The organism is Luteibacter sp. NPDC031894, assembly GCF_050273135.1.
Taxonomy (GTDB): Bacteria; Pseudomonadota; Gammaproteobacteria; order Xanthomonadales; family Rhodanobacteraceae; genus Luteibacter.
In genome coordinates, this window is sequence record NZ_JBNNMV010000001.1 from 732,646 (window position 1) to 846,130 (window position 113,485).

A 113,485-nucleotide genomic window follows, 5' to 3' on the forward strand; every position below is an offset into this window, starting at 1 on the left:
AGACGCCGCCGTGCTTCCTCAGCATGTAGGCGAAGCCGGCGAGGTGTTTGATCGTCAGTTTCGAGAACTTGCGCGTGCGCCGCTTGTAGTCGTGGACCACCGAGATCCTGCGGCAGTAGTAGTTGCGCAGACCGAGCTTGCGTGTACGCACACAGAATTCCGCGTCCTCCGGGCCGAAGAAGATGCGATCGTCGTAGCCCATCAGGAGTGCCGCCACGTCCTTCGTGAAGGTCTGGTTCGCCCCGAGCACGTAGTCGACTTCCAGCGGGTCACTGCCTTCGTCGAAGCGCGTGTCGAGCATCAGGTGCCGTTCCAGCTCGCGGCGGACGAAGCCGAGCATGCGGGCCATGGGTACCCGTGCCGCGATCGGCTGGTAGAAGCGCGGGAACCGGCGCGTCGAATCCTGTCGCGTGCGATCCACGTTGAGCAGTTCGAAGCCTACGACACCCGCGTCGGGGTGCGTGCCGAAGAAGTCTTCCACGATGCTCCCCGGATCGCTCGTGAGGAAGATGGTGTCGTTGTCGAGGGTCATGCAGTACTTGCCACGTGCCAGGAACAGGCCCCTGTTCCGCGCCGGGCCGACGCCGAAGTTGCGCTCGAGGGGAAAGTACCGGATCTGCGGCAGCGTCGCGACGAACTCGGCGCTGCCGTCGGTCGAGCCGTTGTCGACGACGATCACCTCGTCGCGTGTGAAGTCCACTTTGTCCAGCAGGGAGAGCAGGCAGCGTTGCAGGTTCTCCCTCTCGTTCCAGGTAATGATGACAATGGAAAGCCTGACGGTGGCCTCGCTCATGACGCTGCTCCAACGGGGGGCGTGGGTAGGGAGGATGGGGTGATGACCGCGTTGGCCTTCACCACGAAGTTGTCGGGAATGACGACGGGGCCGAAGATGCAGGCGCCGGTGCCGATGGTGACGTTGTCGCCAATGACCGGCGTACCGTCTCCTGGCCAGCGGTTGCCGATGCAGACACGGGCGTAGAGCGTGCAGTTCGCGCCAATGGTCGTCTTGCCGTTCACGATCACGCCGAAAGCGTGGTAGATCACCAGGCCCGGGCCGATGGTCGTCGTCGTCGGCAGATAACACTTGAAGACGAATTCGGCCAATTTTTCGAGCACGCGGAGCGGCGCGTGCATCCATGTGCCGCGGGCGGTCGCGATCAGCCGATAGCTGAGGATGACCCAGAACGACTGGTCGAGCATCCACCACAGCAGGCCGCGGTAGCCCGGCAGGGATGTGTAGCGGCGCACGTCCGCGCGGAAATCGTCAAGCATGGCGAGGGATGCCGCATGGAGGTTTGTTGATGAGGGGGCCGCGCCTGCGACGTGCCCGGCGCACGTCTTCCCGCGCATAGAACATGCCGACGAAGAACCAGAAATAGGCTTCGTACCCGCTGAACTCGATGAAGGCGAGCATCAGGTAGCACAACAGGAAGGCTTTGATGTTGCGCTGCTGGCCCTCCGCCGGACGAAACAGGATGTGTAGCACCATCGCCAGGAAGAGCAACAGCGACTGGACACCGCCTTCGAGGAGGAACTGCAGGTAAATGTCGTGGACGTTGTTCTCCACGAAGGTCAACCCGGAAATCTGCTCCATCAACGGGACGCCGTTGCCGACGCCGTAGCCGAAGAGATTCTGCTCCAGCGCCTGCGTCGCGCTGTTCCACAGGGCGAGCCGGCCTACGTTCTTGTGTTCGAGCTGGGTCTCCGCCTGCAGGTTGAAGCGATCGAGGACGGGAATGTCCACCACCGACGAGACCACCAAGCCCGCCACCAGCACGACCATGGCGACGCCGAGAAACGTATAGAGATAGTAGGAGCGCGTCTTCCTCGCACGGTAGGCCGCGATGCCGATGGAAACCGCCGCACCGACGAGGCCGGCACGCGAGAGCATGGTGGCGCTGGTCAGGAAGGCGATACCGGCGGCGATCGGGTAGGCCCGCGTGCCGAGGAGCAGGATGGACAGCAGCGCTAGCAGGCTGGCCTCGATGTTCCTGCCGCCCGTCGACATGTACAGCACGCCCGAGGCACCCTCGCTGCGGGCGTAGACCGCGCCCAGCTGGCCGGCGTAGACGGCATCGCGGACGAGGATGAACACGATGCAGCAACCGAGCATCCACACGAAGATTCGCCGCAGGTCCATGTCGGGGAGCTTGCGGCCGAATACCATGCCGAGGAAGTACGACGCCGCCACGAAGACGATCAGGGTCGACCGCATCCCGCCGCCGTACGTCGCGGCGGCGGCGAGCGATGTCAGGCCCATCGTGGCGATGAAGGCGGTGGCGGGGTTGAGCTTCAGGTAGCGCAGCGCGGGCAGGTACAGCACCGGCATGAGCAAGAGGAGGATGTGGTAGACATTCACGTGCGACTTGCTGGCCGCGCTGTGGGTCAACGGAACCTGCACGAACAGCATCGCCATGAGGACGATGGCGGCGGCGCGTGTCTTGTTGATCTGCATCGGCGCCCCTTCCTCAGCCGATCGCCACGCCGAAGAACTTATGCAGCAGCAGCTTCACGGTCGACTTGTAGCCGCCGATCGACACGTTGCGCACGATCTCGCCCAGCGGCGGACGTTCCCTGTTCATCACGTACTGGATGTTGCGATGGTTGCGGCGCTGGTCCGCATTCATCAAGCGCTGGTGCTTGGCGATGAAGCGCTCGCTACCTTCCGCGCGCCGACTGGAGTTGCGAATGCGGGCGCGCGAGCGGTCGTCGTCGACGAAGGACAGCAGCACGGGCGAGCGCACCGCGGGTCCGTAGCGGTCCGCCAGGCGGATCCACATGTCGTAGTCCTGCCACGACGGCATCGCTTCATCGAAGCCGCCTAGTTCGCGCATGCGGCTGAGTTCGGTAAGCACCTGGTTGCCGGCGAGGTTCGCGTACAGCAGCGCCGGCAGGCCGAGTGGCTCGGTCTTCGCCAGTTCCGCCGGACCGTGCAGGCGATCGCGCAGCGCGGTCACTTCGGAAACGGCCTGGAAGTAGCGGAAACGGCTGCAGGCAAACGAGGGCTTGTGCCGGCGGTAGAGGTCGACTAGGCATTCGATCCGCTGCGGGTGGAAGAAGTCGTCGTCGTCGAGACCGGTGACGTAGGTGCCGGATGCGTGCTCGATGCAGCGGTTGCGCGCGCGGCAGGCACCTTGCGGCGTCTCGTTGCGCAAGTAGACGAATTTCCCCGGGTGGCAGCGGGCATACCACGCCACCACCTCCGCGGTGTCGTCCGTCGACGCCTCGTCACAGACCAGGATCTCGATCCGTGGCCACGTCTGCTCAAGCACCGAATCGATAGCACGTCGGAGCAGCGCCGATCGGTTGCGCGTGGGGATGTAAACGCTCACCAACGGCGCGGCGGGAGGATTCATGGTCGCGTCTGCTTGGGTATTCATCGTCAGGCACCTACCGGCTGCACGCCGCGAGCCAGCCAGGTGTCGCGGTTGCGCCAGGCGACCCACAGGAGGGGCGGCATCACCAGCACGAAACGCACGACGCTGGCCTTCCAGTCCTCGCCGGGGTAAAGCGCCACGGCAAGCATCAGGAAGAGGTAAGGCACGAGGCTTTCCACCATCCATGATCCGAAGAACTCACGGGCGGTGATGCGGATGATCCGGGAGGAAAAGAAGTAGTACGAGAGGATGGTCGCGAGGACCTGGCTCACGGCCAGGGCGATCGCCATGACCTCGAGCGAGCGCGAGTACGCGCCGATCACCGTGACCAGCAAGGTGATGCCGCAGATCCTGACGTTCCAGCCGAATTCGATGTCGGAGCGGCCGAGGCTCTGGCTGAGCGCGCCGATCAGGGAGCCGAGGGGGCGCAGCATGCCGAAGAGCAGCATCAACGGGATGAGGTGCGACACGCCGGCGTAGCGCTGGCCGTAGAGGATGGTCACGGCCGTCGGGGCGAAGACGGCCAGCATGACGAATACGCCGGCGGCGGCCACGGACACGACACGCAGCCCCGTGATGTAGAGGGACCGCAGTGCCGCCGGATCGTCCTGCCGCGTCGCCAGTCGCGGCAGGGCCAGCCGCTGGACGACGGGCATGATCAGCTTGGTCGGTTGCAGCACCAGCTCCTTGGCGAGCGAATACACACCGAGCGCCGCAAGTCCCAGGAACTTGCCCAGGATGATCTGATCGGCCTGGCTGCGCAGCTGGTTGATCACCTGCGAGCCGAGCTGGAAGGCGCCGTAGCGCAACGCCTGCCGCACGATGGCGCGATCGAAGCCGCGCCCGGGGTGCCAGTCGCGCTCGGCCACGGCGACGAAGCACACGAGCCGCACGAGGCTGTTGACGATCATCGCGTACACGGCCGCCTCGATCGAGGCGCCGAAGGCGAAGACCATGACCAGCAGCGTGAGAAGGCCCGACAATCGCCCCGCGACCTCGATGCGTGCCAGCCGCGGGAGCCGGAACGACTTGATCAGGCTGGCCTGGTATTGCGCGGCGAAACCCAACAGGACGAAGTTCAGCGTCGACAGCCGCAACAAGCCACCGAGGGCATCCGAGCCGTAGAAGTCGGCGACCGGGTAAGAGATCACGAACAGCACGAGGGCCGAGAACAAGCCAAGCCCCGCGCTGATCATGAACAACGATGTCCGCTCGCGGCGGTCGATGTCCTGGCGGTGCACGAGGTAGCTGCTCAGGCCCATGTCCTGCAGCAGCGTGGCGATGGCGTTCACGACGTTGACGATGGCGAGCGCACCCAGCAGGTGCGCATCGACGTGGTGGGCGAGCACGGCGATCTGCAGCAATTGGCTCGCTGCGCTGACGACGGTGGAGCCGGCGGTCCAGAGGGCATCGCGTCTGGCGGAAGACATGGGGCGGATCTCCTAGGCCAACCGCGCGGCGAGCTGGTCGTGCAACCGGCTCTGGTTGAAATGGGTCTCGACCGTGCGCCGCGCGTAGCGGGCAATGGCGGGGAGGTCGTAATCGCCTCGCTGTATGCTCGCCAGCCTGTCGGCCAGCGCGTCCACGTCACGCTCGGGCACCAGCCAGCCGGAGCGGCCGTCCTCGATCAGCTCGGGAATGCCGCTGTGCACGGTCGAGAGGCAGGGCACGCCACTGGCCATGGCTTCCATCAGCGAGACGGGAATACCTTCCTGGTCGCCGTCCACGGCGGTGACACTCGGCAGCGCGAAGACATCGGCACGGGCGAGGGCGGCCTGCACATACGCCTTGTCGCGACGACCACGGATGAAGATCCGTTCGCCGAGCGCCTTGGCGGCGACGAACCGCTCCAGTTCGCCTTGCAGCGGGCCGTCCCCGACCACCTCGAGCTCGACAGGCACACGCCGCCACGCGAGCTGTGCCACGGCATCGCAGAGATACGCGATGCCCTTTTTCTCCACCAGCCGCGCCACGCAAAGGACACGCAGAGGGCGCGTTTGCGTCGGCACGCGGCCTTCGGGCGGCGCGAAGCAGAAGCTGTCGAGATCGACCCCCATGCGGTGCACCTGGATCTTCTCCGGCGCGCAGCCGAGGGCCATGAGCTTGCGGCTCCAGAGCGCACTGATCGGCAACATGTGCTCGCCGCTGGCGAACAGTCGCCGGTAGTCCTCGACATGTCGGGCGAGCACGCTGTGTTGCGACAGGTCGTAACCGTGGAACACCGTGTACAGCGGCCCCTCCAGCAGTCCCAACGCGCGCAGGTGGGCCGCGAGCACGCCGGTGGGGCCGAAGTGCGCAATGATCGCGTGCGCCTTGAGCGGATCACGGAGCCGCCGGGCAGCGCCCGCCAGGACGAGGCTCCGTGCCGCGTGGCCGTAGCGGCGGACCGAGAGGGCGCGGCGAACCCGTGCGCGAGGCAGGCCGGGAAGCACGTCGCGCAAGCGGCGCAGCGCCACCTGCCAACCGGCCGACCCGCTGGCCGCATGGGGAAAGATAAAGGTCGCACGGTCCATCAGGCCGCGCTGCGCCACGATGTCGCCGGCTTTTGGGGGCGCGCCACGGCTGACGGCGAGGATGCGTACATCGAAGCCGCGATCCAGCAGACCGATCATCTGATCGATGACGAAGGTCTCCGAATACCTGGGGAACTCGGGAAGGACGAAGAGGACCGACATGGCTCAGGGCCCTATGGCGAGCGTGGCGAGGAGGGATTCGCGTGCGAAGGCTTTCTCACGTGCGACGGCGGTCGCGACACGGGTCCGCAAGCCACTATCGGCAAGGAGCGCGAGCACCTTGTCGCGCAGCGTGCCGTCCAGCAGCGACTGCACCGGCATCGCCAGGTCGTCGACGCCGAGGCGTTTCATGATGCCTTCCGACTTGTGCTCGTAGTTGAGGGCGACCGACGGCGTACCGAAATTCATCGAAATGATCGCGCTATGCAGTCGCGTGCCGATGGTCAGGACGCAGGCGCCCAGGCGCCGGCCGAGCTCCACGTCGTTCAGTTCGTCCATCTCGACATGGCACGCCTCCGGTCGGCGGAGGCGCGATCGCACCTTCAGGGCGATCATGCGGTCGTCCTTCGGATAACCATCGATAGCCGTGCAGGTCGAGAACGCACGGACATGGAAACCGGCGTCGATGACCGCGTCGAGGAGTTCGGCGAAGGCGCCTTCGTACTGCGCCTGCGTGACACCCAGACGCTTGTCGAAGGGCGCCAGTTCTCGGAACGTCACGGCCACCGTGGGCTTCGCGGTGTCCACCTCGACGGGCGCGCCGGGATGCACGAGCCACGCCGTGTCGGACGTCCACCTCAGTTTGTCCTGCGGAATGGATGCGTCCTGCATGTGCCGCGCGCTGACCTCTTCGCGCAACGCCAGGGCGTCCACCCGTGCCATCACGTCCTGCGACACCTTGCGGAAGAACGCGTGCTCGAACGGCCCGACGCTATGGCCGACGAGGTAGATGGGGCGCCCGGCGAGCAGCGCACACGTGGCCTGATCGTATTGTGTGGCGCCGTAGAGGTCGACGAAGAACGAGCCGCCCACCTGGATCACGATGTCGTAGGCCTGCAGCGAGGCGATGTACTCGCGATGGAGACGCGGCAACGGCACCCAGCGGGCCCACCAGCGCCGGCGGAGATGGGCATGCAGCAATCGCGGGACCAGGCGGCGGAGCACGGTGGCGCGCAGTGCGCCGAACCGCTGCTTGCCCGCATCCAGGTAGTACCGATTCAGGGTATCGGGCAGGAGGGCACGGCCGAGCAAGTATTCCGAGCTCACCGGAAAGCGGCTGGTGACATCGATCCGGCGGCCGGGGAGTGCGTCTTCCAGGCATTCGAGCAGGCCTCGGAGGATGGCGCAATCACCGCGGTTTCCGCAGGTGTGGTTTCCGACGATCAGGATGCGCGTCATGGTCTTCGCTTCATGCGGGGTCAGGCCGGGTCGGCCTTGTACTTGTAGTAGGCGTACGTGGAGTAACCGGACGTGCGGCGTTCGACGGCGTTGAAGATCGCTCCCTTCAGTTCCACGCCGTTGTGTTCGAAGCGTTGTTTGGCCAAGGCGAGTTCCCGCGCCTTGTTGAGCCCGAAGCGCGCCACCAGCAGGCTGGTGCCGGCGTGGTGGCCGATGACGGCCGCATCGGTCACCGCCAGGATCGGCGGCGTATCGATGATGATCAGGTCGTAGGACGGCACCACGGCGGCAATGAACCGGGTGAAGTTCTCATGCATCAGCAGCTCGGACGGATTGGGCGGCACCCGGCCGCGGCTCACGAACGAGACGTTGGGCAAGGGGCCCGCCTGCACCACGTCGGCCAGTTCGGCGCCACCCACGAGGAGGTCGGACAGCCCGAGCGCCGGCTTGATGCCGAGCACCTGGTGCAGCGTGCCGCGGCGCATGTCACCGTCCACCAGCAACACGCGCTGGCCCGCCTGGGCAATCACCGCGGCGAGGTTGGCCGAGACGAAGGTCTTGCCCGCGAACGGGCTGGAGCCGGTGATCATGAGGACGTTGTTCTTCGCCTCCAGCCGGGCGAAGTGCAGACTGGTACGCAGGCTGCGGATCGCCTCGATGGCGAGGTCGGAAGGTGAGCCGATGGCGAGGAGGGGGCCGCGAGCGGGTTTGCCGTGGCGGTTCTTCGGGGCCCGGACGCCGGGGCCGGAACCCAGCGGGACGGACGCGTAGACGGGCAGGCCGAGATCCTCGATGGCCGCGGGATCTTCGATGCCCCGGTTGAGGATTTGACGCAGGAACACGAAGGCCAACGCGAGGAAGCCGCCGAGGAAGGTGGCCACGACGACCACGAGGGCCTTGCGCGGCTGCACGGGCTGGGTCTTGTCCACCGCCGAGGTATCGACGACACGGACGTTGCCCACGGTGCCGGCCCGTGCGATGTCGAGTTGCTGGGCCTGGTTGAGCAGGCTGGTATACGTTGTGCTGCTGACCTGGACGTCGCGGTTGAGCTTGAGCAGTTGCTGCTGCGTGTCGGGAAGGTCGCCCACCTGCTTCTGCATCTGGTCTTTCTGTGCCTGGAGCTGTCCCATCTGCTGCTGCAGCGCCTTGTAGGCCGGATGGTCGTGCGTGAAGCGACGGTCGATGTCCGCCTCCTGCAGGTGCAACTGCTGGATGTTGTTCTCCACCGCGACGATCTGGTCGAGCAGACCCTTGGTCTGCATGCTGAGGTCGATCGAGTGCGACTTCGTCTGGAAGGCATTCATCGCCGACTGGGCCCTGTCCAGTTCCTGGCGCACCTTGGGAAGCTGGTCCTTGACGAACTGCAGCTGGCTTGCCGCTTCGGCGGAGTTCCGCTCTACGTTCTGGCGTACATAAGCGCCCGTGACGCGCGCCAGGACTTGCTGTGCGAGGTCGGGGTCGGCGTTGTTGTACGTGAGCCCGATGATGCCGGAGTCGTTGCCTTGCTCCAACGCCACGACGTCGCCCTGCAACCGATTGATCGTGCTCAGCGTTGGCTGGACGATGACGTCGAAGCGCGTGCCGGGGTTGGCCACGAGGCTCTTGATCTGCATCGTCGCGCCGGCACGCTGGACCCGTTGTCCCACCGAGCCTTCGAGGATGCGCTTGCCGTCGTCGTCGTACAGCGCGTAGCGGCCGTTGTCCCCCGCGCGCAGCTCCAGCTTCTTTCCCAGCAACGTATCCGGCAGGTCGAGCTTGAAGATGTCCACCACTTCGCCACCCCAGCCGTATCGGCTGAGACCGAAACGTGGGGGCGCGGGCTGGCCGGGTTTCCTGCCGCGTGAAAGGTAGTCACCGATCAGGGGGAAGCGCTGTGGCTGCACCTGGATGTCGAGGCGCAGGTCGTTGACGGCCTGTCCGATGACGAGTCGTGACGTGATCAGCGCGATTTCGGTCGTCGCCTGCGACGCGGTGGTACCCAGCGACTGGGTGAGGTCGCTCAGCCCGGGAAGGCTGGGCGTCTTTTGCTCGACCTGCACGACGGCCGTGGCCTGGTAGATCGGCGTGGCGAGCATCGTGTACAGCACGCCGACGACGAAGAACGTGCCGGTGATGGCCACGATGAGCCATTTGTGGTCGAGCAACGTACCGAACAGCGCATTGAGATCGATAGTGTCGTCGTCATGAACCAGGTCAATCTTTGTCGTCATGCGGCTGCGCCGTTCCCGAATCTAAATAGACGTCCAGACGTTTATACCGCTGGAAGTATGAACGTGCCGGGAAGCCTTTTCTTGCAGTGAATGCCTTCTTTTCAAGGTGTTTTACGCAGCCGGAAACCGCGCGCCACGTTTGGGCAAGCGCTCTTCGCACCGGCCTGGTGCGTCACTTGGGTCATGAGGCGGGCGCTACCCGGCAGGCGATGACGTTCCGCCCGTGCCGACGCCGCTCGTGCTCAACACGATGTCCTTCGCCGATATCGATCCCCATGGATGGGGAAGGGGGGATCGATCACGGTGCCAGCATAGATGGCCTCCGGAAAGCCTCAAAGCGACGAGTGCCGTTTTTGCGACACGCGTCAAGTAAACGTCGCCTCTGTGTCGGCAATAAGGCAAAAGCGTCATGACGACGTTAATGGCATCGCCCCTGGCGTGCACGTTTTCCTAATGACTCGTTCATATTCCGTGGACGGGTATCATTGGCGCTGGTGCTGGTGCAGGCGCCCCCTTACGGGCCCGCAGCCGCCTGCCGATAGGAAAAGCCGAGGTGACTTCCCCGACACGACCGGGCTTCATCCTGACCCGCCGTTGGCGGGATACGGGACATGGCACCGATCTCGAATTCTGGCTGGCGACCGACGACGGTCCCCGGCAGGTCGTCGTGTCGGCGCAGCCGTCGGTGGCGTTCGCCAGGCAGTCGCAACATACGGAGATCGAGGCCACCGCTCGCGGTAGCGCGGCCGCCGACCTTCGTCCGTTGCCGCTGAAGACGTTTGCCCAGGAACCCGTGCTGGGCGTCTATACGCGCAGCCACAAGCAGATGGTGCTTCTCGAGAGGCGCCTAAGGGAGCGCGGGGTGCCTTTGTACGAGGCGGACGTCCGGCCGCCTGACCGGTACATGATGGAGCGCTTCATCACCGCGGCCGTCGGCATCGAGGGCGGCACGGCGGAAGGCGATCGCATCCTCGATCCTCGCATGGCTCCGGACGCCGATTACCGGCCGGTGCTGCGCGCGGTGTCCCTGGACATCGAGACAAGCGCCCACGGCGACCTCTACTCGGTGGCGTTGGAAGGTTGCGGCCAGCGACAGGTGTACATGATCGGTGAGACGGCCTTCGGTGCCGGGCACCCGGAGGACTTCGACCTGGACTACTGCACGGATGCGGGGCAGGTCATCGAGCGCCTGAATGCATGGTTCCAGGTCCATGACCCGGACGCGATCATCGGTTGGAACCTGGTGCAGTTCGACCTGCACCTGCTCCAGAAGCATGCCGATGCGCATCGCGTCCCGCTGCTCCTTGGGCGCGGCGGCCTTCCGATCGAATGGCGGGCGCATGGCACCCGCGAAGGCTTCCTGTTCGCACCGACCGCCGGGCGCCTCGTGATCGACGGCATCGAGGCACTGCGCGCGGCGCAGTGGAGCTCGCCATCCTTCAGCCTCGAATACATCGCCCAGAGCATGCTCGGCGAGGGCAAGGCGATCGACGATCCCTACCATCGAATGGCAGAAATCGAGCGACGATTCCGCGAGGACAAGGTCGCGCTGGCTCGTTACAACCTCAAGGATTGCGAGCTGGTGACACGGATCTTCGCCAAGGCGAAGCTCTTCGAGTTCCTGCTCGAGCGGGCCCACGTCACGGGCCTCGCCGCCGATCATTTCGGTGGCTCGATCGCAGCCTTCAGCCACTGCTACTTGCCGCGCATGCACCGCGCCGGCTACGTCGCGCCCAACGTCGGCGACGTAGCCAATGCGGCCTTCCCGGGCGGTTTCGTCATGAACTCGCGGCCAGGCATCTACGATTCGGTGCTGGTCCTCGATTACAAGAGCCTCTATCCGTCGATCATCCGCACCTATCTCGTCGATCCGGTGGGGATGGTCGAGGGGCTGCTCGATCCGTCGCCGTCCGCGTCGGTCCCAGGATTCGACGGCAGTTTCTTCTCCCGCCGGACGCACTGCCTCCCGGCCATCGTCACCCAGCTTTGGGAGCGTCGCGACGAGGCCAAGCGTCGGGGCAACCAGCCGTTGTCGCAGGCATTGAAGCTGTTGATGAACTCGTTCTGCGGCGTGCTCGGTGCGAGGGATTGCCGTTTCTTCGATCCGCGTCTGGTGTCGGCCGTGACGCTTCGCGGGCACGAGATCATGCGCCGCACGCGGGAGTTGGTGGAGGCCGAAGGGTACGAAGCGATCTACGGCGACACCGACTCGATCTTCATCTGGCTCAAGCAGCGACGCAGCGAGGCGGAAGCCGAGGCCATCGCGGCGCGTCTGGTGGAAACGGTGAACCGGTGGTGGCAGGACCACCTCGCCAGCACGCTGGGGCTGCAAAGCACCCTGGAGATCGAGTTCGACACGCACTACCAGCGCTTCTTCATGCCGACCATTCGCGGTAGCGAGGAAGGCAGCAAGAAGCGCTACGCCGGACTGGTCGTCGGCGAGGACGGTGCCGAAGAGGTCGTCTACCGTGGCCTTGAAACCGTGCGCACCGACTGGACGCCGCTGGCGCAACAGTTCCAGCAGGCGCTCTACCTCCTCGTGTTCAAGGAGCAGCCCCATGCCGCGTTCGTCAAGGACTATGCGCGGCGCCTGCGGGCAGGGGAGCTCGACAACCTCCTGGTGTATCGCAAGCGCCTGCGCGGCAAGTTGAGCGACTACCAGCGCAACACGCCTCCGCAGGTGCGCGCCGCGCGCGTCGCCGACGAATACAATGCGCGGAAAGATCGGCCACAGCGGTACCAGAACGGCGGCTGGATCAGCTACGTGATGACCGTGAACGGGCCGGAGCCTCTCGAGAACGTCACGTCCCGGCTCGATTACGAGCATTACTTGTCGAACCAGCTCGAGCCCATCGCGGACGCCATCCTGGCGCCCTTGAACGACAGCTTCGCCCAGCTCACGAGCGCGCAGATCGGCCTGTTCCAGGCCTGAGGTCACTATCGTGGTGCGCGGGTTGTGGTTTAGTGTGCCCCGACCCTGACGCTGATGCCGGAGGTTCCATGACGACCGTTCCCGCCAAGATCACGCCTTGTCTGTGGTTCAACTTCAATGTCGAGGAGGCGGTGGCGCATTACCTCTCCATATTCAAGAACGGCCGCATCCTCGAGATATCGCACTACGGCGATGCGGTGCCATCGCAGAAGGGCAAGGTCCTCACGATGCGCTTCGAGATCGAGGGCCAGCCGCTGCTTGGACTGAACGCGGGGCCGAACTTCCCCTTCACGGAAGCTATCTCGCTGATGGTCGATTGCGAAACGCAGGACGAGGTCGACGAGCTGTGGTCGAAGCTCAGCGCCGGCGGCAGCGAGGGCGATTGCGGGTGGCTCAAGGACAAGTTCGGACTTTCCTGGCAGATCGTGCCACGGCAGATGATCCCGATGTTCATGAGCGACGACAGCGCCGCGGCGGCCCGCGCCATGCAGGCGATGATGACGATGCAGAAGATCGACATCGCGAAGATCCGGGCTGCATTCGAGGGCAAGTAGCGGCGCCTGGGGCAGGGTGACCGCGCGCCGCGACGCGGCGGTCACCCCTTGGCATGGTGCGGCGATCGCCGATTAGCTGGCCTTCTTCTGCTTCGCCTTGCGCTGCTCCACATAGTCCTTATAGGCCTCCATCCCTGCATCGCGCCGCAGGAGCTTCGACTCGGGATCGACGACGTACAACGCGTTCTCGTTGGGTAGCGTCACGTCGCCACGGCCTTCCGTCATCGGCAGGGTCACGCGTTGGTCGCCCACCTGCACTTCCACCGGAAGGGGAAAGGGGCCATTGCCGGGGACGGACCAGGCAAGGTGCAGCGTCTGCCCGTCGCGCTCCACCTTGAGGTCCGGCAGCGCCGCCTGGTAGAGGTAGACATCGAAGAACCAGCGCATGTCCTTGCCGGTGACCTTATCGACGATGTCGACGAATTCCCTGGTCGTGCCATAGCGCGGGGCGAAGTTTCCAGGGACGGGGTGTTCAGTGCCATAGACCATCAGTCGCACGGACCGATAGAAGGCATCGTCGCCGATGACGTTCCGCAAGGTATGCAACATGAGTGCACCCTTGTTGTAGATGTCCTGGCCCGGGCCACCGCGCTCGTCGTTGTAGACGTCCTCCTCCCGGCGCGGCTTGCCCGAGACGATGGGGTGGTGGTTGGCGAGGATGCTGCGCAAACGCATGAGGCTGGCGAAATAGGCCTGCTTCCCACCGATCGATCCGGCGTACAGGGGCTGCATGTAGGTCGCGAAGGCCTCGTGGATCCACATGTCGTCCCAGTTGGCGTTGGTCACCTGGTTGCCGAACCACTCGTGCGACAGCTCGTGCTGCAGGAGGTCGTCGTAACCGTAGGGCGTCTTCGCGTATTCATTGCCATACGCGTTGACCGTCTGGTGTTCCATCCCCTTGTACGGCGTCTCCACGACGCCCATTTTCTCCGAGCGGAACGGATACGGGCCGATCGTCCCTTCGAGGAAGTCGAGCATGTGCGGGAACTCGGCGAACAGCACCTTTGCCTTGGCCTCGTCGTCCACGTACCAGTAATGCATGGGGTAGCTGTCGCCGAACCGGCTCGTGTACGTGGCCGTGAGTTCGCGATAAGGCCCGATGTTCAGCGAAATGCCATAAGTGCTTACTTCGCGGGCGCGCCAATGGTAGGTGCGCATCCCGTCCTTTTCCTCCATGCCGACGGCGACGCCGTTGCCCACTGCCACCAGCGGCGCGGGGACCGTCACGAACTCGTCGACGAGTTTCGGACGGCCGGTCGGGTGGTCGATGCAGGGCCAGAACAGGTCGCACCCTTCGCCTTCCACCGCCGTGGCGATCCAGGGTTTGCCGTCGGGCGTGGTCGACCACACCATGCCGCCGTCCCACGGTGGCTTGACCGCTTCATGGGGACGGCCGTGGTACATCACGCGCACAGCCGTCGTGGCACCGGCCGCCAGCGGGTGCGGAAGGTCGACTTCGAGGTGGCCCTCGGGATTGCGATAGGCGGTCGACGGCAGGCGCTGACCATCGACTTCCACGGCATCGATGGGCAGGTTCCGGTCGAGGTCCAGCACCACGCGCTTGAGCGGCGCCTTTAGCTGGAAGGTGAGCGTGGCGTCGCCCGCGAGCCGGCGCGCCTCCGGATCCACCCGGAAACGCAGGTTCGCATGTTCGAAGGTCACGGCCTGCTGCTCGGGTGTGAGCGGCGCGCCGGAATTGGAGGTCAGGTCGGTCAACGGCGGCGGTGCCGGTGGCGCCGAAGGCGAGCACGCGACGGCGCTCAGCGCGAGGCCGATGCTCAGGGGAAGGGAATAGCGCATGATCGTGGGGCCCCTGGAGGGAGTGCAAACGTCCGACCATAAGAAGCCTCGCGGGGCCAGCGCATGTGCCGGTAGTCAGCCCCCGAGCCCTTGCGGCCATGCCGGGTCCGACGGGACTTCACTCGTTCTTGGCCCGGATGAGGGCACCTTGTAGCGGTCTTAGGGACGGTGCACGAGCATGACGACGACGTTCAAGATTGGCGACCACGTCCGCTGGAACTCGGAAGCGGGCTATGTCACGGGAACGATCACCAAGATCCACACGCGCGATTTCGAGTACAAGGGTCACCCGCGTCGGGCCACGCCCGAGGAGCCCCAGTATGAGATCAAGAGTGACAAGACGGACCACGTCGCCGCCCATAAGGGCACTGCGCTGAAACATGCCGACTGACCTGCCGCTTTATTCGATCGGCCACTCCAACCGCCAGCTGGATGACTTCCTGGCGGTCCTCACGGACGCGGCCATCGAGTGTGTCGTCGACGTGCGGACATTCCCACGCTCCCGCACGAACCCGCAGTTCAACATCGAGGACCTGCCGGACTCCCTGGCCGCGGCCGGGATGCGGTACGAGTACCTTCCGGATCTTGGGGGGCGACGTCGCAAATCCAGGGACATCCCACAGGAGGTCAACGGGTTCTGGAAAGTCACCGCCTTCCACAATTATGCCGACCACGCGATGTCCGCGGCATTCCAGTCGTCCTTCGAGACCTTGCTTCGCCTCAGTGAAGGACAGCGCTGCGCGATGATGTGCTCGGAAGTCCTCTGGTGGCGCTGCCACCGTCGCATCATCACCGACTACGCGATCGCCGCGGGCCGCGATGTCCTGCACCTCTTCGACGTGGGTCACGTCGAGCCTGCACGTCTCACGGAAGCGGCCGTCGTCCAGGACGACGGGCTGCTCCGCTATCCGGCTCCCGCCTTGGCGTAGGCCGCGCCGCTGGCCGATCTTGCCCCAGGAGAAGACGATGCCTCAGTATCTCCTTGCTGGTTACCTGGCCGATGACTTCGACTTTTCGGAATAAGACTCCATGGACCATGGCTCGCCGCCTTCGACCACAGGGCTCAGCGACGACGACCTGACCTATTTCGCGGTTCATGGCGTCCCACCGCTCCCCGCACCTGTGGCCAGCGGCTATGTCGATAACGAAGGCGCTCGCATCTGGTACGCCAGCTTCGGTGCGGGACCGCCCGTGGTCCTGTTGCATGGCGGGCTCGGGAACTCGGGTAACTGGGGTTATCAGGTTCCCGCGCTAACCGAGGCGGGCTATACGGCCGTGGTGATCGACAGTCGTGGCCAAGGCCGCTCGACGCGCGATGACAGGCCCTATAGCTACGAACTCATGGCGTCCGACACTCGGGCCGTCATGGACGCGCTCGGCGTCGCCAAGGCCGCTTTCATCGGTTGGAGCGATGGCGCGGATATCGCCCTTGTCCTTTCTCGGCGAACGCCGGATCGCTCCGCCGGCGTCTTCTTTTTCGCCTGCAATGTCGACCCTTCGGGGACAAAGCCCTTCGAGCCGTCGGACGTGATCGACCGGATCTACGGCCACCACGTCAATGAGTACGCGGCGCTTTCGCCCACGCCCGATGACTTCGAAGCCATGCGCGACGACCTGGGCGCGATGCAGGCGACTCAACCGGATTACGGACCGAACGAACTGGGTGAAGTCGCCGTTCCCGTGTGGAGCGTCCTCGGCGAGCATGATGAGTTCATCGAGCGCGAGCATGCCGAATACATAGCCCACCATATTCGGGGAGCCCGCTTCGTACTTCTTCCCGGCGTAAGCCACTTCGCTCCGCTGCAGCGGCCGGAGCTATTCAACCGGACGATGCTCGAGTTCTTGAGTCGAACCGGGCCGGAAGTCCAGCCGATCGAGCCAGCGTTCCACAAGCGCCACGGTTTTCGCAGGATGCGTCATAGGTAACAGGTGTCCCGCTCCAGCGAGCACGTGAAGCTCGGCGCCATCGATGGCGGAGGCAAAGGCCCTCGCGTGCGCCGCGGGGACTGCCAGGTCGGCGGCGCCATGCAGAACCAGTACCGGCGCGCGAAGGGTGCGCAATGATGCCCGCGTTGCCGGAGGCCGCTCATCCCAGCCCGACAGGAGTTCGCCTAATGCGCAGCGGTGCAAGGGATGCAACAGCAAGTCGCGATAGCGGTGCACGACGCTGGTGGGTGGGCGACTCGGGAAGAAGGTCATCCAGCTGGTGAGGTACACGAACGGCCCGGGTTCCAGCGCGCCAAGCAAGCGACGCAAGCGCCTCGACTTCAGCGCCCGCCATGCCATTGCTGCCGCTTTGTAACCGAGGCGGCTATCGGGCCAGCCGGAAGCATTCACGAGGATGAGCCCCGCTACACGCTCCGGCTCGGCAAGCGCGTACCGCCAGGCGATGTCCGCGCCGAGGGATTGTCCACCGATGATGGGCGCCTCGACGTCCCATAGGTGGAGCAGCTCGCGAAGCAGCGCGCAGCCCCCTTGCACCGTGTGGCGGTATGACGGAGGTGCCCAGGTGAGGCCGTGCCCGGGCCAGTCGAACCGGATCACCCGGTATCGTGGCCGCAAGGCCCGCGCCCATGCATCCCACATGGCCACGTCGCCGAGCATGCCGTGGCACAGGACGATCGCGGGCCCGTCCCGAGGCCCCTCGTCGCGCACGTGCACGACCACGCCGTTGCGCAATCGCACAAAGCGGGACGTCGCCGTGCCGTAGCGCCTCCGCAGTCGGCCGATGGGACGGTCCGGGCGCAGGAGCAGCGCCGCGGCTATCGCGGCCCCTGCTGCCAAGGCGAGGATGCGTGTGACACTAGCCAATGGGACCGTCCGGTGGAATGATGACGGAGAAGTGCAGGCGCGGCCTTCGGAGTCGAGACTGAAGGGGCTGCCGTGAAGGCCGTTACCAGGTCTTGTGCAGAAGCTCGTACCTCGGAGGTGTCTATGCGGTACACGTTGCTAGCAAGCCTCATCGTTGTTGCCTGCGTCGCGAATGCCTCGACGTCCGACACGCTGAGCCGTACCTCGCCATTCGCTTCATTCAGCACCACCAAGACAGGTGACGCGTTCGCGCAATGCGTGCTCGACGCCGTCGGCCCGGAATTCCCCGCCAGCGCGACGAAAAAAGTGGCGGGAGGCCAGACCATCACCGTTGCGAACGCGGAACGGCGACTGCCGTGATCGAGGTCAGAGAACCCTTCAAGGGCGACGGCGCGATGGTCTTCATCCACTCGCCTTCGGCCCGCCAGCCCGGGAAAGATCCCACGGTGAAGTCGGCGCGGAATTGCCAGTGATGTGATTGCTGCTCGGTAGACGGGCCAGGTGCCCAGAGGAATGCCACTATGAAATGCGTGATCGTGACCGCGGCGCTTACCGCCGCTGCTCTTTCGGCGGGGGCGATGGCGGCCACGCCACCTCCATCCAACTCCGCGATCGCCGCCGCTGTCGCCGATGCGCATCGCCCGGCAAAGGACACCGAGCAGGACGCGGTTCGCCGCCCTGCGGACCTGCTGGCCTTTTCGAAGGTGAAGGCGGGCGATACCGTGCTGGATGTCTGGCCCGGCGGCGGCTACTGGACGAGGCTTTTCTCGCCGATCGTGGGCGCCAAAGGCAAGGTGTACGCCTATGTTCCCGCCGAGATTGCCGGGTTCAAGAGCGACCCTGTGGCAGTCGCCAAGGCACTGGCGGCCGAACCGGGGCGCGGCAACGTGGAAGCCATCTCGGACCCGCTGGCCCAGCCGCCGCCTCCGAGCATGTTCAACACGTTCGATGTGGTCTGGACCTTCGAGAACTATCACGACTTCCACAACAGCTTCATGAAGGGCGCGAGCGTGGATGGCTTCAACCAGGCCATCTTCAATGTGCTCAAACCTGGTGGTTACTACGTCGTCGTCGATCACGCAGCCGCGAAGGGGCAGGGCCTCAAGAACACCGAAGACCTGCATCGCATCGACCCGGCGACGGTCAAGGCCGAGGTCGAGAAGGCCGGCTTCGTGCTGGATCAGGAATCGTCGTTACTGGCCCGTTCTGCTGACGACCACACGCTCAAGGTGTTCGATCCCGCGGTGAAGGGTAAGACGGACCGATTCATGCTCCGCTTCAAGAAGCCTCTGAAGCCGTGAATCAGTGGACCGCGCCGAACGATCGGCGCGGTCGACCCATGGAGCGACTGTGTCGCTGAGCTCACGCCACTTCCGCGGCCAATTGCCGAGCATCCTCACCCGCGGGCAGGCGCATGGGGACGGTAGGATCAGTGGCCGCCTGCCACACCGCCTCGGCGACGTCGATGGACCGGGTGATAGGGCCCGGGTTCTGGAATCCCTCGAACACCTTGCCCAGCAGGGCCGCATAGGCTTCGGGCGATTCCGCCTGCATGCGCGGCCTGGCGTTTTCGCCGAAGCGCGTGTCCGGAGCCAAACCGGGCAACACGAGCCTTACGCGCACACCGAGCGGTTCGAGCTCCAGCGCAAGTGATTCGGTGAATGCGTTCACCGCTGCCTTGCTCGCCGTGTACACCGCCAGGAGGGGGAGGGCGCGCAGGGTGACCGTCGAGGTGACATTGATGACCACGCCGTCGCCCCGCTCACGGAACTGCGGCACGACGGCCTGGGTCATGGCGATGGTGCCGAGCGTGTTGGTCTGGAAGATCTCGGCAATGACATCCATCGGCTGGCCCTCCAGCGCACCCAGCAAGCCGACGCCGGCGTTGTTGACCAGTACGTCGATAGGACCCGCTGCCGAGATGGCCTGACTGATGCTTTCGGCGTTGCCGACATCGAGCGGGAGAATACGCAAGCGTGGGGACGGAGGGAGCACATCCGCGCGCGGCGTACGCATGGTCGCGATGACGTTCCAGCCCTTGTCGAGGAAACAGCGCGCTGTCTCGAGCCCGAAACCGGACGAGCAGCCGGTGATGAGGACGGTCTTCATGGGGAAATCCTTGGGTGGGAGAGGAAACCACGATAGGCGCCCGGACCTGGACTTGCTACCATCCAGAGTCCTCGATTCATTTGTCAGAGTCCGGCATGGCCGATCCGCTCGCAGAGATGGTGTCGCTCCTCCAACCGAGCGCCGGGTACTTCAAGATGGTGGCGGCAGCAGGACGCTGGCGCCTGCGACGCACGGAGTACGACGAGCCCTTCTATGGCGTGGTGCTCGAAGGCACGTATCGTTTGGCTGTCGACGGGCACCCGCCGGTAGTGTTGCGCGAGGGAGACTTCGTCTTGATCCCGGCGGCACTGGACTTCACGATGACCAGCTTCGATCCGCCGCCGGACGATACGCAGTCGTTACCGCAGGCGCTGGGCCAGGGCGAGTACCGTATCGGTCCGCCAGACGAACCGGTGAACGTCCGTTCGCTCGTGGGACACTGCGTGTTGGCATCGCCCGACGCCGACCTGCTGGTGTCGTTGCTTCCGCAGTTCCTCCATATCCGGGACCAGAAGCGACTGACCACCCTCGTGGAACTCGTGGGGGAAGAATCGCGAGCCCAACGTCCGGGTCGAAGCATCGTCATCACACGGTTGCTCGAGGTCATCTTCATCGAGGCACTTCGATCGACACCGGCCGGCAAGGAGATGCCGGGACTCTTGCGCGGCCTAGCCGACGAACGCGTGGCGGCGGCGCTGCGTCGGATGCATGAAAAGCCGGGCCACGCATGGACGGTGCCGGAACTGGCAAGCGAAGCCGCGTTGTCGAGATCGGCATTCTTCGAGCGCTTCCGCCAGACAGTGGGCGTCGCGCCCATGGAATACCTGTTGGCATGGCGTATGGCCCTGGCAAAAGACCTGCTCAAGAGAGGCACGGCGACGATCGCCGACGTCGCCGCGCGCGTTGGATACAGCTCCGCCAGCACCTTCAGCGTGGCGTTCGCGCGTTTCGCGGGCGTGCCGCCGTCGCGTTACGTGGGGGACGTGGTCGCCGGGTCGTCGGTGGCGCTCGTTTGATTAGGTGGGCTAATAGGCCATAGAAGCTTTCTTCGTCTAATCATCTAAGTCGCGTCGCGGCAGAATGACCTTGGTTCTAATCCAGGGCGACGACGCTATGAGTTCAACTTCGATCGCCGCACCCTTGTCGCTCGGTGCACGGGCGCACTGGGGCGGCGTATTTGCCATGACGCTGTGCGTGTTCGCGTTGATCGCGTCTGAATTCATGCCGGTCAGCCTGTTGACGCCCATGGCGGCAGACCTTGGGATCAGCGAAGGACTCGCCGGATACGGGATCGCGATCTCAGGCGCATTCGCGGTCGTTACGAGCCTTTCGATTTCCCGTCTTGCTGGCGCCATTGACCGTAAGCGCCTGCTGCTGGCCCTGACCGCGTTGATGGCGCTGTCCGGTGCGGTGGTGGCGCTTGCACCGAACTACACGACCTACATGGCCGGACGCGCCTTGATCGGTATCGTTATTGGCGGTTTCTGGTCGATGTCCGCGGCCACGGCCATGCGCCTGGTGCCGGCCGATCGCGTCCCACGCGCCCTGGCCATTTTCAATGGCGGCAATGCGCTTGCAACGGTCGTCGCCGCACCGCTGGGCAGCTACCTGGGAGCGGTGATCGGGTGGCGGGGCGCGTTCCTCTGTCTGCTGCCGATAGCTGCGTTCGCGCTTGGCTGGCAGTGGATGAACCTGCCCAGCATGCCGGTCGAGCAGCGCGGGGGCAAAGCCAAGGTGTTCGCCCTGTTGAAGCGCCGCGTGGTCCGCCTTGGCATGGCGGCATGCGCTGCGTTCTTCATGGGCCAATTCGCCTTGTTCACCTACGTCCGTCCCTTCCTGGAGACGGTTGCGCACGTGGACGCCTCGGGGCTTGCACTGATCTTGTTGGGTATGGGTGTGGCAGGCTTCATCGGCACCGTGGCGATCGGCGTATTCCTGAAGCGCGGCATCTATCGCACCCTCATCGCCATTCCCGTCTTCATGGCAGCTGTGGCCGCGGCCTTGCTCGTTTGGGGTTCGTGGCTGTGGCCCGTCGCCGCGTTGCTGGCTCTTTGGGGCCTGCTCTCTACTGCGGCACCTGTCGGATGGTGGAGTTGGCTTGCGCAGACGGTGCCCGAAGAGGCCGAAGCAGGGGGCGGCCTGATGGTTGTCGTCGTCCAATGTGCCATCGCGTTGGGGTCGACCGTCGGCGGCATGCTATTTGACAGCCGCGGCTACAAGAGCACGTTCGTTGCAAGCGGCGCCGTACTGGTGGTCGCCGCACTCCTTGCATTCATGACAGCCGGACAGCGCCGGGGCAAGCCGCGCTGACGCCTGTGCTTATCGAAGCGATCGAACACCGCGGACTGCCGGGCCGCTCGGTTGAGCGGCCCGAGAGTGATTACCAGGGAAGCGTCTCGCCGAGATAGGTGAAGCTTCCGCTCGGGCCGTCGGCACCGATCAGCGCCATGCCGACGCTGCTCTTCGCGCCCGTCGGCACGTCGATCTCGCCTTGGCCGCTGTTCATGTCGGTCTGCACGTAGCCCGGGTGGACGACGTTCACCTTGATCGGCGTGTCGCGGAGTTCGTAGGCAAGGTGGACGGTCCACGAATTGAGCGCGCTCTTCGAGGCGTCGTACGCCGGCACCTTGAAGCTGTAGATAGGCGACGTCGGGTCGACGTGCATCGTGATCGAGCCCAACAGGCTCGACACATTGACGATGCGAGCCGCGGGTGCCGCCTTGAGGAGCGGGAGGAACGCCTGGGTCACTTCGACGACCGCGAACAGGTTGGTGTCGAACGTCTGGCGCCACGCGTCGAGGGTCTGCTCGGACGGTGCCTTGGCCACGTCATCGACGATGATGCCGGCGTTGTTGACCAGGATGTCGAGCTTGCCGAACCGGGCCTTTACCTCGGCGACGGCTTTCTGGATGGTCTCGCCATTGGTGACGTCCAGCGTGATCGGCTCGACCGGCAGGCCCTCGGCCTTGAGCTTGTCCGCGGCCGCCTGGGTGCGTGCCGGGTCGCGGCCGGCGAGCAGGGTGGTGACGCCGGCTTCGGCGAGCTGTCGCACCGTTTCGTGGCCGATGCCGCGGGTGGCGCCGGTGACGAGGGCAACTTTTTGCGAGGTGTTCATTTCGTATCCTTGGCGGGGTTGGCGATGGCGCTGGGATCGACATGTGGATGTCGTGGGCGATTTAAAGCCCCGCCGGGTCCAAAATCGCAAGATCGGTCGAGCGCGGGTTGGGGCGCCGCGCCAAACTGTCTCGGCACGCAGGAACGAGTTGATGAAGACGACGCTGAAGACCTACCACGCCAGGATGCAACGGGTGCTCGACCACATCGATCGGCACCTGGATGACGACCTGGACCTCGATACGTTGAGCGGCGTCGCGGCTTTCTCGAAGTTTCACTTCCACCGGCAATTCAAGGCCAGCTTCGGGCTGTCCGTGCATCGCTACGTGCAACTGGCACGGATGCAGCGGGCTTCGTTTCAACTTGCTCATGTGGATACCCAAAGCGTCACGGACATCGCGATCGACGCGGGTTACGACGCACCGGACGCCTTCGCCCGCGCCTTTCGACAGAGGGTAGGGCAGTCGCCTTCGGCTTTCCGCAAGTCGCCGGACTGGGCCCCGTGGATTGCCGCCTTTGGGCCCCTCGACCATGCCAGGAACACGCTCATGAAAATAACCTACGAACCGGACGACGTAACGATCCGCGATGTGCCCCCCACGCCTGTGGCGATTTTCGAACATCGCGGCGATCGGGAGCGCCTGCCCGAAACCATCGCGCGATTCATCGCCTGGCGCAAAGCCGCGGGCTTGTCGCCGGACACCAGCCCGACGTTCAACATCTTCCGCTCCGAGCGGGTGCCCGCGAACCCTGCCGACTACAGCATGGACCTGTGCGTCGGCACCGACCGGCTCATCGATGTCGACGATGCGCATGCGAAGCCGGGCGTCATTCCCGGCGGACGCTGCGCGGTGCTCCGCGTGGTACACAACACGAACAACCTCGAGCCTGCCGCGCTTTACCTCTATCGGGATTGGCTCCCGGAGAGCGGGGAGGAAGCGCGGGATTTTCCGATCTATTGCCAGCGGCACTTCTCGAGGGTGCCGAAGGGGCCGGTGCCTGAGGTGGTTTGTGAACTTTATTTGCCGTTGAAGTAGGTCCCCTGCAGCTCGACCGCGCGCCTCCCTCGCCGGGAATAGCCTTTTGGCGGCGGGCACATCACGAGGTGGAGCGGCAGCGGTACGTGCTGGCTTCTACGGCTGACAAACCAAGCGTCAAGGCGGCTTGCCTACCTTTTATCCGGGAAATTCATGGAGTAGACGATAGCGCTGATCTTCCACCCTTTCTCTGTCTTCACGAGCAACCAGGCTTCTTTTCCGACGTTCACCGGCTTAGCACTTACGAGGAAAGTGAAGTCAAATGAAACGGCCGCCACAGCATCATCGGCATTGATCTTGATGTTCGAGAACCTCTCCTCATTCGGCGACGTAGCCGTTCCAACCTGTTCCGCGAACTTGGCACTGGTGGAAGGAAGGATCTTGGCAGCATCCGCCTTCTTCGCTCTGACGATGGCAAGCGTCTTGTCACTTGCGGATGCTGAGAGCGGAGAATTCTGGTCCACGAACAAATCTTGCATCGCATCCTTGTTCTTATCTTTGATCGCCTGCTGGAACTGCGCAATGACCTTGCCTATGTCGTCGAGGTCGCGCCGTGGGCCAGGGGCGGCGCTCGTCGACGCTGAGAAGATCGTCGCCGCGAGCAGAGCGGTACACCACTTGCAATAGTTCATCCGCGCGTCCTTTGCTTTTCGATGCCTTAGGAGGGAACGAGTGGACGCTCACCCCGGTTATCCAGTGGTTGCGCCTGCGCGCCTGAAGATACCATGCTTAACGGTCCGTGCCTGGCTGTCTCGTTGGACAGGATGGCGAGGCGTACGGACAACCATCTTGCATACCTAAGGATCGATAAATGAAATGGATGCTTGCTGTTTGCCTCCTCGTCGCATCAACTAGCGCAGGCGCGGTAGTTGTCAGGGCGGATGTCGATGACGCCAAATACCGTGTTCCAACATCAGAGTTTCCCGCTCTGGTAGATCTGGCCGGTGAGGGGCACGGCGTTCTGATTGCACCGCAATGGGTAGTTGCGGCCGCTCACGCGGCGCCGATGCAAGGGATGGAAGGTGACGTATCCATTAGCGGTGTGATGCGCAAAGTCAAACGCGTTGTTTTGTACCCCGGTTACAGCAAGGTGCCTGACCAGTTAATCAAGGACGTATTGGCAAGCGGTGACTTCGCCAAGCTGTACGCATTCCTGGATTCGGCCAACGACATCGCACTGATCGAACTTGCTTCGCCAGTAACCGATGTCAAGCCCATGACTCTTTATCGAGGAGACAAAGAAGCGGGGGAGACTGCAGAACTTGTAGGGAAGGGTGCTACGGGGGACGGCATCAAGGGGCAAGATCCCGACAGTCCTCACCGTACCGTGCTTCGCCGCGCCTTCAATGTCATCGAAGGTGGGGACGACCGATATGTCTGGTATCGATAAGGGAAAGAAGAGCCGAAGGTCGATCGTCCCCAGGCGGGAATGATTTTCTACAACGACGAGGGCTCCGAGAACGGCGGCCTCATTTTCGGCGGCAAGCGCAATGCCAAGGGTGAAGTCGTTGATGCCGGCGGTGCTTTGTCATTCGATCGGTATAACGCAAACCAAGTCGTCCAGTTGATCGGTGTCGACGACAAGGACAATCACTATGCGGGTTTATCGATAACCGATAGCAAGGAACACGAGCACAACAAGAATCGTATTTGGGTGGGACGTGACGACGATGGAACCGCCACGTTGTCCATGATGGACGGCGCCGGAAAGGAGCGCATCCAGATGAAAGTGCCCGCCGACGGCACGCCTGTAATTAATTTCCTGGATAAGGACGGCAAGGTGCAGAAGACCATCGCGGGTGCAGATCGCTAGCCGGCTGGCGAGGGCGTTATGTGTTGTCGCGTTGGCGCAAGATGTGGCCTGCCGCTCGGTGGGCCACCGCCGAAGGGCCATCGTCGCCAGTCCACAGAGCCGTGTTACCTGGTCCATAGGGCGCATAACGTGACGGATCGGTCGTGGCGAACAGCCCGATCGTTTGTGCAGTAGTGCCAGCGGCGAGATGCATGACACCACAATCCGCACTTACATACAGACCTGCCGCATCGATCAGCGACGCGAGTTTTCGTGGGTCGCTGGTGAAGTATGTGGGATAGCGATTGCCGACCCGGGACACTCCGTCGGCGGCGACCAGTTCGATGATACGAAAAGGGCCCGCGGCTCGCTCCAGCTCGGCGAGGAAAATCGTCCACCAATGCTGATCGTAGCGCTTGGCGCCTGTGGCGTTAGGGAAGATCGTCAAGACCGGAGCGTCGCCGGTCGCACCGGCTTTCAAAACGCGACCGAGCGTGGCACGGCCGTTGGCGCGCTCCACGTCGGAAAGGCGCAGATCAAGCGATGGCACCGGGTCATCCATCGGAACCCCAAGTGCGAGTCGTAGGGCGTGAACCGGCCGGGCGGCAAGATGCGTTGGCGCGCCGCAGGCGAGGGTTCGAACGCCGATTCGATAGCGAGCGCGGGCCGTGGCTGTCACCAAGCGCCCGGAGGAGGAACCTGACGCCGCGTCGATAACGAGGTCGTATTGCTTCCTGCGCAACATCCGAAGGAGTCGCCATGTCGTCAGCGGATGATGGATGGCGCGACGGTCCAAAACATGGAGCTCTCCCAAACCCGTATAGCCGCCGTATACGCGCAGCGCGGCCACACCGGCACCCAGTACGTCTACCTCCGCACCCGGGTACCAACGCTCGAGTTCGGCGATGAGCGGTGTCATCAGCACGGTGTTCCCGAGCCGATGATTTGGACGACATACGAGCACACGCTGGATTCCCGTGTGCGGCAGGCCGCCGGGCTCGACCTCGCTCGGTATGCTGGGGAATGCCTTTTTGACTAGCCATCCCATCACTGCGCGCCGCAGCTGTTGGACGCGGTGGTGGCTCGGCTCGCGTGAGGGGGTGACCGGAGACGGGCGGGTTTTGGCCTGTGCTATCGACATGACTTGTCACGATGGGGCCGGAGGGGCCGGAGGTGCCCATACGATGACGTCGCAACCTTAGAACAAGCTGTCGTTTCCACGGCGGTCCCAACCGGCGTTCAGACAGGAAATCTCACCGTCACGCGCAGCCCGCGGCCATGGTGGCCATCCTCGAGAGTGACCAATGCGCCATGCAGCCGGACGACACGCTGCACGATCGAAAGCCCGACCCCGAAACCGTCCCCAAGGCCGGTGTCGCGGTGGAACCGTTGGAACACGGCTTCGCGACGCTCTGCAGGGATGCCGGGGCCATTGTCCGTAACGGACAAGACACAGGCGTCCGCGTTGCGGGCGAGCGACAAGCAGACCACCCCGCCACGTGGCGCGTGTCGCAGTGCATTAGCCAGCAGGTTACGCAACATGGCGCGCAAGGCTGCAGCGTCGCCTTTTATCGATCCCGCGTCCGCGGGGACGCTTCTTTCTACCTTCACGCCGCGTGATTCCGCTTCGATAACTGCCTCGCCGGCGACGGTATCTACCAACGCCGCGAGGTCGACCGCCTCCTTGGGAACGAAGTTCTCATCGTCCAGGCGTGCCAGAGTCAGCAACTCCTCGGAGCGTTCTTGCAGTGCGTAAAGACTGGCAATGGCGTCCGGCAAGGCGGCCGAGAACACCGGAGAACGGGGATGTCTCAACGCGCCCTCGACGTTGAGCATGGCGGAAGCAATGGGCGTTCGTAATTCGTGGGCGACGTCGGCGCCAAACCGTGTCTCACGATCGAGTGCCTGATCGACCCGCAGAAGATAGTGGTTCAATGCGCCCACGAGCGGCTCAAGCTCCGCGCCCATGCCGGCCGCGGCGACCGGTTCCCACGCCCCCCGGGGTCGACGGGCGAGGAGGGCGGCCAGGTAGGAGAGCGGCGCAAGCACCCGCTTGACCGACCACGTGGCCAGCCAGCCAAGCAGAGGTAGCCCGAGAAGGAGGGGGAGGGTGTGCTCCATCCACACCGTGCGCAAGATGTCGCGCCGACTGTCGTGTCGCTCGCCGACGATCACGGTCAGGCTGCGAGTACTGTCGTCGAGCCGGTACAGGCGCCAGCGACGTCCGTCCAGGCGGATCCCGCTGAATCCGGGCGCTACAGCGGATGCTTGATCAAGATGGCGGAAATTCTCACTGGCCAGCACCTTTTGGCCGCTGCGGGTCAGTACGCGGTAACCCACCTCCACTTCGTGGGTCTGGGTCGACCCTGTGGGCGGTACCACGGGTACGTTCGGAATCGCGGGCTGGGCCAGTTCCGGACCTGTGCGGTTCAAGCCCATGAGTTGGTCCATCGTCACGGCGGCATGGACGAGGCGGGCGTCGCAATACTCGTTCACCTTTTGAAGCGTAAGCCAGCCCTCCACGATGCCGATGCAACCGAGAACCCCGGAGGTGACGAGGAAGATGGACACCTGAAGGCGCCTGACGATCGACGCCATCACCCGGCATCCGGCGACATCAGGTAGCCCATGCCGCGTACCGTCTTGATGTAGTGGGGTCCCACCTTCCGACGGACTGCGTGAATCAATACCTCGAGCGCATTCGGGCTCACCTCGCTATCGCGGCCGAAGACCAGGTCGTCCAGGATGTCGCGGTGAACGATACGACCGGCACGCTGCGCAAGCGTCTGCAGCAGCGCGAACTCGCGCGGCGACATGTCCACGCGCCGGCCCGCCACCTTGACTTCGAAGCTCTCCAGGTTTATGCGAATATCGCCGACCTCGAGCACATGCTGCGTAGCGCCGCGCGCTCGCCGGGCGACAGATCGAAGGCGGGCGCCCAGCTCGTCCAGATGAAAGGGCTTGCTCAGGTAATCGTCTGCGCCCGCGTCCAAACCAAGGACTTTCGAGCGGATGTCATCGCGCGCGGTCATGATGATGACCGGTACGGTCACATTTTCGGCTCGTGCCCTGCGCAACAACTCGATACCGTCCATGTCGGGAAGGCCGAGGTCGATAAGCGCCACGCCCTCATGCAAGGCTCGCAAGCGATGCAACGCGTCGGTCGCGTCACGAGACACGCTGACAGTGTGTCCAAGTTTTTCCAGGGCGCGCACAATGGCGTTCCCAAGACGTACATCGTCCTCGACGACGAGGATCTCCACGGAGCTACTCCGACGCAGACACGCAGTCAGATGATTGTGTGCCCCTTGCCTTAGCCGTCCCTTTGGGCGGCGGCATCGTGGACGTGTTCCACCAGCGCAAGCAATTTCTAAGGCTGACCAGTCAGTCTAAGGGGCGCTTGTCGCCCTTGTGGCGAGTGCGGTCAATCCGGGTGTACCGTTCAACCGTGTCAACGCAGCCTTGGAGACCGTCGGCGTGGGGTTCATGAGGTCACAGGGGCTCGTTGTGGACCGGCTGCAATGCAACCGCGTCGGCCCCATATCGTTTAGCTTGGCTCCCGGCGAATGCATCGCGGTGATGGGCTCATCGGGTGCCGGGAAGACCTTGCTGTTACGCCAATTGGTCGACCTCGACCCCGGCAGTGGCCATGTCTTTTTAGAGGGGCAACGGCGTGAGGCGTATCCCGCGCCCGAGTGGCGCCGTCGCGTCATGCTCGTGCCCGCCGTATCGGCCTGGTGGGCAGCAACGGTTGCCGAGCACTTCCAGGACGGCGTACTGGCGGACGCATCGCGGCTGTGCGCTTCCATGCGATTGCCGGAAGGCGCCCTCAGCAGGGACGTAACCACGCTCTCTACTGGCGAGCGTCAACGCCTGGCACTCGTGCGAGCCCTTACTGCGGTGCCCGACATCCTCCTCTTGGACGAACCGACCAGCGGCCTCGACGTGGACACGATGCTTGCTGTCGAACGATGCCTGATGGACGTGCAGGGGCAGGGCACGGCCCTGCTGATCGTAACGCACGACGAGGCGCAGGCACGGAGGCTTGCCACTACGATTTACCGACTTGGCGGCGGTACTCTCCGGACAGCATGAATACCGCACCGTTCCAAGCCGATGATATCGCCGTCGCCGCGGTCGTGGTGGTGCTTGATGTCGTGTTGTCCGTCATATTGCGGCTGCGGGTGCATTGGGCCTTGGCCGTTGCCTCGCTGCGAATGATTGCGCAGCTCGTCGCACTCGGATTTATTCTGCGGACGGTATTCGCGATAGACGCGGTGTGGCTGACAGCGGGACTTGTCATCGCCATGACCTTGGCCGCGGCGCGCGAGACCGCCGCAAGGCCCCAGCAACGCCTGCGTCACGGCCATTTCCTGACGAGCCTGACTGGCGTTGCCGCGCCGACGCTCCTCGCATGCCTGTTTGCCGTGGTGTGCTTCATGCCTGCGGGCGACGCCGGCTGGACGGCCCGCTTCGTGGTTCCTGTTGTAGGCATACTTCTCGGTAACGTGCTCAACGCGGTAAGTATTGGTATGGCCAGCGTGCTCGAGGGTGTAGCGCGGGAGGCCGCCGCGATTGAGGCTCGCCTGCTACTAGGCCACCCATTCAAGGCAGCTACCACGCCGCTTCAGCGCCGTGCCGTGCGGCAAGCCCTTGTCCCGCTCATCAATCAGATGAGCGCGGCTGGGATCATCACCATGCCGGGCATCATGACCGGCCAGGTCCTTGCCGGTATGGACCCGCTGCACGCCGCGACCTACCAGATCGTTCTGATGCTGCTCCTGGCTGGTGCGAGCGGATTCGCTGCGATCGCTTCGGTTCACCTGGTACTGGCGCGACTCACGGACGAGCGTCAGCGACTGCGACTCGACCGGCTGCGTGGGGAGGGCTAGCACGCCGGTAGGTAGGCCTTAGGCTCCTACTGCTAGATCGACGCATAATGTATATTATGTAAAATTTGCGATGCGCCGCATTCGCGCCCTGTTGATGGCTGTTGTCGTTCCACCCTTAAACATGCGGCAGTTGCCTCAAACGTGCCGCATCCCTTAAAGACGCTGCCGTCGTCGCCCATCCTGTTATCCAGCGCATCCGTTCCTTCATCGGCCGCATGTGTCGTTGCTTGACCCTTATCGGATGGCGCTGGCCATATGGTCGTCATGCCTTCTTTCCCACGGGCTTCTCCTTAGCCTTTGCAGAATGAGCGTTCAACCTAGCCTGCAATGCAACCTCGCGCTTCGTCGCGGCTACCAAAGCTTTCTGCGCTGCCAGTAGTGCCGCAGGGAGTCCGTCCATCCTGGCCAACTGCTCCTCGAGCGTCTTACCGCGAGCCCCCCGTTCTGCGGCGATCTGCTCCGCAGAACGCGCGGAAGCGAGGGCGGCCTGCAGCGTCATACTTGACATCAGTAACCATAAGCGGATTCTTAATCGCATCAACGATCGAAGCAGGCTTCACCGAGCGCTCAGCTGATCTCACGATCGCATGATCCGCAATGCTTCGAATGACCAATGAGCTTTCTTTCCACGTTCCCCAAGGCATTATCGCGGAAGAAGTTGTAGGGTGTCGGTCCCACGGTGCATCCCGAAGCAACGCAAGCCTGTCCCAGCCGGTGAACACTTCGCCCCCTTCTGTTACCAAACCCGAAGTTGTACCCTTCGTCGCGCCTGCAGCCTGTGCTTCAGTTGAGGCCCGCCGAGCAGCCGCAGTCGCGATCTTTGCTGCCTCCTCGCCACCGACTTTAGCCGTAAGCGCCGCAGCGACCCGGATCGCTGCTCCTCCACTGATTGCATTGGCTCTTCACTAGAACCACTAAGATGCCGCACTCCCCAGTTTCACAAGTGAGATCTACGACCTAGAAGGCGGCGCCTTATATACCGGGAACATGGGGAGCCTAATCAATGGGGTATCATCGACCTTCCAGATCTCAACCTCATAAGGAATCTGATGCCTGTCGACGAAAAGAGAGGCGAGGACGTGCACATTGTCTTCATCCAAGAAGTCTAAGTCAGAAGCAAGCTGATCGTAATCTCGCTCGGCATCTCGTAAAATCCTAAAGCTACTCCTGCCTGGTCCAATTGCTTCGATCTTGAGCTGATCTAACCACTCAGCGTCGGGAGACGGCAACGAAGCCTTCGCGATTAGATATAGAAGTAGCGACCGCTCTTCTGGGCTGAGAACTCTCATGGGCAATTTACCTCGTCGTGATTCGGCCAACATTAATTGGTCCATCTGACAGCCGATAAGCGGAGTAGGTTATCTCACGTCCGTCGACATTAAGTACCCTGTTGATCGACTTATCGCCATCAGAAACTATTGCGCTTCACCCTCATGCCTCGACCCACTAGCCGGAACGCGTCGTAGTCGTTGAGGAGGTCATTCTGCTTCGACCCGCCACAGAGCTTCCCCGCGCGCGGCGCTACAAGCCGCTTCGCCGTTTCAGCGCGTCCTGATACCGTCGAGGAACAGGTCGACCAGGCGCGTGACCCGAGACTTCACCGGACCGCCCTGCTCCACCGCCAGGGAGATCGCCGTGATGACGCAAAGCAGGTCGTCGAATGAAACGTTTTTCGCGACAGCCTCGGCTTTCTGCGCGCGCTGCAGCAACCGCTTCCCTTCCTCGCGCCCCGCGTTGCATCCGGTGGTGTGACTTTTGAGCACCGTGCCGAACTGCACGGCGAGTCCCTGGTAATGGCTCGCATGCGTCGCGAGTTCGACCATGAATGCACGAAACGACGTCGCGGGGTCCAGCACGCCGTCGCGTGTCCGACTGTTGGCTGCGAGCGCTAGCAACCGCTCATCGCAGAGCGCGCCGAGCAAAGCATCGCGCGTGGGGAATCTGCGGTAAAGCGTACCGATGCCAACTTTTGCGCGTTTCGCGACGTCTTCGAGTGATGCGTCGGCACCGCGTTCGGAAAACACCTCGTCCGCCGCCGCGAGGATGCGCTCGCGATTTCGCGCCGCGTCGGCGCGTAGCGGCGTCTCGTCGATGGCCTGGGATGCTTTGGTCATGGGAGTCTCGGTTGCAAAGCGGATGATGCCTCCATATAGTAAACGGAGCAATCCTCCACTTAAGCGAAGGGCACTCATGAGCAAGCGTTTCGAAGGCAAGATCGTGGCCATCACCGGTGGCAGCGAAGGCATTGGCCTCGCCACGGCGAAGGCATTCATCGCAGAAGGCGCCCTCGTGTATATCACCGGCCGCCGGCAGGACCGGCTGGATGCAGCGGTCGCGGAGCTTGGCGACGCCGCCGTGGGCATTTCAGGTGATGTGGCTAACTCGGGCGACCTCGATCGCCTCTACGACCGTATCCGCGAGGATCACGGCAAGCTGGACGTGCTTTTCGCGAACGCGGGCACGGCGGACTCTAACGCGCTTCCCTTGGACGACATCACCGAGCTGGACTTCGATCGGATCTTCGGCGTGAACGTCCGTGGCCTGCTCTTCTCCGTCCAGAAGGCGCTCCCGTTGCTAGCTCCGGGCAGCGCGGTAGTCCTCAACGGGTCCGTCGCGGGAGCCAAGGGTTTTCCGGGGCAGTCGCTCTACAACGCCACCAAGGCGGCGGTTCGCTCGTTCGCCCGCAGCTGGACAGCCGACCTGAAAGACCGTGGCATTCGCGTCAATGTCGTTGCGCCAGGCGGTACCGACACGCAGCTGATGCGCGGCTACCTCGACACCCGGCCCGGTGCCGCGGACATGCTAAACCAGCTCGTGCCGCTCGGCCGCCTAGGCCACACCGAAGAAGTTGCGGACGCGGTTCTCTTCATCGCCTCGAGCCAGAGCAGCTACATCGCGGGCGCCGAGCTAGTCGTCGATGGCGGCCTCGTCGCCATCTGATCCTGCCGCGTCACGCCGCACCGACGCGCGCTTGTCGAAAAGACGTTTCAGCCGCGAGGCCCAGGGGCCTCACATAGATCACGCTGCTATTTCGCAGACCGGTCATTTATTCCGGCGTATAGAGGAGGACGGCACGAATAGTGTCACCTGCCAGTCGATGGCGGCTTGATGGCCTCCGATGGCCAGCCGCCGCAATAAGCTCCTACCCAGGCCGAGGAACACGCAGTGTCCGACGAGCGTGAAGACCGCGAACAAGACATCGACATGTCCGACCAGGAGCGGGATGCGGTTACCGACCGTTTGGCCGCGAGCGCGCGAGTCATCCATGAGGTCGTCCGCCGCCGCGGGGACGAGGAACTGGAGCGCCCGACGGGTTCGTTGATCTGGTCCGGGCTGGCGGGAGGTGTCGCGATCAGCACGTCGGTGCTCGGGCAGGCGCTGCTCGAAAGCAGGTTGCCGCAAGCCACTTGGTCACCGCTGGTGGCGAGCATCGGCTACACCGTTGGCTTCGTCATCGTCATCCTCGGCAACCTCCAGCTTTTCACCGAAAGCACGCTGTCGGCGGTCCTCCCGGTCGCTACGCATCCCAGTTTCGGCAATCTCGGACGATTGCTGCGGTTATGGAGCCTCGTGTTCATCGCGAACATGGTGGGCACGTTCTTCATCGCCGGGCTCAACAACTATGGGGTGATCGGCTCGCCGGAGCAGCGCGATGCGATGCTAGCGCTTTCGCGCAAGCTGCTGGAACACCCGTGGTTCGACATGGTGAAAGTCGCGATCCCTGCCGGATTCCTGATAGCGGCGGTGCCGTGGGTGCTCCCGTCGTCTCGCGGGCAGCAGTTCCTCGTGGTGATCTTCCTTACATACTTCATCGCATTGGGCGACTTCGCGCATGTCGTCGCCGGATCAGGCGAAGCGTGGCTGCTGGCGTTCGCCGGTGAGACGACGTTTGCCCACAGTGCCTTCGGTATCATCCTCCCTGCTCTGCTCGGGAACGTCATTGGCGGAACCGGACTGTTTGCGCTGCTCGCGCACGCGCAAGTCCAGCAGGAGCTTTGAACGCGCTCCCGCTTGGCAACGGGTCAAGCGGTCGTGTGACTCTTCTTCAATCGAGTGCGCATTGCCCAAACCTCATTCGAACAACGAAAGATCAACCGCATCCCCCATCGCCCTATACCCCGCGGCCCCCGGATGCAGCCCATCCTCCGATCCAAACTCCGCGCGCATGTTCACCGGATTGGCAGGATCCCGAGCGACCAGGTCGAAATCGATCACGCCATCCGCCTCACGCGACGTCCGAATCCAACGGTTAACGGCCTGCCGCGTACGCTCATTGCCCGCCGAATAATGCGTCATGGACGCGCCGAACGGGGTGATCGTCCCCATGATGACCTTGACTCCGCGCGCATGGGCGCGGGCGATGATCTGTCGATAACCGGCGATCAGGTCCTCCGGCGTCACCGCGGGGCTATCCCCGAAGACCGTATGCCCCGACATGCCGATATCGTTCGTGCCCTCGAGGACAACGAGGTGCGAGAGTCCATCGATCCGCAGGACGTCGCGATCAAGCCGAGCCAGCGCAGACGGTCCCCATCCGGAGCCCAGGACACGATTGCCACCGATGCCGCCATTCACGACGGCATAGTCACCACCACTCCGACGGGCGGCGAGCCTTTTCGCCAACTCCTCCGGCCAGCTGTGTAATTCCGCGGGCGCCTGCCGATTGCCGTCGGTAATGGAATCACCAAGCGTAGCGATGACCTTCCGGGAACTCGGCGACAGCACGGCGACACCCGTGACCGCCGGCCTGCCCTGCATCGGCGTTCCGCCGGCAAGTTCGCTTTTCATCGTCTGGTCTCCGGCCGCCACCACGACGGCGCCGCCTCCCAAGGGGTCAAGTTTGAATGACCCGGCGGCATAGGTGCTGACGATCAGTTCGGTGCCCGATGTAATCGGGAGCGCGATGGGATCGCTCAGGATCGGAGCGCCCGCGGGTACGGTGACACTGCGATGGCCGCCAAAGGTGACGGGTTTGAGTGTGCCGGCTTTGGACACATACCCATCGCCGGCGAGCCCGACGGTTGCGGCGGAAAGGACCAAAGGCTCCGTCCCCTCCTCGTTCGACACGCGAATGCGGATCTGCGGCCCGCCTGCCGACACGGCAAGGCGAACGCGCTGGGTGCCGCTCGCGGTTTGCGGCCTCATCTGCTCGACCGCCGCGGGAGGTAACTTGAACTTCTCCACCAGCATCTTTACGAATGCCGGTGCCAGCGGGTCGTAGTGCGCGGGACTGGACTGAAAGGCCTCGCGCCAAACCTGGTTTCCCGTACGCGGTTCCGATGCCTGAGCCGTGGCTCCAAGCGCGCCTGTCACCGTAAGGACAAGCCCGACAAATCCAGCTTTCGAAAGAAGCTTTGTTGCCACATGATTCTCCCTCACCTGGGCACGGAGTCGTTTCTGGTCAGCCGCCGTACTGCTTCGGAATCGGCAGATCCGGCTTCTCGCCCTGCCAGTAGATCGTCACCACCCACCAGCGTTTGCCGTCGAATAAAAGCTGGAAGCTGTTGATGCCGCGCTGGAACGGCTTGCCGTCCTTCTCATGGCGCGACTCGTACGTGCTGAACACCTGTGCGATGTTCCCAAAGCGATCTTCCGTACGATGTGCCTCGCGTTCGAAGAACCCGTCTTTTTTCAGCAAGGGGTCGCCGAGCCGGATGTAGTCGTCCACGCTCATCACATGCGCGGTGGTGAGGCCGTCCTTCCCCATATGCGCGGAAATCAGGCGTGCCCCCGGGACGAACAGCGATCGCATGCGATTCCAGTCGCGCTCCTGTCCTTTCGGACCTGAGATCACGTCGTAGACCGCTTCAATGATCGCGCCCATCGAAGCGACATCCGAGGGGCGGGCCGCGGGTGCTTCCGTCGTGCTCGTAGCGACTTGAGCCGTGGCGGGAGCATTCTGCGCAGCGGCCTGCTGCGCCAAGATACCTGCGAAAACGAACGCGCAAAGCAACGTCGAGTTACGGAGCCATTGAGTTTCCACAGCGCCCTCTCCCCTGTCAGCGGCATGCTCAAGGCTGCACGATAGGGAGCCGCGCGAACGTCGGCAAGTGCAGCTTGGCCCCCGGCCGACGGCCAGGAGCCACTCCCCTACCCCAGTGCCGCTGCCTTATCGTCCGCCTGCGAGCAGCTCATCCAACTGCGCAAACTGCTCCGGCAGGCCTTCCGCCGAACCGGCGAGCGCTTCGTCGAGGGCGGCTGCCGTTGGGTAGATTTCGTGGAGCGTGACCAGCGTCTTCGCGCCGTCTTCGTCGAACGTCACGGTGGTCATGGCGCCCTGGTCACTCTCTTCATTCGTCCAAACCAGGCGCTTGTTCGGCGTGACTTCCTTGTACGTACCGAAGAAGGCCATCGGGTGATCGAATGCCGGATGGCGGAACACGAGGCGATACGTACCGCCGGTCCGAATATCCATGTCGCACGAAACCAGCGACATGCCCGCCGACTTCGGTACCCACCAGCTCTTGAACAAGTCGGGCTTGCTCCAGGCCTCATAGACGATATGCACCGGTGCGTCGAATGTGCGCGTCACGACGAGTTCGCGGTCGGACTTGCGTTTCACGGCGGTTTGGTTCGTGGCGGCGGCACTACTTTCGCTTGCTGTGGACATCTGCCTTCTCCTTGCGCTTCAGGTGTTCGACAAGCTCGTCCAGCGCGTCAAAGCGCGCGCTCCAGAGCTGGCGGTGTTGCTCGATCCAGGCGGCTTCTTCTTCCAGTTGGCGCGGTCCGAGCTTGCAGGTCCTTACGCGCCCGACCTTCTCCGTGGTCACAAGGCCCGCCTGCTCCAAGACGCTGACGTGCTTCTTCATGCCCGTGAGGGTCATGTGGAACCGTTCCGCAAGATCGCTGATCGAGGCCTGTGAACCTCCGAGTTGTTCCAGCACCCCGCGTCGGGTGACGTCCGAGAGCGCGGCGAAGGTGGCGTCGAGGCGGGCTTGATAGTGAACCATGTGGTTCACTGTAAGTCAGGGCGGATGGCTTGGCAAGCGTCGGCCCGCAGGGCTTAAAGAAACCGTCACACCCCAAGCGCATTCGGAACATTTAGGATCGTCCGGGTCACTCGGACGCAGGGAACCAATACATGAAGAAGCTGGTAACCGGGCTCTTGCTTGGGGCCGCGCTGACAAGCGCCGCTCATGCACAGACCAATGCAGGCGATCAGAAATCGGAATCCGACCTTCCCTTCAACATCACAAGGGTAGCCAGCTTCGATATTCCCTGGCGCGTGGCGTTCTTGCCCGATGGCCGCATGCTGGTGACCGAAAAGGTCGGCCGGGTGCAACTGGTCACGCCGGAGGGGGCCAAGACTGAGCTCAAGGGCGTGCCGCCCAGTTATTTCGAAGGCCAGAACGGCATGCTGGGTGTGTTCCTTTCGCCCCACTACGCCCGTGACCACTTCGTCTACCTCACTTACGTGGCACCCGGTGACTATGGCGGCGGCTTGGCCATGGGGCGCGGCAAGCTCGTACTGGATGGCGATCAGGCCAGACTGGACGACTTCCAGGTACTGTGGCGCCAGATGCCCACGGGCAAGGGCGGCCAGGCCGGTGCGCAGATCGCGTTCTCACCGGATGGCAAATACCTCTTCCTCACGGTCGGCGACCGCCAGCGCTTCACGCCCGCACAGGACCCCGATCAGCCAGAGGGCAAGATCCTGCGGTTGACGCTCGACGGCAAGCCCGCGCCGGGCAATCCATGGGCAGGAAAAGTCGGTGCCCGCACCATTCCGCTGATCGATCCGCCGGCCAATACCGAAGCAGCCAAAACGGCACCGGTCGTCAGCACGTATACGTTCCCCGGCTCCAACCTCACGCCGGCCGAGACCTGGTCCACCGGCCATCGCACGCCTTACGGCCTCGCCTTCGGGCCCGACGGCCGGCTGTGGGAGGTCGAGCACGGTCCTCGCGGTGGCGACGAACTGAACCTGATCCAGCGCGGCAAGAATTACGGTTGGCCCCTGGTCTCGTATGGCGTCAATTACGACGGCGTGCCCATCCCCAGCGCCGATACGCGGGCCGATCTCGTCAAGCCGGTGATCTATTGGGTGCCGGTGATCGCGCCAGGCAACCTCATGTTCTACAAGGGCAGCCTGTTTCCACACTGGAAGGGCAGCGCCTTGATCAGCGGCCTCGTCAGCATGGGGATCACCCGTGTCACGTTCGACGGCAAGGGCGGCGCCACCGCGGTCCAGCATTGGAACCTCGGCAAACGCGTGCGCGACATCGAGGAAGGGCCGGACGGTTCGCTCTGGTTACTCGAAGACGCCCAGCCTGGTGGGCTGTACCACCTCACGCCTAAGGCCTGAGGCGCCGGCGTCGCGGACGAACACGATACTCGACCTGAGGCGCATCGCGCGCCTCAGGCTGAGGACCCTTCCCGTGCCACTAACGCAGCATCGCGTGTACGCGCGATACGTTTCAGCAGTAACGATCGGAGCACATGCAAGGCGGGTCGCGGATCGCTCAACCGGAAGACGTGCAGGTCCGCCCTCGCCCACTGCATCGCCAAGCGAAAGACGCTGCCGATGTCGTGCTTCGACGTCCGTCCGACGCTGGAAAGGTCGTGGTAGAGGTCAACGCATAACTTGTCGGGTGGATAGCTTCGTGAGCCCATGAATACCCGCTCGCCCAGCGCATCCTGCCAGGCCATCTCGCACACGTTCACGCCGTGGCGGGCAGCGAACTCGACATAGGTCCAGGCGCGCGTGTTCACTTCGATGATCTTGAACTGGCCGTCGCGGGGATCGCGCTTGAACTCGGCGCTGAAAATGCCCCGGTAACCAACGCTGTCGAGCAGGACGCGCACGTGCCCCACGGCCTCCTCCATCCGAGCCAACGGCACAGAGCACGAGCAGGAACTGTTTCCGAAGTCGGGCGGCGACATGCGCATCCGCTGGCGGGTAAACAGGCCCGGATAGGTGCCTCTGGCGTCGCGGAATCCGTCCACGAAGAAGTGCTCGGTCGCGGGTCCGGGGATGTACTCCTGGGCCATGAGCGAAAAACCCTGGGCATGCAGCCGGGCCCATGTGTCCCTCAGCTCGTCCCGAGTACGTACCCAGACGCCCTTCACACCGACGACGTCGCTGAATCGCTGCGAGTTCACGGGCTTGATGAAGACGCGCTCGAGCATTTCCATGGGAACGGCTTCGACCTCGTCGAGCGATCCCAGGTGGAACGTGAGAGGGTGTGGAATATCCAAATTATCGAGATGCCGGGCAAAGTCGGCCTTGTCCTGCAGGAGCGCCTGGATGGCGCCACTCGCGGTGGATACCCGGAATCGTTCCTTGAGGTCGGGTGGCAGGTTGGACAGCCACATCGCGGCATCGTCAGCGCCGGCGATCACTACCGCACGTTCCAGCGGCATCGCCCGCAGCGCCTCTTCGGCTGAAGGCCCCGGCCGGCCGTCCCATGGTGCTCCCGGGACAGGCCGATACCAGCGCGATCGCGTGGTGAGGTCGCCAGGCGGGCACGCCACATAGGCGGGGATCCCGGCCATCGTCAAGGCACGCAGGATCCCGAGTGCCGTGGGCCCTTGGCCCATGACGATGACCGGCACACGGCCGGCGTCGACGACGTTCATGGATCCCCCCGGTGCGCCACCCTGCTTGGTAACGGGTCCATTACATCCCAACAGCCCGCAAGGGGGCAGTCGACCGCATGGCCTATCCTGCCACGCTTGCTCTTAGCCCTATCGGCATACCCGATGACGGGATCGACCAGGGTCGCTCCTGTTACCGCTCAACTGGCCGCGGTAGCCGGGATATTCGCACCGGGGCGACCGCGTTGCGCATGCTCCCGACACAGCTGCTCAACCAGCGCCCGATGGTCCGGAAGGTCGTCAAGCGCGCGAGCGGCCGCCTGCTGGATCATGGCGAACTCGCGACGCGCTTCTTCCACGTGCGGGTAGGCGCTGCGCATCGGCTCGAGGTCGGTACGGAACTCCATCCCATACAGCACGTACTGCCAGCTGGAGGTCATGAACATCTCCAGGTCACTGACGAAATCGAGCCGGTGCGGGGGCCGCTGCTTCCACTTCTCGAGCTTTTCCTGAAGGCTCTGCGGGATGCTGGCGACGTCGGCGTTGTCGGCCCAGAACGAGGAATCCCGCCGTTGGCTCAGGCAATAGTGCATCTTGATGAAGTCGATGATGCGGTCGTAGCGGGCCACCATCATGTCGTTGAAATGACGCGCGGCGCTTTCCATCCCGTCGGTGTCGCCGGGCAGCAGGTGCGTGAGGAGGTAGGTCGCCAGCTCGATCAGCGCGATGCCGGTGGACTCCAGAGGCTCGACGAAGCCGCCGGCCAGACCCACCGCCACACAGTTCTTGCGCCAGTGCTCGGGGCGGTAGCCCGTCTCGAACTTGATGTGCATGGCCTTCAGGCCTTCGCCGGCACGTCCCACGTAGCGCCGGAAGACCTCCTCGGCGCGATCGTCGGCGGTGTGCCGTGACGAGTACACGTAGCCGACACCCCGCCGCTTCTGCAGACCGATGTCCCAGATCCAGCCTGCCTCCTGGGCAGTGGAGATGGTGTACGAGGGAATCGGTGCATCGGGGGCGTCGTACGGCACCTGCAACGCTACGGCGCGATCGGCGAACAGCACGTCCGCACGACTGCGTAAGGGAGACTGCATCGCGTTGCCGATCAACATGCCGCGCAGGCCGGTGCAGTCCACGTAGAGATCCGCGGTAAGGTCGCCCTCCTCCTTCGTCACCACGCGCGAGATCGCGCCATGTTCGTCGAGTTCGGTGCGCTCTACCGTCGCGACGTGGCGAACCACGCCGAGCGCCTCCTGGCCGTGCTCGGCGAGCACGCGTGCGAAGCAGGCGGCGTCGAAGTGGAAGGCGTGGTTCATCGGCCCCTGGTAGTCCGCATCCCTGGCGCGCCTGGGCGCCCTGAAGTGATCGACCAGCGTGCTCTGCATCGACACGGCGTCGGCGAACGGCATGCCCGCCGGGGCGGCGCCAAGGAGCCAGTACGGCAACAGCTCCGGCCCACCCGGACGCTGGCTGGGCGCGTTGAACGGATGAAAGAAATGATCGGCGCCGGGCGTGCCTGGCGGACGCACCCAATGGCGATAGTGGATGCCCTGCTTGTACGTCGCGGTGGCGCCCACCAGGAAGCGACGCTCATCCAGACCAATGGCCGACAGCGTGCCGCGGATGGATGGGAACGTGGCCTCGCCCACGCCAAGCAGCCCGATATCCGGTGACTCCACCAGATGGACTTGCACGCTGCGCGGATCGACTGCGTTGACCGCCTTGGCCAGGTAGCACGCCGCGAGCCAGCCGGCGGTGCCGCCGCCCACGATCAACACTTTCTTCAGCTGCGCCATGGTGTGTCCCCGGCGGTGATGCACGATGGAAAGAAAGAAACGCCGGGCCGCCTGACGCGGACCCGGCAAAAAAGCCATTCACGGGGAGAAGAGGCGACGCCCTTACGAGCGTCGCCGGCAGAACGGCAAAGGTCAGGCGGCTCGCGCATCATGGCGGCCGCCATGCATCACGTCAGAACCAGACACCGACTTGCACGCCATAGGTACGCGGCGCCAGGTACTGCGACACGTATTGCAGCGAGCCGTCGGACATCTGGAAACGCCCGGCGCTGGTGCGGGTCTTCTCATCGGACACGTTCTGCACGTATGCGTTGACCCACCACTTGTCGCCCGGCTCGCTGTAACGCAGCGACAGGTCGCCACGCGTGTATGCCTTCTGGCGGTCGCCGGCACCGAGATTGAAGTAGCTCAGCCATTGCGAGCTCTGGTACTGCGCGCTGACGCGCGGCGTGAGTCGTCCGCCGTTGGCAAGGTGGAACGTGTGTTCGTAAATGCCGGTGAGCGATACATTCGGCGCATGCGGCAGATCGTTGCCCGTGACGTTCATGCAGTTGGCGAGGTTCGACTCCGGCGGGCATGCCGGCAGGCCCTGGTAGTCGTTGGAGCCGGCGTAGACCAGCCTTCCGAGCTCCTTCTTCGGGATGGCCGAGAAGATCAGGTTGAAGCGATCGTCCTGCTGCTGGTACGCCAGTTCCGTCTCGAAGCCGAGCACCTTGGTGCTGCCGCCCACGTTGGAGAAGCCCAGGCCGTGGTTGCCGTCCGGATACACGATGGGCGCGGACAGCTGGAAGTTCTTGAAGTCTTCGTAATAGATGGCCGAGTTCCACGTCATGTGGCCATCGAGGAAGGTGAACTTGCTGCCGACCTCATAGTTGGTCAGCGTCTCGGGCTTGTACAGCGTGCCAGCGTCCTGCGTGCCGCCCGACTTGTAGCCGGTGGATACGCTGGCGTAGAGCAAGCCGTTCTCGCTGACGTCGGTATCCAGGCGGACCAACCAGGTCGGCTTGCTCTTGCTGTACTTCGCGGTGTTCCGCTGCGAGATGGCGAAGCCGTTCGAGGGATCCGGGTACACGTCCGGGGAGATGGGCACCTGCGGCACGGCCGGATCATAGTTCCAACCCCAGTTGATGCCGCCCTTGTTCTCCTTCTCGTCATGCGACCAGCGCGCACCGCCGGTGAGGCGCCAATGGTCGCTGAGGTGCCAGGTGGCCTGGCCGAACAGCGCGTACGACTCCACCGTTTCCTTCGGCTGGATGAAGGAACCCTGCCAGCTCACGGTGCCGTAGCGCGTGCCGTTCATGATCGGGATGTCGAAGCGGATCGAATTGTCTTCGTAGCCGTAGTACGCGCCGAGGATCCAGTCCACCGTCTGCGGCCCGGTGGACTTCAGGTTCACTTCCTGGCTCCAGCTCTTGTACTTGGAGTCGTTGGTGCGATCGTCCTGGTAGACGCCGTTGGTCGTGAAGCTGGTGGGCACGCTGACGCCGACGTCCTGATCGAAATCGCTCTCGCCGGAGTACTTGTTGTAACCGGCGATGTAGCTGAACTGCACGCCGTCGCTGATGTTCCAGTCCATGCGGCTGCGCACCGTATGGGACGTGCGGTCGAGGTACGGTGCGGTGTCGATCAGCGCGGACCAGAAGTCTTGTCCCTGCCGCGGCGTCTGCATCAGGCTGAGGCTGGGCGTCCCGCGATCGCGGAAATACTCGTACGACAGGTTCCACGTGAACGCATCGCTGGGCTGCCACAACGCACTGACACGCGCGGCGGACTGGTCCTGTGAGTTGTACTTGTCGCCGCCCTGCACATACTGGCCGGGATCGATCGGCCTGAAATTGGCCAGCGAGCCGCCGGAGATGGGAGACGCGAGATAGGCCTGTTGCTGCTGCGCCACCGAGGGCAGTTGGCCCGACGGCTTCTGGTAGTCGACGTAGCCATCGTGCTGCTGGTTCACCGCGGCGACGCGCATCGCAAAGGTGTCGCTGATGGGCAGGTTGAAGGCGGCGCGCGCGCCGGTCTGGTTGAAATTGCCCGCTTCGACCTGCGCGTTGCCGTAGAAGCCCGCGCCGATATCCGGCTTGGCCGTCTGGAAGCTGATGGCGCCGGCGGTGGAGTTACGGCCCCAGAGGGTGCCCTGTGGGCCGCGCAACGTTTCGACGCCTTCCATGTCCAGCAACAGTCCCGACGCGGCCTCGGCGCGCGGCGCATAGACGCCGTCGACGAAGGTGGCGACCTCAGGATCGGCGTACTCGGTCTTGGCGCTGTCGTTGCCGATACCGCGCAGGGTGAGCGTCACGACACCATGATCGCCCTGCGACGTCCCCTGCAGGCCCGGCACCAGCTTGGTCAGGTCCTGCACCGTCATGACGCGCTCCCTGTCGAGCGTGTCGACGGTAATCGCCGTGACCGCCACCGGGGTTTTCTGGAGCGGCGTCTCGCGCTTCGTCGCGGTAACCGAGACGGCATCCAGGTTCTGGATCTTCTTCTCGGGGGACCCCGGATTCTTGGACGGCGTGCTTTGCGCCGTGGCGTCCTGGTCCGCCGCATACAGGGTGCCCGGGGCGATCACCAGCGATATGGCGACGTACAACAACTTGCGATGCAGATTCATCTGACTCTCCCCATCAATCGTTCGGATAAGTGTTGTCCGCCGTACACGCCGGCCATGACAAAGGTTCCCCAACTCCCCAACCGGCGCGCCATGTCCCAAATGACAGCGCTGTCATTACTGGATCATAGAACGCCGTTGCGATGAATGCTTGCCGCAGGGCAGCATGTCACCTACGTCTTCAAAAACGGATGCTGCACGCACACTCTCGGCACGTCACGGTTTGACCCCTTGCATCGGACACGCCAGGGTCCGGTCCGCTACCGTGCCGAGCGATACGTCGGTGATAGCGATCTTCCCTCCCGCCGGACTGGACCATTCGAACGGCCGGTCGATCCGGCTCATGTTCGCGCCGGCATCGCGGAAACACTTCAGCGGAATGCCCACGCGCAACCATTCCCCGTGCGGCAAGCCGGAGAGCTGCTGACCGACGGTTACCTTGCCGCCGCAACCGGCACCGCAACCGACGCCGATCGTCGAATCGTCGCCCGGTGGCGCGGCATCGAGCCTCAACGTGGTCACCAGCAGCACGTCACCATTGGTTTCTCGATCGATGTCGAGCGGTGCGGGCGCCACCAGTTCGATACGTGCAGCACCGCTTCCCTTACCCGTCCAGCTCAGGCTGCGCGCGTCCTCCTGCGCTTTGTAGTCGAGCGCAGTGATGTGCAGGCTTCCGTCGGGCGTGGCGGCCGGCACAGCGGTGACATTCGTGGCCACACCATTCGCACCCGTCAGGCGTACCGAGACATCGGTGGCCGGTTTGCCACGGGTGAAATAGACACCGGCCTGATCGTTGCTCAGCACCAGTCCCGGTTCCTCGGACAACCTGCCCGTCTTCCCGTGGTCGGCATAGGTCAGACCGAAGCCGTAGGCGAACTGCGGTTGCTCACCTTTGGCGGCCGCGGTCACGGGCACCTGCACCGCGGTTCGTGGCCACGCATAGGCCAGCTTGCCGTGGAAGTCGTGCGCCACGCGACCGTCGCGTTTACGCAACAGCACATCGGCGATGCCCTCGCCTTCGCTGCCCGGTAGCCACGCCACCACGAACGCGTCAGCCGCATTGATTTCGCGGTTCACCCAGAGTGGCCGACCCGTCAGGAACACCGCCGCCACCGGCACGCCCTGCCCGCGCAGCTTGCGCAGCAGATCGAGGTCGCGATCGTTGCCCGGGCGGTATGCCAGGTTCGGCCGGTCTCCCTGGAACTCCGCATAGGGATCTTCGCCAAACACCACGATGGCGACATCGGGCTTCTGCGTGTAGTCGCCCTCCACCGACAACTCGGCCGTGCCACCCGCCGCCTTCACCTGCGCCTGAAGCCCCGCCCAAATGGAGGTGGCTCCCGGGAAATTCGCATTGGTCAGGCCCGTGCCTTGCCAGGTGAGCGTCCAGCCACCGTTTTGCTTGGAGATGTTGTCCGCGCCATCGCCGGCCACCAGGATGTGCTTGCGCGGATCGATGGGCAGCAGCCCATGGTCGTTCTTCAGCAGCACCAGCGACTCGCGAACCGCGCGGCGCGCCACCTCGCGGTGTGCGGGACTGCCGACCACCTCCGCCGATGTGACCGCGAGCGAATTCGTCGACGGCGCGCCGGCCTGGAACATGCCCAGGCGCATCTTCACCCGCAGGATGCGAGTCACCGCGTCGTCGACGCGGCTCATCGGGATCACCCCGGCTTTCACCTCGGCCAGCGTGTTCTTGTAAAGCCCTTTCCAGGAGTCCGGCGCCTCGAGCATGTCCAGCCCGGCGTTGTAGGCCACCGGACAATCTTCGTTTGTGCAACCCGGGACCTGCCCATGCGCATTCCAGTCGCCCAGCACGATCCCATCGAAGCCCATCCGCTTCTTCAACACGTCCGTGATCAGGGAGGTGTTCCCGGCCATCTTTACCCCGTTCCAGCTGGAGAACGAGACCATCACCACCTGTACTCCGGCCTTGATCGCGGGCGGATAACCGGCTGCGTGGATGTCTCGCAACATCGCCTCGCTGATTTGCGCGTCGCCTTGGTCCTTGCCTTCGTGGGTGCCGCCGTCGCCGACGAAGTGCTTCGCGGTAGCGATCACATGTGCGGCGTCGAGGAACTGTGGCGTACCTGGCTTACCTTCCAGTCCACCGACCACGGCGGCGGCATATTGCGCGACGAGCGCCGGATTCTGCGAGTAACCTTCATAGGAACGGCCCCACCGCACATCCTGCGGCACGGTAAGCGTCGGCGCGAACGTCCAGCTGATGCCGCTGGCTCGGAGTTCCCGCGCGGTGACCTCCCCGATCTCGTGGATGAGTTGCGGATCGCGCGTCGCGCCCAGCCCGACGTTCTGCGGGAACAGCGTGCTGCCGACCAGGTTGTTGTGGCCATGCACGGCGTCGATGCCAAACAGCACCGGTATGGCGAGCCTTCCCTGCGATGTGTCCATCGACGCGTGGTAGAACGCGTCGGCCAGCGCCTGCCATTGCGACGCGACCGGATAAGGCTGTCCGGGCGGCTTCGAATTGCCGCCGGCGAGGACCGAGCCCAGGCGGTACTCGCGCACGTCGTCTGGCGTCACGGACTTGATGTCGGCCTGGATCATCTGGCCGACCTTGTCCTCGACCGACATCTTCATCAGCACGTCCCGGATCCGGGATTCCATCGCCGGGTCTGGCGCCAGGGGCGATCCACCTTTCGGCCACTGTTCGGGGTGCACGAGGGTGGCGTCGCCGGCCATGGCGGGAACGGTCATAAGCAGCGCTCCGGCAAAAGGCATGGCCATGGGAAGACGTCGCAAAAACTGGCTCGATCGCTGCAGCAACGGCACGGCAAAGCTCCAGGCTCGCGCACCGGCGGTACGCTTCCGAGCCGCATGGTGGCAGGAATGACAGCGCTGTCAATTTGCTATGCAGCATCAGCCGCGAGGCTCGTCAGCCGGCCGGCTCAGGCCACGGCGGCCGTCGAGCCGCGGATCTGCAGGGAGAAAGGCAATTGCACCAGTCGGCCGTTGCCTTGACCGCGCAACTCGCTCAGCAGCTGCTCGGCCGCAACCTTACCCATCTCGCGACTGGGTTGTTGCACAGTGGTGAGTGCCGGCCATAGCTGGCGCGACAGCGGCGTATCGTCGAAGCCGCAGACCGAGATATCGTGCGGTACCTTCAGGCCGTACTCGCCTGCCGCCCACATCACCCCGGTAGCCATGTCGTCATTGGCGGCGAACACCGCCGTCGGCCGCTCGGAGAGTGAAAAGAGCCGTCTCGCCGCTTCCACGCCCGAGGCGAAAGTGAAGGCGCCCTGCACTACCAGCGCCGGATCCTCGGGCAAGCCCGCGGCGGCCATCGCCTCGCGATAGCCGGCCAGCCGCCAACGACTGGCACCGTGATTGGCGATGCCGACCACATGGGCGATCCGCCGGTGACCGAGGTCCAGCAGGTGTTCGACCATCGCCCGCGCGGCGCGCTGCTCGTCCATCGTCACACCCAGGGTCTTGCCTCGCCGCAGCGGCGACACGCTGGCGTAGGGCACATTGCGCTCGCGCAGGCGCTTCAGCAGCGGCGCATGGTCCGTAATGGGTGGCGTCAGCACGACGCCGTCCGGGTGGTGGTCCGAGATCAAGGCATCGAAGCGACGGATGAAGTCGCCATCGCGCATGCGCAGCGGGCGCACCATCATGCTGTAGCGATGCGCATCGCATGCCTCGAGCACGCCGTCCTGGATCTCGGCCAGGTAGGTCGAGGCAGGGTTGTCGTTGTTGTCGTACAGCATCGCGACCAGGAACGAGCGGTTGCCGGCCAGACTGCGCGCCGAGGGATGCGGGCGATAGTCCATCGCCTCCATGGCGGCGCGAACACGCTGCCGCGTGGCGTCGGTCACGTTGGCCTCGTCATTGAGCACGCGCGACACCGTTTTCGGCGATACGCTCGCTGCGCGCGCCACATCTTCGAGGCGTACCCGCATGGATTCTCCGCTGTCGTCACACTGTCGATCGACTATGACGCCAGGACCCCATGCTTTTCAAGGACCGTCCGTGGCCACATGCTGCACCCGCAGCATGCGGGATGCGCCGGGCCATGACATAAATGCGGCTGGAGGAGGTGCCCATGACCCGGATCAACAAGGCCAAGCGGCGATGACGGAGAAATCCGCACTGTCGTTCTGGCAGATATGGAACATGTGCTTCGGCTTCCTCGGCCTCCAGTTCGGTCTCGCGTTGCAGAATGCGAACGTCAGTCGGATCTTCCAGACCCTGGGCGCGGACGTGAACGACATTCCCGCCCTCTGGATCGCCGCGCCACTGACCGGGCTGATCGTGCAACCGATCGTCGGTCACTACTCCGACCGCACCTGGAACCGCCTCGGCCGCCGCCGCCCGTATTTCCTGGCGGGTGCGGTGTTCGCCTCCCTGGCACTGTTGTGGATGCCGAACACGCCGGCATTGTGGATGGCCGCCGGGCTGCTATGGATACTGGACGCGTCGATCAACGTGTCGATGGAGCCGTTCCGGGCCCTGGTCGGCGACCAATTGCCCGCGCGGCAGGGTCCGGCCGGTTTCGCGATGCAGAGTTTCTTCATCGGCGCGGGTGCGGTGGTCGCGTCCATCCTGCCGTGGGTCCTGGCGCACTTCGGTGTCGCCAACGTCGCGCCGGACGGGGGTATTCCCGATACGGTGAAATACGCGTTCTACGTCGGCGGTGCCGTGCTCTTCGGTTCGGTGCTGTGGACCATGTCGACCACGCGCGAATACTCCCCCGCGCAACTCCGTGCGTTCACCGATAACGTTCCCGAAGCGCCGTCGGTGGATGTATCGCAGGCGGGGCGACACGGTTTCCTGCTGCTTCTGGCGGGCGCCGCGGTCCTGTTCGCGATCACTCATTTCGTGTTGGAGAAGGAGGTTTACCTGCTGGCGGGCGGCCTCATCGTGTTCGGACTCCTGCTCACCTGGCTCAGCCGCACACGCAGCCGCGGCATGCTCCGCGAGGTGATGGGTGACGTCTACGGCATGCCGATGTCGATGCGGCGCCTGGCCGGCGTGCAGTTGTTCTCGTGGTTCGCGCTGTTCGCGATGTGGATATACACGACCGCAGGTGTGACGCAGACCATCTACGCGACCGCCGATACCGGCTCCTCCGCCTATAACGAGGGCGCCAACTGGGTCGGCGTGTTGTTCGCCGCGTACAACGGGTTCGGCGCACTGGCCGCGGTCGTCATCCCGCTGATGGTGCGCCGATGGGGGCTGCGCATCAGCCACGTGATCAATCTCTGCCTAGGTGGTGCGGGTCTGCTGTCGTTCCTGTACATACGCGATCCACGCTGGCTGCTCGCGTCGATGGTCGGTGTCGGCTTCGCCTGGGCGTCGATCCTGTCGCTGCCTTATGCGCTGCTTTCGGACAACCTGCCCACGGCCAAGATGGGCGTCTACATGGGCATCTTCAATTTCTTCATCGTGATTCCGCAGGTGCTCGCCGCCAGCGTCCTCGGACTGTTGTTGCGACTGTGCTTCCACAACCAGCCCATCTGGGCCCTTGGGCTCGGCGGCGGCAGCCTGCTCATCGCCGGTCTGTGCACGCTGCACGTCCCCGAACCGGAAAGCCAGGCCGAAATCCCCAAACTTGCATAAGTCCCCAACCTCACCCATTCTTCGGCGACGCCGCAAGGCGCGTTGTCGTCGATCGGAGGGTGGGTATGATCTCGTTGCGTTGGGCTGGCCTCGCGCTGGCGGTATGGGGGGCGTCGAGCGCCATGGCGGCGCCCGCACATACCGTCACGTATGACCGCTACTCGCTCGTCATCGATGGAAAACCCACCTACCTCTGGTCGGGCTCGTTCCACTATTGGCGACTGCCCTCCCCCGATCTCTGGCTCGACGTACTGCAGAAAATGAAGGCCGCCGGCTTCAACGCCGTCGAGATCTATTTCGACTGGGGTTACCACTCGCCCAAACGCGGTGTCTACGACTTCTCGGGCATCCGTGACGTCGACCGCCTGCTCGACATGGCGCGCGACGTAGGTATCTATGTCATCGCGAGACCCGGCCCCTATATCAACGCGGAAACCGACGCGGGCGGGTTCCCCGGCTGGCTCGTGACCACCGCGGGCAAGCCGCGCTCCAACTCGCCGGAGTACACCGCGGCGTACCGTGAATGGATGACGCAGATCAATCGCATCATTGCGCGGCACCAGGTCACGGATGGCGGCGGCAGCGTGCTGCTCTACCAGGTCGAGAACGAGCTCTACGACGAGTCCGACGACACTCGCCATTACATGCAGGATCTCGAGGACAAGGCGCGTGCCGACGGCATTACCGTCCCGCTCACCGGCAACCACAACGGCAATTTCGTGGAGGGCCTGGGCGCCACCGATATTCCCGGCCAGGACTCGTACCCGCTGGACTTCGACTGCACGCGCCCGGAGCGGTGGAACGGCATCTACGACTTCAGTGCCGAGCGTCGCGAACTGACGCGTGCGCCGTTGTTCTTCCCGGAGTACCAGGGCGGCGCCTTCGACGTCTGGGGCGGCCCCGGATACGAGGCCTGCCGCACGTTCACGGGTCCGGCCTTCGAGCGCGTCTTCTACGAGTCGGTCATGGCGGCGGGGTCGACGATGCAGAACTTCTACATGACCTACGGCGGGATCAACTGGGGCTGGTTGTCCTCACCGGGCGTCTATACGTCGTACGACTACGGTGCCGCGATCACCGCCAGCCGCCAGCTCACGCCCAAGTATGACCAGCAGAAGCTCATCGGCTATATGACGCGTGCCGTGGCGCCGCTGGCCCGGACCGACGCGGTCGGCACATCCGTGCCGGACAATCGCCGCCTGCAGGTCACCGGGCGCATCAACCCCGACGACGGCACGCGCTTTTATTTCCTGCGTCACGCCGAAGCGCAGGACACGACCGACGATGCGACCCACCTGACGATCGCGCTGGCGGATACGGGAGACATCACCATTCCGCAGCAGGCCGGTACGGCCGTTCGCGTCAACGGCCGCGACGCCAAGGTGCTGCTCGCCAACTACCGCTTCGGAAAGCAAAGCCTCGCTTACTCCACGTCGGAACTGATGACCCAACTGCGGTTGGGCGAGCGCGATGTCGCCGTGTTCTATGGTCGTCACGGCGAAGACGGCGAAACCGTCCTGCGCTATCCGACCGAACCGACGGTTCGGGTCATCGAAGGCAAGGTCGCAACGCATTGGGATGCGGCCACGCATTCGCTGCGGCTCAACTACCGGCACGACGGGCTCGCTCGCGTGGCGATCGGCCAGGGCGACGCGTCGCTGCTCCTGCTGATAGGCGACAACGCCGCCGCGACGCGCTTCTGGCAGCTGGACACGGCGAACGGTCCGGTGCTGGTTCGCGGGCCCTACCTCGTGCGGAGCGCCGCTCGCCAGGGTGACACCGTCGCGCTCGCGGGCGATACCGACCAGGCGAGCGACGTGGAGCTGTTCGGTTTTCCCGACACGCGCGGTTTCTCATGGAACGGGACGGTTGTCGACGCGGTGGCCACACCATCCACCAGCTTGCGCGCCCGTGTCGACGGACCGGCGCCAGTAACGCTCCCCCAACTCGGCAACTGGCGCGTCAGCGATGGGGCGCCGGAAATCGCGGCCGCGTTCGACGACAGCGCCTGGCTCCTCACCGATCGCACAAACTCGCCCAATCCTTACTGGAACCACCAGCTGCCTATCCTCGACAGCGATGCCTACGGGTTCCACCACGGCAATGTCTGGTACCGCGGGCATTTCCGTGCCACCGGGAAGGAATTCGGTGTTCGACTGTCCGCCAACACGGGCGTGCACCTGGGCAACCATGGCATCTTCACCGCGTGGCTCAACGGTCATTTCCTCGGCAATAACCCGAGCGGCGCGCAGCAGTTCGCCATCGACCCGGCCTGGCTGAAGAAAGACGGCGACAACGTCATTTCGGTGCTGGTGGACAACCACGGTCATTTGCAGGAGGAGCACAACGGCGCGTTCCGCGAGCCGCGTGGCCTCCTTTCGGCCACGTTCGCGGGTGCCGACACGGCCGTCCACTGGAAGATCCAGGGCAATACCGGTGGCGAAGACCTTCCCGATCCCGTCCGTGGTCCGTTCAATGCCGGGGGCTTGTATGGCGAGCGCATGGGCTGGCAGTTGCCGGGCTTCGCCGACGGAGGATGGAAAACCACGACTCTGCCCCACGTCACCGACAAACCCGGCGTCGACTGGTACCGCACCACGTTCCGTCTCGACCTGCCCGCCGGACAGGACGTGCCTCTCGCCTTGCGCATCCACGACCTTGCCCCGCACCGCTACCGCGCTGTCGTGTTCATCAATGGCTGGCAGATTGGCCGCTATATCAGTGACGTCGGCCCGCAGACCGATTTCGAGCTTCCGTCGGGCCTTCTGAACCAGCACGGCGACAACACCGTCGCCATTGCCGCCTGGAGTACCGCGCATGACGGCGGCCTCGGCGAGGTATCGCTGGTGATGCAGGGCAACTACCGCACATCGCTGGAACAACACACGGTGAAGGCACCGGCTTATGGCGACGTGATGCGGGCTGCCGCATCGCCGAAATAAGCGGCTAGACTGCGAAAAAAACGTGGGAGGCACGGATGGTCGCGTCAACGTCGACCGGGTTCATCGGGCTGGGCACGATGGGCATGCCGATGGCCCTCAACCTGGCCAAGGCAGGAAAGCGACTTGTGGTCTGGAACCGTTCGGCGGAACGGTGCCAGCCGCTGGTGGCTGCCGGGGCCACCCTTGCCCCCGGTCCCGCCGACGTGTTTGCCCGGTGCGGCACCGTCCTCCTCATGCTTGCCGACGAGGCCGCAACCGACGACGTGCTCGGTCGTGGGACGCCGGATTTCGCACGTCGTGTCGCCGGACGCCGAATCGTCGCGATGGGCACGGTGGCTCCAACGTATTCGGCCGGCCTTGCCGCCGACATCATGGCGGCGGGCGGGCGTTATATCGAGGCGCCGGTCTCGGGCTCTCGCAAACCGGCCGAGGCGGGCGAGCTGATCGGCATGCTTGCCGGCGACCCGCACGATCGTGAGGAAATCCGCGTCCTCCTCGCGCCTGTCTGTCGGGAATGCTTCGACTGCGGCGCCGTGCCCTCCGCCCTGCGCATGAAGCTCGCGGTCAACGTGTTCCTCATCACGATGGTGACCGGCCTCGCCGAGGCGGCCCATTTTGCCGAGCGCCAGGGCCTTGACCTCGAGCGCTTCGTGGACATCCTCGATGCCGGACCGATGGCGAGCCACGTCTCGCGGATGAAGGCGGCAAAGTTGAGGGGGCGCGACTTTACGCGGCAAGCCGGGATCGCCGATGTCCTCAAGAACAGCCGTTTGATCGTGGAAGCGGCGCGGGATGCCGGAGTCGCGTCGCCGCAGATGGACGGTTGCCTCGCGCTTTACCGGGAGACTGTCGATCTGGGGCTCGGTACGGAAGACATGATCGCAGTCATTCGGGCGATCGAAGCCCGCACGGCAATCGCCTCGACGTCCGACGAGGCAATGTCGTGAGGCGGGGCGCTAGCCCACCACACGATCCAGCTGGCTCTGCCCAGCCGGATGTGAATTCGCGCCAATGCGCGCTTTATGAGCCTCGCACCGTCGTCGTGGTGCAAGGGCGAAAGCGCGACTTCCTGCGGCAACGCCTCGACTCACGGCTGTTTCCTGACGAGAGCCACCGCCTGCAGGATGTTATCGACGACGAACGCGGGATCCTCATGCGGAAGACCATGCCCTGCGGTGGCGGCAATGTTCTGGTGACCGTCGGTCGACAATGAGAGGAACTCCTTCTGCATGCGCTGGGTCGCATCTTCCAGCTTGATGGCCACGGGTTCGGAGAGCCCGGGCACCATGCGGAAGCGCGGACTGTGCGTCGCAACGACGACGGGTTTCGCTCCCAGGGAATGGAGCTCCTTGGCCTGCTTTGCACTTGCCGCGAAATCCAGCATCTCCTCGTTCTTCGTGGGATCGTTGGCCATGCTGGTGAGAAACGTTCGTGTGTCGGTGACGGCTTTCTCTTCATTCGCCGCGGGCGGCGGGAGCAGTGCCAACCACTGGCGCGTCTGGTCCGGATGTGTCGAGGAAACGAGTACGAGGCCGGCGGTGTCGGCCGGATAGCGACTGGCGAAGACTTGTGCGTGCAACCCTCCGATGGAATGCCCCACCAGGAGGTAAGGACCTGGAACGTGCGCGGCGGACAGCGCGGCGTGGAGGTCATTGGCCGCGTCGCCGCTGGTGCGTGGCCCCGGCGGTGCCTTCATGCTTGCACCCAGCCCTGCACGGTCGTAGAGGCAGACGGTCGTCGTCGAGGCGACCTGCTGGGCGATCCGCTGCCAACCTGGATCCTCGGCAGGCGCGGTGCCCATCCCGGCGTCAACCACCACGACCGGCTTACCGCGGCCCTGGCAGCTCAGATGGATGGTCCGACCGCCAATATCGAACGGCCCATCCACGTTGCCGGACGTCTGGGCGTCGGTTGCCATGGCATGACTGGGAATGGCGGCGAGGGCAAGAAGGATCGCGGAAATGCGCATTTCAAGCTGGCTCGTGTCGGAGGGTCAGCTCGATATATCACGCGACTTTTCCCGTCGCACAGTGTCTTTCGGCAGTGCTCGTCGAGGAGCATCGGGCGCAACCTCAAGCGTTCGACAACCGCAAAGCGTCCAGCACCAACGAGAACGCCGGCGAGGGTTGCCGCCGGCTCGGGTAGTACAGGTAATACCCGGGAAACGGTGGACACCAATCCTCGAGCACGCGCACCAGCTTCCCCTCCTCTACTTCCGTCGACACTTCGTCCTCCGGAAGGAAGGCGACGCCCAGGCCGGCCAGCGCCGCGATCACGATGTGCGGCGAGGTGTTGAGCGTGAGCTGCCCATCGACGCGGACATGACGGGCCGGCCGCGACGCTCGAACTCCCATGCGTAGAGACCGCCGTAGGTAGGCAGGCGCAGGTTGATGCAGCGGTGCGCCAGCAAGTCCTGGGGCTTTTTCGGGATGGCATGCGCGGCGAAATACGCCGGCGACGCGACGGCTGCCATCCTCACGGGCGGACCGATGGGTATCGCGACCATGTCCTTGTCGATGCTTTCTCCGAGACGCACGCCCGCATCGAAACGGTCCGCGACGATGTCCCTCAAGCCGTAGTTGACGTCGAACTCCACGTTGACGTCCGGATAGTCGCGCAACAGCGGCAGGACCTTCGGCAAGATCGTGTGTCGCAAGACGTGGTCCCCGCACGTGATGCGAACGGTTCCCGCAGGCTTGTCACGCAGTGCGGTCAACGCGTCGAGTTCGGCTTCGATGTCGTCGAAGCGGGGGCCGATGGCCTGTAACAGGCGCTCGCCGGCATCCGTCGGCGAGACGCTGCGCGTGGTTCTTGTCAGCAGCCGGATACCGAGGCGGCCCTCCAACGTACGCATCGACTGGCTCAAGGCGGACTGCGTGACGCCGAGTTGGGCTGCCGCTCGCGTAAAACTGCCTTCCCGCGCGACGATAACGAAGGCCTGCAGGTCGTTGAGATTCCGTCGCGCCATGACCCGGTCCTCCTGCAACGATTGATTAGCCGATCTTATAGCGGCTTTAAGCATTCATCACCTAGTCGCGGCAATGCGCGCGCGCGACACTTGGCGTCTTCAGTTACCGCGTCCACGCAGTCAGGAGTAGCCGTCATGCAGATGCGCATCTATCGCAATGGTTCGAGGCCCGCCGCGAAGGGTCCCGCCAGCTATTTCACCGGGAACGTACGGGTCGAATCTCTGTTCGATCAGACCGAGCCGGGTCGTGTCTCGGCCGCCCAGGTCACGTTCGAGCCCGGTGCCCGCACGGCCTGGCACACCCATCCGCTGGGACAGCACCTCGTCGTGCTATCCGGCGTGGGCTGGACCCAGTGTTGGGGTGGTCCGAAAAAGGAGATTCGCGCTGGCGACGTCGTTTTCTGCGATTGCGGACAGAAGCACTGGCATGGCGCGACCGATAGCACGGCGATGAGCCATATCGCCGTGCAGGAGTGGCAGGACGGCGCTCCCGTCGAATGGCTGGAGCACGTCTCGGAGGCGGATTACCTGGCGCCCGTCGAGGCGGACGACGATGCCGCGGGAACGGAGTGAGCACGTACCGACAATCCACCGACCGGGGGCGCCGTTAGGCTGAATTCGATCGTCTAACGAGCCAATCCATCGGAGGCCCCATGAGCAGCGTCGCAGCCGAACCCTCCCATGCGAGGGGCATGGACATGAAGTTCGAGATCGTCGTCATCCCTGTCGCGGACGTGGACCGTGCCAAGCGCTTCTACAGCGACCTGCGATGGCGGTTGGACGCGGATTTCGCCTCGGATGATGGCGCCTTTCGCGTCATCCAGTTCACACCCCCCGGCTCGGCGTGCTCGGTGATCTTCGGCAAGGGCGTCACGGCAGCCGCCCCGGGCTCCTCGCAAGGGCTGTACCTCATCGTTTCCGACATCGACGCGGCGCGCGAGGCGTTGCTCGAGCGTGGCGTGGAGATCGGCGAGGTATTCCACGGCGATTCCGGGACGTATGTCGGTGCCGATGCGCCTTATCTCTTCGGTACCGTCCGTGTTGGAGGCCGGCATCCGGAGCGCGGCAGCTATCGCTCATTCGCGTCGTTCAGCGACCCCGATGGCAACGGATGGCTCCTTCAGGAGATTACCAACCGACTTCCCGGTCGCGTTGAAGCCGACGGCGTGACATTCGGTTCGCAGGCGGAGCTCGCGGCGGCGTTCCGTCGGGCGGAGTCCGCCCACGGCGAGCATGAGAAACGGACCGGCGGGCAGCGCGACGAGAACTGGCCGGAGTGGTATGCCGAGTACCTCATAAACGAGCAGCAAGGAAAAGCGCTTCCGCTCTAACGGCATGGCTGTCTGGCAAGCATGGCGCCACGGCCATCCAAGGGCAGTGGCGCGGAGTGGTATTCTGCGTAGCTAACGCCGCTCCCTGCTTCGCCCAGGAACATGCCATGCATCTCGAAGTGCTGAAGGTCCGTCTCCACTCGCTCAAGGATTTCGCCAAGCATTACCTGATGATCGTGCTCAGCATCCTGACTGCCCTGGGCCTGGAAGCCTGGATCGAGCACACGCACCACCAGCACGCGGCCACGGTCGCGAGCGCCGAGATCGAAGCGGAGATCCGTGCCAACCTCGACGAGTGCGATGCGGACCTGCGGCACGACATGGAGCAATTGGCCCGCCTGAAGCGGATCCGCGACGACGTAACACGGGACCTCAAGGCGCACGCCCCCGACGAGGTCATCGCCCAGCGCGTTCTGGAGCAGACCAGGGATCGTTTCGATCTGGGCCTCGTGTTTCCCACCTTGCGACATGAAGCCTGGGACGTGATGGTGGCCAATCAGTCGGCTGGCTGGATAGACCACGACCGTATGCAGCGCTATGCCGGCGCGTACGCGAGCCAGCGCGACGTCATCACGACGATCTCTGGAGACATGGCGGTCCTCATGAACGGCACCGGCCTCGTCGACACCGTGGCCGACTTACGTACAGATACCGTGCACCCGCGCGAATTCCTGCACGTGATCAGCCAGATGACCGCCATGCTCGAGCAGGCCGTGAACCAATTGCAGCTACTGCGGAACCAGCTTGCGTCGGCGTTGCCGACTGCGACCGGGGCTCGCACAAGCTCGTAAGTTCTTGCGTAGAATCGGGCTACCTCAGAAGATCGGGAGCTCGTCATGAAACGCTGGTTCCTTCTGACCGCCCTGACGGTCACCTCCGCTGCCCTGGCGCACCACGGATGGAGCGAGTACGACGCCAGCCGTCCCTTGAACCTCTCGGGCACCATCGAGTCCTCGAGCTACACCCAACCGCACGGGCATATCCGTCTCAAGACGAGCGACGGCAGTTGGGACGTCGTGCTGGCTCCGCCGTCGCGGATGGAAAGCCGGGGACTCGAGAAGGACATGCTCGTGGCCGGTGCCAAGGCCACGGTCTACGGCTATCCCCACCGAAGCAAGGCTGACGAAATGCGCGCCGAGCGCATCACCATCGGCGACAAGACGACGGAACTGCGCTGATGGATGGCGTGGCCGACTGGCTGGCGGCCACGCCGCTGGCGGAGGCGATGCGCGAAAGCTTGTTGCTCTACCCCGTCGTCGAGATCGTCCATATCGCCGGCTTCTGCATCCTTGTCGGGGCGGCCGCGATGTTCGACCTGCGGGTGCTGGGCTGGGGCCGCGGCTTACCGGTGTCGCTATTGGCCCGTTACCTGTTGCCTTGGTCGGTGGCGAGTGTCGCCCTGGTGGTTCCAGCCGGATTGGCCATGTTTTCCACGCAGCCGCAAAGCTTCCTCGCCAATCCGGTGTTCCTCCTGAAGTTGAGCCTGATCGCGACTGCTGGCATCAACGCCCTGCTCTTCCACGCTGGCGTCTATCGATCTGTCGCGGCATGGGACAACGGCCCGCCTGCGCCCCCGCTTGCCAAGGCGCAGGCGCTGCTGTCCTTGGCACTGTGGCTGGCCGTCATCTGCTGCGGCAGGCTGCTGGCTTACGTCTGACCGTGCTGCAACGTCTCGGTACGCGTGCGCCGGAAGGCAAGGCGCAGCCCCGCCAGCAAGAAGTAGAGCCCGCCGAAGGCCGCATAGGGCGCTAGTTGCGCGATCGTGGGTGCCTTTCCGAACGCCTGGATCGTCATGATCACGCCGGCAAGCGCCGACTGGCCACCACTGATCATCATGAAGACCTGGCCACCCAACTGCCGGCGTCGGATCCCGACGTACAACTGCAGGAGTCCCGACAGCAGCGCCCAGAGACCGAAGACCAGTACGCCACCCGCGTTGCCACGGAGGACGAGGGCGACCGCCAGGATGACGGCAGTCGCCACGCTGATGAGTGCATTGAGCCGCTGTCCCGGATTGGCATGCAACCCTCCCGAGCGCTGGGCATCGAGGATGTTGGCCGCCGCGTCCCACGCCGGATAGAGCACCAGGAGTACGCCGGTCAGCAGCGCGGGCGCTTGCAGTTGGGAAAGGAGCACGACGAGCGCGACCCAGCCGAAAGCCACGCCGGCGCGCAGAAAAATAAAAGCGTTGGAGAAAGTTCATGCCAATGTCCTGTGGGGAGTGGCGTCAGCCTACTAGTAGGTAGGCTAACCCGTCAACTAATCTTTGAGGACAGAGGTATACGGGATTAGCATTGTTCATCCTACCGACCTAATGGTAGGCTTCCCGCATGAATACGCGCGAGAAGCTGATCGATTCCGGCCGCTACCTGATCCAGACGCGTGGCTACAACGGCTTCAGTTATGCCGACGTGGCCGAGCAGGTCGAGGTGCGCAAGGCGAGCATCCACCATCATTTCCCTGCCAAGGTGGACCTTGCCAAGGCGGTGGTCGAGCAATCGCGGGCTTTTATCGTCGAGCAGACGAAGCTCCTCGAGGGCAGCACCTTCGATCCCCTCCGGCAGTTGCAGTTCTATACGGGGTACTGGGAGAAATGCATCGCCGACGCATCGGCCCCCTTCTGCGTCGCCGGCATGCTCGCCAGTGAACTGCCGTCGCTACCCGAAGACCTGTCCGAGTGCGTGCGCGCCCACTTCAGGGACCTGTCCCGCTGGCTCGAGACGGTACTGACCGTCGGCGCCCAGTTGGGCGTGTTCCAGCTCAAGGGCGCGGCTAGCGCGGAAGCCGAGGCATTCATGTCGACCGTGTACGGCGCCATGCTCACTGCGCGCGCCTATGGCGAGCCGGAAAAGTTCGCGCAGATCGTCCAGGGAGCGTTGCGGCGACTCCTCAACGCGGAGTCCGTCTGACGTGAAGCGTCTTCCCGCCACTCTGATCGCCGCCCTGCTTGCTTGCGGTGCCCTGCCCCCAGCCCATGCCCAAGCGTCGCAGCGACCGGACGTCGGAGCATTCGGCTTTGACGTCGACGGCATGGATCGCGCGATCGCGCCAGGTTCCGATTTCTACCGCTATGCCAATGGCGCGTGGGCGCGGTCCACGCCCATTCCCGCGGATAAGTCGAACTTCGGCATGTTCACCCATCTCGGTGACCTCAATAGCGAGCGGCTCAAGGACATCCTGGAGGCCGCGCGGAAGAACGCGCGGAGCAAGGCGGGTGCCGCCTACGCCGCCTTCCTCGATGAAGCAGGCATCGATCGCCAGGGCCTTGCTCCTGCCCAACCCTGGCTTGCTCGCATCGACGCGGTCGCCACGCGCGAAGACTATGCCCGCGTGGCCGCGAAAGCGGTTCGCGAGGGCATCGCCGGGCCGTTCGAGATCGCGGTCACGCAGGACGATCGCCATCCCGACGCCAATGTGCTGAAGCTAAGCCAGGCTGGCCTCGGTCTGCCGGATCGCGACTACTACCTGCGATCCGATGCCTCCATGACACGGGTTCGCGCCGCCTATCGGGACCACGTCGCACGGTTGCTTACGCTCTCGGGCGTGCCGCGCGAGGAAGCCGTGCAGCGGGCCGACGCACTCCTGCGCCTCGAAACGGACTTTGCAAAAGTCAGTTGGAACCGCGTGGACAGTCGCGATGCCGGCAAGACTTACAACCGCCGCACGCGTAAGGAGATGAGCACGCTCACGGCGGGATTCGACATGGCGGCCTTCCTCGACGGGACGGGTGCGCGCACGGACGAGCTGGTCCTCGTGCAACCCAGTGCGATCACGGGGATCGCCCACGCTGTCGGTGCCGCGCCGTTGCAAGTCCTGAAGGACAGCCTGCGCGTCGCCGTCCTGGACGCTTATGGCGACGTGCTCCCCAGCGCGTTCGCGAAGGAGCGCTTCGATTTCCATGACCGACTGCTCAGTGGTGCCGAGCAGGCGGAGCCACGCTGGAAACGCGCCGTGGCGTTCGCCGTCGATGCCGTGCCGGACGAGGTCAGCAAGGCGTACGTGGCGCGCTATTTCCCCGCCAGCCACAAGGCAGCCGCCGAAGCGCTGGTGCGGAATCTGCTCGCCGCGATGGACCGACGCATCCAGGCGCTCGACTGGATGACCCCCCAGACGAAGCAACGTGCGCGGGCCAAGTTGGCTGCCTTCCACCCCAAGGTCGGCTATCCGGATGCGTGGCGCGACTACACCGGCCTCGACATTCGCGCCGACGACGCCTTCGGCGACCGGCAGCGCGCCAAGGCGTTCGCCTTCGACCGGGAGATGCGAAAGCTCGGCCGCCCGTTCGATCGCGACGAGTGGCGTGTGACGCCCATGACGGTCGACGCTTTCGCCAACTTCTCCGCCGTCGAGATCGTCATCCCGGCCGCGATCCTGCAGCCTCCCTTCTTCGACCCCAACGCCGACGCGGCCATCAACTATGGCGGCATCGGCGCATCGATCGCACACGAAATCAGCCACCAGTTCGACGACCAGGGTTCGAAGTACGACGAACACGGTCGCCTGACGACATGGTGGACGCCAGAGGACCTCGCCGGGTTCGACGCGCGTACGAAGGCCCTCGCGCGGCAGTACGACACGTACGAACCGTTGCCGGGCGTCCACGTCAATGGTGCCCTGACTTTGGGGGAAAACATCGCCGACCTCGGCGGACTCGCGATTGCCTTCGACGCCTGGCGTCTTTCGTTGGACGGGAAACCGGCACCCACCCTCGATGGGTTCACGGGCGAGCAGCGCTTCTTCCTGGGTTGGGCGCAGATCTGGCGGCTGAACTACCGGGACGAGGACCTTCGCCAGCGCTTGCTGACCAACCCGCACGCGCCGGCGGCACAGCGTGTGTGGACGGTCCGGAACCTGGATGCGTGGTATGAGGCGTATGGGGTGAAACCGGATCAGGCGCTTTATCTGACGCCCGACAAGCGCGTCAGGATTTGGTGAGTCGTCCTGCGCGCATCGGCGCCATATAGCCATCCAGAAGCGCATGCTCATCCGCCCCCAGGATCGCGCCCACGTAGCCGTCCGGACGGATGAGGAACCAGTCCCCGTCCCGTGCGCCATAGCTGTCCCTGAAAGCGTCGTCCAACTCCGAGAACTCGCAACCGCGCCCGATGCAGTGGACGTGCATGTCGCCCCTCGCATGCGGCGCATCGCTGCCTCCGAGGCAAAGCAATGTCCAGTGAGGCCCCCTAACCAGGTCGAACAGACGGACGACTTCGCCTGACGCACGTGTCAGTGACGCATCGGGTGCACGGGCGCCGGCACGAAGGCCCGCCGTGCGCGACGGTGCCTCGAGAGCAAGCGGCGAGTCGACATAGCCAATGTCCAGCTGCTGCGCTTCCCTGCCCCGTCGCATCTCGCCCTTCGTTGCCGCCTGCAAGAACCGAATAGAGAGACCGAGCACGTCGACGGCGATGGGACGGCGTTCGTGTTCATAGGTATCGAGCAGGCTGTCGGGCGCACCAGCCGAGACGGCAGCGAGCTTCCAGCCGAGATTGAACGCGTCCTGGATACTCGTATTGAGCCCCTGGCCGCCGGTGGGCGGATGGACGTGGGCGGCATCGCCCACGAGGAACACACGTTCCGCCCGGTAGCGGTCGGCGAGTCTCGCGTTCATCTCGAACACGGATGCCCACGACACATCGGCAACCGCGATGTCCGCCACGCCCGTGCGTTCGAGGATCATCCGTCCGAGTGCCGCCGCCGATACGTCGATGTCCGTGTCGAAAGGCACCGGCGCCTGCAGTTGGAAGAGATCGGTGCCCATCAACGGACACAGACCGAGCTGTCTTCCCATGTCGCCATCGTTGAAACGATGCCATGCGTCCCTGTCCAGGCCCGTGATGCGGATGTCCGCAACGACGGCGCGTACACCCATGGTCTTTCCGGGGAACGGTATGTCGAGCAGGCTTCGAACGGTACTGCGGCCCCCATCGCAGCCGACGAGGTAGGAAGCGTCGACGTTTTCGCCGCCAGCTATCGACAACAGCGTCGCTTTCACGCACGACTCGTCCTGCTGGAACGATTCAAGGCGGGTTCCCCACTCGACGCGATGTCCCAGTGTTGCCAGGTGGTCGCGCAAGACCCGTTCCGTCTTCCACTGCACCACCATCCATGGCTGGCCATACGGCTCGGATGGCGATGGAGGCCTGCGCTCGAAATCCTGCCGTAGTGTTTCCCCCGCCGCCGTATGGATGCATTGGGCCGGATACGGAGCTCCCGCGGCCATGACGGCGGAGACCAGCTCCATCTTGTCGAACACCTCCAGCGTGCGTGGCTGGATGCCCTTGCCCCGAGACGCTCCCAACGGACTGTCGCGTTGCTCGACGATGCGTAGCGGGATGCCGCGCCGGGCGAGTTCGATAGCCAGCACCAAGCCGGAAGGGCCGGCGCCGGCGATAAGTACGGGAAGGGACGGTGGATTCATGGCGGCTCCAATAGGTGTAATATGCATGCATATCCAGCCTACATCGACAGCCAATTAGATGCAACATACACATAATCGCCAGGTGTTGCGGCAGCTCCACGTCGCTTTGATCAGGATCATCAGCGCCTTCAACCGGCCGCAGCGGGACGACGAGTTGATCGCCGCCGCCGGGATCTCCCTGGATCGTGCCCTCTTCCCCCTCCTCGTCGTCATCGGTCGCCTGGGCCCGATCGCCGTCGGCGACCTCGCCGATCGCGTCGGTCGCGACCACACGACGGTCAGCCGCCAAGTGGCGAAGTTGGGCACGCTGGGGCTCGTGCAACGCAAGCCAGCGGAGTACGACCGACGCGTCTCCGAATTGACCGCGACCGCCGAGGGGCAACGGATGAATGCCGCGCTGGACAAGGCACGCGAACAACTGGCGCAGGACGTGCTCGGGACCTGGGAAACGAAGGATGTCGAGGAGTTGACGCGGCTGTTGACGCGACTGGCGGGTGAGATCGATCCCGCCGCCGAACGTCCTGGCGCGAGTCAGTCGTCCCGGGACGCCTGACCCTTCCGCACGACGAGCACCGTCTTGCCGCGCCTCGCCCGCTGGCTGGCCTCGACGAATGCCTTCCTCGCCTCGGACAACCGATAGCTCCGATCGATCTGCACCGCGATCCTGCCGTCCGCCACCATCGCCACGATGTGGCCCAGTTGTTCCGGATCCGGCCGGACGATGAACCAATGGGCTTCGATGCCACGTTCGGCCGCGCGCTCGGGCGATGGTGCGTCTCCTGCCTCGCCGGAAATGGTCACAAGCCGGCCGCCGGGTCGCATGAACGCCCAGCTGCGCTCGAGCAAGTCGCCACCGACCGTGTCGAATACGACATCCACCGGACCCGCGACATCCTCGAAGCGTTCGGATTCGGTGTCGATCGCGCGCTCGGCGCCTAGTTTCCGGCATAGCGCGGTCGCCTCCTCGCCACGCGCGGTAGTCACGACGCGAGCACCCGCCCCCTTCGCGATCTGGATCGCGAAGGTCCCGACCGCGCCGGCGCCGCCATGGATGAGGACCGTTTCATCTTTCACCAATTTTGCGAAGTCGAACACGGCTTGCCATGCGGTGAGTGCGCCGATCGGAAGGGTGCACGCATCGACGGCGCTTACGTTGTCGGGAAGGCGCGTAACCTCGCCGGGCAACGCGAACGCCTGTTCCGCCGCGGCACCGTTCCGCCAGAAATCGATGAGGCCGACGATGCGGTCGCCCTCGGCAAAGCCCGATGCGGCCGCCCCGCCCGTGGCCACCCTTCCGGCGAACTCGTGCCCGATGATGACCGGCATGGGGCGTGACGATCCGTCAGGCAGCGGCAAGGTGCCATTCGTCGCCCAGGTGGGTTCGGCGAATGTCAGGCCCACGGCATCCACGTCGACGAGGATGCCGCCGTCGCGAAGCGCCGGAGGGATCGCGTCGCCCACCGTGATCGACAGGTCGCCGCCGACGGGGTCGCTGATCCACGCTGCTTTCATGGGTTGCTCTCCTTCCATCCGAGGCGTCCGGCAGCGGCCACCGCTTCACCCCGGGAACAGACGTCCAGTTTGCGCAGGATGGCGGAAATGTGGTGTTCCACGGTTTTCTCCGAGCGAACGATGCGTTGTGCGATCTCCGCGTTCGACAAGCCCTTCGCAAGCAAGCTCATGACGTGGCATTCGCGGTTGGTGAGTCCGGCGGGATTCGCCGCCGTCGTTTGCCGTGGACCGCGGGTCACGCCGCGCACGCCAGCCTGGCGCAACTGTCCGCGACACAGCTTTGCGGTCGCGCAGGCACCCAGGGCCTCGAATATCGCCACCGCCTCGCGCTTGCTTTCCTCGTCGCCGTCCCACAGCGCCATCGCGCGCATGAACGGGCAAGCGAGGCGTTCCCACTCGGCTGCGGCCTGACGCCACTCACCCTCGCATTGGAGGGTGTAGGGATCGTCGGCGTCTTGGTATTTCCCCTTCCCTTCGCCCAGCTTCCAGCACCAGAAGCCCAGTTCGTCGAGTTCTCGCCGGTCGCCCAGCCCCTCGGCCATGTCGTACGTCTGCCGAACCCATGGATCGTCCAGGCACGACCCGCCGCGTAGCCACGCCGCTTCGGCGCGCGCCGCCGCAATGGGTGCAAGGCGCTGCAGTTCACCCGTGTGGCTGGCGAGGTCGCTGGCCTCCGCGATCAGCTCGTTCGCGCCGGGGTCGCCGCGTCGCAGGCGGATGCGCGCCAGTACCGCCATGGCGGGAATGCGCGTCACCGGCGCCACCGCGTCGCGCACGATCAGCTGTCCGGCGAGCCGCGCGGCATCGTCCCAGCGTCCCTGCTCGAAATCGAGTCGCGCCTTCCACGCGAGCACGTAGTTCGCCCACGAGTCGAGGTCGCGCTCGGCGAAGTATGCGCCGGCTTCGCGGATGGTCCGTGCCGCCACCTCGTAATCGCGCGTGGTGACTTCGGTGCTCGTGAGGTTGGCGTAGGCACGGGCAACGTGCTCGCCATAGCCATGCTCGAGGGCGGTGGCCAGGCTCTGCTCGAGCAGGCCCCTGCCTTCCGGGTCGCCACTGGCGTGCATCGCGGTGCCTACGTTGTTCATGGCATGACACAGGACTTCGGTGTCGCCGATGTGCCTGGCGAGTTCGATCGCGCGCGTACCCCAGGCCACCGCCTCGCCGGTTCGTCCGGCGAGCATATGCAACTGCGACCGGTTGCTGAGCGCCCAGGCGAACTCGCTGTCCTCGGCCAGCGTTTCCAGTAGCGCCACCGCCTCGTCCGCATACGTTTCGGCGGCCGCATTACAGCCGGCGAACCATTGCAGGCGCGACAGCCAGCGCAAGGTACGGCCCTCTTGCGTACGCTCGCCAAGGTCGCGCCAGATCGCCAGGGCGCGCAGGCTCGCGGCCATGGCTTCGTCCGCCTGGTCGGTGAGGTAGCACTGGTACGATCGCCGTCCCAGGAGTTCCGCCTGCTCGCGCGGCGGCAATCCCGACGCGTAGGCCAACGCCACGCCGTACAACTTCGCCGCTTCGCAGTGGGAACCGTGGGATATCGCTTCCGCGGCGGCGACGGGCGCGTACGTCAGGACGGCCGCGGCATCGCCCGCGCCGGCCGCGTGGTGCACCAGGCGCGCCTTCGCGACCGGGCTATCGCTCGCTTCGAGGCAAGCAAGCATGTGCGCATGCCATGTCGCCGCCGAGGGCGGCGACAGTGCTTCCTCCATCGCCATCCGTGCCAGTTCGTGGCGATACGCATACCAGCCATCGGTCACGCTGATGAGGCCCGAGGCGAGCGCGGCGGAGATGTCTTCGTCCAGCGGAGAAAGGACGGCATCGACCGTCGCGACCTCCACCCGGGACGGCACGATGGCGAGCAGGTCGAGCAGGGCCCGCACCGAGGGCGCCTGTCTGGCGGCTCGCGCAAGCACGGCATCGCGTACCGACGCCGGCACGCCGTCCGCGCGAAGGGCTTCCGTGACGAAGAAGGGATTGCCGCCCGTCGCATCGAAGATGCCGTCCGCCGCGCATCCGCACCGCTCCGCCATGCTGGCCACCCCGTCCGCCGATAGAGGCAGCAGCGGGAGGCGAACGGCCGCATCCGCCGGCAGGTCGCCGAACACGAGGCGCAGCGGATGCTTGTCGCCTATCTCATCGTCACGGTAGGTAAGCAGAAGCAGCACCCGCAGTGTCTGGATGCGCCGGGCCAGGTACTTCACGAGGTCCAGCGTGGCGGTATCGGCCCAGTGCAGGTCCTCGAGCACCAGCAGCGTCGTGCGGGTCGATTGCTGCAGGTCGGTCAGGATGGACGCGAAAAGGCGCGCCCGGTGTCCGTCGAGCCCCAGCATCCCCTGCACGTCCGTGTCGAATCCGCCGGCCATGTCGTAAATCGGCCCGAGGGGCCTTGGTGAAAACAGGGCCTCGCAGCTTCCGGTGAGCACGCGATGCCCATCGCCGGTGCGGTCGCGTACGAGCCGTCGAACGAGCGCGGTCTTCCCTATCCCGGCCTCGCCGCTGACCAGGACCGTCAGGCCCGAGCCCTGCCCTGCCCGCTCGACCGCGTCGTGCAGGCGTTGCAGGGCGTAATCGCGTTCGATGAGTTCCACGTTGCAGGCTCCCCGGAACCTGCCCGCATGGTCGCACCGGGCAGGTTCCAAGCGAGTGAAGCGGCGTGCTGCCCTTGCAGCTTCATGCCTCAGGCCACGAGGTAGCTGAAAGGAAGCCAGGGAGCACGCAGGCGGGAAGGCTTCTTGGCCTCCGCCCCGGCATGCCCGATACCCAGGTAGAAGTACGGGTCGAGGACCGACACCTCGGTGATGCCGTCGACGGGAAGCTTGTTGCGCCGCGCCACTTCCCGGATCGCTTCCGGCGTGGGCGCGTCGTAGACGCAAAAGGTGTGGATGCGGTCGAGGCTCACGAACGACTGGACCCAGGTGACGCCTTCTTCCGCATTCGTGTCGACGATCTGGCGGCAGAGGCGGTCGCCGGCTTCGTTGGTGGGAAGATCCAGGCCGCCGGGAAAGGTGCGTTCAACGATATAGCGAGGCATGAGCGTTCTCCGTGATAGGCGACAGCCCGGGTTCGAGCTGCAACACCAGACTACGGAGGGACGCTTCACCGGACATCGGGGCTTTCCCCCAGATTGGTCCCCCGCGCCCCCCGGTTTTGCGAGTGCTTGACGCCCCTCGACCCGTGCGCCACCTTTCCCGCAACTCGATCCGATCGTGGGACGGCCATCATGCGGCGTGACATCGCCATCGTCGTTTTCCCAGGGTTCCAGCTGCTCGACGCCGCCGGCCCGATCGCCGTGTTCGAGATGGCCGAACGATTTCGGCCGGACAGCTATGCGATTACCGTAGTCGCCCCAGGGGGCGGCGTGGTGCGGAGTTCGTCGGGCGTCTGCTTGACGGCCGCGCCGATCGACAGCGGCCGTTTCGACACCGTGATCGTTTCCGGCGGCACCTTGGCGCAGGTCGAGGCGGGACAGGTCGACATCGCCTCGATGCTCGGCGGCGACGCGTGGCGACGAGCCGCGGGCGTGTGCTCGGGCGCGTTTTTCCTCGCACAGGCCGGGTTGCTCGACGATCGCCTGGCCACCACGCATTGGGCCGCCGCCGAGCGCTTCCGGCAGCTTTATCCAAAGGTGCGGCTCGACGCGGATCGGATGTTCGTCAGGGACGGAAAGCTGTGGACGTCGGCCGGGATTTCGGCAGGCATCGACCTCGCCCTTGCGCTCGTCGAGGACGACCTCGGCCCCGGCATCGCGCGTCGAACGGCCCAGCAGCTCGTCGTCCACCAGCGAAGGCACGTCGGGCAGTCCCAGTACTCCGTGCTGGTGGAACAAGGCGGCAAGACCGGCCGGTTCGGCGACCTGATCGGCTGGATGCGAGCCCGTCTGGCCGAACCGATGACGGTGGAACGACTGGCCGAGCGTGCGGCGATGAGCCCGCGGCATTTCGCACGCGCGTTCGCCGCCGAGATCGGGACGACGCCGGCGAAGGTCGTGGAAGGGCTGCGCCTGGAAGCGGCGCGCGTGGCCGTCGAAACCAGTCACCTCAACCTGGACCATATCGCCGTTTCGACGGGCTTCGGCGATCCGGGTCGCATGCGCCGCGCCTTCGTCCGCGCTTTCGGCACGTCGCCCCAGTCGCTACGTCGCAGCGCGAGCGTCTGATTCCGCTGGCAGTTTTTGCGCGTAACTCGTCATTGCGGGCGCGGGGCCTCACGCCATAAAACAACGCATCGACGTGCATACCTCCACCACCATGCGAGTATCCCCATGCGCCTGATCCCGTTCGTTTCGGCATGCCTTTTTTCGCTGGGTGCCACGCAGGCCTCGACGGCGGCGACGCCTGCCGCGCCTCCGACGACACGACTCGACCACGTCCTTCTCTGGGGGCGCGGCATCGACCAGATTACGTCGGTCATGGCGGTCAAGCTTGGATTCCAGGTACGCCCAGGCCGCGATCCAAGCGGCGTGGCGAATCGCTACATCCGCTTCGCGGACACCAGCTTCATCGAGCTGCTGGGCATCACACGTCCGAATCCGACGTTCGATCCGGGCATGAAGGAAGACCAGGAGGCGCTGAAGGGCGAGCCGGGCGCACGCAGCTTCGGCTTTCGTACCTCGGCCCTGGACAACCTTCGTCGTGCATTGCAGGCACTGCATTACACGGTAACGCCCATGTTCTCTGGCCCCGACAGCGCCAAGCCCGGGTGGCACTTGTTCGCCTTCGACCTCGATCACCCACCGCTGTCGAGCAACACGTTCTTCATCGACTACGCCGCCGACTATGCTCCGGACCAGTTCGATCCGCATAACGCCGACGATTATCGCGTCACGCGAGAACACCCCAATGGGGCGCGTCAGCTCACGTCGATATGGCTGGTTTCCGGCAACGCGGAAGCCGATCGGCGGGAGCTGGAAAAGATGGGCTTCGGTCACGCGGTTCCCGTGAACCTTCCTGCCGTGGGCGCGAGTGGATTCTGCGTACCCATAGGCCCGACGGCGCTAATGGCCCTCCAGCCGGACGGCAAGGGTCTCGCGGGGCAAGTCATGCAGAACGGCGGGCCGCGCATTCTCGGCGTGAGCTTCGGCGTCGCCGATCTCGGGCGGGCACAGCGTTGGGTCGAACGCGGCTACGAGCGCAAGCTCGCGACGTATCGAAGCGTGTCGGGTGAATCCTTTCTTGCGCCGACGCAGGACGATTTGGGGCTCTCCATCGAGTTCCATGCGATGCAGCAGGGCAACTCGCCCTGTTCGGCCGCCGCAGGCCGGTGACGTTCAGTCCGGCGATCGGTCGTCGCCCCACGGGTTCGGCGGTAGCCGCCGATGGATCGCCGTCGCAACGATCGCGGCGTGCCCGACGGCGACCGCGATCTGGTTGAGTCCGGAGACGATGTCGCCGGCAGCGAAGAGGTTCGGCACGCTGGTCTGCATGCAGTCGTCCACTTCCAGCTTGCCCGCATCGTCCGTCGCAGCACCCAGCGCGGTGGCGAGGCCCACGCCCGAGTCGAAGCCGAGTACCGGATAGATCGTGTCCAGCCGCAGCGTCGCTCCGTCGGCCAGGACGGCGGCGCAACCGTCGGTGCCGAAGCGCAGATCGGTGACGCCGGAATGAAGCGCGACGCCGGCGCCCTGCGCCCGGGTGTGGTGCTGCTGGTTGGGCGTTTGGCCCGGAGGCACGAGCACGGACACGTTCGACGAAAACGTACGCAGGAACATCGCGTGGCCCAGGCCTTCGTCGATAGACGATGCGTAGACGCCGATCGCTTCGTTGCGCGCCTCGTACGCGTCGCACACGGCGCACAGGCGCAGGCTTCCCGCGGCGATGGCCTGGTCGACACCTTCCACGTCCGGCAGCCGGTCGACGATACCGGTGGCCAACACGACGGTCCGTGCACGCCAGCTCTTTCCCGCGGCGTTCGCTTCGAAGCCGTCACCGTCCCGGGCCAGCGACTCGATGCGGCTGCGGACGAACGGCACGCCGTGCGTCTCGGCTTGTGCCCTGTAGCGTGCCAGCAATTCGTTGCCAGCGACCCCGAACGGGAAACCCGGGCAATTGTGGCTCGCCGGTATCCAACGCGCGCGTGACTCACCTGCGTCGACGACGAGGACACGGCGCCGGTATCGGGCGAGATAGGTGACGGCGGTCAGCCCTGCCGGGCCGGCGCCGATGACGAGGCAATCGTAGGGTGAGGCGTCCGTCACCACGCGAATAGCCCCACGCGAGAGGCGGCGGCAGCATCGAGGCGTACGGACTTCAAGTGCATCGACTGCTCCAGGCAAGGACGCCGATACATACCGTGACACATGTCGAGTGGCGGCATCCATGCCGTGAATGCCGTAGCCATGATTCCAGCTACCAGACCGTGCACCGGAAGAAATGCACTGCGGTCCTTCCCTTGTTGACGAAACGATGGGGATGACAGCTTTCGAACAGATGCGCGGTGTTCTCGAGCTCGATCGATGCACCCTGGATATCCAGCGTCAACTTTCCCTTCAGGACAAAGAGCATCACGTGCCACCCCTCGGGATCGGGCCCCGCCTCATAACTCTCACCCGGCGCCAAATGCCATTCCCAGGTCTCCGCTTCACGCCTGGCATCCACGCTCCAACGCAGCATCGCTCGCCCTCCCCCCGGGCCTTCCCAACCCAGCTGATCCCGCACGGCGCTCTTCTGACGAGACGGGTCGGCAACCAGGTCCGACAGCGTCGTGTCAAGGGCGACGGCGATGCGATCGAGCGTCGCCGTGCTCAGGCTGCTGCTACCGTTTTCTATGGCACCGATCATCCGAAGGCTGATACCCGAAGCTTCCGACAATGCGCGCTGGCTCATGCCCGAGCGGGTCCGGGCCTGCCGGACATTGGCGGCGACGTGGGTCAGGAACGAAGGTATGGCTTGACTAGGCAAAATATTGCCTCTCTACTACATGCAATATATTGCTTATACGGGATCGGAAAGCATGTCGCCACACCTTCCCCGGCGTCTGCTTGCCGCAGCCGCACTTTCGCTTTCGCTCTTCCCCTTCCAGCCCGGCTTGGCCGTTGAAGCACGTAACACCACCGCGATGACTCCGGCCGAGGCGGAAGAAGACCTGGACCTTGCCGTCGCCGCCCTCGAGGCAGGGTTACCCGATATCTACTGGCACCAGTCCCCGGCGGAGTGGCGACGAGCCAAAGCCAACGCGCGCGAACGCGTGCGACGGACCGTCGATAGCGAAGGCCTTTGGCGCGCCTTGATGCCGTTGCTGGCCCAGATCGGAGAGGGACACCTCAGCCTTGCACCCAGCGACGCCATGAAGCAGAAGGAACGAACCACGGGGCGGCTCCTGCCACTGTCCGTGCTCTGGACGCAAGACGCCGCATACGTTGTCGATGGTTATGGTCAGGCAGCCGACGTTCCGCGCGGCAGCAGGATCCTTTCCATTGACGGACGGAGTGCGGCGACTTTGGAAAACGACCTCATGTCCGCAGCAACGCGCGACGGGAAGATTCGCACGGGTGTGCTGCGCGAAGCGTCCGGAAATGGCTATGGCGAACTGCTCTACCGGATGACCGGGTCGCGTGAATCATTCGAACTGAAACTGGCAACGAGCGACGGGAAGATCAATACGCGCATCGTTCGTGGCGTGCTTCCTTCGATGCGTGGAAAAGGCCCTGCCGTCACGACCCCGCAAGTGGCCAGCCTCGAATGGCTGGACGCTGACACGGCTTACCTGAACGTCCCCACCTTCAGCAACAAGAGATACCGTGAAGCCGGTGCCGACTACCAGGCTACGTTGCAGGGCACCTTCGACGAGTTGCATAGCCGACGCGCGAAGAACCTCATCCTCGACCTCAGGCAAAACGGAGGCGGTTCCGAGCCGAACGAGAGCATCCTGTTTTCGTACCTCGTCCACGAACCCCTGCGCAAATACGAAGCCGTCGAGGCGAGAAGCCAGCGTATCGCGGTGACGGACGCTCATGGTGTTCGATATGAGACGGAGGTGTTCGACGACGACGAAATGAAGTCGCAGCGTCGTCTGCCCAACGGCCGGCTAACCCGCCTGAACCTCCCCCCCGGGGGCCTGATGACGCGCTGGAGCCGATCGGCACCCGTCTACGACGGGCACCTCGTCGTGCTCGCCGGTGGCGATACGTTCTCCGGCGGCGCCGAACTCGCCTCCATGCTGTACCACGCACGCCGCGCGATATTCGTGGGCGAGGAAGTAGGTGGAACGCACGAAGGCAATACAAGTGGCTACCGTTGGAACCTGACCTTACCGAACAGCGGAATGACCCTGCGCATTCCGCTCCTGAAGTTCCGGTTCGCCTGGCGTGGACTACCCCATGACCGCGGAGTACCCCCGGATTGCTTCGTACCACCCAACGCTTGGGAATTCGGTCAACCCAAGGATGCGGCCTGGCGTGTGGCGAAACGTCTCCTTAAGCAGGCGTGGTCAACAGGTGGCGAACCGACGTGGAGCAGGCCGGGGCAGGTATCGTGTCCGATCCAGGCGACAGGTCAGGATGCGCCGCTCTGACCCCGCGAGTGCCCCGCGCATTGATGCCTGGCGGGCAATAGGTCGTTTCCCCATCGCGCTCTTGCCAGGGGCGTCGCCAGGAAATACAACTTGCGGCCGCACCGGAATGGTCCGGCGCAACTATCAGGGGGACGCATGAAGGTCATCGGGTATCGCAGGACATTTCGTCATATCGCCGTGCTCATCGCCATGGGCGTCGGTGCCGTTGCCTTCGCGCCGGCACAGGGCCAGGCCACCACCGGCAGCATCTTCGGCCATGGCCCGGCGGGAGCGACGGTGACCGCCAAGAGCATCACCGGCGTCCAGCGCCGAGGCACGATCAACGATAGCGGTCGCTACCGCCTCTCCAACGTCCCGGTCGGTACTTACACGGTGACGCTCGACAAGGAAGAGAAGACCGTCGATACGCGCAAGAACATCGGGATCACCGTCGGTCGCGGCGCGCAGATCGATTTCGCCTGCGAGAACGACCAATGCGAGGCGAAGGGAGGCTGACGCCTCCCTGCCGCGTCACGGCGCCGACAGCTCCGCATACAGGAACGCATAGACGTCCGCCCACTGCGCGGCTTCGGCACCCAGCGATGTCTGGATGCCGTGGCCGCCATTGGCGTCCGTCCTGATCCAGACGGGATGCGCGCTGGTGTTCGCTTCCCGTATCTTCGCCACGAACTTGCCCGTCTGCCACGGCGCCACGCGGCTGTCGTTGAGGCCGACCACGAACATCATCGCCGGATAAGCCGTATGCGGCTTGATCTGCTGGTACGGGTCCATGGCGAGGATGGCCGGGAAGTCCGAGGCCTTGCGTGGATCGCCCATTTCGCCGATCTGGTTGGCCCCGTTGGGAGCGAACATCAAACGCACGGGGTTGAGGACGGGCACCAGGATGATCGCGGCGCCGAACCGGTCCGGAAAAGCCGTCACCGCGCCACCGACGAGCAAGCCGCCCGCGCTACCGGACACCAGCGCGGTGCGTGCCGGCCGGCTGTAGCCGAGTTCGCTCAGCCGGGCCACCGCCGCGACGAAATCCTCGACACCCTTGTGCTTGTTGGCTCCCTTCCCCGCGAGGTGCCATGCGTCGCCCTTCTCGCCGCCGCCGCGCACATGGGCATAGGCAAAGATGTTGCCTTGCTTCACCCATTCCAGCCGGACCGGCTTGAACGATGGCTGCAGCGTCAGGCCATAACTCCCATACCCGAAGACGAGCGCGCGGTGGCTACCGTCGAGCTTCGCGTCCTTGCGATGGAGGATCGTCAGCGGGATACGCGTGCCATCCTTGCTCACCATGTCGGTTTCCGTCACCTCCACCATGCCGTAGTCGGCCGGGCTGGCTTCGTCCTGCCCGAGGCTCTTCATCGAACGGGCGACGGGATCGTAGCGCCACGATTTCGGTGGCGTGGTCCAGCCGCGCAGTTCCAGCAGGAAACCGTCTTCGTCGTCGTTGGTCCGGAGCAGAGAGGCCGTGCCTGCGAGTGGCATCGGCACGGATTCCGCCTTGCCGGTGCGGTAGTCGATTCGGCGCACGCTGTCGATGCCGTTCGTGGAAACCTTCAGGTACAACGCATCGCGCGCGGCCGCCAACGTCTGGGCATCGTTGAGGGTCAGGCCAACGATGATCTCGTCGTCCCTCAGGCGCAGGACCGGCTTCGCGTCCCGGAGCGTGGCGTCGGCCTTGCCAAGATCGAGGGAGAGCAACTGGCCGTTGGACCGTTCGCGGCTCGAGATCATGTAGAGGGTGTCGCCATGGATCGCCGCTGCAACGACCTTGTCTTCAGGCGTCGCGATGCAACGCCACCTCGCGGACGGCTTCAACACGTCCGCGCGCAGCGTCACACAGAATTTACTCTCGTTCTGTGCACCGGTCGCGGAACCGAGCACCCAGCGCGATCGTGCAGGGAATTCGACGATGGGAAAGCGATTGCTTGGAATCGGGAACGACGTACTTGCACCCTTCCCCGTTCCGGCACGAAGGAGCAGCACGTCCGCCGAAGCGGGCGTGCCCAGACGATGGAAGCGCAGACGCGTGTCCTGCAGCGGGTCGCCGTCCGTGCGCTCGCCGACGGGGGCCATCTGCGTGTATGTGAATCCCGCGCCGTCCGCTAACCAGTGCACTTCGAACTCGCCCCACACGGGCTCGACGGTGTCGCCCGTCGGCTTGCCCGTGGTCGCGTCCAGCACTTCCACCCGTGTCACTTCGCTACCGCCGCGGTCGATGTCGACCGCGACCTTGCTGCCGTCGGGCGATGGCGCATAGGTGGTAATGGAGGGGGTCTTTCCTTCTCCCTTTACCGTCGCGGGATCGAAGAGCACGCGTTCCGCGCCGTCGGCCTCGCGGACCATCAGCGTACCCGTGCCCTGCTCGGCCTGGCGTATGAAGAACATGCGTCCGCCAGCCATGCGCTGCATGCGGTGGATGACGGCGGTGAGGCTGGTGGCGCCGAGCGTCTTCTGCCAGTTCGCCAAGGAAGGCAGTGCGTCGAGCTTCGCTCGTGTGTACTCCCCTTCGGCCCCCAGCCAGTGCTGGAACTCCGCGTTTTGCTCGCCCTCCATCCAGCGGTACGGGTCGTGCAGCGTCGTGCCGAATAGGTGCTCGACGACATCGGCCTTTCGCGGCGGCGGCGGCGCCGATTGCGCGGCCGCGAAAGAAGACGACGTGGCGGCGGCCGCGAAGAGAGCGATGGCGGCGGTGCAAAGCGAGGTGCGACACATGACGGGATCCCTTGAGTCGTGTGAGGTTGCGCCGGGGGACGGTACCACCATTGCCGAGCGCACGCCGAGGGCCGGTCGTCACGATAGGCGTCGTATCGCGGCATAATACGGCCATGACAAACACAGCGCCCGCTCACACCCTCCCTGAATCCCCCGAGCGCGTGCTGCGCTTCTGGCGCGATGCGGGCTACGACCGTTGGTTCGCCAGCGACCCGACATTCGACCGCATCTTCCGCGAGCACTTCCTGGCGGCGCACATGGCCGCAGCGCGAAGGGAACTGGACGCATGGCTTGAGACTGCCGAGGGCTGCCTCGCGTTGCTGATCCTTCTCGACCAGTTCCCACGCAACGCGTTCCGCGGCACCGGTCACATGTATGCCACCGACCCGCTGGCCGTGTTCGTCGCGCGACACATGCTCGCACGCGGTTTCGACCAGGCGATCGATGAGGACATGCGGGCCTTCTGTTACCTGCCCTTCGAGCACGCCGAGGATCTTGCCGACCAGGACCTCTCCGTTCGGCTTTTCGAGGCACTGGGCGGGGCGTTCATGCCCTATGCGCGCGTCCATCGGGAGATCATCGAGCGCTTCGGGCGCTTCCCGCACCGCAACGGAGAGCTGGGCCGCGAGACGACGCCGGACGAGCGGACGTACTTGGCAGAAGGCGGTTTCGCAGGATAGTTCATCGCCCTCCTCATCCGCATGAACTTGCGCAGCCACGGCGTTCACGCCCGGACTATCCGAGGCGAGTCAGCATAGCCGGCCCGACCTGAGACGGAGCCGGCGATGAGCAAGACAGTGGGCGATTTCCTCCTTGACCGCCTTAGTGAATGGCAAGTCCGGCGGATCTACGGTTACCCGGGCGATGGCATCAACGGCATCATGGGAGCGATGGGCCGCGCGGCCGACCGCTTCGATTACATCCGGGTGCGCCATGAGGAAATGGCTGCCTTCATGGCCGGTGGCCACGCCAAGTTCACGGGCGAAGTCGGCGTTTGCCTCGCAACCTCCGGCCCGGGGGCGATCCACCTGCTGAACGGCCTCTACGACGCGAAGATGGATCACGTGCCTGTCGTGGCGATCGTCGGCCAACAGGCCCGTTCCTCCCTTGGCAGCGACTACCAGCAGGAAGTGGACCTGCAGGCGCTCTTCAAGGACGTCTGCAACTACGTGGAGACCGTCGTCAGCCCCGCGCAGATGCGGCACGTCGTCGATCGCGCCTTCCGCATCGCCAAGGCCGAGCGCGCCATCACCTGCATCATCGTTCCTAACGACATCCAGCAGATGCCTGCCGTGCCGAGCCCGCCGCGGTCGCACGGCAGTGTCTATTCCGGCGCCGGCGAGGCCGAGCCCCGTCCGTTCCCCTCCGACGATGAACTGCAGCGTGCGGCCGATGTGCTCAATGCGGGTTCGCGCCCAGCCATTCTCATCGGCGCCGGTGCGCTCGGTGCGGGGACCGAGGTCACGCTCGTCGCCGAGAAACTGCAGGCCGGCGTGGCGAAGGCGTTGCTCGGAAAGGCCGCGCTGCCCGACGACCTGCCCTTCGTGACGGGATCCATCGGCCTGCTCGGCACGAAGCCCAGTTGGGAAATGATGGAGAACTGCGACACCCTCCTGATGATCGGTACCACCTTTCCTTATTCGGAGTTCCTGCCTGAAGACGGGAAGGCGCGCGCCGTGCAGATCGACATCTCGCCCCGGAACGTGTCCCTGCGCTACCCGACGGAGGTCAACCTTATCGGGGACAGCGCGGCGGTACTGCGCAAATTGCTGCCGCTGCTGAAGCAGCAAACCGACACGGAGTGGCGCGAGCGGATCGAGGTGAATGTCCGCAAGTGGTGGCGCGCGCTGGAACTCAAGGCGATGCAGCCGGCATCGCCGATCAACCCGCAGCGCGTGTTCTGGGAACTGTCTTCCGCCTTGCCCGACCGGGCCATCATCACCGGGGACAGCGGCTCGCATACGAACTGGTACGCGCGCGACATGAAGGTGCGCGAAGGCATGATGGCGTCGTTGTCGGGCAAGCTCGCGACGATGGGCAGCGGCGTGCCGTATGCGATTGCCGCCAAGATGGCCCACCCCGACCGTCCCGTGCTCGCGATCGTCGGCGACGGCGCGATGCAGATGAACGGCAATGCGGAACTCGTCACGGTCAAGCAGTACTGGAAGCGCTGGTCCAACCCCAACTTCGTCGTGATGGTCCTGGTCAATGGCGACCTCAACGAGGTGACATGGGAGCAGCGCGCGCTCGCAGGCGATCCCAAGTTCGCCGCGGCGCAGGATGTCGAGGACTTTCCGTATGCGCGGTACGCGGAGATGCTCGGCTTCAAGGGCATCCGCGTGGAGCGCCCCGAAGACATCCTCGACGCATGGCGCGAGGCGTTCAGCGCACCCTGCCCGGTGGTCATCGAGTTCGTCACAGATCCGGACGTACCGCCGCTGCCGCCGCATATCACGTTCGCCCAGGCAAAAGCCTTCATGACGTCACTGGCGAAAGGCGATCCCGATGCACCGGGCGTGATCCGGCAGGCGCTAAGGGAGGTCTGGGCCGGCCTCAAATGAAAATCGCCCAGGTCGCCCCGCTTTACGAGGCTGTCCCACCGAAGTTGTATGGAGGGACAGAGCGCGTCGTGTCGCACCTGACCGAGGCGCTCGTCGCCGAAGGGCACGAGGTCACCTTGTTCGCCGCGGCGGATGCAGGCACGGGCGCAGACCTCGTCCCGGTCCGCGACCAGGCGTTGCGCCTCGATCCGGCGGCACGGAAGTCCGATCTCGCCGCGCACCTGAACATGCTGCACGACGTCCGGGAGCGAGCCGACGAATTCGACGTCATTCATTTCCATACGGAGATGCTGCACTTTCCGTTCTTCGAATCCGTGGCGGAGCGAACGGTGACCACGCTGCACGGCAGGCTCGACATGAAGGACGCTCCGGAAACCTACCGGCGTTGGCATCGCTTTCCACTCGTGTCGATCTCCTACTCGCAGCGCGCGCCCATGCCTTCCGCCCATTGGCTGGGCAACGTGCAGCACGGCCTGGACCCGACCTCGTACCAACGACCCGATCGGCCAAGGTCCGATTACCTCGCGTTCCTCGGACGCATATCCCGCGAAAAAAGGCCCGACCGCGCCATCGCCATCGCGCATGCCGTCGGCATGCCGTTGAAGATCGCGGCGAAGGTCGACGAAGGCGACAGGGACTACTTCGACGGAACGATCCAGCCCCTGCTCGACGAGCACGACGTCGAGTTCCTGGGGGAAATCGGTGAGGCCGACAAGATGGACTTCCTGGGACATGCCCACGCCCTCCTCTTCCCTATCGACTGGCCGGAACCCTTCGGCCTGGTCATGATCGAGGCGATGGCGTGTGGACTGCCCGTGGTGGCCTGGCCGCACGGCGCGGTGCCGGAGGTGCTGGACGATGGCCTCACCGGATTCATCGTCCACGACCTTCCCACTGCGGTGAGCGCTGTATCGCGTGCCGCGGCGCTGGACCGCCGCACCATTCGCCGGGTATTCGAGGAGCGCTTCACGGCACGGACCATGGCCCAGGCGTATATCGAACTCTACGGCGCCCTGGCGCGGCCACGCGCCCACGCCCACCTCAACAACGCCTGAGGTCGACATGCCCGACGACTTGCCGAACATCGTGGAACCCATGGCCGAGGCGCAGGCGAGCGTTTCGCAGTTCGCCCTGAAGGAAGGCGACACCTTCCTCGTCGCCGATGCACACGGCAATGTCACCGGTGCCGGCGACGGCTTGTTCCGTAACGACACGCGCGTGCTCTCGTCGTTCGTCCTCACGTTGGGCGGCGCACGACCGTCCCTGCTTTCGAGTGCGGTCAGTCAGGACAATCTCTACTTCACGGCACACCTGACCAACCAGCCGTTGCCGACACTTGGCTCACCGACGCCGCAAGGCGTGGTCCATGTGGAGCGCAAGCGCTTCCTATGGGAAGGGCGCATCTACGAGTTCATTCGCATCGTCAACTACAGCGACGTGCCGACGAGCGTTCCGATGCAGCTTCGCTTCGCGGCCGACTTTCGCGACATGTTCGAAGTGCGCGGGGAAAGGCGCGCGCGGCGCGGCGAGTTCCACGATCCCGTGCTTTTGGAGTGCGGCGTCGATTTCGCCTACCAAGGCCTCGATGGCGTGCTCCGCCACGTCGCCATCGTCTTCTCGCAGGTGCCGGACGAACTCGCCGCCGGGCACGCGGGTTTCGACGTCACGCTGGCCGCACGCGACGGCTGGGTGCTTTACCTCGAAGTGGGCGCCGAGCCCGCCGAACCCTCGCGAGCCCGATATCGACAGACGGCGGCCCGGGCATGGCGGCATCTTCGCCTGCGACGACAGCGCGGCGCATGGACCGCGGCATCGGGGCGGTTGTTCCAGTCATGGCTGGACAAATCGCACGCCGACCTCGCCCTGCTGACCACCGACCTTCCGACGGGGCCCTATCCGTATGCGGGTATCCCTTGGTTTTCCGCCCCCTTCGGCAGGGACGCCATCGTCACCTCACTGCAGACGCTATGGCTCGATCCGGGCCTGTCGCGCGGCGTACTGTCGTTCCTTGCCGAACACCAGGCGCGCGAGACGTCCACCTTTCGCGACTCCCAGCCCGGCAAGATCATGCATGAGACGCGCAAGGGCGAAATGGCGTCCGTCGACGAGATACCGTTCAGCCGGTACTACGGCGGCGTGGACACGACACCTCTCTTCGTGATGCTCGCGGGCGCCTACGCCAGGCGTACCGGCGACAGGGAGTTCATCGACGAGCGCTGGTCGGCCCTGGAGTCGGCCGCTGCGTGGATCGAGAACAGCGCCGCCGTGCATCCCCATGGACTCCTCGCGTACGAACGAGGAGAGGCCAGCGGACTGGCGAACCAGGGCTGGAAGGACAGCCACGATTCCGTCTTCCACGAAGATGGCAGTTCGGCGGAAGGCCCGATTGCGCTGGTCGAGGTGCAGGGATACGCGTATCGCGCCTACCGCGACATGGCGGAGTTGGCGGACTGGCGCGGCGACAGCGAAAAGGCCGAGCAGTGGCGGCGCCGGGCGAAGACGTTGCGCGACGCCATCGAGAAGCTGTTCTGGATCGAGGACATGAAGTACTACGCCCTGGCGCTCGACGGACAGCAGCGGCCTTGCCGCGTGCGCAGCTCGAACCCGGGCCACCTGCTGTACAGCGGCGCGGTTCGCAGGCATCGCGCCGCCGCGGTCACCCGGCAACTCACCTCGGGCGCGCTGAGCAGCGGATGGGGCATACGCACGCTCGCGGTGGAAGCGGCGCGGTTCAACCCGATGTCGTACCACAACGGGTCCGTCTGGCCGCACGACGTCGCCTTGTGCGCGGCGGGCATGTCCCGCTATGGCGACCGCGAGCATGCCGTGCGCATCCTCGGCAACATGTTCGAGGCCTCCGTGCACTTCGGGATGCGTTTGCCCGAGTTGTTCTGCGGGTTCGAACGCGCCGTGGGCGAAGCGCCGATCGCCTATCCCGTCGCCTGCCTGCCCCAGGCCTGGGCGGCGGGCAGCGTGTTCATGCTGCTGCAGGCGTGCCTGGGCCTGAATATCGACGGGCGGCGTGGGCGCCTGCTCATCGACCGGCCGAGCCTGCCGATGGGCATCGACCGTTTGCGCATAAGGAAGCTTCCGCTCGGGGATCGTACGGTCGATCTCGAGTTCCACCGGGTGGATCGACATGTCCTAACGCTCGTCGAACGGCAGCCCGGCGCCGAGGGGATCACGGTGGACGTCCGGGTGTAGCCCTTCCGGCGCTGCTATGCAGCACGTAGGTGATGCGGCATAATGAGATCAGTTCTCATTACCATTCGCATCAGGGCCCAGGGCCCACGGAAGCCACCCATGCCGCTCGTTCCGCCGCGTCGTCACGCCCTCGCTTCGTCCGTCCAGGCCGCCTTCGCCGCCACCGCCTTGTTCCTCGCCTCGGCGGCGAGTGCCGCCGACGGCGCGGCGGCCGCCGTGGATCCGCAGAAGGCGCGGGACAACAGCACCACCTTGTCGGGTGTCCAGGTCGAGGCCAACGTCGCCGCTCCTACAGCCGAATACGCCGGCGGCCAGGTGGCACGCGGGGGTCGCTTCGGTGTGTTGGGTAACCAGGACGCGATGAACGTCCCCTTCGCGATCACCAGTTACACCGACACGCTGATCCGCAACCAGCAGGCGCGCAGCCTCGGCGATGTCGTTTCCAACGATCCCGCCGTGCGCACCGGCTTCGGTTTCGGCAACTTTTCCCAGACCTTCACGATTCGCGGCTTCCAGGTCTTCAGCGACGACATCGCGTTCGACGGCCTCTACGGGCTGCTCCCCCGACAGTTGCTCGCGCCCGAACTGATCAGCCGGGTCGAGGTATTCAAGGGTGCGAGTGCCTTTCTCAACGGCATCAGCCCGGCCGGTTCCGGCATCGGCGGTAATATCAACATCGCACCGAAGCGCGCCGAAGCCACGCCGATCACCCGCGTCGGCCTCGACTGGGGCAGCGACAGCCAGGTCGGCGGCAGCGTCGACATGGGTCGGCGCTTCGGGGCGAACGACGCCTTCGGTGTGCGCGTGAACGCCGTCCATCGCGACGGCAACACAGCGATCGACGGCGAACAGCGCCGGGTGACCGCCGCCTCCGTCGCGTTCGATTACCGTGGCGACAAGCTACGCGTGACCACCGACGTCGGCTATCAGAAGCAGGTGATCACGGGCGGGCGCGCCGTCGTCTACACCACCGGGATCACGTCGGTCCCGCGCGCGCCTTCCGCGAAGACCAACTACGCCCAACCCTGGTCCAATTCGTCACTGGAAGACACCTTCGGCGTCGTCCGCGCGGAATACGATGTCGCCTCCTGGCTCACCGGCTACGTGGCTGCGGGCGCGCACCACGGCAACGAGTTCGGCGACTATGTCAGCCCGAGCCTGCTCGACCGCTCCGGCAATGCGACGGAAACGCGCTTCACCGTCCCGTATATCGCCGACACCGCCACGGGCGAAGCGGGCTTCAACGCCTTCTTCGATACGGGGTCGGTCACCCATCGGGTGAACGTCGGCTTCTCGGCGCTCAGCTTCCGCAAGAAGGCCGCGTATGCGGGCTCGCTGGACCCGATCCCGACGAACATCTATGCGCCGAGCCACGTCCCCGTGCCCGCCTTCGCGTACGACGTAGGCCCCATCAGCGATCCGGGCGTCACCGGGCGGACCCAGCTGCGCAGCGTCGCCGTGTCGGACACGCTGGGCCTGATGGACGGCAGTCTCGAAGTGACCTTGGGCGCACGCCGCCAGAAACTGCACGCGCTCGGCTACGCCTATGCGACGGACGGCGTGGACGGCGCGAAGACATCGGAATACGAGCGATACGCCACGAGTCCGGTGGTCGGCCTGAACTACCGCTTCGCCGAGCAGTGGGCGGTCTATGCCAACCACATCGAAGCCTTGACCCAGGGTGACCAGGCACCGGCCACCTTCAACAACCTTCCCGTCACCAATGCCGGCCAGGTGTTTGCTCCCTACAAGTCGAAGCAGAACGAAGTGGGCGTGAAGTGGGACGCCGGCAACGTCGGCAGCAGCCTCGCGCTGTACCAGATCAAGCAGCCCAGCGCGTACGTCGATGCGTCCAACACGTATGTCGTGGATGGCGAACAGCGCAACCGCGGCGTCGAGTGGAGCTTCTTCGGGCAGCCCCTGCCGGGCCTGCGCCTGCTCGGCGGCGCCAATTACCTCCGGCCCGAGCTCGTGAAGACGCAGGGCGGCGCGAACGACGGCCATGATGCGATCGGCGTACCGCGCTTCCAGGCGAATGCCGGCGTGGAGTGGGACGTTCCCAATTCGCCCGACATCACGCTCAGCGCGCGTGCGGTGCGTACCGGCCACCAGTACCTGGATGCCGCGAACGACCTCAAGGTACCGGGCTGGACCACATACGATATCGGCGCGCGCACCACCGCCCATCTCGAAGGCGTGCCCGTCACGTTCCGGCTCACGGTGCAGAACGTGGCGAACAAAGGTTACTGGGCCTCGGCCAACGGCGGGTACCTGACCCAGGGCACGCCGCGGACGTTCTACGTCTCCGCGTCCTTCGACCTTTAAGTGCCGCCGCCGATCGCCTTGCAGATGGCGACGTACCGCACCGCGAGCTGCGCGTCGCTCGCTGCCCGGTCGCGCTGTGCCGCGAGCAGGCTGCGCTGGGCGTCCAGGGCGTCGATGTAGCTCAGGTCGCCGTGGCTGTAGCGCGCGTCGGCGAGGGCGTAAGCGTCCTTGGAGAGGCGTTCCCGCTGGGCCAGCTTCGCGTTTCGCTGCCGCTCGGCGGCATAGGCGTTCAAGGCGGTGTCGATGTCGGTCCAGGCCTGGAGAACGGTCGCCTGGTACGCCACGGCGGCTTCTTGCTGCTCGAGCTTGCGCAGGGTCACGACGCTGCGCCGGCGCCCCATGTCGAACACCGGCAGGTCAAGGCGCGGGCCGATGGACCAGCGTCGGCTACCCCAGTCGCCGAAGTCACCGCTCTGCAGCGACTCGAAGGCGAAGCTGCCGCCGAGCGTGATGCGCGGATACAAGGCGGCGACGGCCACCCCGATCTCGGCCGTGGCCGCATGCAGACGTGCTTCGGCCTCACGGATATCCGGCCGTCGCCGCGCGACGTCCGAAGGGATGCCGAGCGCCAGGTCAGGCAAGCGCCGTGCCTGCACTTCCCCGTCCCGCACGGCCAGTTGCGCGTCGAGGCTGCCAGGCGACAGCCCAAGCAACAGGGACAGCTGGTCGGTCGTCGCCGCCTCGCTGTCGAGCAACGCGGGCAGCTGTGATTCGAGGTCGGCCAGCAGGGCCTGCTGCCGGGTGGCATCGAGGTCGCTGGCCATGCCGCCATCGGCGCGTGCCTTCATCAGTCGGAAGTGCTCCGTCGCCGCGTCGATGTCCGCCCGTGTCAAAACGACCTGCCGTTGCAGCCCGCGTAGTTCGAAGTAGCGGCGAGCCACGTCCGCCGTCACGTCCAGGCTCACGCCATCCACCATCGCGCCGGCGGCATCGACACGAGCGTCGGCAGCTTCCACGGCGCGACGCACCCTTCCCCAGAAATCCGGCTCCCACGAGGCGTCGAAGCCGCCTTCATAGACGTCGAAGGGCTGGCTCAGGAGCTTGACCAGTTCATCGCGGCGTTCCGCCGGCGCGAGGACGTCGATCGTGCGGCTGGTGCTGCCGTACTCGCTGGGCCGCTGCCTCTGGGCGCTTGCGGCGAAGCCCACCTCGGGTCCCCGCTGCGCGGCCGTCGTGTGTCGTTGCGCGCGACTTTCGGCGAAGCGCAAGGCAGCTGTCGCAAGATCGGGGTTCGCCTTCGCCGCCTGTTCTTGCAGCCAGTCGAGGACGGGATCGCCAAATGCTTTCCACCACGCAGAGGACGGCGCAGCTTGGCCGGCTGCAAGCGACGCGTCGTGCAGCGACGCGTCCCCGCTGCGAGCCGACGTCCAGTCGCCGGGAGCCGCCGTCCGCGGCGCCTTGAAGTCGGGCCCCACCGCGACGCAACCGGCCAGCGCACCACAGACGGCAAGGACCAGCATGAAGGGAGAAAAGGACATTCGCATGGGGCGCACCAGGGTCAGACGAGTCGATGGCGGAAGAGCCAGGCCGACAGCGGCAAGGTGACGGTGGCGATGGCGAGGAGTGGAAGGATGTCGCCCAGCACGGTGCCAAGGCCGACGCCTTCCAGGTACACGCGCTGGACCATGTGGATGGCGTAGCGCGCCGGATCGATGGCCGTGAGCCACTGCATGACGACGGGCATGTTGGCGATGGGCGTGGTCATGCCGGACAGCAGCACGAGCGGCATCATCAGCACGAAGGTGTAGAGCATGGCCTGCTGCATGTTCACCGCCAGTGCGGATATCGCGAGTCCGATGCCCACGCAGGCCACCATGAACACGAGCAGCGCCACATACAGGGTCCACAGCGAACCGGCCATCGGTATCTCGAACCACAGCGTGGCGATCAGCAGCACCAGGGTCGCCTGCACGAGCCCCACGACGATCGACGGCACGGACTTCCCGATCATGATCTCCGTGGGCGTGCACGGTGTCACAAGGAGCTGGTCGAAGGTGCCCTGCTCCCGCTCGCGCGCCACCGAGAGCGCCGTCAACATGAGCGTCTGCAACATGCTGAGGATGGCGATCATGGCCGTCATCATGAACCAGCGCGTTTCCAGGTTCGGGTTGTACCAGCTGCGCACGTCCACGGTCATGGGCGGACTCCCGCCCCCGTGTTCCATGCGCCAGTCCGCGTTGAAGCGGGCGACGATCGCGCCCAGGTAGCCGGACGCCGTGGCGGCCGTCGTGGAATTGCGCGCGTCGAGGATGAGCTGCACCGGCGTCGCCTCCCCCTGCGCGAGCCGCTGCTCGAAACGCCGCGGGATATGCAGCACGAACAGCGCGTCACCCGCATCGACAATCGGCGCGATATCGCTTTCGTTACGCAGCGTGGCCACCCGCTGGAAGACGCCCGAACTTTCGATGCGGGCGACCAGCCGAACGGCCGCCGCGCCATGGTCCTGGTCGAGCAGCGCGTAAGGCGCCTGCCGCAGGTCGAGGGTGGCGGCGTAACCGAACATGAGCGACTGCACGAGCACGGGGGCGAAGAGCACCACGCGGCTCGCCGGATCCTTGAGGATCACCTTGAGTTCCTTGCGGCAGAGGTTCGCCACGCGGCGCAGGAAGGCAAGCAGGAGATTCATCCGATCTGCTTCCGGGTCTTCGCCCGCGCGGCGGCGAGTAGCACGACGGCATAGCCGATCAACACCGCACAGTTCTTGAGGATCATCGGCCAGAGGTTGCCGGCGAGGAAAAGGCTTTTCAGCGTCTCCAGGTAATACGTCGCGGGCAGGATGCGCCCGACGCCTTGCACCACCAACGGCATGTTGCGCAGGTCGTAGATGAAACCAGAAAGCATGAGCGCGGGCATGAAACTCGTCACGAGGGCGACCTGGCTCGCGGTGAACTGGTTCTTCGTCACGGCCGAGATCAGCAGGCCGATGCCCAGGGCGACGAACAGGTAGAACACCGACACGACGAGGATCAGGAGCAGCGAACCCTCGAGGGGCACGTCGAAAAGGAAGCGCGCCGCGACCAGGCACATGGCCAGCCCGATCAGGCCCACGCCGAAATACGGGATGATCTTGGCCAGCAGGATTTCCATCGGCCGGACGGGCGTCACGAACAACGCCTCCAGCGTGCCGCGTTCCCACTCCCTCGCCATGACCAGCGCGGTGAGGAACGCACCCACCAGCGTCGTGATCAGGACGATCAACCCGGGCACGAGGAACCAGGTACTGGTGTTGGCCTCGTTGAACCACAACCGCGGCTCGAGCCGGACCGAGCCCATGGCACCGCCTGGCACCGCCCAGGCCTGCAGCGTGGACTGCACGTACCCCTGCACCGTCCGCGCGGTGTTCGCGTCGGCACCATGCAGGATCAGCTGGACATGCGCATCGCCCAGGCCGAGACGGCGCGTGAAATCCGAAGGGATGCGCAGGATGCCGTCCACCTTGCGCTCTAGCATCAGCGCTTCGGCGGCGCGCATGTCGCGCACCAGGACAGGATCGAGGTAAGGCGAGAGGCGCATGCCGGCTATCATGTCGTTGGCCGTCGGCGAAGGGTCTTCCATCACCACGGCGACGGGCGCGTTCTTTACGTCGAAGGACAGCCCGTAGCCGAAGATCAGGATCAGCGCGACAGGCAACGCGATGCCCATCATCAGGTTGCTGCGGTCACGCAACAGTTGCTTGACCTCCTTGCGCACGAGCGCGGTCAGGCGTCGCAGGAAGGCGCCACGGCTTCTTGGCCTCGCGCCGTTCACGCGGCCTCCCGATCACCGCCACGCGTGTCCTTGCGGTGCTGCTGCACGATGCCGATGAACGCCTGCTCCATATCGAGCGGCGTGTCCTCCGTCTCGCCGGCCTGTGTGCGTATCTCCGCCGGCGTGCCCAGTGCCAGCACTTTCCCCGCGTCCTGGATCACCACCCGGTCGCAATACTCGGCCTCTTCCATGAAATGCGTCGTGACCACGATGGTCGTGCCGCCTTCGGCGAGTGCGGTGATGCGGCGCCAGAACTCCCGCCGCGCGAGGGGATCGGCGCCGCTGGTCGGTTCGTCGAGGAAGAGGATGTCGGGTTCGTGCAGCAGGCCCGTGGCCATGGCGAGGCGTTGCTTGAAGCCGCCTGGCAGCAGCCCGGCAGCCGTCGCACCAGCCTCGTCTAGCTCGAACTGTGACTTCACCGTGCGCATGCGGTCGCGCAGGCGCACGCCGTGCAAGCCATACGCACCCCCGAAGAAAGCGAGGTTCTCGTCGACGGAGAGGTTGCCGTAGAGGGCGAACTTCTGCGACACGTAACCGATCTGCTGCCGAGCGGGCGCACGTGCGCGGCGCAGGTCGTGGCCGGCGACGCGCAGCGTGCCCGACGTGGCAGGGAGCAACCCGCAGAGCATGCGAAACGTCGTGGTCTTGCCGGCGCCGTTCGGCCCAAGCAGACCGAAGATCTCGCCGCGCTCGACGCTGAAACTGGTGCGGTCCACGGCCGTGAAGTCGCCGAAGGTCCGTACGAGGTCGCGCACCTCGATGACCGTGCCGTCACCCTTGTCCGCAGGCGAGACAGACGAAGCGACCGACGCGGCCGCCGAGAAATCGCGACGCACCTTCGACCGCAAGGCAAGCATCACGCCGTCCTCGAGCGTCGGCGGCACCGGCTGTGCCTCCGCTGGGCCGAGCAACCGTCCAACCGCCGGATCGCCCTGCGCCACGGCCTCCCTCGCGCGCACGACATGCACCTTCCCGCCCCGCGGCACCGCATCCACTGTATCGCCGTCGTCGAGGAGCCGGGCCTGGAGGTGGCGCGGGGTTTCACCGGACGGCGGCCGCGCCGAGAAGCACAAGCCTTGGGCCGTATCGCGAATGGCGGCGGGCGCACCCTGAGCGAGCACGCGCCCCTCATGCAGGATGGCGACATGCGCGCAGCGTTCCGCCTCGTCCATGTAGGACGTGCTCACGAGCACGCTGAGCTTCTCGTCCCCGACCAGTTGCTCCACGATCTCCCACAGTTCGCGGCGCGACAGCGGGTCCACGCCGACCGTGGGTTCGTCGAGCAGGAGTAGTTCCGGCGAGCGCACCAGCGTGCACGCCAGGCCGAGCTTCTGCTTCATGCCACCGGAAAGCTTGCCCGCCGGCCGCGCGGTGAAGCGGCCGAGGTCGGTCATCTCCATGAGGCGCGCGTAGCGCTCGCGACGGAGGTCGCGGTCGACGCCGTGCAGGTCGGCGTACAAGTCGAGGTTTTCCTGCACGCTGAGGTCGTCGTAGAGGCCGAAGCGCTGCGGCATGTAGCTGATCCTGTCCTGGACCGCCTGCGGATCGCGCGCCGCATCGATACCCAGCACGGTCATCGTTCCGGCGTCGGCGACCATCAGTCCCGCGGCGAGCCGCAGCAACGTCGTCTTCCCCGCCCCGTCCGGCCCGACCAGGGCGCTGATCGCTCCAGCGCCCACCTCGATCGAGACGTCGTCCAGCGCCTGCACCTCGCGCCCCTTGTTCGGCGCGAAACGCTTGCCGAGGCCGCGCGCGACAAGGGCGGGCGCTTCGCTCATGGCTTCGCGGCCACCGTGCCGGGAAGGGTTACCGTCGCCGGCATGCCGAGGCGCAGCCGGTCATCGGGATCGTCCACGTTCACCCGCACTTCGTACACGAGGCTGGTGCGCAAGTCCTCGGTCTCCACGTTTTTAGGCGTGAACTCCGCGACCGACGCGATATAGCCGATGCGCCCGTCGATGGCATGCGCCGGCGCGCTGTCGGTCGTGACACGTGCGGCCTGCCCCGGCTTGATCCGGCTGAGGTCCGCTTCGGACACATAAGCGCGTACCCACTTCGGGTGCAGCACGGCCAAGGCGTAGGCGGGACGCTGCGGCGAGGCCATGTCGCCTGGTTCGAGCAGGCGGCTGCGCACGACCGCATCGATCGGCGCCCTGAGTTCAGCGTCCGCAAGCTCTTGCTTCGCCACCGCGCTCTCGGCGAGCGCCGCCTCGCGCTGCGCGCGGGCTTCATCGACGTCTTCCTTCCGGGACCCCACCACGGACAGTTCGTGCGCTTTCCGCTGGGCATCGACCTTGGCGTCCGCGGCACTGGCCGCCGCCGTCGCCCGGTCCAGCTCTTCCCGGCTGACCGCGCGGCCACCGGTGCCTTGGCTGATCGCGCGCAGCCTGTCGAGCGTCTGGTGCGCCATGCGGGCGTCGGCTTGCGCGGCACGGACGTTCGCATCGCTCTGCGCGATTTCCTGCGGCCGGTTGCCGGCCTCGAGCCGGCGGAGGACTTCGTCTTGCACGCCTACCTGGGCCTGTGCCTTCGCCACTCGCAGCGTGAGCGTTGTCACGTCGAGCGTCGCCAGCACCTGGCCGCGCGCCACGCGGTCTCCCTCTTCCACACGCATCTCCGCGATGCGCTCGTTCACCTTGAACGCGAGCGACACCTGGCGGATGTCGATGTTGCCGTGGAGCACGATGGGCTGGTCCGGACTCGGACGCAGGAGCCACCACGCGCCGGCGCCCGCCAACAGGACGAGCACGACGGCGGCGACTAGCATGGGTGGCTTGGGTTTACGCATGGCGGGCCAGCTCGGGCGGGGATGGCCGCAGTCTAGGCCTGCCCCGACACTAAATCAAATGCCAATTTGAGTTATAGTTGACCCCTTCCCCTCGTTATCCCCGCCATGGCAGGTCGTTCTCCTACTCCCCCAGCACCCCGGCGCGGTTCGCGCCAAGACGGCGAGACCACCCGCGCGCAGCTACTCGACGTGGCGGGCCGGCTGTTCGCCCAGCACGGCTACCTCGGCACGTCGAGCAAGGAAATCTGCCTGCGCGCCGGCGTCAACATGGCGGCGGTGAACTACCACTTCGGCAGCCGCGACGGTCTCTACGAAGCCGTGCTGGTCGAAGCGCACCGGCAGGTCGTGAGCGTCGAAGAGCTGGAGGCGTTCGCTCGTTCGGAGCGGCCCGCGCGGGAGAAGCTGCGCGCCCTGCTCGCGCACTTCGTCACCCAGGCGGCGCTCGGCGAGAAGTCATGGGGTTTCAAGGTGGTGCTGCGCGAGGTGATGGCACCGTCGCCGTTCGTGAGCACGCTGGTGGAACACGCCGTCGCGCCCAAGGCCGCGATCGTCTCGCGGGTCATGGCCGATTACCTCGACCTGCCTCGCGAGCACCCTGCCGTGCAGCGTGGCTTGATGATGACGGTCTTTCCCTGCATCGCCCTGCTCATCGCACCGCAGGGGCTGCGGGAGAAGGTGCTGCCCGCTCTGCAGCCCACGTCCGCCGGCCTGCTCGAGGACATGACGACCTTCGTGCTGGCCGGACTCGACGCGCTCGCGGCAGCGTCGGTGGATGAACCGGCCGACGCTTCTTAGCGACGACTACTGCACGGCCAGGCCCTGGGCGCTGGATAACGCGGCGAACACCGGCGTCTTCCCGTCACGCCCCGCCGTCGGGGCCGTCATCACGGACCGCTCGTGGACCCTTCATGGGTCGGCACCGACACTGGCCCCGTTGCCCATCACGACAGGAGGCGGACATGCCCTTTCTGACCGCGCACTTCCCCGATCAGGCCGCCGCGATGTCGGCCATGAACAAGCTCCTTGGCCGGGGGGTGCCCCAGGCGAACCTCGTTCCGGCCACGGACGCGACGATCGGGCGTTCGTCCGATACCGCGAGCGAGCCCAGCAACTTTCCGTCGAAGGTCAGCCACCGCGGGGATCGCGAACCGCGCAATACGTCCGACAGTCCATCCGGGAAGCGGCTGCCGGCGGGACGCAACGTCGAACCCGCGACACCTGCCGAACTCGGCACGGCGCGGCTCGACGTACTCCTCGATGGCGGTCTTCCGGAGCAGGAGCTGCGCGACGTCTTCACGGCGCTCGGTGCGACGCGCATCGAACAGCGGGACGGTGATTTGCCCGAGGAGGCCCCCGGGGTGTGGCCCGACGCCGCCATGGGACATGCCGACGACGTCCGACGCGCCGTCCAGGCAAGCGAGCGCGGTGCCACCGACCCAGCGCCCGTGGAACAGCCGCGCGACGACGCGCCGAGTATCCGCGAGGCGCACGATCCCCACCGTTGAACACCACAAGGACAAAGGCGTCCAAGGCGATTCGTCGCCCGATCGCTAGAGTGTGATCCCGCCGCCGTATCGCGCGGTCCACTCGACGCGAGGAACACCATGACGGACTCTCTCGACCGGCAAAGGCGCCGGTTCATGGGCGCCACGGCGCTTGGCGTCGCCGTGGCCGGATTGGGCACGGCGTCCGCCGCGCCGCTCCCGCCCTCAGCCTCTGACCAGAAGAAAACGGCTTCGCGCACCGGCGCCACATCGTTCGCGCGAATGAAGTCGGTCAAGGCCGGCGTACTCGAGATCGGCTACGCCGAGGACGGCCCCGCCGGTGGCCCGCCCGTGGTCCTCCTCCATGGGTGGCCATACGACATCCACAGCTATGTCGATGTCGCTCCCCTCCTGGCAGCGAAGGGATACCGGGTGATCGTCCCGTATCTTCGCGGCTACGGGAGCACACGCTTCCTCTCTCCCGACACGCCGCGTAACGGACAGCAGTCCGCACTCGCGGCGGATGTCATCGCGCTGATGGATGCGCTGAAAATCGACAAGGCCATCGTGGCGGGCTACGACTGGGGCGCACGCACAGCCAACATCGTGGCGGCGCTGTGGCCGGAGCGCTGCAAGGCCATGGTGTCGGTCAGCGGCTATCTGATCGGCAGCCAGGCCTTGAACCGGAATCCGCTGCCGCCGAAGGCGGAGTTGCTCTGGTGGTACCAGTTCTATTTCACGACCGAGCGCGGCCAGGCCGGCTATGCGAAATACACGCACGACTTCGCCCGGCTGATCTGGGAGCAGGCCTCGCCGAAGTGGCAGTTCGACGACGCGACGTTCCAGCGCTCGGCGAGCGCCTTCGACAATCCGGACCACGTCGCCATCGCCATCGACAACTACCGCTGGCGCCTCGGCCTGGCGCCGGGCGAGCGCAAATACGACGACATGGAAGCGCGCCTGGCGAAGCTGCCCGACATCGCGGTGCCGACCATCACGATGGAAGGCGACGCGAACGGTGCACCCCACCCCGATCCTGCCACCTACGCGAAACGCTTCACCGGGAGGTACGAACATCGGCTGATTTCGGGCGGTACCGGCCATAACCTGCCACAGGAAGCCCCCGAAGCCTTCGCCAAGGCCATCGTCGACGTCGACCGGTTCTGACCGCCTCCCGTCCTTGCTACCATCCATCCCTTTGCGCCGTCCCGCACGGCGCACGGGATACGATGGTGTCGCATTACTCAGGGCCTTTGCTGACGCGCGACCTCGCGGAAGAACTCCTCGCCGCGCGTGACGGCGGTGCCGCCGAATGGACTGGGTCCCTCGACCTGGGCCGCACGACCGGCAGCGCTGCGCTCGGACCACTCGGATGGCGATGGCGGGAACGGGAATACCCTTACCCGGCACGCCTGAAGGATCGGACCATCCACTACTGGGATGGCGAGGACTTCGTCGCGGTGTCCCGCTTCTCGGGATCCCTGATCAAGCTCGTGCCGACGTCGTGGGGCGCCCCGACCTTCGAGATCGATGGCATCAAGATGCTGCCCACCGCGAAGGAATCGCCCATCGAGGATGCACGGTGCAAGGTCGCCCTTATCGAACCACGCGGCAAGTCCGTTCTCGACACCTGTGGCGGCCTTGGCTACTTCGCCGCGTGTTGCATGGAAGCCGGCGTCGCGCGGGTCCAGTCGTTCGAGAAGAACGCCGATGTCCTTTGGCTGCGCACGCTCAATCCCTGGTCCCCGGATCCTGACGATCCCGCGTCCGGTGGTCGTCTGACACTTACGCATGCGGACGTCTCGCAGGCGATCGCCGGGATCGCCGATGCGTCCATGGATGCCCTGCTGCACGATCCGCCCCGGTTCGGCATTGCCGGTGAACTTTACTCGCAGGTCTTTTACGAGCAACTGGCCCGTGTGCTACGCCGGGGTGGTCGCCTGTTCCACTACACCGGCAGCCCGAACAAGCTCACCAGCGGCCGCGACGTCCCGCGTGAAGTGGCGCGCCGGCTCGAAAAATCCGGGTTCAAGGCCGAACTGGCCCTCGATGGCGTCTTCGCCACGCGACGCTAGGACCTCGTCGACACCAGCCGCATGAAGGCCTCCTGCTGGTAGCGGCTCATGCGCAACTTCTGGCCGGTATCCATGGTGACCACATGGTGGCCGTTGAACCAGGGATGGATGGACTGAACACGTCGGACGTTGATGATCGCGGAACGATGCACGCGGGCGAAATGACGCGGATCGAGGCGCTCCGCCAGCGACGTCATGGTCTCCCTGACCTCGTGGACGCGCTCGGCGAGGTGGATCTCCACGATGTTGCGATTCGCCTTGATCCAGACGATATCGTCCACATCGACGAAGGTGACTCGCTCGTCGATGCGAACCGGCACGCGATCGAGGTAGCCTTCGCGACGTCGCAACGCATCGAGCACCTGCTGGATCGAACCGGCGGCTGCCCCGGACACGCCGCCCGGCCCGAGTCTTGCCTTCGCCCGGCGCAGCGTTTCGGCGAAACGATCGCGGCTGAAGGGCTTCACGAGATAGTCGACGGCGTTCGCTTCGAACGCCCGCACCGCATACTGCTCGTAGGCCGTGACGAACACGGTGGCAGGCATGCGTGCCGCGCCGATCGTCGCCACGACGTCCATGCCCGTCATCGCCGGCATCTGGATATCGAGGAAGACGAGGTCGGGCGACTGCTCACGAATGGCCTGCGCCGCTGACGCGCCATCGCCGTATTCGCCGCCCAGCACGATGTCCGGGTCCTCGCGAAGCAGGCGCACGACGGCGTGCCGTGCGATCGGTTCGTCGTCGACGACCAGTGTGGCGATCTTCATGCGCTGGCGATCTCCGGGTCGTCCTCGATATCCTCGGTTTCCCGGAAAGGCAACTGGACACGGCAGACCACGCCCTGCGGCCAGATCATGTCCAGTCGCACCTGTGCGGCATCCCCATACAGCTCGCGCAGCCGCAGTGCGGTGTTCGACAAACCGATGCCGTGTCCCGTCGAGGCCGCTCCAGGTGCCTTTTCCTCGAGGGTGCTGTTGCGATTGCGCACTTCGATGCAGAGGCTGTCGCCTTCACGGCGGCTCTCGATCTCGATCTGGTCCGTTCCCACGCGCTCGCCGATGCCATGGCGGATCGCGTTCTCCACGATGGGCTGGAGGATCAGGCTCGGTACGGCGCAGTCCAGCGTTGCCGGGTCCACGTAGATGCGCGTGGTCAGGCGGTCCTTGAAGCGCACGCCCTGGATGCCGAGGTAGAGGTCGAGGAGCACGAGTTCCCGCCGCAGGCTGATTTCCTGGCCGTCGTAATCCTCGAGGAAGGCTCGCAGCAGATCGCTGAGGCGCAGCAGCATATCTTCGGCCGTGAGCGCATCTTCCTTGAGCAAGGTGGCAATCGCATGCAACGTGTTGAACAGGAAGTGTGGCTGGAGCTGCGACTTCAGCGCCTGCAATCGTGACTGGGCCAATTCGGTCGCCAACTGGCTCGCCTCCCTCTCGCGCCGGGTCTTTTCGGCATGGAACGACAAGGCCTGCTGGATGGCGAACAACGCCCAATAGGTGAGGAACCCCGTGGCGAAGTGCTGGCCCAGGAACTGCCGGACCTGCTCCAGGAACGAACTCGGTTCGAAGAGCGTGGATACCGCCGCGCCCACCATGAGGGAAAGCACCGTCATCGCGACGCTGGCGGGCAGTTGCAGGCCCAGCCCGCGCAGACGGAGCGGGCCCTGGATCGGATACAGCGCAGCGAGGCGGAATACCAACGGGGCCAGCGCGGCCCAGGTGTACCACTGGATCATCGACCAGCGCAGGTAGTCCGCGACGTCCCATCGTGGGCCACCGAGCTGGGCATTCAGATAGTGCTGGACGGTGAACACGACGACGATCGCCGTCCAAAGGGCGAGATAGCGGCCGAGACCTATTTCCGTCGTACCCAGGCGAACCTTCATGGCGTGTATCCCGCTGACCGTGGAGGCATGGTAGGCGCACGCGAGGCAAGGTCAAAGCACTTGCTTGCCGCGCTACGACTCGTCCCGCCGGGTCGACGATTCGTCCCGTAATCCTTTCCGGACGGGCCCCGGGTTCGCTTCCATGGCGTCGCCACCGCCACGGAGCACCTCCATGCACGCCGCACGCATCGCCTTCCTCGCCATCTCCACCCTCGTGTCCCTTTCGCTCGCGCACGCCGCCGAGCACACACGCGAACCGGCCAGGATGTTCACCCTGGTCAACGCCTCGGACAAAAGCGTCACCGCCATCGCCGTGGGCGGAACGATCATTCCGCTTGGCGAACCGCTGCAGGGAGGCATGACCTCCGCCACCGTCCGTCTGCCCGGTGGTGGCTGCCTGCGCGACTTCCGCGTGACGTTCGCCGACGGCCAGACCCGGTCGTACGATGGCATCGACGTCTGCCGCTTCCATCGCCTGCGCCTGGCCTCGTGGCCTCGTAAGGCGACAGGCGGGTAACGCCGCTCTCGCACGCGGCGTTCACGTCGCTTGCGGTGTGCTGCCACTTTCAGCGATTCCGGTGCGAGGTCGCCATGACCGAAGGCGAGTCCCGTTCCGCGCTGCTGGTGCTGGATGTCTTCAATACGTTCCAGTTTCCGGGCGGCGAGGAACTGTTCAACAACGCGAAGGAAACGACCGGGCGGATCCGTGCCTTGCGGCAGCGGTTCCACGAAGCCGCGTGCCCGGTGATTTACGTCAACGACAATTTCGAACGCTGGCAGGACAGCTTCGACGAGGTCGTCGCCTATGTGGAACGCTCGGGCGATCCTGGACGAAGCATGGTGGATGCCTTCCGCCCGGATGCGGGCGACCTCAAGCTCCTGAAGCCACGCCATTCCGCGTTCTTCGAAACCGCCCTGCCCTCGTTGCTGGACCACCTGGGCGTGAAGCGCGTGGTCGTCGCCGGCTTCGCGGCCGATTCGTGCGTCCTCAGCACCGTCCTCGACGCCTATGTACGCCGTATCGAAGCCATGGTGCCTGTCGATACCACGGCGGCGCAGACCGACGAGCGTCGCGACCGCACTCTCGCGCATTTGCGCGACACCTTCGGCATCGAGACGCCCGCTTCCGCCGTCGTCCGCCCAAGATAAGCCCGGCGCACAGGACATCTTGCTCACACGGAGAACCATGAATGAAGGCTTCGTTCTTCAGGCGCAACGGCCTGAGCATCGTCGTCGCGGCAATGATGCTCGCGGCATGGACGGCGCAGGCCATCACCGGCCACGCGGCCCATAACCAGGAGCTGGCCGAGCACGGGAGGGATGCCATGGGCTGGACGGCCTACATCGGCAGCGGCGACTTCTGGTCGGCAACGTTCGAGAACTGGGAGAGCGAGTTCCTGCAGATGGGCCTGTACGTCCTCCTGACCGTATGGCTCCGGCAGAAGGGCTCCGCCGAGTCCCGACCCTTGGACGAAGCCGAGGAAGGCGGGGAGCCGACACCCGAACACCTCCAGCCGAAGGCCTGGCGCCGTGGGGGCGTCGTGCGCTGGCTTTACGGCAACTCGCTGTCGATCGCCTTCCTGCTGTTGTTCGCGGGTTGCTTCATCGGGCACCTCCTCAGTAGCTGGCGAAAATCGATCGGCGAAGCCCTCGAGCACCACCAGCCGGTGGAGACGCTCGCCCAGTACGCCGTGGATCCCTCGTTCTGGTTCGAATCCTTCCAGAACTGGCAAAGCGAATTCCTGGCGGTGTTGTCGCTCATCGTTCTGTCGATCTTCCTCAGGCAGCAGGACTCCCCACAGTCCAAGCCGGTCGACGCGCCGAACAGCCAGACCGGCTCCTGAGCGGCGCTATTCCAGCGTGAACAAAGGCCGTTCCGGACGGTGTCGCGCGACGCGTTCGCGCAGGGCCGCGTACGCATCCGAGGACCAGAAATCTTTCATGGTTACAGGCTTCAGTACGTCCACCGACGCATCTACCGTGCCTTCGACAAGCAAGGCGGTCATGGTCTGCAACACCGGCAGATCGGGAATCATGTCCTCCATGAAAAGGAACTGGCCGGCCTGGTTGACCTCGAGGAAATGGAACTGTCCGTCCTTGTCGACGACCAGGTCGATGCATCCGAAAACAAGGCCGAGTTCTCGCATGAGTTCCCGGAGCTTCGCCTCGACCGCGACAGGAAGCGCCATCGCCTCCGCGCGGAACTCGGGATCCCTGCTGTGCCCGCGCCAGTCGACGAAGGCGCCGTCGACGCCCCTACCCAATCGCAAGGCGAAAAGACGGTTGCCCATGACGGTGACGCGGACGTCGCAACGCTTCTCGATGTACTGCTGGTAGATGCCCGGGCAAACCGCGATGGCATCGGCGGGCAGCTCGCTGTCACCATTGAGGAGCACGACGCCTACCGCGTGCAACCTGCCGCTGTCGCGCTCTTCCCATTGGTGCACCAGGAAGCTCTTGAACACGACCTGCCCCCATCGACGGATGAGGGCAGCAACCTCGCAGGCATCCGTCGTCACGACGGTGTCCGGGAACGGAATGCCAAGCCGACGGCAGGCCGAGAGCTGGACGAGCTTGTGTTCCGCCCGCTGCGCGGCGGCGAAACCGTTGATCCACAACGCGTCGCCATAGGCACCGTCCACGGCGAACACATTTCGCTGGAACAGCTTCCACTCCCAGGTCGCGAACTGCCGGTCTTCCTCCGCGCAATCGGGTACCGGATCGTGGACGCGTCGATTCCAGACGGCGCTCACGCGATCGCCGGACAGCAGCGCATCCTGGAACGCCTCGTGTTCCGCGCCGATACGAAAGGTGTAGTGGGACTGGCCGGCACGCAACGACGGTGTCCAGACAGGCTCGACGCCCTGCCGCCGGATGGCCCACGCAAGCGCGCACGCATGCGGGTCGTCCGCCGGGGCGAGAATCAGCGGGCGTCCAGGCATCGGGCTCCCCTCATGGCGAAGTGCGCCCCGCCATCGCGGGGCGCGTCATCGGGCGATGCATCAACCGCCGATGATGCCGATTTCCGGCTCCGGCCTGTCCGGATCGGTATAGATGGTCAGGAACAGTCCACCGTGATCGTCTTCCGCGACCGGCGTGACTTCGAATGCGCCGAGGCGCGCGAAGGCACGGGTCTTCGCCGAGGCATCGTGGGACAGCAAAGCGTTGTTCTTCATCGAAAGAACTCCTTGGTTGATCGCACAGGGTTTGATCGCACAAAAACGCCGAGCCCCGATCGCTAAGCGTCGGGGTTTGTGGATACTACGTCGCCGGGGGCGGGTCGAAAGCCCCGGCGGCGCACCTGTGCCGGAAACGCATACTGTCGGCGATCAGGTGCCGCGAGGCGTAGTGCGCAGTGGCACGTCGCGCAAGCGCAAGGCCATCAGGAAGGCGACGGCCACGAGCGCGGCGGCCACGAAGTACACCGTATGCATGGAGGCGCCGAACGCGTGGACGTAGCGCTCGTGCAGGCCCGGCGGCAGGGCCTTCACCGCATCCGGACCGAACGAATGCGCCGCGTGCGCGCCATCCGGCAGCACTCCGCGAAGTCGTGCCTGCAGGCCGATGCTGAAGATGGCGCCGAACAGCGAGACGCCGATGGAGCCGCCGATGGAGCGGAACAGCGTTACGCCCGACGTCGCGACGCCGAGGTGGCGCATCTCCACGCTGTTCTGCGTGGCGAGGATCAACACCTGCATCACCATGCCCAGGCCGGCACCTAGCAGCCCGGTATAGATGTACAGGAGGTACACCGGGTCACCCTCCTGCACCGTGCCCAACAGGACCAGTCCTATCGCGGACACCGCCGTGCCGACGATGGGGAAGATGCGGTAGCGACCGAGCCGGCTGATGAGCCGACCGACCACGACGGAGCTGACGATCACGCCACCCATGAGCGGCAGCAACTGCATGCCGGCCACCGTCGGCGTCGCGCCCTTCACCACCTGCATGTACAGCGGGATGAACGTGGTGGAACCGAACAGCGCCGCGCCGACGAAGAAGCCGATGAGGCTGCTGAGCAGGAAGATCGGATGCCTGAACAGGTGCAGAGGCATGATCGGTTCGGCGGCGACGCGCTCGGCATGGACGAAGGCGACGATGCTGCCGACGCCCAGCGCCAACACCAGCCAGAGCCTGAGCGAATCCCACGGCAACACGGTTCCGCCTTCGGTGGTGAAAAGGATGATGCAACTCAATGCGACGGTGAGCCAGAGCGCGCCCCAGTAGTCGATCGCATGACGCACGTGTCGCACGTGGGGATGGAACACAGCGGCGATGACCGCGATGCAGAGGACGCCGAGCGGCAGGTTCACGTAGAAGATCCAGCGCCACGAGAGGTGGTCCACCATGAACCCGCCGAGCAAGGGACCGAGCACCGTGGCGAGACCATAGACCCCACCGAAAAGGCCCTGGTAGCGACCGCGCTCGGCCGGCGGAATCACGTCGCCGATCGAGGCCATGGTCACGACGACCAGGCCACCGCCGCCGATGCCTTGCAGCGCTCGCATCAGGATCAGTTCGACCATGTTCTGTGCGAGCCCGCACAGGACCGAGCCGACCAGGAAGATCGCGATGGCCACCTGCATCATCAGCTTGCGGCCATAGAGGTCGCCGAACTTGCCGTACAGGGGTACCACCACGGTCGAACTGAGCAGGTATGCGGTAACGACCCATGACAACTGGTCGAGGCCGCCCAGTTCCCCGACGATGGTCGGGAGCGCCGTGGACACGATGGTCCCATCCAACGCGGCAAGCAGCATCACCAACATCAAGGCGATGAGCAGGAGGCGTCGCGACGGCGTCGGTGGGGCCGGCTGGCCGTCGGCGGGCGCCGCCGCGACCGCAGGTTCTTGCGTCGTTTCGGTCGTCATGGGGAGGGCTCGGGCTCGGAAGAGGCGGCGACTATACCCGCGGCGGCGTGCGTTTCCTGCCCTGTCTTTTGCCATTGGAGAACCCGCCCGGGGCTGCGGTATAGTATCTCCGGCGGGAACCCTGCTCCGTTCAGCCCCTGCCAATCTCGTCGAGGCGTAGAATTTCGGCTTTCCGCTCCCGGAACGACGCCTTGGCCTTCCCCTACTCCCTCGTCATTTTCGATCTCGACGGCACGCTCGTCGACAGCGCGGCGGATATCGCCGAATCGGTGAATCGCACGCTGCGTGACTGGAAGTTGCCCACGTACGACACCGGGCAGATCACGGGCTGGATCGGCGAAGGATCGCGCAAGCTCATCACCTACGCGTTCCGTCACGCTGGCAGCGACGTGGACATCGACGAGGTGATGCCTGGATTCCTCGAGCATTATGCCGAGACCGCACTCGACGGCATCGCCTACGAAGGCGTGGTGGACACGCTCGCGTTGCTGCATGCGCAAGGCGTGAAGCTCGCCGTATGCACGAACAAGAACGAGGAATTCGTGCGTCCCCTCTTCGAGGCCCGCGGCATGCTCTCCTACTTCGACGGCATCGTCGGCGCCAATACCTTGCCGGAGCGCAAGCCGAGCGGCGTGCCGCTTCGCTACCTCGCGACGCAGGCGCATGTGGAGATCGGCCAGACACTGGTGGTCGGCGACTCGGAGAGCGACGTGCTCGCGGCGCGCGACGCAGGCATGGCCTTCGTGCTGGTGAGCTACGGCTATCGCAAGTCGCTGGACCTTTACAACGCGGGAGCGGTCGCGGTAATCGACCGCATGCCCGACTTGCTGACCTGCTTCAACCTTCGGGACATGCCGCTCCCGTCTCGATCCACGCCGTAAGCAAGTCACCCAGCGCGGCCTGCGTGCCCGGCGCGGGCTTCCTTCCCATGCCCGGGGTCCAAGCCCACCCCACGAGCTTGTCCTCCGCCATGTGATGATGGATTTGCGCGAGCGTGTGTCCTCCGTTGCGCGCCGGGTCCTTGATCTGTCGGCAGATGTCACCGCGCGATTTGCCTTGCCACGCCATCGAGGCCGGCGCGAGGGCCCAGCGCGGGTTGCCCGGGATCGTCGCCGGTTCCGCGAAGGTCGCCACGTTCGCGGATTGGTGGCAGGTGGCGCAGGTCACGCCCGCCGTGCCGTGGCCCTCGACACCCGCCAGCACGTACGGGACGTGCGGATGCAGGTCGTCGCCTTGGGTGGGGCGACGGGTAGCCGGGTGGCAATTCAGGCAGCGCGGGCTTTCGATCACGCGAGACACTTCGCCATATAGGGCGACGGAACGCGCGTGCGCGTCCGCGATGGCGGCGAAATCGGCGGGCGTGCGAAGGGGATCGGCGACCTTCGTCTGATCCACGGCGGAGGTTGGCCGGTGGGTGCACGCCATCAACAACGTGGCTGCGGCGATCGTCGAGATGAAGGGCCTCATGTGCATCAGGCCTCCCTGAGGTTGTTCGGCGAGATCGGCATCGAGCGGAGCCTCTTTCCCGTGGCGGCGAAAAGCGCGTTGGCTACCGCCGCGATGGCGGCCGACGTGCCGGGTTCCCCCACGCCACCGGGGTCCTTCGTGCTGGGCACGATATGCACCTCCACTTTCGGTGCCTCCGCCATGCGCAGGACCGGATAGGTATCGAAGTTGCCCTGTTCGACCCGCCCGTTCGCGACGGTGATGCGGCCGTAGCGGACGGCCGAAATGCCGAACATGGCGCCGCCTTCGATCTGCGCCCGGACCACATCCGGATTGACTACGATACCCGTGTCGATCGCACAGACGATGCGGTCGACCCGGTAGGCGCCCGACGGCTCGACACTGACCTCGGCGACCATGGCCACGTGGCTACCGAAAGCGGGACACAACGCCACGCCGCGACCGCGGCCCTTCGCCAACGGTTCGCCCCACCCGGATTTCTCCACGACGAGGTCGAGGACGGCGAGGTCGCGCGGCGCGCCCTTCATCATCGCGCGACGGTAGTCGACCGGATCCGCGCCCGCGCGATGCGCGAGTTCGTCGATCACCGTCTCGGTGATGAAGTCGTTGCGCGTCGGGCCGACACCACGCCAGTTGCCTGTATTCAGGCCGGCCGGCGCCTCGTGGCGGACGAATTCGATGCGCACGTTCGGTATGTCATAGGGACCGGCCGCGACGTCCACCGCGTCCAGGTCGACGCCGTCCTTCTGATAGATGGGAAGGAAACGCGCCATGATGTTCGGCGCCGCCAACCGGTGCCGCCAGCTCAATGGCCGTCCGTTCGCATCGATGGCGACGGTGACACGGCTATGGTTATGGGCGCGGTAGTAGTCGTGCCGCATGTCTTCCTCGCGGCTCCAGGTGAACTTGACCGGCCCCTCCACCAATCTGGCCAGCCGCGCCGCCTGCCCGACGTAGTCGGCCTCGAGGCGACGGCCGAAGCCACCGCCCAGCAACAGGTTGTGCACCGTCACGCTCTCGAGCGGCAGTCCCGTCGCTTTGGCCGCCGCCTTCTGCGCGCGCGCCACCACCTGGCTTCCCATCCACACCTCGCAGCGATCCGCTTCGCAGTGGACCGTGCAACTGAGCGGCTCCATCGCCGCATGGGCGAGCAACGGCAAACGGAAGACTTCCTCGTACGTACTCGCGGCATCACGTTCGGCAGCATCGACATCGCCGGTCCGCGTGGCGAGCAGCCCCTCCTGGTCCAGCGCACGATCCGCCGCGGCGACGAGGTCCGCCGTGGAGAGGCTGGCATTCGCGCCCTCGTTCCAACGCACGCGCAAGGCGGCAAGCCCCTTGCGTGCCGCCCAGGTGTTGTCGCCGATGACGGCGACGGCGTCGTCGGTGTGGATGACCTTCCAGACCCCGCGAATTGTCATCGCCTCGGCGGCATCGACGGCGGCGACCGTCCCGCCCAGGACGGGACAGGCCATGACGGCCGCGTAGCGGACGCCTTCGGGACGGGCATCGATACCGAAGATGGCGGTGCCGTCGATCTTCTCGGGCGTGTCCACTCGCTTCACCGGCTTCCCGACGAGGCGATACTCCGATGGCCGCTTCAGCACCGGGTGCTTCGGCACGGGCATGGCCGCCGCCTCGCTGGCGAGATCGCCGTAATCGAGGCTGCGCGATGTCGCGGCGTGGATCACTTTTCCCTCGCGGGTGCGACAGCTCGACGGCCGCACGTTCCAGCGCTTCGCCGCGGCGGCGACGAGCATCGCCCGTCCCGTGGCACCGACGGCCCGCAAGGTGATCCAGGCGCCACGCAACGACGCCGAACCACCGGTGATCTGTTCGACGAGCAAGGGGCTGCCGTACAGCGCATCGCTTGGCGGTGCCTGTTCCACGGTCACCTGCTCCATCGCCACGTCGAGCTCTTCGGCCAGGATCTGCGCCTGCGACGTGAGCGCGCCCTGCCCCATTTCCGCATAGGGAACGAGGAAGGTGACGCGGCCGTCCGGAGCGATCCGGATATAGGCATCCACGGGCGGGACGGGCGCGTCCGCCGCCGTCGCAGGCTGCCCGAAGCTGAAGCCGATGAGCAGGCCGCCTCCGACGGCGAGCGACACACCCATGAACCGCCGGCGCGATGCATTGGGCAGATCAATGGCGGCGGCGTTCATGCGGCACCGCCTTCGGCCAGGAACCGTGCGGCCATGGTGATACCGGCGCGTATGCGCTTGTATGTGCCGCACCGGCAGATATTGCCGGACATGCCTGCGTCGATATCGCTGTCGGTGGGATGCGGATTGGCGGCAAGCAACGCCGCCGCCGACATCAGTTGCCCCGACTGGCAATAGCCGCACTGCACGACGTCGAGCTCGCGCCAGGCCCTCTGCAAGGCCTGCCCGATGGGGCTTTCGTGCAGGGCTTCGATCGTGCCTACCGACGACGTGCCGACGCTGGCGACCGGCATCACGCACGACCGGCGGGCCTTGCCATCCACGTGTATCGTGCAGGCGCCGCACAAGGCGGCACCGCAACCGAACTTCGTTCCCGTCAGGCCGCAGACATCGCGCAACACCCACAGCATCGGTGTGTCGCTTTCGACGTCCACCTCCCGCACCTCGCCGTTGATGCGAACCGCGTATGCCACGTCGCCACCCTTTGCAGGAACGCCCCGCATCGGAGCCGATGCGGGGTCGATGCTGCAAATTCGCAAGATCTCGCGACGAACGTCTTGCAAGAATCGATCACCGGGCCGTTCGGGTCGCCGCGATGGTCGCTGCGATCAGGGCCAGATCGTCCTCGATGCCGTAGTCGGGCGGTGCCGAATAACCGAAGCGCACGATCACCAACTGCTGCGACGGTACGACGTAGATCCGTTGCCCCATGGTGCCGCTGGCGTAGAACCCGTCTTTCGGAAAGCCCGCCTCCACACGCCATTTCGCCGGTTTGCTGGGACCATCGTTGGTCCAGAAGCCCGCCCCATACGGCGCACCGAGCGTCGAGGTGCGCGACCAGGCCACCCAGCCCTCGGGAAGGACCCGGTCCCCGTCGGGAGCCACGCCGTCACGCAGATAGAGCATGCCGAAGCGCGCATAGTCGCGTGCGGAGGTGTAGACGTAGGTGGAACCGACGAAGGTACCGCGCCCGTCGAATTCCATCGTGACGTCGCCCATGCCGAGCCGATCGAACAACTCGCGCCGCGCGAAGTCGCGCAGTCCCGCGGGACCGCCTCCGACCTTCTCGCCCACCAGGCGGGAAAGCAGCACGGTGTCGGCCGACGTGTAGTCAAAGCTGCGATTCGGTGGCTCCTTCGCCGGTTGCGCGGCGGCATAGGCGGCCATGTCGGCCTGCGTGAATTCCATGCGTGCCACGGGGCTGTAGGCCGACTCGGCTTCCTCGGCCGCCAGACCGCTGCGCATCCGCATGAGGTCCTCGATGGTGATCGTGCGGCGTGGGTCGCCCGGCGCCTGCCACTCCGGTGCATCCAACGGCGTCTTGGGATCGACCTTTCCTTCGCGCGCGAGGATGCCGAGGAAGGCGTTGGTGAACGACTTGGCGACGGAGAAGCTCAGCAGCGGCGTGTGCAGGTCGAAGCCCGGCGCGTAACGCTCGGCGATGACGTGACCGTCTTTCACGATCACGACGGCTTTCACGTGCTTGACGGGCTGCGCCGGCGACTCGGCGAATACGCGATCGAGCGCGGCCGCGATCGCAGGCTGCGTGGCGGTCACGGGATCGGCGGGCGCAAAGCCGTCGTCCGCTGAGGCGTGCGCCACGTGGTCCGCGACGACCGGGCGATTGCCCGGCAACGTGAGCCTGCAACCGTATCCGGGCGTGAAATCCGCGCGGGCCAACGAACGGAACGGTCCTGAGACCTCGACGCTGCGGGTCTCCCGCGATACGTGCGGCGTGAGCAGGCGGCCGACGGCGTCGCCCAGCACCGGCACGACGAGCTGGTCGTACGTTTCCTTAGGATCCTGCCCGCTGATGAAGGTCATGGAGCACACGTGGTGCGCCGCGACGCCGGCGGCGACACGAAGTGCCTGGTCCGGTCGCCAGAAAAGCCATGCGGCGACACCCAGTGCGACGGCCGTGCCTGCGACGATGTAGGTTTTCTTTGCCATGGTGCTCCTCCTGTGGATGGGAGGAGTCTGGACGGCCGACGGCACCGGAAGGGGCGAGCCAGGGACGAATGCCGGCGCGCCGGGGACGAAGTCAGGACAGGGACATGCCTGGCGGCAGGTTGGCCAGGTAGCGGCGGGTCCAGGTCACCCGACCACCGTCGACCAGGAGCAGGCGTTGCTCCCCGTCCGGCCAAGGCTGGACCTGGCGTATCGCGTCCAGGCGCACGACCGTCGAGCGGTTCACCCGGACGAACATCGACGGATTCAGCCGCCCGTGCATGCTGTCGAGCGTGCCACGCAGACGGTGCGCTTCGCCATCGACGAACACGTCCAGGTAATTGCGGCTCGCGACGATGCGATCGATCCGCTCGACGCGCACGAGTTCCGCGGCATCGCCAGCCGGCAGCAGGACCCGGTCGAGGTACCTCACCGGCACCGGCGCGCCGTCGAGCAAGCCTTCGAGGCGCCCCGCGATGTCGAGCGCGGGTTTCACCGTGCCGAGCAAGCGATCCACCGCGCGCGCGAAGCGTTCCGGGCCGACGGGCTTGAGCAGGTAATCGAAGGCGTGCACCTCGAAGGCGCGCACGGCGTGATCGTCATGCGCCGTGACGAACACGACTTCGGCGGGCAATGGGTCGCCCAGTGCCTGCAGCACGCCGAAGCCGTCCATGCCCGGCATCGTGATATCGAGGAAAACCACATCGGGACGTTCGCGCTGGATGATGCCGACGGCGGATGGTCCGTCCGACGCTTCGCCGACCCACACCATGCCGTCATGCGCGGCCAGGTAGCGACGCAGCTTGGCGCGCGCCGGTGCTTCGTCGTCGACCACCACCGCGCGAAGCGTCATGCCGCCGCCCAGCGCCGCGCCGGAAGCCAGACGGTGACGACGCTGCCGCCATCCTCGACGGGATCGAGCCGCACGCCCGCGGCGTCGCCGTACAGGTGGCGCAGCCGCGCACCCACGTTGCCGAGCCCGATGCCGTGGCCACTTCGCATCCCCTGGCCGCCCCCGTAATCCCGGATCCTGACCATGAGTTGGCCCGCCTGCCGCGAGGCATCGACACGCACGCGCCGTTCCGCGCCCGCGCCACCGTGCTCGATGGCGTTCTCGACGAGCGGCTGCAGGAGCAGGAACGGAATGCGCAGCTCGTCCAGTGCGGGGTCGTTCGTCACGTGCGCGTCGAGGCCATCGCCGAAACGCACCCGCTGGATGTCCATATACAACGCGACAAGGCGCCATTCCTCGGCGAGCCGATGTTCCTGCGCCGTCGCTGAAAGCGTGGCACGCAGCAATTCGCCGATGCGCGAGAGCATCTCGTCGGCCAGTTGCGGCTTTTCGTACATCAGTTCGGACACCGCGTTGAGCGTGTTGAACAGGAAATGCGGATTGAGTTGCAGGCGCAAGGCTTCGAGCCGCGCTTCCGACAACGCCGATTCCAGTTGCGCGGCCTGCAGTTCGCGCGCCTTCCCTTCGCGGTAGCGATCGAACAACCAGACGCCGGTGACAATGACGACGTAGAAGAAGAGTTGGGTCGGCACCTCCATGAGGTACCGCCACACCATGGGCCCATATGCGAATCCGCCCATGTCGAGCGCCCCGAACACCAGCCGGCGCAGGCCGATCATGAGGCTGGTCTGGGCCACCGACAGCACGGCGAAGATGGCCGCGTGACTGAGGAACGACCAGCGCACGCGCCGCAGTACGAAGAACAGCACGGGCAGGAAGGCGCCGAAGCTCAGCGAGCCCGTGAGCTCCTCGACCAGCTTCGGCATGAAGAACAGGGGATCCCGGTTGGCGACGTCCACGAGGTAGCGGTTCGTGGCGCGCAGGAAGCCGATCGCCACCAGGAGCGACACCCATCCCACGAGGGCACGCCCCCGCCACCAGGATCGCCGCGCACCTGCGCCCTTGGCGCTTTCCATGTCGTCCCCCGACCGATTCAGTTCCCGCCGGCCCTTATACCAGAGCCGGCGGGACGATCGGATCAGGCGACGCGGCGGGGCAGCACCCAGTCAGGCCGGATGAAGTGGCAGGTGTAGCCGCTGGGGTACTTCTCCAGGTAATCCTGGTGCTCCGGCTCGGCTTCCCAGAAGGGGCCCGCCGGCGCGATCTCGGTCACCACCTTGCCCGGCCACAAACCCGAGGCGTTCACGTCGGCCACGGTGTCTTCCGCCACCGCCTTCTGCTCGTCGTCCAGGTAGAAGATGGCGGACCGATAGCTCATGCCGATGTCGTTGCCCTGCCGGTCCTTGGTGGTCGGATCGTGGATCTGGAAGAAGAACTCGAGCACCTTGCGGTAGCTGAGCTTCGCCGGATCGAACTCGATCTCGATGGCCTCGGCATGCGTGCCGTGGTTGCGATAGGTGGCATTCGGCACATCGCCGCCCGTGTATCCCACGCGGGTGGCGATCACGCCGGGCTGCTTGCGGATCAGGTCCTGCATGCCCCAGAAACAGCCGCCGGCAAGGATGGCGCGCGACGTGGTCATGCCGCACCTCCCTTTCCATCCGAGAACAGGCTCGCGTACGCGCCATAGCCTTCCTTTTCGAGGTCCGCCACGGGAATGAAGCGCAACGACGCCGAGTTGATGCAATAGCGCAGGCCGCCGCGATCGCGCGGGCCGTCCGGGAACACGTGGCCCAGGTGGCTGTCGGCATGCGCGGAGCGAACTTCCGTTCGAACCATCCCGTGGCTGATATCGCGCTTCTCCTCCACGTGCTCGTCTTCCAGTGGCCGGGTGAAGCTGGGCCATCCGCAGCCGCTGTCGAACTTGTCCAGCGAGGAGAACAACGGCTCGCCCGATACGATGTCGACGTAGATGCCGGGTTCGTGGCTGTCGTGGAACGCGTTGTGGAAAGGACGCTCGGTGGCGCTTTCCTGGGTCACCCGGAACTGCTCCGGGGTGAGCCTGGCGAGGGCTTCGGGCGTCTTGCGGTAGTCGGACATGGAGAGCTCCTGGGGCCGTGGGGTTCGCCGGCGACGGGTCCCTGGGCCCTCGCCGGCGCTCCACACATAATGCGGGCGGAGCGCGGCGATACAACGGGCTGCGCCCCGTGGTCAGTGCCTGATGTCGACGTTCCCCGACCGCAATTCCTCAGCCGCTTTGGGCTCCAGCTTGCGCCGCGGGCCCGAACGCTCGGGCCAGAGTCGCTGGGTCAGTTCCGCTTCGCCCAGGCCGGTCAAATCCTTGCTGAGCTCGCGGGTGACGGTCTTGGCGATCTCTGTCGGGAAGCGTTGGCGGAGGACGCCGAGGAAGCGAGGCGCCGCCACCACCTCGAGCGTGTCGAAGCGCCGCTGCTGGTGCCGCTCGAGCAGCAGATTGGCGACGCGCCGGGCGAAGTTGTCCGCCTCCTGGTGGAACTCGGCCTCGCCCGCCGAGGCGGTGACACTCGCGGTACCCATCACCGGCGCGGAGCCGGGCCCACCGGTACCGCCGACCATGTTGCCGCTACGGCGCCCCTGCGCGTCGCGGCGGAATTCGGCGCTGCGGCCGTGCGCGTCCTCGTCGACGAGTTGCTCGACGGGTTGCAGCACGCCGCCGTCAGCGGGCAGTTCGAGGAGTCGGGCGATGCCCTCGTCGGCGACGAGGAGCCAGGTACGTTTCTGGCCGTGTTGGCTGGCTGTCATGATCCACTCCGACGATGGCCCCGGACGACGGGAGTGCCGCCCCGGCATCGCCATGCCCGCCATCGTGCCCCGCGCGCCGTGGTCGATCCCGCCGATGCCTTGTGAAGGCACCGGACACGAGCGTGAACGGGCTCAGGCCGCCGCGTCTTCGATCCACTGGTGGCCGGACCGGCGCAGCAGTTCGCGCGCGGACTCCGGGCCCCAGGTACCGGCCTCGTAGGCATCCGGCGCCTCGGCGCGTGCGCGCCAGCCGTCGAGGATCGGCGTGACCCATTGCCACGCGGCCTCGGTCTCGTCCTTCCGCACGAACAACGCGGGGCTCCCCTTCACCGCATCCAGCATCAGGCCCTCGTAGGAGTCGCGATAGCGCACGCGCTCGGGTCGCCCCAGCGGGCTCAGCGCGTCCACCTCCTCGAGGCCGAAGCCGTTGCCGGGGTGCTTCACGAACAAGGGCAGCGTCACGCTCTCGTCGGGCTGGACGCGGATCACCAGACGGCTGCCGGGCCTTGCCTCGCCGAACAACCCTGGCTCTCCCCCACGGAACTGCACCACCACCTCCGTGAGCTTCTGCGGCATACGCTTGCCCGAACGCAGGTAGAACGGCACGCCGCGCCAACGCGGCGTGTCGATCTCCGCCTTCAGCGCCACGAATGTCTCGGTCTGGCTCGGCACTTCGCCGGGTAGTTCCTCGCGATAGGCGGGAACCCGCTTGCCACCGGTGGTGCCTTGCACATATTGCCCGCGCGCCACGTTCGCGTGCAGGTTGTGCGGGTCGAGCGGCTTCAGCGCCTTGAGCACGCGCACCTTCTCGTCGCGCAACGCGTCGGCGTCCAGCGATGACGGCCGCTCCATCGCGACCACCGTGAGCACTTGCAGCAAGTGGTTCTGGATCATGTCGCGCAGCGCGCCCGAACCGTCGTAATAGCCACCACGACCTTCGAGGCCGACGGTTTCGGCCGCGGTGACCTGCACGTACTCGATCGACTCGCTGTCCCACATGCGCTCGAGCATCGGATTGGCGAAGCGCAGCGCGATGATGTTCTGCACCGCCTCCTTGCCCAGGTAATGGTCGATGCGATAGATGCTGTTCTCGGGGAAGTACTGGCCGACGCCCTCGTTCACCTTCCTCGCTGTGGCGAGGTCGGTGCCGATCGGTTTCTCGAGGACGATGCGCGAGGTGTCGCTACGCAGTCCCTTCTCCGCGACGTTGCGGGCGATGTCGCCATACAGGGCCGGCGCGGTCGCGAGGTAGAAGACCCGTACCCGACCGTCTCCCGTACCCGATTCCAGCAGCGACTTGAGTCCGGCCCAGTTCCCGGACGACTCCGCACCGTTGAGGCTCACATAGTGAACCAGGCCGAGGAACTGGTTCAGTGTCGTATCGACGACCTCCTCGGCACGCAGGTGTTCGCGCAGGGCGTGGCGCACGCGTTCGCGATACGAGGCGTCGTCCAGTGGCGACCTGGCCGTGCCGACGATACGTGCGTCGCCGGGCACCTGCCCTTCCGCGAAACGGCGGTACAGCGCGGGCAACAGCTTGCGCATGGTGAGGTCGCCAGTGGCGCCGAAGATGACGTAGTCGAAGGATGCGACCGGTTCAAGCGGAATGTTGGGCGTGTTCATGGGTTGCATGGATGAGGCGGATGCGGCCGGATTCAAGGGCGCCACGCGTCTTTCGGCATTGACCGGCAGGCATAGGTGTTGTGCCGGGCAAGGTATGACAGCCGGCATTCCTTCGTCCCCATGCTTTCCCGGGACGGGCCCACCGTGGGCCACGACGAGGAAATGAAACCCATGAGCAAGCTGAAAGAGAAGGTCGCGATTGTTACCGGCGCATCCAAGGGCATCGGTGCGGGTATCGCGAAAGCGCTGGCCGCGGAAGGCGCGGCCGTGATCGTCAACTACGCGTCCAGCAAGGCGGGCGCCGACAAGGTCGTTGCCGAGATCGAGGCCGCTGGCGGCAAGGCCGTGGCGGTGGGTGGCGATGTGTCGAAGCAGGCCGACGCGGAGAACCTGGTGGCGAAGGCGATCGAACATTTCGGCCGCCTCGACGTCCTGGTGAACAACTCCGGCGTCTATGAATTCGCATCCATCGACACCACGACCGAGGCCCTGTATCGCCGCACGTTCGACGTGAACGTGCTCGGTGTCCTCCTGATGAGCCAGGCCGCGTCGAAGCACCTCGGCAGCGGCGGCAGCATCATCAATATCGGTTCGGCGGTCACTCGGATCACGCCGGCCGAAAGCGCGGTCTACTCGGGCACCAAGGGTGCGGTGGATGCGATCACCGGCGTGTTGGCCCGTGAGTTGGGCCCGCGCGGCATCCGGGTCAACGCGGTCAATCCTGGCATGGTCATCACCGAAGGCGTCCAGACGGCGGGCTTCGCCGGCTCCGACCTCGAAACCTGGGCCGCCAGCCAGACACCGCTCGGACGCGTGGGCCAGGTCGACGACATCGCCCCGGTCGTGGCTTTCCTTGCCACCGACGATGCGCGATGGCTCACGGGCGAGCTGATCCTCGCCTCGGGCGGGATGCGCTGAGTCGCGACCCGGCTCAGCCCTCGCTCCGGAGGCCGTAAAGCTCCGGGTGGAGGAATGGCGCCATCGCCAGCACCATGGCCTGCGTGTACGCGCTCTCGCGCGTCGCGTGGCCATTGGTGACGAGGCCGATGGCGCCACCTTGCTGTTTGATGTTGACCGTGCCGAACAGGCGATCCATCACGTCGCCTAGTTCCTCGCCATCGAGCAAGGCTTCGTAGACCGCTGGCGGCAAAGGCAGCCACGCGCTGCAACCGACGGATACGTCGATCCCGTTGGCGATGGCTACGTAACCGAATGTGCCGGGACCGTCCTCGGTCACGTCCACACCCCCTTCCAGCGC

At 65.3% G+C, this 113,485-nt stretch carries 103 protein-coding genes and 1 pseudogene (2 of these 104 running past the window's edge); 46 read left to right on the plus strand and 58 right to left on the minus strand.

The window, feature by feature from the left end; translation table 11 throughout:
- The 8 genes in view from ACQKIE_RS03520 to ACQKIE_RS03555 are tightly spaced (at most 20 nt apart) and all read right to left on the minus strand, a layout consistent with a single transcriptional unit that may run on beyond the window.
- A protein-coding gene (locus tag ACQKIE_RS03520; protein WP_427455825.1) for a glycosyltransferase family 2 protein crosses the window boundary here: on the minus strand, positions 1 to 793 show its 5' portion. 29 nt of this gene lie to the left of the window's left edge; 793 of the gene's 822 nt are visible here — the first part of the coding sequence; it begins with the start codon at positions 791 to 793; its stop codon lies beyond the left edge, outside the window.
- Positions 790 to 1,272, minus strand: a complete 483-nt coding sequence (locus tag ACQKIE_RS03525) for a serine O-acetyltransferase (RefSeq protein ID WP_427455827.1) — start codon at positions 1,270 to 1,272, stop codon at positions 790 to 792. Before ACQKIE_RS03525 ends, ACQKIE_RS03520 begins: the two co-directional genes overlap by 4 nt.
- A complete protein-coding gene (locus ACQKIE_RS03530; protein ID WP_427455829.1) occupies positions 1,265 to 2,455 on the minus strand; it encodes an O-antigen ligase family protein in 1,191 nt (396 codons plus the stop codon). The genes ACQKIE_RS03525 and ACQKIE_RS03530 overlap by 8 nt, the downstream gene beginning before the upstream one ends.
- Positions 2,456 to 2,468: 13 nt before the next feature.
- Positions 2,469 to 3,380 carry a glycosyltransferase family 2 protein gene (locus ACQKIE_RS03535; RefSeq protein WP_427455831.1) on the minus strand — a complete coding sequence of 304 codons (912 nt, stop codon included), beginning with the start codon at positions 3,378 to 3,380 and terminating at the stop codon, positions 2,469 to 2,471.
- A 2-nt stretch (positions 3,381 to 3,382) separates the two neighbouring features.
- The gene (locus tag ACQKIE_RS03540) at positions 3,383 to 4,807 is read right to left on the minus strand and encodes an MOP flippase family protein (protein WP_427455833.1); all 1,425 of its coding nucleotides are present in this window, start codon (positions 4,805 to 4,807) and stop codon (positions 3,383 to 3,385) included.
- 12 nt (positions 4,808 to 4,819) lie between these two features.
- The gene (locus ACQKIE_RS03545; protein ID WP_427455835.1) at positions 4,820 to 6,052 is read right to left on the minus strand and encodes a glycosyltransferase; all 1,233 of its coding nucleotides are present in this window, start codon (positions 6,050 to 6,052) and stop codon (positions 4,820 to 4,822) included.
- A 3-nt stretch (positions 6,053 to 6,055) separates the two neighbouring features.
- Complete coding sequence (wcaK, locus tag ACQKIE_RS03550) at positions 6,056 to 7,288, minus strand: colanic acid biosynthesis pyruvyl transferase WcaK (protein ID WP_427455837.1); 1,233 nt, start codon at positions 7,286 to 7,288, stop codon at positions 6,056 to 6,058.
- Between the two features lie 20 nt (positions 7,289 to 7,308).
- The gene (locus ACQKIE_RS03555) at positions 7,309 to 9,498 is read right to left on the minus strand and encodes a polysaccharide biosynthesis tyrosine autokinase (RefSeq protein ID WP_427455839.1); all 2,190 of its coding nucleotides are present in this window, start codon (positions 9,496 to 9,498) and stop codon (positions 7,309 to 7,311) included.
- 553 nt (positions 9,499 to 10,051) lie between these two features.
- Here ACQKIE_RS03555 and ACQKIE_RS03560 point away from each other — a divergent pair.
- A complete protein-coding gene (locus tag ACQKIE_RS03560; RefSeq protein WP_427455841.1) occupies positions 10,052 to 12,430 on the plus strand; it encodes a DNA polymerase II in 2,379 nt (792 codons plus the stop codon).
- A gap of 68 nt (positions 12,431 to 12,498) precedes the next feature.
- Entirely contained in the window at positions 12,499 to 12,984 is a 486-nt protein-coding gene (locus ACQKIE_RS03565; RefSeq protein ID WP_427455843.1) for a VOC family protein, read from the plus strand.
- Positions 12,985 to 13,056: 72 nt separating this feature from the next.
- Here the strand turns inward: ACQKIE_RS03565 and ACQKIE_RS03570 are convergent, their stop codons facing one another.
- On the minus strand, positions 13,057 to 14,784 hold the full coding sequence (locus tag ACQKIE_RS03570; RefSeq protein WP_427455845.1) for a M1 family metallopeptidase: 1,728 nt from the start codon (positions 14,782 to 14,784) through the stop codon (positions 13,057 to 13,059).
- Between the two features lie 178 nt (positions 14,785 to 14,962).
- On the opposite strand from ACQKIE_RS03570, the gene ACQKIE_RS03575 reads away from it, so the two are divergent.
- The 3 genes from ACQKIE_RS03575 to ACQKIE_RS03585 all read left to right on the plus strand — a co-directional run bounded on the left by ACQKIE_RS03575 (position 14,963) and on the right by ACQKIE_RS03585 (position 16,710).
- Entirely contained in the window at positions 14,963 to 15,175 is a 213-nt protein-coding gene (locus ACQKIE_RS03575; protein WP_427455847.1) for a DUF2945 domain-containing protein, read from the plus strand.
- Positions 15,165 to 15,713, plus strand: coding sequence for a DUF488 family protein (locus ACQKIE_RS03580; protein ID WP_427455849.1), 549 nt, complete (start codon positions 15,165 to 15,167; stop codon positions 15,711 to 15,713). The genes ACQKIE_RS03575 and ACQKIE_RS03580 overlap by 11 nt, the downstream gene beginning before the upstream one ends.
- A 100-nt stretch (positions 15,714 to 15,813) precedes the next feature.
- Entirely contained in the window at positions 15,814 to 16,710 is an 897-nt protein-coding gene (locus tag ACQKIE_RS03585) for an alpha/beta fold hydrolase (protein WP_427455851.1), read from the plus strand.
- Here the strand turns inward: ACQKIE_RS03585 and ACQKIE_RS03590 are convergent.
- Positions 16,600 to 17,568, minus strand: a complete 969-nt coding sequence (locus tag ACQKIE_RS03590) for an alpha/beta fold hydrolase (protein ID WP_427455853.1) — start codon at positions 17,566 to 17,568, stop codon at positions 16,600 to 16,602. The genes ACQKIE_RS03585 and ACQKIE_RS03590 overlap by 111 nt on opposite strands.
- Before the next feature lie 150 nt (positions 17,569 to 17,718).
- On the opposite strand from ACQKIE_RS03590, the gene ACQKIE_RS03595 reads away from it, so the two are divergent.
- Together ACQKIE_RS03595 and ACQKIE_RS03600 are read left to right on the plus strand one after the other, a co-directional pair.
- Positions 17,719 to 17,955, plus strand: coding sequence for a hypothetical protein (locus ACQKIE_RS03595; RefSeq protein ID WP_427455855.1), 237 nt, complete (start codon positions 17,719 to 17,721; stop codon positions 17,953 to 17,955).
- 161 nt (positions 17,956 to 18,116) lie between these two features.
- Positions 18,117 to 18,896, plus strand: coding sequence for a class I SAM-dependent methyltransferase (locus tag ACQKIE_RS03600; protein ID WP_427455857.1), 780 nt, complete (start codon positions 18,117 to 18,119; stop codon positions 18,894 to 18,896).
- A gap of 61 nt (positions 18,897 to 18,957) precedes the next feature.
- On the opposite strand, the gene ACQKIE_RS03605 is transcribed toward ACQKIE_RS03600, so the two are convergent.
- A complete protein-coding gene (locus ACQKIE_RS03605) occupies positions 18,958 to 19,704 on the minus strand; it encodes an SDR family oxidoreductase (protein WP_427455859.1) in 747 nt (248 codons plus the stop codon).
- Between the two features lie 95 nt (positions 19,705 to 19,799).
- Here ACQKIE_RS03605 and ACQKIE_RS03610 point away from each other — a divergent pair, with 95 nt between their 5' ends.
- Positions 19,800 to 20,720: an AraC family transcriptional regulator gene (locus ACQKIE_RS03610; protein ID WP_427455861.1), complete on the plus strand. Its 921-nt coding sequence runs from the start codon at positions 19,800 to 19,802 to the stop codon at positions 20,718 to 20,720.
- Positions 20,721 to 20,817: 97 nt separating this feature from the next.
- Entirely contained in the window at positions 20,818 to 22,014 is a 1,197-nt protein-coding gene (locus ACQKIE_RS03615; RefSeq protein ID WP_427455863.1) for an MFS transporter, read from the plus strand.
- A 70-nt stretch (positions 22,015 to 22,084) separates the two neighbouring features.
- Here the strand turns inward: ACQKIE_RS03615 and ACQKIE_RS03620 are convergent, their stop codons facing one another.
- The gene (locus ACQKIE_RS03620; RefSeq protein WP_427455865.1) at positions 22,085 to 22,819 is read right to left on the minus strand and encodes an SDR family oxidoreductase; all 735 of its coding nucleotides are present in this window, start codon (positions 22,817 to 22,819) and stop codon (positions 22,085 to 22,087) included.
- A 43-nt stretch (positions 22,820 to 22,862) separates the two neighbouring features.
- Here ACQKIE_RS03620 and ACQKIE_RS03625 point away from each other — a divergent pair, with 43 nt between their 5' ends.
- Positions 22,863 to 23,855 carry an AraC family transcriptional regulator gene (locus tag ACQKIE_RS03625; protein WP_427455867.1) on the plus strand — a complete coding sequence of 331 codons (993 nt, stop codon included), beginning with the start codon at positions 22,863 to 22,865 and terminating at the stop codon, positions 23,853 to 23,855.
- A gap of 131 nt (positions 23,856 to 23,986) precedes the next feature.
- Here the strand turns inward: ACQKIE_RS03625 and ACQKIE_RS03630 are convergent, their stop codons facing one another.
- Positions 23,987 to 24,487 carry a hypothetical protein gene (locus ACQKIE_RS03630; protein ID WP_427455869.1) on the minus strand — a complete coding sequence of 167 codons (501 nt, stop codon included), beginning with the start codon at positions 24,485 to 24,487 and terminating at the stop codon, positions 23,987 to 23,989.
- 179 nt (positions 24,488 to 24,666) lie between these two features.
- Here ACQKIE_RS03630 and ACQKIE_RS03635 point away from each other — a divergent pair, with 179 nt between their 5' ends.
- Together ACQKIE_RS03635 and ACQKIE_RS03640 are read left to right on the plus strand one after the other, a co-directional pair.
- Positions 24,667 to 25,245 (plus strand): trypsin-like serine protease, encoded by a 579-nt coding sequence (locus ACQKIE_RS03635; RefSeq protein ID WP_427455871.1) that lies wholly within the window; start codon positions 24,667 to 24,669, stop codon positions 25,243 to 25,245.
- A gap of 39 nt (positions 25,246 to 25,284) precedes the next feature.
- Entirely contained in the window at positions 25,285 to 25,668 is a 384-nt protein-coding gene (locus ACQKIE_RS03640; RefSeq protein WP_427455873.1) for a hypothetical protein, read from the plus strand.
- 16 nt (positions 25,669 to 25,684) lie between these two features.
- Here ACQKIE_RS03640 and ACQKIE_RS03645 read toward each other — a convergent pair whose 3' ends face one another.
- From ACQKIE_RS03645 to ACQKIE_RS03655, 3 genes are all read right to left on the minus strand, one after another.
- On the minus strand, positions 25,685 to 26,566 hold the full coding sequence (locus ACQKIE_RS03645) for a glycosyltransferase family 9 protein (RefSeq protein ID WP_427455875.1): 882 nt from the start codon (positions 26,564 to 26,566) through the stop codon (positions 25,685 to 25,687).
- A gap of 320 nt (positions 26,567 to 26,886) precedes the next feature.
- A complete protein-coding gene (locus ACQKIE_RS03650; RefSeq protein WP_427455877.1) occupies positions 26,887 to 28,245 on the minus strand; it encodes a sensor histidine kinase in 1,359 nt (452 codons plus the stop codon).
- On the minus strand, positions 28,245 to 28,910 hold the full coding sequence (locus ACQKIE_RS03655; protein WP_427455879.1) for a response regulator: 666 nt from the start codon (positions 28,908 to 28,910) through the stop codon (positions 28,245 to 28,247). The genes ACQKIE_RS03650 and ACQKIE_RS03655 overlap by 1 nt, the downstream gene beginning before the upstream one ends.
- Positions 28,911 to 29,154: 244 nt before the next feature.
- On the opposite strand from ACQKIE_RS03655, the gene ACQKIE_RS03660 reads away from it, so the two are divergent.
- On the plus strand, positions 29,155 to 29,742 hold the full coding sequence (locus ACQKIE_RS03660) for an ABC transporter ATP-binding protein (RefSeq protein WP_427455881.1): 588 nt from the start codon (positions 29,155 to 29,157) through the stop codon (positions 29,740 to 29,742).
- Positions 29,739 to 30,539 (plus strand): ABC transporter permease, encoded by an 801-nt coding sequence (locus ACQKIE_RS03665; RefSeq protein ID WP_427455883.1) that lies wholly within the window; start codon positions 29,739 to 29,741, stop codon positions 30,537 to 30,539. Before ACQKIE_RS03660 ends, ACQKIE_RS03665 begins: the two co-directional genes overlap by 4 nt.
- A 950-nt stretch (positions 30,540 to 31,489) precedes the next feature.
- Here ACQKIE_RS03665 and ACQKIE_RS03670 read toward each other — a convergent pair.
- Positions 31,490 to 31,873 carry a DUF6984 family protein gene (locus ACQKIE_RS03670; RefSeq protein ID WP_427455885.1) on the minus strand — a complete coding sequence of 128 codons (384 nt, stop codon included), beginning with the start codon at positions 31,871 to 31,873 and terminating at the stop codon, positions 31,490 to 31,492.
- 207 nt (positions 31,874 to 32,080) lie between these two features.
- The gene (locus ACQKIE_RS03675) at positions 32,081 to 32,653 is read right to left on the minus strand and encodes a TetR/AcrR family transcriptional regulator (protein ID WP_427456792.1); all 573 of its coding nucleotides are present in this window, start codon (positions 32,651 to 32,653) and stop codon (positions 32,081 to 32,083) included.
- 76 nt (positions 32,654 to 32,729) lie between these two features.
- On the opposite strand from ACQKIE_RS03675, the gene ACQKIE_RS03680 reads away from it, so the two are divergent.
- Together ACQKIE_RS03680 and ACQKIE_RS03685 are read left to right on the plus strand one after the other, a co-directional pair.
- On the plus strand, positions 32,730 to 33,479 hold the full coding sequence (locus ACQKIE_RS03680; protein ID WP_427455887.1) for an SDR family oxidoreductase: 750 nt from the start codon (positions 32,730 to 32,732) through the stop codon (positions 33,477 to 33,479).
- A gap of 225 nt (positions 33,480 to 33,704) precedes the next feature.
- Positions 33,705 to 34,538, plus strand: a complete 834-nt coding sequence (locus tag ACQKIE_RS03685; protein WP_427455889.1) for a formate/nitrite transporter family protein — start codon at positions 33,705 to 33,707, stop codon at positions 34,536 to 34,538.
- A 72-nt stretch (positions 34,539 to 34,610) separates the two neighbouring features.
- Here ACQKIE_RS03685 and ACQKIE_RS03690 read toward each other — a convergent pair whose 3' ends face one another.
- The 4 genes from ACQKIE_RS03690 to ACQKIE_RS03705 form a co-directional block, all read right to left on the minus strand.
- A complete protein-coding gene (locus ACQKIE_RS03690; RefSeq protein ID WP_427455891.1) occupies positions 34,611 to 35,903 on the minus strand; it encodes an SGNH/GDSL hydrolase family protein in 1,293 nt (430 codons plus the stop codon).
- Between the two features lie 37 nt (positions 35,904 to 35,940).
- The gene (locus tag ACQKIE_RS03695) at positions 35,941 to 36,462 is read right to left on the minus strand and encodes a hypothetical protein (RefSeq protein ID WP_427455893.1); all 522 of its coding nucleotides are present in this window, start codon (positions 36,460 to 36,462) and stop codon (positions 35,941 to 35,943) included.
- A gap of 186 nt (positions 36,463 to 36,648) precedes the next feature.
- Entirely contained in the window at positions 36,649 to 37,149 is a 501-nt protein-coding gene (locus ACQKIE_RS03700) for an SRPBCC family protein (RefSeq protein ID WP_427455895.1), read from the minus strand.
- Entirely contained in the window at positions 37,127 to 37,489 is a 363-nt protein-coding gene (locus ACQKIE_RS03705; RefSeq protein WP_427455897.1) for an ArsR/SmtB family transcription factor, read from the minus strand. Before ACQKIE_RS03705 ends, ACQKIE_RS03700 begins: the two co-directional genes overlap by 23 nt.
- Positions 37,490 to 37,620: 131 nt before the next feature.
- On the opposite strand from ACQKIE_RS03705, the gene ACQKIE_RS03710 reads away from it, so the two are divergent.
- Entirely contained in the window at positions 37,621 to 38,844 is a 1,224-nt protein-coding gene (locus tag ACQKIE_RS03710; protein ID WP_427455899.1) for a PQQ-dependent sugar dehydrogenase, read from the plus strand.
- 53 nt (positions 38,845 to 38,897) lie between these two features.
- On the opposite strand, the gene ACQKIE_RS03715 is transcribed toward ACQKIE_RS03710, so the two are convergent.
- The 5 genes from ACQKIE_RS03715 to ACQKIE_RS03735 form a co-directional block, all read right to left on the minus strand.
- Positions 38,898 to 40,118 carry a hypothetical protein gene (locus ACQKIE_RS03715; RefSeq protein ID WP_427455901.1) on the minus strand — a complete coding sequence of 407 codons (1,221 nt, stop codon included), beginning with the start codon at positions 40,116 to 40,118 and terminating at the stop codon, positions 38,898 to 38,900.
- Positions 40,119 to 40,276: 158 nt separating this feature from the next.
- On the minus strand, positions 40,277 to 41,872 hold the full coding sequence (locus ACQKIE_RS03720; RefSeq protein WP_427455903.1) for a tryptophan halogenase family protein: 1,596 nt from the start codon (positions 41,870 to 41,872) through the stop codon (positions 40,277 to 40,279).
- Between the two features lie 172 nt (positions 41,873 to 42,044).
- Positions 42,045 to 44,483 (minus strand): TonB-dependent receptor, encoded by a 2,439-nt coding sequence (locus tag ACQKIE_RS03725; RefSeq protein ID WP_427455905.1) that lies wholly within the window; start codon positions 44,481 to 44,483, stop codon positions 42,045 to 42,047.
- Between the two features lie 213 nt (positions 44,484 to 44,696).
- Positions 44,697 to 47,222 carry a glycoside hydrolase family 3 N-terminal domain-containing protein gene (locus tag ACQKIE_RS03730; RefSeq protein ID WP_427456794.1) on the minus strand — a complete coding sequence of 842 codons (2,526 nt, stop codon included), beginning with the start codon at positions 47,220 to 47,222 and terminating at the stop codon, positions 44,697 to 44,699.
- Positions 47,223 to 47,389: 167 nt separating this feature from the next.
- A complete protein-coding gene (locus ACQKIE_RS03735; RefSeq protein ID WP_427455907.1) occupies positions 47,390 to 48,403 on the minus strand; it encodes a LacI family DNA-binding transcriptional regulator in 1,014 nt (337 codons plus the stop codon).
- A 172-nt stretch (positions 48,404 to 48,575) separates the two neighbouring features.
- On the opposite strand from ACQKIE_RS03735, the gene ACQKIE_RS03740 reads away from it, so the two are divergent.
- From ACQKIE_RS03740 to ACQKIE_RS03750, 3 genes are all read left to right on the plus strand, one after another.
- Positions 48,576 to 50,063, plus strand: coding sequence for an MFS transporter (locus ACQKIE_RS03740; RefSeq protein ID WP_427455909.1), 1,488 nt, complete (start codon positions 48,576 to 48,578; stop codon positions 50,061 to 50,063).
- A gap of 65 nt (positions 50,064 to 50,128) precedes the next feature.
- Positions 50,129 to 53,005 carry a beta-galactosidase gene (locus ACQKIE_RS03745; RefSeq protein ID WP_427455911.1) on the plus strand — a complete coding sequence of 959 codons (2,877 nt, stop codon included), beginning with the start codon at positions 50,129 to 50,131 and terminating at the stop codon, positions 53,003 to 53,005.
- Between the two features lie 35 nt (positions 53,006 to 53,040).
- Entirely contained in the window at positions 53,041 to 53,952 is a 912-nt protein-coding gene (locus ACQKIE_RS03750) for an NAD(P)-dependent oxidoreductase (RefSeq protein ID WP_427455912.1), read from the plus strand.
- A 140-nt stretch (positions 53,953 to 54,092) separates the two neighbouring features.
- On the opposite strand, the gene ACQKIE_RS03755 is transcribed toward ACQKIE_RS03750, so the two are convergent.
- Positions 54,093 to 54,974, minus strand: coding sequence for an alpha/beta fold hydrolase (locus ACQKIE_RS03755; RefSeq protein ID WP_427455914.1), 882 nt, complete (start codon positions 54,972 to 54,974; stop codon positions 54,093 to 54,095).
- A gap of 103 nt (positions 54,975 to 55,077) precedes the next feature.
- Positions 55,078 to 55,973, minus strand: a pseudogene (locus tag ACQKIE_RS03760) (LysR family transcriptional regulator).
- Positions 55,974 to 56,114: 141 nt separating this feature from the next.
- On the opposite strand from ACQKIE_RS03760, the gene ACQKIE_RS03765 reads away from it, so the two are divergent.
- The 5 genes from ACQKIE_RS03765 (at position 56,115) to ACQKIE_RS03785 (ending at position 58,961) form a co-directional block, all read left to right on the plus strand.
- Complete coding sequence (locus ACQKIE_RS03765) at positions 56,115 to 56,546, plus strand: (R)-mandelonitrile lyase (protein WP_427456796.1); 432 nt, start codon at positions 56,115 to 56,117, stop codon at positions 56,544 to 56,546.
- An 80-nt stretch (positions 56,547 to 56,626) separates the two neighbouring features.
- Positions 56,627 to 57,304 carry a VOC family protein gene (locus ACQKIE_RS03770; protein WP_427455916.1) on the plus strand — a complete coding sequence of 226 codons (678 nt, stop codon included), beginning with the start codon at positions 56,627 to 56,629 and terminating at the stop codon, positions 57,302 to 57,304.
- A 107-nt stretch (positions 57,305 to 57,411) separates the two neighbouring features.
- Positions 57,412 to 58,095 (plus strand): hypothetical protein, encoded by a 684-nt coding sequence (locus ACQKIE_RS03775; protein ID WP_427455918.1) that lies wholly within the window; start codon positions 57,412 to 57,414, stop codon positions 58,093 to 58,095.
- Positions 58,096 to 58,140: 45 nt separating this feature from the next.
- The gene (locus ACQKIE_RS03780; RefSeq protein ID WP_427455920.1) at positions 58,141 to 58,482 is read left to right on the plus strand and encodes a DUF6152 family protein; all 342 of its coding nucleotides are present in this window, start codon (positions 58,141 to 58,143) and stop codon (positions 58,480 to 58,482) included.
- Positions 58,482 to 58,961 carry a hypothetical protein gene (locus ACQKIE_RS03785; RefSeq protein ID WP_427455922.1) on the plus strand — a complete coding sequence of 160 codons (480 nt, stop codon included), beginning with the start codon at positions 58,482 to 58,484 and terminating at the stop codon, positions 58,959 to 58,961. The genes ACQKIE_RS03780 and ACQKIE_RS03785 overlap by 1 nt, the downstream gene beginning before the upstream one ends.
- On the opposite strand, the gene ACQKIE_RS03790 is transcribed toward ACQKIE_RS03785, so the two are convergent.
- Positions 58,952 to 59,467, minus strand: a complete 516-nt coding sequence (locus tag ACQKIE_RS03790) for a hypothetical protein (RefSeq protein WP_427455924.1) — start codon at positions 59,465 to 59,467, stop codon at positions 58,952 to 58,954. The genes ACQKIE_RS03785 and ACQKIE_RS03790 overlap by 10 nt on opposite strands.
- Positions 59,468 to 59,634: 167 nt before the next feature.
- Here ACQKIE_RS03790 and ACQKIE_RS03795 point away from each other — a divergent pair, with 167 nt between their 5' ends.
- Positions 59,635 to 60,213: a TetR/AcrR family transcriptional regulator gene (locus ACQKIE_RS03795; protein ID WP_427455925.1), complete on the plus strand. Its 579-nt coding sequence runs from the start codon at positions 59,635 to 59,637 to the stop codon at positions 60,211 to 60,213.
- 1 nt (position 60,214) lies between these two features.
- The gene (locus ACQKIE_RS03800) at positions 60,215 to 62,239 is read left to right on the plus strand and encodes a M13 family metallopeptidase (protein ID WP_427455926.1); all 2,025 of its coding nucleotides are present in this window, start codon (positions 60,215 to 60,217) and stop codon (positions 62,237 to 62,239) included.
- On the opposite strand, the gene ACQKIE_RS03805 is transcribed toward ACQKIE_RS03800, so the two are convergent.
- Entirely contained in the window at positions 62,226 to 63,725 is a 1,500-nt protein-coding gene (locus ACQKIE_RS03805; RefSeq protein ID WP_427455928.1) for an FAD-dependent oxidoreductase, read from the minus strand. The two genes, ACQKIE_RS03800 and ACQKIE_RS03805, sit on opposite strands and share 14 nt — an antisense overlap.
- Before the next feature lie 58 nt (positions 63,726 to 63,783).
- Between ACQKIE_RS03805 and ACQKIE_RS03810 the strand changes: the two genes are divergently transcribed.
- Positions 63,784 to 64,278, plus strand: a complete 495-nt coding sequence (locus tag ACQKIE_RS03810) for a MarR family winged helix-turn-helix transcriptional regulator (protein ID WP_427455930.1) — start codon at positions 63,784 to 63,786, stop codon at positions 64,276 to 64,278.
- Here the strand turns inward: ACQKIE_RS03810 and ACQKIE_RS03815 are convergent.
- From ACQKIE_RS03815 to ACQKIE_RS03825, 3 genes are all read right to left on the minus strand, one after another.
- Positions 64,257 to 65,237 carry an NADP-dependent oxidoreductase gene (locus ACQKIE_RS03815; RefSeq protein WP_427455932.1) on the minus strand — a complete coding sequence of 327 codons (981 nt, stop codon included), beginning with the start codon at positions 65,235 to 65,237 and terminating at the stop codon, positions 64,257 to 64,259. The two genes, ACQKIE_RS03810 and ACQKIE_RS03815, sit on opposite strands and share 22 nt — an antisense overlap.
- Complete coding sequence (locus ACQKIE_RS03820; protein WP_427455934.1) at positions 65,234 to 67,828, minus strand: ATP-binding protein; 2,595 nt, start codon at positions 67,826 to 67,828, stop codon at positions 65,234 to 65,236. The genes ACQKIE_RS03815 and ACQKIE_RS03820 overlap by 4 nt, the downstream gene beginning before the upstream one ends.
- 89 nt (positions 67,829 to 67,917) lie before the next feature.
- Complete coding sequence (locus ACQKIE_RS03825; protein ID WP_427455936.1) at positions 67,918 to 68,271, minus strand: DUF4242 domain-containing protein; 354 nt, start codon at positions 68,269 to 68,271, stop codon at positions 67,918 to 67,920.
- Between the two features lie 189 nt (positions 68,272 to 68,460).
- Between ACQKIE_RS03825 and ACQKIE_RS03830 the strand changes: the two genes are divergently transcribed.
- Both ACQKIE_RS03830 and ACQKIE_RS03835 read left to right on the plus strand, forming a co-directional pair.
- The gene (locus ACQKIE_RS03830) at positions 68,461 to 69,396 is read left to right on the plus strand and encodes a GlxA family transcriptional regulator (RefSeq protein ID WP_427455938.1); all 936 of its coding nucleotides are present in this window, start codon (positions 68,461 to 68,463) and stop codon (positions 69,394 to 69,396) included.
- Between the two features lie 105 nt (positions 69,397 to 69,501).
- Positions 69,502 to 70,503 carry a VOC family protein gene (locus ACQKIE_RS03835; protein WP_427455940.1) on the plus strand — a complete coding sequence of 334 codons (1,002 nt, stop codon included), beginning with the start codon at positions 69,502 to 69,504 and terminating at the stop codon, positions 70,501 to 70,503.
- A 3-nt stretch (positions 70,504 to 70,506) separates the two neighbouring features.
- On the opposite strand, the gene ACQKIE_RS03840 is transcribed toward ACQKIE_RS03835, so the two are convergent.
- On the minus strand, positions 70,507 to 71,433 hold the full coding sequence (locus ACQKIE_RS03840; protein WP_427455942.1) for an NAD(P)/FAD-dependent oxidoreductase: 927 nt from the start codon (positions 71,431 to 71,433) through the stop codon (positions 70,507 to 70,509).
- A 151-nt stretch (positions 71,434 to 71,584) separates the two neighbouring features.
- Positions 71,585 to 72,136: a helix-turn-helix domain-containing protein gene (locus ACQKIE_RS03845; protein ID WP_427455944.1), complete on the minus strand. Its 552-nt coding sequence runs from the start codon at positions 72,134 to 72,136 to the stop codon at positions 71,585 to 71,587.
- Positions 72,137 to 72,188: 52 nt separating this feature from the next.
- Between ACQKIE_RS03845 and ACQKIE_RS03850 the strand changes: the two genes are divergently transcribed.
- On the plus strand, positions 72,189 to 73,748 hold the full coding sequence (locus tag ACQKIE_RS03850) for a S41 family peptidase (protein WP_427455946.1): 1,560 nt from the start codon (positions 72,189 to 72,191) through the stop codon (positions 73,746 to 73,748).
- Between the two features lie 135 nt (positions 73,749 to 73,883).
- Positions 73,884 to 74,243, plus strand: a complete 360-nt coding sequence (locus ACQKIE_RS03855; protein WP_427455948.1) for a carboxypeptidase-like regulatory domain-containing protein — start codon at positions 73,884 to 73,886, stop codon at positions 74,241 to 74,243.
- A gap of 15 nt (positions 74,244 to 74,258) precedes the next feature.
- Here the strand turns inward: ACQKIE_RS03855 and ACQKIE_RS03860 are convergent, their stop codons facing one another.
- The gene (locus ACQKIE_RS03860) at positions 74,259 to 76,454 is read right to left on the minus strand and encodes a prolyl oligopeptidase family serine peptidase (RefSeq protein WP_427455951.1); all 2,196 of its coding nucleotides are present in this window, start codon (positions 76,452 to 76,454) and stop codon (positions 74,259 to 74,261) included.
- A gap of 113 nt (positions 76,455 to 76,567) precedes the next feature.
- On the opposite strand from ACQKIE_RS03860, the gene ACQKIE_RS03865 reads away from it, so the two are divergent.
- The 5 genes from ACQKIE_RS03865 (at position 76,568) to ACQKIE_RS03885 (ending at position 84,544) form a co-directional block, all read left to right on the plus strand.
- Positions 76,568 to 77,134, plus strand: coding sequence for a DUF924 family protein (locus ACQKIE_RS03865; RefSeq protein ID WP_427455953.1), 567 nt, complete (start codon positions 76,568 to 76,570; stop codon positions 77,132 to 77,134).
- A 105-nt stretch (positions 77,135 to 77,239) separates the two neighbouring features.
- Positions 77,240 to 79,015, plus strand: a complete 1,776-nt coding sequence (locus ACQKIE_RS03870; protein WP_427455955.1) for a thiamine pyrophosphate-requiring protein — start codon at positions 77,240 to 77,242, stop codon at positions 79,013 to 79,015.
- Positions 79,012 to 80,070 carry a glycosyltransferase family 4 protein gene (locus ACQKIE_RS03875; RefSeq protein WP_427455957.1) on the plus strand — a complete coding sequence of 353 codons (1,059 nt, stop codon included), beginning with the start codon at positions 79,012 to 79,014 and terminating at the stop codon, positions 80,068 to 80,070. Before ACQKIE_RS03870 ends, ACQKIE_RS03875 begins: the two co-directional genes overlap by 4 nt.
- Positions 80,071 to 80,077: 7 nt before the next feature.
- Positions 80,078 to 82,219, plus strand: a complete 2,142-nt coding sequence (locus ACQKIE_RS03880) for a glycogen debranching N-terminal domain-containing protein (protein WP_427455959.1) — start codon at positions 80,078 to 80,080, stop codon at positions 82,217 to 82,219.
- A 99-nt stretch (positions 82,220 to 82,318) separates the two neighbouring features.
- On the plus strand, positions 82,319 to 84,544 hold the full coding sequence (locus ACQKIE_RS03885; RefSeq protein ID WP_427455961.1) for a TonB-dependent receptor: 2,226 nt from the start codon (positions 82,319 to 82,321) through the stop codon (positions 84,542 to 84,544).
- On the opposite strand, the gene ACQKIE_RS03890 is transcribed toward ACQKIE_RS03885, so the two are convergent.
- The 5 genes from ACQKIE_RS03890 to ACQKIE_RS03910 are packed head-to-tail and all read right to left on the minus strand — an operon-like array spanning position 84,541 to position 91,079.
- Positions 84,541 to 86,028, minus strand: coding sequence for an efflux transporter outer membrane subunit (locus tag ACQKIE_RS03890; protein WP_427455963.1), 1,488 nt, complete (start codon positions 86,026 to 86,028; stop codon positions 84,541 to 84,543). The two genes, ACQKIE_RS03885 and ACQKIE_RS03890, sit on opposite strands and share 4 nt — an antisense overlap.
- Before the next feature lie 14 nt (positions 86,029 to 86,042).
- Entirely contained in the window at positions 86,043 to 87,170 is a 1,128-nt protein-coding gene (locus ACQKIE_RS03895; RefSeq protein ID WP_427455965.1) for an ABC transporter permease, read from the minus strand.
- Entirely contained in the window at positions 87,167 to 88,291 is a 1,125-nt protein-coding gene (locus tag ACQKIE_RS03900; protein ID WP_427455967.1) for an ABC transporter permease, read from the minus strand. The genes ACQKIE_RS03895 and ACQKIE_RS03900 overlap by 4 nt, the downstream gene beginning before the upstream one ends.
- A complete protein-coding gene (locus tag ACQKIE_RS03905; RefSeq protein WP_427455969.1) occupies positions 88,288 to 90,069 on the minus strand; it encodes an ATP-binding cassette domain-containing protein in 1,782 nt (593 codons plus the stop codon). The genes ACQKIE_RS03900 and ACQKIE_RS03905 overlap by 4 nt, the downstream gene beginning before the upstream one ends.
- Entirely contained in the window at positions 90,066 to 91,079 is a 1,014-nt protein-coding gene (locus ACQKIE_RS03910; protein ID WP_427455971.1) for an efflux RND transporter periplasmic adaptor subunit, read from the minus strand. The genes ACQKIE_RS03905 and ACQKIE_RS03910 overlap by 4 nt, the downstream gene beginning before the upstream one ends.
- A gap of 189 nt (positions 91,080 to 91,268) precedes the next feature.
- Between ACQKIE_RS03910 and ACQKIE_RS03915 the strand changes: the two genes are divergently transcribed.
- The 4 genes from ACQKIE_RS03915 to ACQKIE_RS03930 all read left to right on the plus strand — a co-directional run bounded on the left by ACQKIE_RS03915 (position 91,269) and on the right by ACQKIE_RS03930 (position 94,638).
- A complete protein-coding gene (locus ACQKIE_RS03915) occupies positions 91,269 to 91,874 on the plus strand; it encodes a TetR/AcrR family transcriptional regulator (RefSeq protein ID WP_427455973.1) in 606 nt (201 codons plus the stop codon).
- A 164-nt stretch (positions 91,875 to 92,038) separates the two neighbouring features.
- Entirely contained in the window at positions 92,039 to 92,584 is a 546-nt protein-coding gene (locus ACQKIE_RS03920; RefSeq protein ID WP_427455975.1) for a hypothetical protein, read from the plus strand.
- A gap of 99 nt (positions 92,585 to 92,683) precedes the next feature.
- The gene (locus tag ACQKIE_RS03925) at positions 92,684 to 93,730 is read left to right on the plus strand and encodes an alpha/beta fold hydrolase (RefSeq protein ID WP_427455977.1); all 1,047 of its coding nucleotides are present in this window, start codon (positions 92,684 to 92,686) and stop codon (positions 93,728 to 93,730) included.
- A gap of 65 nt (positions 93,731 to 93,795) precedes the next feature.
- Positions 93,796 to 94,638 (plus strand): class I SAM-dependent methyltransferase, encoded by an 843-nt coding sequence (locus ACQKIE_RS03930; RefSeq protein WP_427455979.1) that lies wholly within the window; start codon positions 93,796 to 93,798, stop codon positions 94,636 to 94,638.
- Here the strand turns inward: ACQKIE_RS03930 and ACQKIE_RS03935 are convergent.
- Both ACQKIE_RS03935 and ACQKIE_RS03940 read right to left on the minus strand, forming a co-directional pair.
- The gene (locus ACQKIE_RS03935; RefSeq protein ID WP_427455981.1) at positions 94,635 to 95,405 is read right to left on the minus strand and encodes a LytR/AlgR family response regulator transcription factor; all 771 of its coding nucleotides are present in this window, start codon (positions 95,403 to 95,405) and stop codon (positions 94,635 to 94,637) included. The genes ACQKIE_RS03930 and ACQKIE_RS03935 overlap by 4 nt on opposite strands.
- Positions 95,402 to 96,520, minus strand: coding sequence for a sensor histidine kinase (locus ACQKIE_RS03940; RefSeq protein WP_427455984.1), 1,119 nt, complete (start codon positions 96,518 to 96,520; stop codon positions 95,402 to 95,404). Before ACQKIE_RS03940 ends, ACQKIE_RS03935 begins: the two co-directional genes overlap by 4 nt.
- A 172-nt stretch (positions 96,521 to 96,692) precedes the next feature.
- Here ACQKIE_RS03940 and ACQKIE_RS03945 point away from each other — a divergent pair, with 172 nt between their 5' ends.
- From ACQKIE_RS03945 to ACQKIE_RS03955, 3 genes are all read left to right on the plus strand, one after another.
- Positions 96,693 to 97,037, plus strand: coding sequence for a hypothetical protein (locus tag ACQKIE_RS03945; protein WP_427455986.1), 345 nt, complete (start codon positions 96,693 to 96,695; stop codon positions 97,035 to 97,037).
- Positions 97,038 to 97,111: 74 nt separating this feature from the next.
- Entirely contained in the window at positions 97,112 to 97,669 is a 558-nt protein-coding gene (locus tag ACQKIE_RS03950; RefSeq protein ID WP_427455988.1) for a cysteine hydrolase family protein, read from the plus strand.
- A gap of 41 nt (positions 97,670 to 97,710) precedes the next feature.
- On the plus strand, positions 97,711 to 98,364 hold the full coding sequence (locus ACQKIE_RS03955) for a DUF6766 family protein (RefSeq protein WP_427455990.1): 654 nt from the start codon (positions 97,711 to 97,713) through the stop codon (positions 98,362 to 98,364).
- Positions 98,365 to 98,370: 6 nt separating this feature from the next.
- Here ACQKIE_RS03955 and ACQKIE_RS03960 read toward each other — a convergent pair whose 3' ends face one another.
- The 3 genes from ACQKIE_RS03960 to ACQKIE_RS03970 form a co-directional block, all read right to left on the minus strand.
- Positions 98,371 to 99,462 (minus strand): ATP-grasp domain-containing protein, encoded by a 1,092-nt coding sequence (locus ACQKIE_RS03960; protein ID WP_427455992.1) that lies wholly within the window; start codon positions 99,460 to 99,462, stop codon positions 98,371 to 98,373.
- A 60-nt stretch (positions 99,463 to 99,522) separates the two neighbouring features.
- A complete protein-coding gene (locus ACQKIE_RS03965) occupies positions 99,523 to 99,696 on the minus strand; it encodes a hypothetical protein (protein WP_427455994.1) in 174 nt (57 codons plus the stop codon).
- A gap of 153 nt (positions 99,697 to 99,849) precedes the next feature.
- Complete coding sequence (locus ACQKIE_RS03970; protein WP_427455996.1) at positions 99,850 to 101,391, minus strand: MDR family MFS transporter; 1,542 nt, start codon at positions 101,389 to 101,391, stop codon at positions 99,850 to 99,852.
- A 191-nt stretch (positions 101,392 to 101,582) separates the two neighbouring features.
- Between ACQKIE_RS03970 and ACQKIE_RS03975 the strand changes: the two genes are divergently transcribed.
- Positions 101,583 to 102,272, plus strand: a complete 690-nt coding sequence (locus ACQKIE_RS03975) for an HAD-IA family hydrolase (RefSeq protein ID WP_427455998.1) — start codon at positions 101,583 to 101,585, stop codon at positions 102,270 to 102,272.
- On the opposite strand, the gene ACQKIE_RS03980 is transcribed toward ACQKIE_RS03975, so the two are convergent.
- From ACQKIE_RS03980 to zwf, 10 genes are all read right to left on the minus strand, one after another.
- Positions 102,229 to 102,858, minus strand: a complete 630-nt coding sequence (locus tag ACQKIE_RS03980; RefSeq protein ID WP_427456000.1) for a hypothetical protein — start codon at positions 102,856 to 102,858, stop codon at positions 102,229 to 102,231. The two genes, ACQKIE_RS03975 and ACQKIE_RS03980, sit on opposite strands and share 44 nt — an antisense overlap.
- A 5-nt stretch (positions 102,859 to 102,863) precedes the next feature.
- Positions 102,864 to 105,023, minus strand: coding sequence for a molybdopterin cofactor-binding domain-containing protein (locus tag ACQKIE_RS03985; RefSeq protein ID WP_427456002.1), 2,160 nt, complete (start codon positions 105,021 to 105,023; stop codon positions 102,864 to 102,866).
- Positions 105,020 to 105,496: a (2Fe-2S)-binding protein gene (locus tag ACQKIE_RS03990; RefSeq protein ID WP_427456004.1), complete on the minus strand. Its 477-nt coding sequence runs from the start codon at positions 105,494 to 105,496 to the stop codon at positions 105,020 to 105,022. The genes ACQKIE_RS03985 and ACQKIE_RS03990 overlap by 4 nt, the downstream gene beginning before the upstream one ends.
- Positions 105,497 to 105,593: 97 nt before the next feature.
- Positions 105,594 to 106,973: a serine hydrolase domain-containing protein gene (locus ACQKIE_RS03995; protein ID WP_427456006.1), complete on the minus strand. Its 1,380-nt coding sequence runs from the start codon at positions 106,971 to 106,973 to the stop codon at positions 105,594 to 105,596.
- Between the two features lie 91 nt (positions 106,974 to 107,064).
- A complete protein-coding gene (locus ACQKIE_RS04000; RefSeq protein WP_427456009.1) occupies positions 107,065 to 107,823 on the minus strand; it encodes a LytR/AlgR family response regulator transcription factor in 759 nt (252 codons plus the stop codon).
- Positions 107,820 to 108,899, minus strand: a complete 1,080-nt coding sequence (locus ACQKIE_RS04005; protein ID WP_427456011.1) for a sensor histidine kinase — start codon at positions 108,897 to 108,899, stop codon at positions 107,820 to 107,822. Before ACQKIE_RS04005 ends, ACQKIE_RS04000 begins: the two co-directional genes overlap by 4 nt.
- A 62-nt stretch (positions 108,900 to 108,961) precedes the next feature.
- Positions 108,962 to 109,465 (minus strand): peptide-methionine (S)-S-oxide reductase MsrA, encoded by a 504-nt coding sequence (gene msrA, locus ACQKIE_RS04010; RefSeq protein WP_427456014.1) that lies wholly within the window; start codon positions 109,463 to 109,465, stop codon positions 108,962 to 108,964.
- Positions 109,462 to 109,923 carry a peptide-methionine (R)-S-oxide reductase MsrB gene (msrB, locus tag ACQKIE_RS04015; protein ID WP_427456016.1) on the minus strand — a complete coding sequence of 154 codons (462 nt, stop codon included), beginning with the start codon at positions 109,921 to 109,923 and terminating at the stop codon, positions 109,462 to 109,464. Before msrB ends, msrA begins: the two co-directional genes overlap by 4 nt.
- A 111-nt stretch (positions 109,924 to 110,034) precedes the next feature.
- Positions 110,035 to 110,604: a host attachment protein gene (locus ACQKIE_RS04020; RefSeq protein ID WP_427456019.1), complete on the minus strand. Its 570-nt coding sequence runs from the start codon at positions 110,602 to 110,604 to the stop codon at positions 110,035 to 110,037.
- Positions 110,605 to 110,736: 132 nt separating this feature from the next.
- On the minus strand, positions 110,737 to 112,227 hold the full coding sequence (gene zwf, locus ACQKIE_RS04025; protein ID WP_427456021.1) for a glucose-6-phosphate dehydrogenase: 1,491 nt from the start codon (positions 112,225 to 112,227) through the stop codon (positions 110,737 to 110,739).
- A 171-nt stretch (positions 112,228 to 112,398) separates the two neighbouring features.
- On the opposite strand from zwf, the gene ACQKIE_RS04030 reads away from it, so the two are divergent.
- Positions 112,399 to 113,145, plus strand: coding sequence for a glucose 1-dehydrogenase (locus ACQKIE_RS04030; protein ID WP_427456023.1), 747 nt, complete (start codon positions 112,399 to 112,401; stop codon positions 113,143 to 113,145).
- 13 nt (positions 113,146 to 113,158) lie between these two features.
- Here the strand turns inward: ACQKIE_RS04030 and yjjX are convergent, their stop codons facing one another.
- Positions 113,159 to 113,485, minus strand: the 3' portion of a protein-coding gene (gene yjjX / locus ACQKIE_RS04035; RefSeq protein ID WP_427456025.1) for an inosine/xanthosine triphosphatase. It continues 234 nt past the right edge of the window; only the last 327 of its 561 coding nucleotides appear in the window; its start codon lies off the right edge, out of view; its stop codon occupies positions 113,159 to 113,161.

Coding starts and splice junctions, on each gene's coding strand:
- ACQKIE_RS03855 (WP_427455948.1), top strand. CDS start 73,884: ATGAAGGTCATCGGGTATCGCAGGACATTTCGTCATATCGCCGTGCTC.
- ACQKIE_RS03735 (WP_427455907.1), bottom strand. CDS start 48,403: ATGCGGGTACGCCTCGAAGATGTGGCGCGCGCAGCGAGCGTATCGCCG.
- ACQKIE_RS03555 (WP_427455839.1), bottom strand. CDS start 9,498: ATGACGACAAAGATTGACCTGGTTCATGACGACGACACTATCGATCTC.
- ACQKIE_RS03875 (WP_427455957.1), top strand. CDS start 79,012: ATGAAAATCGCCCAGGTCGCCCCGCTTTACGAGGCTGTCCCACCGAAG.
- ACQKIE_RS03985 (WP_427456002.1), bottom strand. CDS start 105,023: ATGAACGCCGCCGCCATTGATCTGCCCAATGCATCGCGCCGGCGGTTC.
- ACQKIE_RS03850 (WP_427455946.1), top strand. CDS start 72,189: ATGTCGCCACACCTTCCCCGGCGTCTGCTTGCCGCAGCCGCACTTTCG.
- ACQKIE_RS03785 (WP_427455922.1), top strand. CDS start 58,482: ATGGATGGCGTGGCCGACTGGCTGGCGGCCACGCCGCTGGCGGAGGCG.
- ACQKIE_RS03905 (WP_427455969.1), bottom strand. CDS start 90,069: ATGAGCGAAGCGCCCGCCCTTGTCGCGCGCGGCCTCGGCAAGCGTTTC.
- ACQKIE_RS03650 (WP_427455877.1), bottom strand. CDS start 28,245: ATGGCGTCGATCGTCAGGCGCCTTCAGGTGTCCATCTTCCTCGTCACC.
- ACQKIE_RS03675 (WP_427456792.1), bottom strand. CDS start 32,653: ATGACCAAAGCATCCCAGGCCATCGACGAGACGCCGCTACGCGCCGAC.
- ACQKIE_RS03740 (WP_427455909.1), top strand. CDS start 48,576: ATGACGGAGAAATCCGCACTGTCGTTCTGGCAGATATGGAACATGTGC.
- ACQKIE_RS03920 (WP_427455975.1), top strand. CDS start 92,039: ATGCCCTTTCTGACCGCGCACTTCCCCGATCAGGCCGCCGCGATGTCG.
- ACQKIE_RS03780 (WP_427455920.1), top strand. CDS start 58,141: ATGAAACGCTGGTTCCTTCTGACCGCCCTGACGGTCACCTCCGCTGCC.
- ACQKIE_RS03710 (WP_427455899.1), top strand. CDS start 37,621: ATGAAGAAGCTGGTAACCGGGCTCTTGCTTGGGGCCGCGCTGACAAGC.
- ACQKIE_RS03630 (WP_427455869.1), bottom strand. CDS start 24,487: ATGAACTATTGCAAGTGGTGTACCGCTCTGCTCGCGGCGACGATCTTC.
- ACQKIE_RS03525 (WP_427455827.1), bottom strand. CDS start 1,272: ATGCTTGACGATTTCCGCGCGGACGTGCGCCGCTACACATCCCTGCCG.
- ACQKIE_RS03830 (WP_427455938.1), top strand. CDS start 68,461: ATGCGGCGTGACATCGCCATCGTCGTTTTCCCAGGGTTCCAGCTGCTC.
- ACQKIE_RS03530 (WP_427455829.1), bottom strand. CDS start 2,455: ATGCAGATCAACAAGACACGCGCCGCCGCCATCGTCCTCATGGCGATG.
- ACQKIE_RS03765 (WP_427456796.1), top strand. CDS start 56,115: ATGCGCATCTATCGCAATGGTTCGAGGCCCGCCGCGAAGGGTCCCGCC.
- ACQKIE_RS03770 (WP_427455916.1), top strand. CDS start 56,627: ATGAGCAGCGTCGCAGCCGAACCCTCCCATGCGAGGGGCATGGACATG.
- ACQKIE_RS03670 (WP_427455885.1), bottom strand. CDS start 31,873: ATGGACCAATTAATGTTGGCCGAATCACGACGAGGTAAATTGCCCATG.
- ACQKIE_RS03810 (WP_427455930.1), top strand. CDS start 63,784: ATGCAACATACACATAATCGCCAGGTGTTGCGGCAGCTCCACGTCGCT.
- ACQKIE_RS03570 (WP_427455845.1), bottom strand. CDS start 14,784: ATGCGCTATTCCCTTCCCCTGAGCATCGGCCTCGCGCTGAGCGCCGTC.
- ACQKIE_RS04000 (WP_427456009.1), bottom strand. CDS start 107,823: ATGACGCTTCGCGCGGTGGTGGTCGACGACGAAGCACCGGCGCGCGCC.
- ACQKIE_RS03940 (WP_427455984.1), bottom strand. CDS start 96,520: ATGAAGGTTCGCCTGGGTACGACGGAAATAGGTCTCGGCCGCTATCTC.
- ACQKIE_RS03955 (WP_427455990.1), top strand. CDS start 97,711: ATGAAGGCTTCGTTCTTCAGGCGCAACGGCCTGAGCATCGTCGTCGCG.
- ACQKIE_RS03545 (WP_427455835.1), bottom strand. CDS start 6,052: ATGTCGGTCCTCTTCGTCCTTCCCGAGTTCCCCAGGTATTCGGAGACC.
- ACQKIE_RS03970 (WP_427455996.1), bottom strand. CDS start 101,391: ATGACGACCGAAACGACGCAAGAACCTGCGGTCGCGGCGGCGCCCGCC.
- ACQKIE_RS03745 (WP_427455911.1), top strand. CDS start 50,129: ATGATCTCGTTGCGTTGGGCTGGCCTCGCGCTGGCGGTATGGGGGGCG.
- wcaK (WP_427455837.1), bottom strand. CDS start 7,288: ATGACGCGCATCCTGATCGTCGGAAACCACACCTGCGGAAACCGCGGT.
- ACQKIE_RS03565 (WP_427455843.1), top strand. CDS start 12,499: ATGACGACCGTTCCCGCCAAGATCACGCCTTGTCTGTGGTTCAACTTC.
- ACQKIE_RS03865 (WP_427455953.1), top strand. CDS start 76,568: ATGACAAACACAGCGCCCGCTCACACCCTCCCTGAATCCCCCGAGCGC.
- ACQKIE_RS03890 (WP_427455963.1), bottom strand. CDS start 86,028: ATGCGAATGTCCTTTTCTCCCTTCATGCTGGTCCTTGCCGTCTGTGGT.
- ACQKIE_RS03945 (WP_427455986.1), top strand. CDS start 96,693: ATGCACGCCGCACGCATCGCCTTCCTCGCCATCTCCACCCTCGTGTCC.
- ACQKIE_RS03585 (WP_427455851.1), top strand. CDS start 15,814: ATGGACCATGGCTCGCCGCCTTCGACCACAGGGCTCAGCGACGACGAC.
- ACQKIE_RS03575 (WP_427455847.1), top strand. CDS start 14,963: ATGACGACGACGTTCAAGATTGGCGACCACGTCCGCTGGAACTCGGAA.
- ACQKIE_RS03880 (WP_427455959.1), top strand. CDS start 80,078: ATGCCCGACGACTTGCCGAACATCGTGGAACCCATGGCCGAGGCGCAG.
- msrB (WP_427456016.1), bottom strand. CDS start 109,923: ATGTCCGACTACCGCAAGACGCCCGAAGCCCTCGCCAGGCTCACCCCG.
- ACQKIE_RS03725 (WP_427455905.1), bottom strand. CDS start 44,483: ATGAATCTGCATCGCAAGTTGTTGTACGTCGCCATATCGCTGGTGATC.
- ACQKIE_RS03600 (WP_427455857.1), top strand. CDS start 18,117: ATGAAATGCGTGATCGTGACCGCGGCGCTTACCGCCGCTGCTCTTTCG.
- ACQKIE_RS03720 (WP_427455903.1), bottom strand. CDS start 41,872: ATGGCGCAGCTGAAGAAAGTGTTGATCGTGGGCGGCGGCACCGCCGGC.
- ACQKIE_RS03665 (WP_427455883.1), top strand. CDS start 29,739: ATGAATACCGCACCGTTCCAAGCCGATGATATCGCCGTCGCCGCGGTC.
- ACQKIE_RS03885 (WP_427455961.1), top strand. CDS start 82,319: ATGCCGCTCGTTCCGCCGCGTCGTCACGCCCTCGCTTCGTCCGTCCAG.
- ACQKIE_RS03540 (WP_427455833.1), bottom strand. CDS start 4,807: ATGTCTTCCGCCAGACGCGATGCCCTCTGGACCGCCGGCTCCACCGTC.
- ACQKIE_RS04020 (WP_427456019.1), bottom strand. CDS start 110,604: ATGACAGCCAGCCAACACGGCCAGAAACGTACCTGGCTCCTCGTCGCC.
- ACQKIE_RS03605 (WP_427455859.1), bottom strand. CDS start 19,704: ATGAAGACCGTCCTCATCACCGGCTGCTCGTCCGGTTTCGGGCTCGAG.
- ACQKIE_RS03895 (WP_427455965.1), bottom strand. CDS start 87,170: ATGAATCTCCTGCTTGCCTTCCTGCGCCGCGTGGCGAACCTCTGCCGC.
- ACQKIE_RS03805 (WP_427455928.1), bottom strand. CDS start 63,725: ATGAATCCACCGTCCCTTCCCGTACTTATCGCCGGCGCCGGCCCTTCC.
- ACQKIE_RS03950 (WP_427455988.1), top strand. CDS start 97,112: ATGACCGAAGGCGAGTCCCGTTCCGCGCTGCTGGTGCTGGATGTCTTC.
- ACQKIE_RS03815 (WP_427455932.1), bottom strand. CDS start 65,237: ATGAAAGCAGCGTGGATCAGCGACCCCGTCGGCGGCGACCTGTCGATC.
- ACQKIE_RS03700 (WP_427455895.1), bottom strand. CDS start 37,149: ATGTCCACAGCAAGCGAAAGTAGTGCCGCCGCCACGAACCAAACCGCC.
- ACQKIE_RS03965 (WP_427455994.1), bottom strand. CDS start 99,696: ATGAAGAACAACGCTTTGCTGTCCCACGATGCCTCGGCGAAGACCCGT.
- zwf (WP_427456021.1), bottom strand. CDS start 112,227: ATGAACACGCCCAACATTCCGCTTGAACCGGTCGCATCCTTCGACTAC.
- ACQKIE_RS03995 (WP_427456006.1), bottom strand. CDS start 106,973: ATGGCAAAGAAAACCTACATCGTCGCAGGCACGGCCGTCGCACTGGGT.
- ACQKIE_RS03645 (WP_427455875.1), bottom strand. CDS start 26,566: ATGACACCGCTCATCGCCGAACTCGAGCGTTGGTACCCGGGTGCGGAG.
- ACQKIE_RS03870 (WP_427455955.1), top strand. CDS start 77,240: ATGAGCAAGACAGTGGGCGATTTCCTCCTTGACCGCCTTAGTGAATGG.
- ACQKIE_RS03635 (WP_427455871.1), top strand. CDS start 24,667: ATGAAATGGATGCTTGCTGTTTGCCTCCTCGTCGCATCAACTAGCGCA.
- ACQKIE_RS03715 (WP_427455901.1), bottom strand. CDS start 40,118: ATGAACGTCGTCGACGCCGGCCGTGTGCCGGTCATCGTCATGGGCCAA.
- ACQKIE_RS03730 (WP_427456794.1), bottom strand. CDS start 47,222: ATGCCTTTTGCCGGAGCGCTGCTTATGACCGTTCCCGCCATGGCCGGC.
- ACQKIE_RS03640 (WP_427455873.1), top strand. CDS start 25,285: ATGATTTTCTACAACGACGAGGGCTCCGAGAACGGCGGCCTCATTTTC.
- ACQKIE_RS03705 (WP_427455897.1), bottom strand. CDS start 37,489: ATGGTTCACTATCAAGCCCGCCTCGACGCCACCTTCGCCGCGCTCTCG.
- ACQKIE_RS03795 (WP_427455925.1), top strand. CDS start 59,635: ATGAATACGCGCGAGAAGCTGATCGATTCCGGCCGCTACCTGATCCAG.
- ACQKIE_RS04005 (WP_427456011.1), bottom strand. CDS start 108,899: ATGGAAAGCGCCAAGGGCGCAGGTGCGCGGCGATCCTGGTGGCGGGGG.
- ACQKIE_RS03595 (WP_427455855.1), top strand. CDS start 17,719: ATGCGGTACACGTTGCTAGCAAGCCTCATCGTTGTTGCCTGCGTCGCG.
- ACQKIE_RS03755 (WP_427455914.1), bottom strand. CDS start 54,974: ATGCGCATTTCCGCGATCCTTCTTGCCCTCGCCGCCATTCCCAGTCAT.
- ACQKIE_RS03935 (WP_427455981.1), bottom strand. CDS start 95,405: ATGAAGATCGCCACACTGGTCGTCGACGACGAACCGATCGCACGGCAC.
- ACQKIE_RS03980 (WP_427456000.1), bottom strand. CDS start 102,858: ATGAGGCCCTTCATCTCGACGATCGCCGCAGCCACGTTGTTGATGGCG.
- ACQKIE_RS04030 (WP_427456023.1), top strand. CDS start 112,399: ATGAGCAAGCTGAAAGAGAAGGTCGCGATTGTTACCGGCGCATCCAAG.
- ACQKIE_RS03925 (WP_427455977.1), top strand. CDS start 92,684: ATGACGGACTCTCTCGACCGGCAAAGGCGCCGGTTCATGGGCGCCACG.
- ACQKIE_RS03835 (WP_427455940.1), top strand. CDS start 69,502: ATGCGCCTGATCCCGTTCGTTTCGGCATGCCTTTTTTCGCTGGGTGCC.
- ACQKIE_RS03910 (WP_427455971.1), bottom strand. CDS start 91,079: ATGCGTAAACCCAAGCCACCCATGCTAGTCGCCGCCGTCGTGCTCGTC.
- ACQKIE_RS03825 (WP_427455936.1), bottom strand. CDS start 68,271: ATGCCTCGCTATATCGTTGAACGCACCTTTCCCGGCGGCCTGGATCTT.
- ACQKIE_RS03620 (WP_427455865.1), bottom strand. CDS start 22,819: ATGAACACCTCGCAAAAAGTTGCCCTCGTCACCGGCGCCACCCGCGGC.
- ACQKIE_RS03680 (WP_427455887.1), top strand. CDS start 32,730: ATGAGCAAGCGTTTCGAAGGCAAGATCGTGGCCATCACCGGTGGCAGC.
- ACQKIE_RS03775 (WP_427455918.1), top strand. CDS start 57,412: ATGCATCTCGAAGTGCTGAAGGTCCGTCTCCACTCGCTCAAGGATTTC.
- ACQKIE_RS03580 (WP_427455849.1), top strand. CDS start 15,165: ATGCCGACTGACCTGCCGCTTTATTCGATCGGCCACTCCAACCGCCAG.
- msrA (WP_427456014.1), bottom strand. CDS start 109,465: ATGACCACGTCGCGCGCCATCCTTGCCGGCGGCTGTTTCTGGGGCATG.
- ACQKIE_RS03615 (WP_427455863.1), top strand. CDS start 20,818: ATGAGTTCAACTTCGATCGCCGCACCCTTGTCGCTCGGTGCACGGGCG.
- ACQKIE_RS03860 (WP_427455951.1), bottom strand. CDS start 76,454: ATGTGTCGCACCTCGCTTTGCACCGCCGCCATCGCTCTCTTCGCGGCC.
- ACQKIE_RS03610 (WP_427455861.1), top strand. CDS start 19,800: ATGGCCGATCCGCTCGCAGAGATGGTGTCGCTCCTCCAACCGAGCGCC.
- ACQKIE_RS03750 (WP_427455912.1), top strand. CDS start 53,041: ATGGTCGCGTCAACGTCGACCGGGTTCATCGGGCTGGGCACGATGGGC.
- ACQKIE_RS03535 (WP_427455831.1), bottom strand. CDS start 3,380: ATGAATACCCAAGCAGACGCGACCATGAATCCTCCCGCCGCGCCGTTG.
- ACQKIE_RS03960 (WP_427455992.1), bottom strand. CDS start 99,462: ATGCCTGGACGCCCGCTGATTCTCGCCCCGGCGGACGACCCGCATGCG.